Source organism: Streptomyces sp. B8-7 (assembly GCF_058833805.1).
In genome coordinates, this window is record NZ_JBYRRL010000006.1 from 57,672 (window position 1) to 173,014 (window position 115,343).

92 protein-coding genes, 2 tRNA genes, 4 pseudogenes and 1 riboswitch (2 of these 99 cut by a window edge) are annotated in these 115,343 nt (G+C 73.5%); of the genes and pseudogenes, 39 read left to right on the top strand and 59 right to left on the bottom strand.

The features are described from left to right. The 3 genes in view from AC5K6T_RS28575 to AC5K6T_RS28585 are tightly spaced (at most 5 nt apart) and all read right to left on the bottom strand, a layout consistent with a single transcriptional unit that may run on beyond the window. Positions 1–704: the 5' portion of a dipeptidase gene (locus AC5K6T_RS28575; RefSeq protein ID WP_493214282.1), read on the bottom strand. It extends 475 nt beyond the left edge of the window; 704 of the gene's 1,179 nt are visible here — the first part of the coding sequence; the start codon lies at positions 702–704; its stop codon lies off the left edge, out of view. Between the two features lie 5 nt (positions 705–709). Next, entirely contained in the window at positions 710–1,234 is a 525-nt protein-coding gene (purE, locus tag AC5K6T_RS28580) for a 5-(carboxyamino)imidazole ribonucleotide mutase (protein ID WP_493213608.1), read from the bottom strand. After that, positions 1,231–2,370 (bottom strand): 5-(carboxyamino)imidazole ribonucleotide synthase, encoded by a 1,140-nt coding sequence (locus tag AC5K6T_RS28585; RefSeq protein ID WP_493213609.1) that lies wholly within the window; start codon positions 2,368–2,370, stop codon positions 1,231–1,233. The genes purE and AC5K6T_RS28585 overlap by 4 nt, the downstream gene beginning before the upstream one ends. A gap of 173 nt (positions 2,371–2,543) precedes the next feature. Here AC5K6T_RS28585 and AC5K6T_RS28590 point away from each other — a divergent pair, with 173 nt between their 5' ends. Further along, positions 2,544–3,137 carry a GtrA family protein gene (locus tag AC5K6T_RS28590; protein ID WP_493213611.1) on the top strand — a complete coding sequence of 198 codons (594 nt, stop codon included), beginning with the start codon at positions 2,544–2,546 and terminating at the stop codon, positions 3,135–3,137. Positions 3,138–3,394: 257 nt separating this feature from the next. Here the strand turns inward: AC5K6T_RS28590 and AC5K6T_RS28595 are convergent, their stop codons facing one another. Both AC5K6T_RS28595 and AC5K6T_RS28600 read right to left on the bottom strand, forming a co-directional pair. Continuing rightward, positions 3,395–4,663 carry a sensor histidine kinase gene (locus AC5K6T_RS28595; RefSeq protein ID WP_493213612.1) on the bottom strand — a complete coding sequence of 423 codons (1,269 nt, stop codon included), beginning with the start codon at positions 4,661–4,663 and terminating at the stop codon, positions 3,395–3,397. A gap of 167 nt (positions 4,664–4,830) precedes the next feature. Then, positions 4,831–5,508: a response regulator transcription factor gene (locus AC5K6T_RS28600; protein ID WP_493213614.1), complete on the bottom strand. Its 678-nt coding sequence runs from the start codon at positions 5,506–5,508 to the stop codon at positions 4,831–4,833. Between the two features lie 563 nt (positions 5,509–6,071). Between AC5K6T_RS28600 and AC5K6T_RS28605 the strand changes: the two genes are divergently transcribed. Continuing rightward, positions 6,072–7,568: an oligopeptide:H+ symporter gene (locus tag AC5K6T_RS28605; protein ID WP_493213616.1), complete on the top strand. Its 1,497-nt coding sequence runs from the start codon at positions 6,072–6,074 to the stop codon at positions 7,566–7,568. Positions 7,569–7,713: 145 nt separating this feature from the next. Here the strand turns inward: AC5K6T_RS28605 and AC5K6T_RS28610 are convergent, their stop codons facing one another. The 6 genes from AC5K6T_RS28610 to AC5K6T_RS28635 form a co-directional block, all read right to left on the bottom strand. Continuing rightward, complete coding sequence (locus AC5K6T_RS28610) at positions 7,714–9,072, bottom strand: hypothetical protein (protein WP_493213618.1); 1,359 nt, start codon at positions 9,070–9,072, stop codon at positions 7,714–7,716. Continuing rightward, positions 9,069–10,154 carry a hypothetical protein gene (locus tag AC5K6T_RS28615; protein ID WP_493213620.1) on the bottom strand — a complete coding sequence of 362 codons (1,086 nt, stop codon included), beginning with the start codon at positions 10,152–10,154 and terminating at the stop codon, positions 9,069–9,071. The genes AC5K6T_RS28610 and AC5K6T_RS28615 overlap by 4 nt, the downstream gene beginning before the upstream one ends. Further along, positions 10,151–11,140 carry a COG1470 family protein gene (locus AC5K6T_RS28620; RefSeq protein WP_493213622.1) on the bottom strand — a complete coding sequence of 330 codons (990 nt, stop codon included), beginning with the start codon at positions 11,138–11,140 and terminating at the stop codon, positions 10,151–10,153. The genes AC5K6T_RS28615 and AC5K6T_RS28620 overlap by 4 nt, the downstream gene beginning before the upstream one ends. A 326-nt stretch (positions 11,141–11,466) precedes the next feature. After that, positions 11,467–12,147 (bottom strand): LPXTG cell wall anchor domain-containing protein, encoded by a 681-nt coding sequence (locus AC5K6T_RS28625; RefSeq protein WP_493213624.1) that lies wholly within the window; start codon positions 12,145–12,147, stop codon positions 11,467–11,469. A 422-nt stretch (positions 12,148–12,569) separates the two neighbouring features. Next, positions 12,570–13,232 (bottom strand): ATP-binding protein, encoded by a 663-nt coding sequence (locus AC5K6T_RS28630; protein ID WP_493213625.1) that lies wholly within the window; start codon positions 13,230–13,232, stop codon positions 12,570–12,572. A gap of 174 nt (positions 13,233–13,406) precedes the next feature. After that, positions 13,407–13,784 carry an STAS domain-containing protein gene (locus AC5K6T_RS28635; RefSeq protein ID WP_493213627.1) on the bottom strand — a complete coding sequence of 126 codons (378 nt, stop codon included), beginning with the start codon at positions 13,782–13,784 and terminating at the stop codon, positions 13,407–13,409. A gap of 250 nt (positions 13,785–14,034) precedes the next feature. On the opposite strand from AC5K6T_RS28635, the gene AC5K6T_RS28640 reads away from it, so the two are divergent. Beyond that, the gene (locus AC5K6T_RS28640; RefSeq protein ID WP_493214283.1) at positions 14,035–14,943 is read left to right on the top strand and encodes an RNA polymerase sigma factor SigF; all 909 of its coding nucleotides are present in this window, start codon (positions 14,035–14,037) and stop codon (positions 14,941–14,943) included. Positions 14,944–15,300: 357 nt separating this feature from the next. On the opposite strand, the gene hutI is transcribed toward AC5K6T_RS28640, so the two are convergent. From hutI to hutU, 4 genes are all read right to left on the bottom strand, one after another. After that, the gene (hutI, locus tag AC5K6T_RS28645; protein ID WP_493213629.1) at positions 15,301–16,473 is read right to left on the bottom strand and encodes an imidazolonepropionase; all 1,173 of its coding nucleotides are present in this window, start codon (positions 16,471–16,473) and stop codon (positions 15,301–15,303) included. 107 nt (positions 16,474–16,580) lie between these two features. Further along, positions 16,581–17,981 carry a formimidoylglutamate deiminase gene (locus AC5K6T_RS28650; RefSeq protein WP_493213631.1) on the bottom strand — a complete coding sequence of 467 codons (1,401 nt, stop codon included), beginning with the start codon at positions 17,979–17,981 and terminating at the stop codon, positions 16,581–16,583. Then, positions 17,978–19,195, bottom strand: a complete 1,218-nt coding sequence (locus AC5K6T_RS28655; protein WP_493213632.1) for an allantoate amidohydrolase — start codon at positions 19,193–19,195, stop codon at positions 17,978–17,980. The genes AC5K6T_RS28650 and AC5K6T_RS28655 overlap by 4 nt, the downstream gene beginning before the upstream one ends. Then, complete coding sequence (gene hutU, locus AC5K6T_RS28660) at positions 19,192–20,910, bottom strand: urocanate hydratase (RefSeq protein WP_493213634.1); 1,719 nt, start codon at positions 20,908–20,910, stop codon at positions 19,192–19,194. The genes AC5K6T_RS28655 and hutU overlap by 4 nt, the downstream gene beginning before the upstream one ends. Before the next feature lie 256 nt (positions 20,911–21,166). Here hutU and AC5K6T_RS28665 point away from each other — a divergent pair, with 256 nt between their 5' ends. From AC5K6T_RS28665 to AC5K6T_RS28685, 5 genes are all read left to right on the top strand, one after another. Further along, complete coding sequence (locus AC5K6T_RS28665; protein WP_493213636.1) at positions 21,167–22,753, top strand: type III PLP-dependent enzyme domain-containing protein; 1,587 nt, start codon at positions 21,167–21,169, stop codon at positions 22,751–22,753. Positions 22,754–22,986: 233 nt separating this feature from the next. Then, on the top strand, positions 22,987–23,379 hold the full coding sequence (locus tag AC5K6T_RS28670; protein ID WP_493213637.1) for a hypothetical protein: 393 nt from the start codon (positions 22,987–22,989) through the stop codon (positions 23,377–23,379). Continuing rightward, positions 23,376–24,191 carry a transcriptional regulator gene (locus AC5K6T_RS28675; RefSeq protein WP_493213639.1) on the top strand — a complete coding sequence of 272 codons (816 nt, stop codon included), beginning with the start codon at positions 23,376–23,378 and terminating at the stop codon, positions 24,189–24,191. The genes AC5K6T_RS28670 and AC5K6T_RS28675 overlap by 4 nt, the downstream gene beginning before the upstream one ends. A 34-nt stretch (positions 24,192–24,225) precedes the next feature. Further along, on the top strand, positions 24,226–24,759 hold the full coding sequence (locus AC5K6T_RS28680; RefSeq protein ID WP_493213641.1) for a roadblock/LC7 domain-containing protein: 534 nt from the start codon (positions 24,226–24,228) through the stop codon (positions 24,757–24,759). 116 nt (positions 24,760–24,875) lie between these two features. Then, on the top strand, positions 24,876–25,250 hold the full coding sequence (locus AC5K6T_RS28685) for a roadblock/LC7 domain-containing protein (protein WP_493213643.1): 375 nt from the start codon (positions 24,876–24,878) through the stop codon (positions 25,248–25,250). A gap of 7 nt (positions 25,251–25,257) precedes the next feature. Here AC5K6T_RS28685 and AC5K6T_RS28690 read toward each other — a convergent pair whose 3' ends face one another. After that, positions 25,258–25,851 carry a hypothetical protein gene (locus AC5K6T_RS28690; protein WP_493213645.1) on the bottom strand — a complete coding sequence of 198 codons (594 nt, stop codon included), beginning with the start codon at positions 25,849–25,851 and terminating at the stop codon, positions 25,258–25,260. Positions 25,852–26,163: 312 nt separating this feature from the next. Between AC5K6T_RS28690 and AC5K6T_RS28695 the strand changes: the two are divergent. Further along, positions 26,164–26,406: pseudogene (locus AC5K6T_RS28695) on the top strand (winged helix-turn-helix domain-containing protein); the annotation flags it as partial. Positions 26,407–26,523: 117 nt separating this feature from the next. On the opposite strand, the gene tgmC reads toward AC5K6T_RS28695, so the two are convergent. From tgmC to AC5K6T_RS28715, 4 genes are all read right to left on the bottom strand, one after another. Continuing rightward, a complete protein-coding gene (tgmC, locus tag AC5K6T_RS28700; protein WP_493213647.1) occupies positions 26,524–27,645 on the bottom strand; it encodes an ATP-grasp peptide maturase system methyltransferase in 1,122 nt (373 codons plus the stop codon). Beyond that, positions 27,638–28,624, bottom strand: coding sequence for an ATP-grasp ribosomal peptide maturase (gene tgmB, locus AC5K6T_RS28705; protein WP_493213649.1), 987 nt, complete (start codon positions 28,622–28,624; stop codon positions 27,638–27,640). The genes tgmC and tgmB overlap by 8 nt, the downstream gene beginning before the upstream one ends. Positions 28,625–28,636: 12 nt before the next feature. After that, on the bottom strand, positions 28,637–28,909 hold the full coding sequence (gene tgmA, locus AC5K6T_RS28710; RefSeq protein WP_493213651.1) for a putative ATP-grasp-modified RiPP: 273 nt from the start codon (positions 28,907–28,909) through the stop codon (positions 28,637–28,639). Positions 28,910–29,185: 276 nt separating this feature from the next. Then, positions 29,186–29,458 (bottom strand): hypothetical protein, encoded by a 273-nt coding sequence (locus AC5K6T_RS28715; protein WP_493213653.1) that lies wholly within the window; start codon positions 29,456–29,458, stop codon positions 29,186–29,188. 107 nt (positions 29,459–29,565) lie between these two features. On the opposite strand from AC5K6T_RS28715, the pseudogene AC5K6T_RS28720 reads away from it, so the two are divergent. After that, positions 29,566–29,721: pseudogene (locus AC5K6T_RS28720) on the top strand (helix-turn-helix domain-containing protein); the annotation flags it as partial. Between the two features lie 138 nt (positions 29,722–29,859). Here AC5K6T_RS28720 and AC5K6T_RS28725 read toward each other — a convergent pair. Next, positions 29,860–30,702: a MurR/RpiR family transcriptional regulator gene (locus AC5K6T_RS28725; RefSeq protein ID WP_493213655.1), complete on the bottom strand. Its 843-nt coding sequence runs from the start codon at positions 30,700–30,702 to the stop codon at positions 29,860–29,862. A 985-nt stretch (positions 30,703–31,687) separates the two neighbouring features. Between AC5K6T_RS28725 and AC5K6T_RS28730 the strand changes: the two genes are divergently transcribed. From AC5K6T_RS28730 to AC5K6T_RS28750, 5 genes and pseudogenes are all read left to right on the top strand, one after another. Further along, entirely contained in the window at positions 31,688–32,182 is a 495-nt protein-coding gene (locus AC5K6T_RS28730) for a TniQ family protein (RefSeq protein WP_493213656.1), read from the top strand. A 92-nt stretch (positions 32,183–32,274) separates the two neighbouring features. Further along, positions 32,275–32,676, top strand: coding sequence for a C1 family peptidase (locus AC5K6T_RS28735; protein ID WP_493213657.1), 402 nt, complete (start codon positions 32,275–32,277; stop codon positions 32,674–32,676). Between the two features lie 123 nt (positions 32,677–32,799). Further along, positions 32,800–33,729: pseudogene (locus AC5K6T_RS28740) on the top strand (IS3 family transposase); the annotation flags it as partial. A 210-nt stretch (positions 33,730–33,939) separates the two neighbouring features. Then, positions 33,940–34,782 (top strand): hypothetical protein, encoded by an 843-nt coding sequence (locus AC5K6T_RS28745; protein WP_493213659.1) that lies wholly within the window; start codon positions 33,940–33,942, stop codon positions 34,780–34,782. Positions 34,783–35,039: 257 nt separating this feature from the next. Then, positions 35,040–35,474 carry a hypothetical protein gene (locus AC5K6T_RS28750; protein WP_493213660.1) on the top strand — a complete coding sequence of 145 codons (435 nt, stop codon included), beginning with the start codon at positions 35,040–35,042 and terminating at the stop codon, positions 35,472–35,474. A gap of 366 nt (positions 35,475–35,840) precedes the next feature. Here AC5K6T_RS28750 and AC5K6T_RS28755 read toward each other — a convergent pair whose 3' ends face one another. Next, positions 35,841–37,229, bottom strand: a complete 1,389-nt coding sequence (locus tag AC5K6T_RS28755) for a cystathionine beta-synthase (RefSeq protein ID WP_493213661.1) — start codon at positions 37,227–37,229, stop codon at positions 35,841–35,843. Between the two features lie 149 nt (positions 37,230–37,378). Between AC5K6T_RS28755 and AC5K6T_RS28760 the strand changes: the two genes are divergently transcribed. The 4 genes from AC5K6T_RS28760 to AC5K6T_RS28775 all read left to right on the top strand — a co-directional run bounded on the left by AC5K6T_RS28760 (position 37,379) and on the right by AC5K6T_RS28775 (position 42,592). Next, complete coding sequence (locus AC5K6T_RS28760) at positions 37,379–38,413, top strand: SGNH/GDSL hydrolase family protein (RefSeq protein ID WP_493213662.1); 1,035 nt, start codon at positions 37,379–37,381, stop codon at positions 38,411–38,413. A gap of 513 nt (positions 38,414–38,926) precedes the next feature. Then, entirely contained in the window at positions 38,927–40,201 is a 1,275-nt protein-coding gene (locus AC5K6T_RS28765) for an acyltransferase family protein (protein WP_493213664.1), read from the top strand. 109 nt (positions 40,202–40,310) lie between these two features. Further along, a complete protein-coding gene (locus tag AC5K6T_RS28770; protein ID WP_493213666.1) occupies positions 40,311–41,531 on the top strand; it encodes an acetyl-CoA C-acetyltransferase in 1,221 nt (406 codons plus the stop codon). A gap of 281 nt (positions 41,532–41,812) precedes the next feature. Beyond that, positions 41,813–42,592 carry a hypothetical protein gene (locus tag AC5K6T_RS28775; RefSeq protein ID WP_493214284.1) on the top strand — a complete coding sequence of 260 codons (780 nt, stop codon included), beginning with the start codon at positions 41,813–41,815 and terminating at the stop codon, positions 42,590–42,592. Positions 42,593–42,713: 121 nt separating this feature from the next. Here AC5K6T_RS28775 and AC5K6T_RS28780 read toward each other — a convergent pair whose 3' ends face one another. Continuing rightward, positions 42,714–42,995, bottom strand: coding sequence for a hypothetical protein (locus AC5K6T_RS28780; RefSeq protein WP_493213667.1), 282 nt, complete (start codon positions 42,993–42,995; stop codon positions 42,714–42,716). 154 nt (positions 42,996–43,149) lie between these two features. Between AC5K6T_RS28780 and AC5K6T_RS28785 the strand changes: the two genes are divergently transcribed. Beyond that, positions 43,150–43,380 (top strand): DUF4287 domain-containing protein, encoded by a 231-nt coding sequence (locus tag AC5K6T_RS28785; protein WP_493213669.1) that lies wholly within the window; start codon positions 43,150–43,152, stop codon positions 43,378–43,380. Positions 43,381–43,549: 169 nt separating this feature from the next. On the opposite strand, the gene AC5K6T_RS28790 is transcribed toward AC5K6T_RS28785, so the two are convergent. The 3 genes from AC5K6T_RS28790 to AC5K6T_RS28800 all read right to left on the bottom strand — a co-directional run bounded on the left by AC5K6T_RS28790 (position 43,550) and on the right by AC5K6T_RS28800 (position 45,379). Continuing rightward, the gene (locus tag AC5K6T_RS28790) at positions 43,550–44,428 is read right to left on the bottom strand and encodes a Bax inhibitor-1/YccA family protein (RefSeq protein ID WP_493213670.1); all 879 of its coding nucleotides are present in this window, start codon (positions 44,426–44,428) and stop codon (positions 43,550–43,552) included. Positions 44,429–44,917: 489 nt separating this feature from the next. Next, the gene (locus tag AC5K6T_RS28795; RefSeq protein ID WP_493213672.1) at positions 44,918–45,136 is read right to left on the bottom strand and encodes a hypothetical protein; all 219 of its coding nucleotides are present in this window, start codon (positions 45,134–45,136) and stop codon (positions 44,918–44,920) included. A 157-nt stretch (positions 45,137–45,293) separates the two neighbouring features. Then, positions 45,294–45,379 (bottom strand) — tRNA-Leu (locus tag AC5K6T_RS28800). Positions 45,380–45,970: 591 nt separating this feature from the next. Between AC5K6T_RS28800 and AC5K6T_RS28805 the strand changes: the two genes are divergently transcribed. Both AC5K6T_RS28805 and AC5K6T_RS28810 read left to right on the top strand, forming a co-directional pair. Beyond that, complete coding sequence (locus tag AC5K6T_RS28805) at positions 45,971–46,741, top strand: ABC transporter ATP-binding protein (RefSeq protein WP_493213673.1); 771 nt, start codon at positions 45,971–45,973, stop codon at positions 46,739–46,741. Continuing rightward, positions 46,741–49,269, top strand: coding sequence for an ABC transporter permease (locus tag AC5K6T_RS28810; protein WP_493213675.1), 2,529 nt, complete (start codon positions 46,741–46,743; stop codon positions 49,267–49,269). Before AC5K6T_RS28805 ends, AC5K6T_RS28810 begins: the two co-directional genes overlap by 1 nt. 169 nt (positions 49,270–49,438) lie before the next feature. Here AC5K6T_RS28810 and AC5K6T_RS28815 read toward each other — a convergent pair whose 3' ends face one another. The 14 genes from AC5K6T_RS28815 to AC5K6T_RS28880 form a co-directional block, all read right to left on the bottom strand. Continuing rightward, positions 49,439–50,725, bottom strand: coding sequence for a class I SAM-dependent methyltransferase (locus AC5K6T_RS28815; RefSeq protein ID WP_493213677.1), 1,287 nt, complete (start codon positions 50,723–50,725; stop codon positions 49,439–49,441). Positions 50,726–51,035: 310 nt separating this feature from the next. Further along, entirely contained in the window at positions 51,036–52,421 is a 1,386-nt protein-coding gene (locus AC5K6T_RS28820; RefSeq protein WP_493213679.1) for an NAD(P)/FAD-dependent oxidoreductase, read from the bottom strand. A 535-nt stretch (positions 52,422–52,956) separates the two neighbouring features. Further along, positions 52,957–53,910 (bottom strand): Ppx/GppA phosphatase family protein, encoded by a 954-nt coding sequence (locus AC5K6T_RS28825; protein WP_493213680.1) that lies wholly within the window; start codon positions 53,908–53,910, stop codon positions 52,957–52,959. Further along, complete coding sequence (locus tag AC5K6T_RS28830; protein ID WP_493213681.1) at positions 53,907–54,563, bottom strand: DUF501 domain-containing protein; 657 nt, start codon at positions 54,561–54,563, stop codon at positions 53,907–53,909. Before AC5K6T_RS28830 ends, AC5K6T_RS28825 begins: the two co-directional genes overlap by 4 nt. A gap of 36 nt (positions 54,564–54,599) precedes the next feature. Next, positions 54,600–55,076 carry an FtsB family cell division protein gene (locus tag AC5K6T_RS28835; RefSeq protein WP_493213683.1) on the bottom strand — a complete coding sequence of 159 codons (477 nt, stop codon included), beginning with the start codon at positions 55,074–55,076 and terminating at the stop codon, positions 54,600–54,602. A gap of 94 nt (positions 55,077–55,170) precedes the next feature. Next, on the bottom strand, positions 55,171–56,457 hold the full coding sequence (eno, locus tag AC5K6T_RS28840; protein WP_493214285.1) for a phosphopyruvate hydratase: 1,287 nt from the start codon (positions 56,455–56,457) through the stop codon (positions 55,171–55,173). A 602-nt stretch (positions 56,458–57,059) separates the two neighbouring features. Then, a complete protein-coding gene (locus tag AC5K6T_RS28845) occupies positions 57,060–57,773 on the bottom strand; it encodes a transglycosylase family protein (protein ID WP_493213685.1) in 714 nt (237 codons plus the stop codon). Positions 57,774–57,776: 3 nt separating this feature from the next. After that, a riboswitch (cyclic di-AMP (ydaO/yuaA leader) is annotated at positions 57,777–57,955 on the bottom strand. A 182-nt stretch (positions 57,956–58,137) separates the two neighbouring features. Beyond that, positions 58,138–59,226: a transglycosylase family protein gene (locus tag AC5K6T_RS28850; protein WP_493213687.1), complete on the bottom strand. Its 1,089-nt coding sequence runs from the start codon at positions 59,224–59,226 to the stop codon at positions 58,138–58,140. A 302-nt stretch (positions 59,227–59,528) separates the two neighbouring features. After that, positions 59,529–60,929 carry a cytochrome P450 family protein gene (locus AC5K6T_RS28855; protein WP_493214286.1) on the bottom strand — a complete coding sequence of 467 codons (1,401 nt, stop codon included), beginning with the start codon at positions 60,927–60,929 and terminating at the stop codon, positions 59,529–59,531. 409 nt (positions 60,930–61,338) lie between these two features. After that, positions 61,339–62,412: a nucleoside triphosphate pyrophosphohydrolase gene (locus AC5K6T_RS28860; RefSeq protein ID WP_493213689.1), complete on the bottom strand. Its 1,074-nt coding sequence runs from the start codon at positions 62,410–62,412 to the stop codon at positions 61,339–61,341. Between the two features lie 302 nt (positions 62,413–62,714). Beyond that, on the bottom strand, positions 62,715–63,362 hold the full coding sequence (locus AC5K6T_RS28865) for a SurA N-terminal domain-containing protein (protein WP_493213691.1): 648 nt from the start codon (positions 63,360–63,362) through the stop codon (positions 62,715–62,717). Between the two features lie 289 nt (positions 63,363–63,651). Continuing rightward, positions 63,652–65,136 (bottom strand): protein kinase domain-containing protein, encoded by a 1,485-nt coding sequence (locus AC5K6T_RS28870; RefSeq protein WP_493214287.1) that lies wholly within the window; start codon positions 65,134–65,136, stop codon positions 63,652–63,654. 38 nt (positions 65,137–65,174) lie between these two features. Beyond that, positions 65,175–65,846: a hypothetical protein gene (locus tag AC5K6T_RS28875; RefSeq protein WP_493213692.1), complete on the bottom strand. Its 672-nt coding sequence runs from the start codon at positions 65,844–65,846 to the stop codon at positions 65,175–65,177. Between the two features lie 279 nt (positions 65,847–66,125). After that, positions 66,126–66,887, bottom strand: a complete 762-nt coding sequence (locus AC5K6T_RS28880) for an HNH endonuclease family protein (RefSeq protein ID WP_493214288.1) — start codon at positions 66,885–66,887, stop codon at positions 66,126–66,128. Positions 66,888–67,320: 433 nt separating this feature from the next. On the opposite strand from AC5K6T_RS28880, the gene AC5K6T_RS28885 reads away from it, so the two are divergent. Beyond that, the gene (locus AC5K6T_RS28885; RefSeq protein ID WP_493213694.1) at positions 67,321–67,509 is read left to right on the top strand and encodes an antitoxin; all 189 of its coding nucleotides are present in this window, start codon (positions 67,321–67,323) and stop codon (positions 67,507–67,509) included. Between the two features lie 210 nt (positions 67,510–67,719). Here AC5K6T_RS28885 and mfd read toward each other — a convergent pair whose 3' ends face one another. The 3 genes from mfd to AC5K6T_RS28900 form a co-directional block, all read right to left on the bottom strand. Further along, positions 67,720–71,271 carry a transcription-repair coupling factor gene (mfd, locus tag AC5K6T_RS28890; RefSeq protein WP_493213696.1) on the bottom strand — a complete coding sequence of 1,184 codons (3,552 nt, stop codon included), beginning with the start codon at positions 71,269–71,271 and terminating at the stop codon, positions 67,720–67,722. A gap of 353 nt (positions 71,272–71,624) precedes the next feature. Next, complete coding sequence (locus tag AC5K6T_RS28895) at positions 71,625–74,204, bottom strand: ABC transporter permease (RefSeq protein ID WP_493213697.1); 2,580 nt, start codon at positions 74,202–74,204, stop codon at positions 71,625–71,627. Next, on the bottom strand, positions 74,201–74,989 hold the full coding sequence (locus tag AC5K6T_RS28900; protein WP_493213698.1) for an ABC transporter ATP-binding protein: 789 nt from the start codon (positions 74,987–74,989) through the stop codon (positions 74,201–74,203). Before AC5K6T_RS28900 ends, AC5K6T_RS28895 begins: the two co-directional genes overlap by 4 nt. 756 nt (positions 74,990–75,745) lie before the next feature. Here AC5K6T_RS28900 and AC5K6T_RS28905 point away from each other — a divergent pair. After that, positions 75,746–77,386: an MFS transporter gene (locus AC5K6T_RS28905; protein WP_493213700.1), complete on the top strand. Its 1,641-nt coding sequence runs from the start codon at positions 75,746–75,748 to the stop codon at positions 77,384–77,386. 80 nt (positions 77,387–77,466) lie between these two features. Here the strand turns inward: AC5K6T_RS28905 and AC5K6T_RS28910 are convergent, their stop codons facing one another. From AC5K6T_RS28910 to AC5K6T_RS28920, 3 genes are all read right to left on the bottom strand, one after another. Then, positions 77,467–78,357 (bottom strand): cellulose-binding protein, encoded by an 891-nt coding sequence (locus tag AC5K6T_RS28910; protein ID WP_493213702.1) that lies wholly within the window; start codon positions 78,355–78,357, stop codon positions 77,467–77,469. Between the two features lie 525 nt (positions 78,358–78,882). After that, a complete protein-coding gene (locus tag AC5K6T_RS28915; RefSeq protein ID WP_493213704.1) occupies positions 78,883–81,663 on the bottom strand; it encodes an SUKH-4 family immunity protein in 2,781 nt (926 codons plus the stop codon). A gap of 8 nt (positions 81,664–81,671) precedes the next feature. Further along, a complete protein-coding gene (locus tag AC5K6T_RS28920) occupies positions 81,672–82,694 on the bottom strand; it encodes an SMI1/KNR4 family protein (RefSeq protein ID WP_493213706.1) in 1,023 nt (340 codons plus the stop codon). Between the two features lie 341 nt (positions 82,695–83,035). Between AC5K6T_RS28920 and AC5K6T_RS28925 the strand changes: the two genes are divergently transcribed. Further along, entirely contained in the window at positions 83,036–83,551 is a 516-nt protein-coding gene (locus tag AC5K6T_RS28925) for a YwqJ-related putative deaminase (protein ID WP_493213708.1), read from the top strand. A 98-nt stretch (positions 83,552–83,649) separates the two neighbouring features. Then, positions 83,650–84,144, top strand: a complete 495-nt coding sequence (locus AC5K6T_RS28930; RefSeq protein ID WP_493213710.1) for an SUKH-3 domain-containing protein — start codon at positions 83,650–83,652, stop codon at positions 84,142–84,144. Between the two features lie 113 nt (positions 84,145–84,257). Here the strand turns inward: AC5K6T_RS28930 and AC5K6T_RS28935 are convergent, their stop codons facing one another. Continuing rightward, complete coding sequence (locus AC5K6T_RS28935) at positions 84,258–85,568, bottom strand: sensor histidine kinase (protein WP_493213711.1); 1,311 nt, start codon at positions 85,566–85,568, stop codon at positions 84,258–84,260. A gap of 175 nt (positions 85,569–85,743) precedes the next feature. Between AC5K6T_RS28935 and AC5K6T_RS28940 the strand changes: the two genes are divergently transcribed. The 7 genes from AC5K6T_RS28940 (at position 85,744) to AC5K6T_RS28970 (ending at position 91,656) form a co-directional block, all read left to right on the top strand. After that, positions 85,744–86,610, top strand: a complete 867-nt coding sequence (locus AC5K6T_RS28940) for a hypothetical protein (RefSeq protein WP_493213713.1) — start codon at positions 85,744–85,746, stop codon at positions 86,608–86,610. Positions 86,611–86,635: 25 nt separating this feature from the next. Beyond that, positions 86,636–86,706 (top strand) — tRNA-Gln (locus AC5K6T_RS28945). 124 nt (positions 86,707–86,830) lie between these two features. Further along, positions 86,831–88,276, top strand: coding sequence for a bifunctional UDP-N-acetylglucosamine diphosphorylase/glucosamine-1-phosphate N-acetyltransferase GlmU (gene glmU, locus AC5K6T_RS28950; RefSeq protein ID WP_493213714.1), 1,446 nt, complete (start codon positions 86,831–86,833; stop codon positions 88,274–88,276). Between the two features lie 134 nt (positions 88,277–88,410). After that, the gene (locus AC5K6T_RS28955; RefSeq protein ID WP_493213716.1) at positions 88,411–89,391 is read left to right on the top strand and encodes a ribose-phosphate diphosphokinase; all 981 of its coding nucleotides are present in this window, start codon (positions 88,411–88,413) and stop codon (positions 89,389–89,391) included. A 223-nt stretch (positions 89,392–89,614) separates the two neighbouring features. Continuing rightward, a complete protein-coding gene (locus tag AC5K6T_RS28960; RefSeq protein WP_493213717.1) occupies positions 89,615–90,214 on the top strand; it encodes a 50S ribosomal protein L25/general stress protein Ctc in 600 nt (199 codons plus the stop codon). Between the two features lie 175 nt (positions 90,215–90,389). Beyond that, on the top strand, positions 90,390–90,986 hold the full coding sequence (gene pth / locus AC5K6T_RS28965) for an aminoacyl-tRNA hydrolase (protein WP_493213719.1): 597 nt from the start codon (positions 90,390–90,392) through the stop codon (positions 90,984–90,986). A 172-nt stretch (positions 90,987–91,158) separates the two neighbouring features. Further along, on the top strand, positions 91,159–91,656 hold the full coding sequence (locus tag AC5K6T_RS28970; protein WP_493213721.1) for a hypothetical protein: 498 nt from the start codon (positions 91,159–91,161) through the stop codon (positions 91,654–91,656). 199 nt (positions 91,657–91,855) lie between these two features. Here the strand turns inward: AC5K6T_RS28970 and ppc are convergent, their stop codons facing one another. Then, entirely contained in the window at positions 91,856–94,597 is a 2,742-nt protein-coding gene (gene ppc, locus AC5K6T_RS28975; RefSeq protein WP_493213723.1) for a phosphoenolpyruvate carboxylase, read from the bottom strand. Between the two features lie 273 nt (positions 94,598–94,870). On the opposite strand from ppc, the gene AC5K6T_RS28980 reads away from it, so the two are divergent. Next, positions 94,871–95,878 (top strand): acyl-CoA desaturase, encoded by a 1,008-nt coding sequence (locus AC5K6T_RS28980; RefSeq protein WP_493213725.1) that lies wholly within the window; start codon positions 94,871–94,873, stop codon positions 95,876–95,878. Continuing rightward, a complete protein-coding gene (locus tag AC5K6T_RS28985) occupies positions 95,875–96,552 on the top strand; it encodes a TetR family transcriptional regulator (RefSeq protein WP_493213726.1) in 678 nt (225 codons plus the stop codon). Before AC5K6T_RS28980 ends, AC5K6T_RS28985 begins: the two co-directional genes overlap by 4 nt. Positions 96,553–96,862: 310 nt before the next feature. On the opposite strand, the gene AC5K6T_RS28990 is transcribed toward AC5K6T_RS28985, so the two are convergent. After that, positions 96,863–97,687 carry a trans-aconitate 2-methyltransferase gene (locus AC5K6T_RS28990; RefSeq protein ID WP_493213728.1) on the bottom strand — a complete coding sequence of 275 codons (825 nt, stop codon included), beginning with the start codon at positions 97,685–97,687 and terminating at the stop codon, positions 96,863–96,865. 88 nt (positions 97,688–97,775) lie between these two features. Between AC5K6T_RS28990 and tamR the strand changes: the two genes are divergently transcribed. Continuing rightward, positions 97,776–98,273: a MarR family transcriptional regulator TamR gene (tamR, locus tag AC5K6T_RS28995; protein ID WP_493213730.1), complete on the top strand. Its 498-nt coding sequence runs from the start codon at positions 97,776–97,778 to the stop codon at positions 98,271–98,273. Here the strand turns inward: tamR and AC5K6T_RS29000 are convergent. Continuing rightward, the gene (locus tag AC5K6T_RS29000; RefSeq protein WP_493213731.1) at positions 98,232–99,077 is read right to left on the bottom strand and encodes a LuxR C-terminal-related transcriptional regulator; all 846 of its coding nucleotides are present in this window, start codon (positions 99,075–99,077) and stop codon (positions 98,232–98,234) included. The two genes, tamR and AC5K6T_RS29000, sit on opposite strands and share 42 nt — an antisense overlap. 256 nt (positions 99,078–99,333) lie before the next feature. Here AC5K6T_RS29000 and AC5K6T_RS29005 point away from each other — a divergent pair, with 256 nt between their 5' ends. After that, the gene (locus AC5K6T_RS29005) at positions 99,334–99,801 is read left to right on the top strand and encodes a GNAT family N-acetyltransferase (protein ID WP_493213733.1); all 468 of its coding nucleotides are present in this window, start codon (positions 99,334–99,336) and stop codon (positions 99,799–99,801) included. Here the strand turns inward: AC5K6T_RS29005 and galK are convergent. From galK to galT, 3 genes are read right to left on the bottom strand one after another with little or no spacing between them, the layout of a single operon-like run. Beyond that, complete coding sequence (gene galK, locus AC5K6T_RS29010) at positions 99,785–100,945, bottom strand: galactokinase (RefSeq protein WP_493213735.1); 1,161 nt, start codon at positions 100,943–100,945, stop codon at positions 99,785–99,787. The genes AC5K6T_RS29005 and galK overlap by 17 nt on opposite strands. 1 nt (position 100,946) lies before the next feature. Next, on the bottom strand, positions 100,947–101,909 hold the full coding sequence (galE, locus tag AC5K6T_RS29015; protein WP_493213737.1) for a UDP-glucose 4-epimerase GalE: 963 nt from the start codon (positions 101,907–101,909) through the stop codon (positions 100,947–100,949). After that, positions 101,906–102,961 (bottom strand): galactose-1-phosphate uridylyltransferase, encoded by a 1,056-nt coding sequence (gene galT / locus AC5K6T_RS29020; RefSeq protein ID WP_493213739.1) that lies wholly within the window; start codon positions 102,959–102,961, stop codon positions 101,906–101,908. Before galT ends, galE begins: the two co-directional genes overlap by 4 nt. A 271-nt stretch (positions 102,962–103,232) precedes the next feature. Between galT and AC5K6T_RS29025 the strand changes: the two genes are divergently transcribed. Next, positions 103,233–104,921 carry a sodium:solute symporter family protein gene (locus AC5K6T_RS29025; RefSeq protein WP_493213741.1) on the top strand — a complete coding sequence of 563 codons (1,689 nt, stop codon included), beginning with the start codon at positions 103,233–103,235 and terminating at the stop codon, positions 104,919–104,921. A 28-nt stretch (positions 104,922–104,949) separates the two neighbouring features. Further along, positions 104,950–105,258, top strand: a pseudogene (locus AC5K6T_RS29030) (hypothetical protein); the annotation flags it as partial. Between the two features lie 565 nt (positions 105,259–105,823). Here AC5K6T_RS29030 and AC5K6T_RS29035 read toward each other — a convergent pair. The 6 genes from AC5K6T_RS29035 to rsmA all read right to left on the bottom strand — a co-directional run. Then, entirely contained in the window at positions 105,824–106,579 is a 756-nt protein-coding gene (locus AC5K6T_RS29035; protein WP_493213742.1) for a helix-turn-helix transcriptional regulator, read from the bottom strand. Between the two features lie 296 nt (positions 106,580–106,875). Then, positions 106,876–108,924, bottom strand: coding sequence for an outer membrane protein assembly factor BamB family protein (locus AC5K6T_RS29040; protein ID WP_493213744.1), 2,049 nt, complete (start codon positions 108,922–108,924; stop codon positions 106,876–106,878). Positions 108,925–109,564: 640 nt separating this feature from the next. After that, on the bottom strand, positions 109,565–111,433 hold the full coding sequence (locus tag AC5K6T_RS29045) for an outer membrane protein assembly factor BamB family protein (RefSeq protein ID WP_493213745.1): 1,869 nt from the start codon (positions 111,431–111,433) through the stop codon (positions 109,565–109,567). Positions 111,434–111,901: 468 nt separating this feature from the next. After that, positions 111,902–113,707 (bottom strand): ABC-F family ATP-binding cassette domain-containing protein, encoded by a 1,806-nt coding sequence (locus tag AC5K6T_RS29050; protein ID WP_493213747.1) that lies wholly within the window; start codon positions 113,705–113,707, stop codon positions 111,902–111,904. 201 nt (positions 113,708–113,908) lie between these two features. Beyond that, complete coding sequence (locus AC5K6T_RS29055; RefSeq protein WP_493213748.1) at positions 113,909–114,805, bottom strand: 4-(cytidine 5'-diphospho)-2-C-methyl-D-erythritol kinase; 897 nt, start codon at positions 114,803–114,805, stop codon at positions 113,909–113,911. Continuing rightward, a protein-coding gene (rsmA, locus tag AC5K6T_RS29060) for a 16S rRNA (adenine(1518)-N(6)/adenine(1519)-N(6))-dimethyltransferase RsmA (RefSeq protein ID WP_493213750.1) crosses the window boundary here: on the bottom strand, positions 114,802–115,343 show its 3' portion. 382 nt of this gene lie beyond the right edge of the window; the window shows 542 of its 924 coding nt (coding positions 383–924); its start codon lies off the right edge, out of view — the gene reads right to left on this strand; the stop codon is at positions 114,802–114,804. The genes AC5K6T_RS29055 and rsmA overlap by 4 nt, the downstream gene beginning before the upstream one ends.

Consider the following 115,343-nt stretch of genomic DNA (forward strand, 5'->3'; position numbering starts at 1 on the left):
GCGGGCAGCCGCTCCAGCACGTCGTCGGGCACGTTGCGCGGGTGGTCGCACACGGCCCGCGCCGAGGAGTGCGAGAAGACCACCGGGGCGACGGCGGTGTCCAGCGCGTCCCGCATGGTCGTCGCCGCCACGTGCGACAGGTCCACGAGCATGCCCAGGCGGTTCATCTCCCGGACGACCTCCCGGCCGAACGCGGACAGCCCGCCCGACCTCGGCTCGTCCGTCGCGGAGTCCGCCCAGTCGGTGTTGTCGTTGTGGGTGAGCGTCAGATAGCGCACGCCGAGCGCGTACAGGCCGCGCAGCGCGCCCAGCGAGTTGGCGATGGAGTGCCCGCCCTCGGCGCCCATCAGCGACGCGATCCGGCCCTCGGCGCGCGCCGCCGTGAGGTCCGCTGCCGTGAGCGCGGCCCGCAGCGCGTCCGGGTGACGGCCGATCAGCTGCCGTACGCAGTCGATCTGCTCCAGCGTCGCGGTGACCGGGTCGGGCAGGTCCGTGCGGACGTACACCGACCAGTACTGCGCGCCGACCCCGCCCTCGCGCAGCCGCGGCAGGTCGGTGTGCAGGTGCGCGTCCTGCCGCACGGCGATGTCGCGGGCGGGCAGGTCGTAGCGGACCTGCTCGCGCAGCGCCCACGGCAGGTCGTTGTGGCCGTCGACGACCGGGTACGCGGCGAGCAGCCGGCGGGCCGCCTCCAGGGAGGTCACCGCGGTCACTTCCCGAAGCCGAAGCCGCCCGCGGCCCCTTCGGCCTTCGCGCGCAGCCGCTTGCCCTTCTCGGTGGCCTGGTCGTTCAGCTCCTGCTGGAAGTCGCGCATCCTGGCCAGCAGGTCCGGGTCGTGCGCGGCGAGCATCCGGGCGGCCAGCAGCCCGGCGTTGCGGGCGCCGGCCACGGACACGGTCGCCACCGGCACCCCGGCCGGCATCTGCACGATCGACAGCAGGGAGTCCATCCCGTCGAGGTACTTCAGCGGCACCGGCACGCCGATCACCGGCAGCGGGGTGACGGAGGCGAGCATGCCGGGCAGGTGGGCGGCGCCGCCCGCGCCCGCGATGATCGCCTTGAGGCCCCGGCCGGCGGCCTGCTCGCCGTACGCGATCATCTCGCGCGGCATGCGGTGCGCCGACACCACGTCCACCTCGTAGCCGATCTCGAACTCGTCGAGGGCCTTGGCGGCCGCCTCCATGACGGGCCAGTCGCTGTCCGATCCCATGACGATGCCAACAACGGGGCTCATTCGGTGATCGTGCCTCTCAGGTAGTCGGCCGCGTGACGGGCGCGCTCCAGCACCTCGGCCAGGTCGTCGCCGTAGGTGTTGACGTGGCCGACCTTCCGGCCGGGCTTCACGTCCTTGCCGTACATGTGGATCTTGAGCCGGGGGTCGCGGGCCATGCAGTGCAGGTACGCGGAGTACATGTCCGGGAAGTCGCCGCCGAGCACGTTCGACATGACCGTCCAGCGGGCCCGCGGGCGGGGGTCGCCCAGCGGGAGGTCCAGGACCGCGCGGACGTGGTTGGCGAACTGGCTGGTGACCGCTCCGTCCTGGGTCCAGTGGCCGGAGTTGTGGGGGCGCATCGCGAGCTCGTTGACGAGGACGCGGCCGTCGCGGGTCTGGAACAGCTCGACCGCGAGGTGTCCGACGACGCCGAGCTCCTTGGCGATCCGCAGGGCCATCTCCTCCGCCTGGAGGGCCAGCGCCTCGTCCAGGCCGGGGGCGGGCGCGATGACCGTGTCGCAGACGCCGCCGACCTGCCGGGACTCCACGACCGGGTAGGCGACGGCCTGCCCGTGCGGGGAGCGGACCACGTTGGCGGCCAGCTCGCGGACGTAGTCGACCTTCTCCTCGGCGAGGACGGGCACGCTGGCCCGGAACGGCTCCGCGGCGTCCTCGACGCCGTCCACCACCCAGACGCCCTTGCCGTCGTAGCCGCCGCGGACGGTCTTCAGGACGACCGGGAAGCCGTCGCCCTCCGCCGCGAAGGCCGCCACGTCGGCCGGGTCGGCGACGATCCGGTGCCGCGGGCACGGCACCCCGATCGCGTCGAGCCGCGCCCGCATCACGCCCTTGTCCTGGGCGTGGACCAGCGCGTCGGGGCCGGGGCGCACGGGGATGCCGTCCGCCTCCAGGGCCCGCAGATGCTCGGTGGGAACGTGTTCGTGATCGAAGGTGATCACATCGCACCCGCGCGCGAAGTCACGCAGCGTGTCCAGGTCGCGGTAGTCGCCGATGACGACATCGCTCACCACCTGGGCCGCGGAGTCCTGAGGGGTGTCACTGAGAAGCTTGAACCTGATGCCCAGCGGGATGCCCGCCTCGTGTGTCATACGAGCGAGCTGGCCACCGCCGACCATGCCGACTACCGGGAACGTCACGCCCCCAGGGTATCCGCCGCACCAGGACGGACGGATTCCGCGTCCTCCGGCGGTCCCGGCACCGCCCCGGGGCCGCCCGGCAGGGGGTCGCCGGCCGACCGCAAGCGATCACTCCAGGGGGGTGGATAGCATGGCCGCGTTGACGATTTCCGACGGACGGGGCCTTCATCACCATGGAACACGGTTCCTCGGGGCTTCACCCGGCGCACCCCGGCACGCTGCGCATGCGGGCCGGCCGGCTGGTCCGGGAGGTGGCCAAGTTCGGGGCCGTGGGCGGCGCCGGACTGCTGGTCAACCTGGGTGTGTTCAACCTGGTGCGCGCCGTCACCGACCTCCAGGTGGTGCGCGCCAGCGTGATCGCCACGGTCGCGGCGATCGTCTTCAACTACATCGGGTTCCGGTACTTCACCTACCGTGACCGCGACAAGAGCGGCCGCACCCGTGAGATGACCCTGTTCGTGGTGTTCAGCTCGGTCGGCCTGGTCATCGAGAACGGCGTGCTGTACACGGCGACGTACGGGTTCGGCTGGGACAGCCCGGTGCAGAACAACGTCTTCAAGTTCCTCGGCATCGGGGTCGCGACCCTGTTCCGCTTCTGGTCGTACCGGAGCTGGGTCTTCAAGGCCCTGCCGCCCCAGACCCCCGAGGCCCGGCCCGCCGCCGCGGCCCCGCTCGGCGCGCCCCGCACCTCCTGGGGCCGGGCCGCCCAGCAGCGGGGCACGCGCGCGGAGCGGTCGGCACGGGAGCGGGTCCGGCAGCGGGTCTGAGCCGGCCGCCGGGACGCCGTGCCCCGCAGGCCCGCCGGGCCCCGCGGGCACACAGGGCCCCCGCGGGCACACAGGGCCCGCTCAGGCACACCGGACCCCTCAGGCACATCGGGCGCCGCGAGCACATCGGGCCCCGTGGGCACATCGGGCCCCGTGGGCACATCGGGCCCCGTGGGCACGCCGGGGCCCGCAGGCACGCCGGGCCCCGCAGGCACGCCGGGGCGCCGCCATGCCGGCGCGGCGGGGCGCGCGCCCGCTCAGCGCACCGTGGGCGCGTTCTCCTGCTGCTTCGACGGTGCCGTGCGGGACAGGAACAGGCCGAACACCGGGGGCTGGGCCTGGAGCATCTCCAGACGGCCCCCGTCGGCCTCGGCGAGGTCGCGGGCGACGGCCAGGCCGATGCCGGTGGAGTTGCGGCCGCTGATGGCCCGCTCGAAGATGCGCGCGCCGAGGTCGGCCGGGACGCCGCCGCCCTCGTCGGTGACCTCGATGACGGCCTGGTTGCCGGTGACCCGGGTGCGCAGGGCGACCGTGCCGCCGCCGTGCATGAGGGAGTTCTCGATCAGCGCGGCCAGCACCTGCGCGACCGCGCCCGGCGTGCCGACGGCCCGCAGGTGCCGCTTGCCGGAGCTGACGATGGCGCGGCCGGCACTGCGGTAGGCGGGCCGCCACTCGGCGAGCTGCTGCTGGATGACCTCGTCCAGGTCGAAGGTGACGGCCGACCCGGTGCGCGGGTCGCGGGCGTTGGTCAGCAGCCGCTCCACGACGTCGGTGAGCCGCTCCACCTGGCTCAGCGCGATGGTCGCCTCCTCCTTGACCGTGTCCGGGTCGTCGGTGAGGGTGATCTCCTCCAGCCGCATGGACAGCGCGGTGAGCGGGGTGCGCAGCTGGTGGGAGGCGTCGGCGGCCAGCCGTCGCTCGGCGGTCAGCATGCGGCCGATGCGCTCGGCGGAGGCGTCCAGCACGTCGGCGACCCGGTCCAGCTCGGGGACACCGTAGCGGCGGTGGCGCGGGCGCGGGTCGCCGGAGCCCAGGCGTTCGGCGGTCTCGGCGAGGTCGGTGAGCGGAGAGGTCAGCCGGGCCGCCTGGCGCAGCGCGAGCAGGACCGCGGCGATCACCGCGAGCAGCGCCACCGCGCCGATGATCAGGGCGGTGCGGCCGACCTCACGGGTGATGACCGAGCGCGGCTCCTGCACGGTGACCGTCTCGCGCTCCTCGCCGCGGGCGGTGTGCTCGATGACGTCGCCCTCGGGCTTCTCACCGATCTCGATGGGCTCCCGGCCGGGGATGCGGACGACGGCGTACCGTTCGTCTCCGACCTGGTCGGCCAGTATCTCGGCGGTGATCTGCTCGTCGCCGAGGATGCGCCCGTCGACGATCCCGGTGAGCCGTACGGCCTCGGAGTTCACCCGCTCCTGTGCGGTCGTGGTGATCGTGCGGCTCTCGACGATGACGAGGGAGACCCCGAAGACGGCGATCACGACGAGCACGACGGCGAGCGTGGACTGGATCAGTCGGCGGCGCATGTCCCGTTACCTGTGAGCTGTGAGCTGTGAGTTGTGAGCCCTGAGCTGTGAGCCGCATCTGCGAGCGGCCCGGCGAGCGGTGAGCTGCGGCGGTGGGTGGTGAGCGCCGCGGGAGGAGGCCCGGGAGCCGTGCCCGCTCCGTTCGTCCCGCACCGGCCCTTCCCGCATCAGCTCTTCTCGAACCGGAAGCCCACCCCGCGGACCGTCGCGATGTACCGCGGGTTGGCCGCGTCGTCCCCCAGCTTCTTGCGCAGCCAGGAGATGTGCATGTCGAGGGTCTTGGTGGAGGACCACCAGGTGGTGTCCCAGACCTCGCGCATCAGCTGGTCGCGGGTGACGACCCGGCCCGCGTCCCGGACGAGGACCCGCAGCAGGTCGAACTCCTTCGCGGTGAGCTGGAGTTCCTCGTCGCCCATCCACGCGCGGTGGGACTCGACGTCGATGCGCACGCCGTGCGTGGCGGGCGGCTGCTGGGGTTCGGCCGAGCCGCGCCGCAGCAGGGCCCGGACCCGGGCGAGCAGTTCGGCCAGCCGGAACGGCTTGGTGACGTAGTCGTCGGCGCCCGCGTCGAGGCCGACGACCGTGTCCACCTCGTCGGCCCGCGCGGTCAGGATGAGGATGGGTACGGCGTGACCCTCGGACCGCAGCCGGCGGGCGACCTCCAGGCCGTCCATGCCGGGCAGCCCCAGATCCAGCACGACCAGGTCGATGCCGCCCTGGATGCCCGCATCGAGCGCGGTGGGGCCGTCCTCACGCACCTCGACCTCGTACCCCTCCCGGCGCAGCGCGCGGGCCAGGGGCTCCGAGATGGACGCGTCGTCCTCGGCGAGCAGTACACGGGTCATGCCCCGATGGTAGTCCGCCGCGCGCCGGCCCCGAGGTGAGACCGCCGGGCCGGATTCCCACCCTCCGATTTGCCGGACATGGACGGAATGACCCCTGGAGGCTCGACACCGGAACCTGTGATCGAGGGTCACATGTGCGCCCACACATTCGAATGACCCTCCACAATTGCATGATCACCTGTGATCCATCTCTCAAGTCCTTCCATTTCCGGCACTGGACTGCCGTATGGTGATTCAACGCCTGTAGCACCGCAGGGACCTTTGGCGCCGCTTGACGCCGAGGGTCTCTTTTGTGTGCGGGCGGGCTTCGGCCTGCCCTGAAAGGAATGACCTGTGGCCGGGCCACACCGCGCGGAGCGAAGCGCGGCGTGGCGTGGATCCCGGTGGTCGCCGTCCACCGTCCCGTGACCGGGCCGGACTCCCCCTGGGCGTGGGGGCGGACGGGCCGGTCACGCCGGTGCCGGCCGCCCCCCACCGGGCGCGCAGCTCCCCGGCCCACGCCACGGGCCGGACCGGGGGGACCCCCCACAGCGACGCGCCCCGACCAGCAAGGAACGACCCCCATGGCGTCCAGCCTGACGAAGGACTCGGCCCGACCGGGCACCCCCGGTTCCGAGACCGCCTTCTTCGGCCACCCCCGCGGCCTGGCCACCCTCTTCATGACCGAGATGTGGGAGCGGTTCTCCTACTACGGCATGAGGGCACTGCTCCCGCTGTACCTCGTCGCCCCGGGCGGCCTGCACCTCGACGCGGCCACGGCCACGGCGATCTACTCGGTGTACGTCTCCCTGGTGTACCTGCTCGCCATGCCCGGCGGCTGGTTCGGCGACCGGGTCTGGGGCCCGCGCAGGACCGTCGCCGTCGCCGGCGCGGTCATCATGGCCGGCCACCTCACCCTGGCCCTCCCGGCCTCCGGCACCTTCTACGCCGGACTCGGCCTGGTCGCGGTCGGCTCGGGCCTGCTGAAGGCCAACATCTCCACGATGGTCGGCCACCTCTACGACGGCCCGGACGACCCGCGCCGCGACGGCGGCTTCACCGTGTTCTACATGGGCATCAACCTCGGCGCCTTCGCCGCGCCGCTGGTGATCGGCACCATCGGTGAGAGCGTCGACTGGCACCTCGGCTTCGCCCTCGCCGCGCTCGGCATGGCGCTGGGCCTCGGCCAGTTCCTCCTCGGCAGCCGTCACCTGTCCGACCGTTCGAGCGTCGTGCCGAAGCCGCTCTCCGCCCAGGAGAAGGCCTCCACCCTGCGCAAGGCCGCGATCTGGGCCTCCGTCGCCGTGGTCTTCTACGCCGTCGTCGGCTTCTCCGGCTCCTACACCCTGAACTGGATCCTGGTCCCGCTGACCGTGCTCGGCGTGGTCATCCCGACGCTGGTGCTGGTCCGCATCAAGCGGGACAAGGACCTCGACACGGCCGAGCAGAAGTCGATGTCGGCGTACATCTGGTTCTTCGTCGCCGCCGCCGTGTTCTGGATGATCTACGACCAGGGCGGCTCGACCCTGTCGATCTTCGCGGACTCCTCCGCCGACAACAGCGTCCTCGGCTGGGAGTTCCCGGTCTCCTGGTACCAGTCCGTCAACCCGGTCCTGATCATGGCCCTGGCGCCGGTGTTCGCCTGGTTCTGGCTCGCGCTGAACCGGCGCGGCAAGGAGCCGAGCACCATCGTGAAGTTCGCCTCCGGTCTGGTCCTCGTCGGCGCGTCGTTCTTCCTCTTCCTCGCGCCGCTGTCGATCGCCGACGGCGGTCACAAGGCCGCCGCGATGTGGCTGGTGGCGATCTACTTCGCGCAGACCGTCGGCGAGCTGCTGCTCTCCCCGGTCGGCCTGTCGGTCACCACCAAGATGGCTCCCGCGAAGTACGCCTCGCAGATGATGGGCGTCTGGTTCCTCGCCGTCACCGCCGGTGACGCCACGACCGGCCTGCTGTCCATCGCCGGTGCCGACCTCGACAAGACGGGTGTCGTCGCCCTGGAGGCGACCCTGGCCGTGGCCGCCGGTGTCGCGGTGTGGATGTACCGCAGCAAGGTCAAGGAGCTCATGGGCAGCGTGCGCTGACCCGTCCGCCCGGCCCGCTTCCGCCGAGGGCCGCCGTGTCCGAGAGGATACGGCGGCCCTCGCGTCGTCGTACGGGGCGGCGGCGCCGGGCCGCCGGAGGGCGCCCGGGGCTCAGCTGCGCCCGGGGCTCAGCTGCGCCCGGGGCTCAGCTGCGCCTGGGCATGAAGGTGAACGCGGCCGCTCCGAGCAGGAGGGTCGTGCCCGCCACCAGGCCGAGGGCCTTCAGCGCGCCGAGGCCCGCCGCGCCCGTGTCCGCCAGGCCGCCGCCCGCGGCGCCGCCCGCGGAGGAGCCGCCGGCCGAACCGCCGCCGGAGCCACCGGACCCGCCGGAGGTGCCTCCCGCGGTGCCGCCGGACGTGCCGCCGGGCTGGGCCGTGGTGTCGAGGGTGAGGGACACCGCGGTCCGCTCCGGGGTGCAGGTCGTCGTCGTACCGAGGGCCTTGATGGTGAGGACGCCCGGCGCCAGGGTCGTCTCACCGCTCGCCCCCGGCGTGTACGTGCCCTTCAGGTCGGGGATCTCGATCGGGTCGCCCGCCTTGATCGGCTCGGGGTTGGTGGGGCCCTGGACGTGGACCGTGCCCTTGTCGGCACCGCCCAGGAGGACCTCCATCGAGGGCTCCACGGAGTCCTTCGGGATCTCGGCGGGGCTGTCCATGACCGACTTCGTGAAGCGGACCGTGAGGCCGAAGGAGCCTCCGTCGCGCCGGGCGTCGATCCGGACCTCGGAGGTCGCCTGCCGGTCACCGATCGGCGTCCGGCACGCGTAGGGGACCTCCACCTCCTCGCCCGGGAACCCGGTGGCGGTGCCGCTCGGGCTCGGCGTGGGCGTGGCGGTCGGTTCCGGGGTGGTGGGCGTGGGTGTCGGTGTCGGTGTGGGTGTCGGAGTCGGTGTCGGTGTCGGTGTCGGGGAGGACGTGGGGGTCGGAGTGGGGGTGGGCGTGGGGGTCGGGGTCGGGTCTCCCGCCTCGGTGACCTTGATCGTGGCGGCCTTGCCCACCGCCTCCTCCGGCTTGCACCTGGTGTCCGTCGACATGACGTTGATGGCGTACGCGTCGGGGGTGAGCGTCACCTCGCCGGGGGTGGTGAGCGTGAGCGTGCCCTTCATCGCGGACAGCACCATGGCACCGCCCTTGGGGATGGGCGGGTTCTCCCGCGGGCCCTGCATCGCGATGTCCGCGCTCTGGGCGCCGGACGCCTTGAGGGTGCCGCTCGGCTGCACGGAGTTCGCGGGCAGGTCGATGAAGTCCGGGTTCCTGGAGGCGGCCTGGACGAACGTCCAGACCACGTCGACCCGGTCGCCTACCTGCGCGCTCGCCGGAGCGGAGACGTCCACCTTGGTGGTGCCGTGGACCGGGGGCAGGCCCGAGATCGCCGGGGGCACGCACTCGGTGGCGTAGGCGACCTCCGCGGCCCGGGCGGGGACGGTGGCCAGGGCGAGCAGCAGGCCGGTACCCGCCACCAGGGCCAGGCCGCCGAACGGGGTGGCTCTCCTTCGCTCCTTCACGGGCTTGCCTTTCTCGTCGGGAACGGGTCGTCGTGCGGTGCGGAGAGTGCGCCGGGACCGGCGTCCCGGGTGAAGTACGGCAGGGCCGGGGGTGCGCAGGACGCCGACCGTGCCGAGGGCGGCGGGGCCCGCCGGGATGCCGGAGGCGGCGGGTCGGGAGTCCTCGGCCCGGGCGGGCGCGGGGCCCTCACGGGCCGGCGGTGGCTCCGTCGCCGCGCGGGCCCGCGCGGCCGGAGGCGGTCCACCAGCGCCAGCCCGGCGCGGAACACCGCCGCCGGCACGACGAGGCAGACCAGGACCCAGAACAGGGTCACCCCCCAGGGGCGGCCCACCGCCCACGGCTGTTCGGCGAGCACCTCGCCGCCGTACCGCAGGGAGACGGTGTAGTCCCCGTGGGCGCCGGCGGCCAGTTCCACGGGGAGTTCGACGCGGGCCCGGCCGCCGGGCCGGAGCGTGCCGCGCCACTGCCGCTCCTGCCACTGCGGGGCGAACACGCCGTGCGCGGTGCCGACCTCGAAGACCGGGTCCCGCACGGCCGACGTGCCCACGTTGCCGACCGTGAGGACCAGGGTGCGGGCGGGTGGCGCCCCGAACCAGGTCAGCAGGGTGCCGGAGCCGTCCAGCCGGGCGTCGGAGAGCGCCGCCAGCCGTCCGTGGCCGGTCGCCTCCGGCAGCGGCCGCACCGGGTGGCCGGCGACCTCGAACACGGCGTCGGCCTGTGCCTGCGCCCCGGTCACCGCCGCCACGTGGACCACGCACGGGCAGGGCACCGGCGGCTCGGCCACGGGCAGTGCGCGCCGGAAGCGTCCTGCGGCGTCCGTGGTGACCGCCCGGCCGTCGGCGTTGGCGCAGGAGTCGGTGCCGCCGGGCACGCCCCGCGACGGTTCGGCCTGTCCGCAGACCAGGAGCATCAGCAGGGCCCGCGGCCGCCATCCGCTCCCGGACACGGTGACCGAGCCGCCGGTGCCCGCCTGTACCGCGGACAGCCGTACGACGGGCTCGTCCGCCGCACCGGCGGGTCCGGCCGCCGTCAGCAGGACGCCCGCCAGCGCCAGGAGCACGGCCGCCACCCCGCCCCTCACCGGGCCGCCTCCTCGGACCGCGCCGGGCGCGGCAAGAGCTCCCGGCGCGACTGCGGCCTCCCCGGCAGCTGCCGCGCCTGCCGCGCCTGGGGTGGGCGCGGTGGCCGCGGCGGGCGGCGTCTGCGCCGCCGTGCGGCGGCACGTGCGCCGGCCGCGAGCGCGGCCGCGATCACGGCCGCGGCGCCGGCCGTGACGGCCGTCCAGGGCACGAACCGGGCCCGGGCGGTCGCGGAGCCCCGGGCGCCGCCCGCCGCCGTGGCGGTGAGCCGTACCTCGACGGCGTCCAGGGCGGGCTGTCCCGGCCACGGTTCGCTGAGCCTCGTCCGGCTGCCGGGCGGCAGCGTGACGGACAGCGTGCGCGGCGCCCGGTCCAGGACCCGGCCGAGAACTCCCTCGGCGCGTACGGTCAGCCGCGGCACGAGCGGGGTCGTGCCGCGGTTGACGAGTTCGTAGGCGATCTCCCCGTGCCGGACCGCGACGTGCTCGACGGTCAGCGCGGCCAGGCGCGACCCGGCGATGCGCAGCCGCAGCAGGACGGCCGCCGTCCGTCCGTCGGTGTCCCGGACCGTCAGGGTGCCGGTGCGCCGCCCCGGGGCCGCGTCCTCGGGGACGGTCAGCGTGAACGGCACCTCCGCACGGGTGCGGGCCGGGACCCGGACGCGTCGCTCGGCGAAGCCGAGCTTCAGCCCCGTCCCGGTGAGGCGTACGGTGACGGGCCCGGCACTGCGGTTGGTGACGGACACCGCGTCCCCGAGGACCGAACCGGGCTCGCCCTCGGCGTACACGGTGGGGCGGCCGCCGCCGGAGGGCTCGGCGGTCCAGCCGTCGGCGGCCGAGACGGGGGGTGCGGCGAGGAGGAGCAGCGGCAGCACCGGGACCGGCGCCAGCGGCACCGCCCTCGGCAGCCTCCGCCGCACGGGGCGGGGCCGGCCGGGCGGCAGCGGCCGGCGGGAGGTCGGGGGCTCGGGCGAGGCGGCGTACGGCATCGGCGGCTCCTGCGCTCGTACGACGGGACGGGGGCGGGCGGGACGGCGGGACGGCAGAACCTCGGCTGCGGCTGCGGCTGCGGCTGCGGCTGCGGCTGCGGCTGCGGCTGCGGCTGCGGCTGCGGCTGCGGCTGCGGCTGCGGCTGCGGCTGCGGCTGCGGCTGCGGCTGCGGCTGCGGCTGCGGGGACAACGAGACGAGCGTGCGGCGGCACGCGGAACGGCGGATCAGCGGACCGGTCCGACAGCGGGACGGTCCGACGGCGGGACGGTTCGACGGCGGGACGCGGAACGGCGGCGGGACGCGGAACGGCGGTACGACGGGACGTCAGCGGCGGGTGCGGGCCGCCTGGTTGCGCCGGGTCAGCCAGAGGGCCCCCGCCGCCCCGGTGAGCAGGACGGTGCCGCCCAGAGTGCCGAGGGCGAGCGCCGAGTCCGCCGCTCCGGTCTGCGGGAGTCCGGCGCCGGGGCTGGTCGCGCCCGGCCTCGGGGTGGCGGAGGGGCCGCCCCCGTCCGCCGCGGTGACCTGCAGGGTGAGGGAGGGGCCGGGGCCGTTGGCGGGGGTGCAGGTGGTGGTCGTGCCGAGGGCCCTGATGGTCAGGACACCCGCGGTGAAGGCCACCTTTCCGGAGCCGCGCGGCGTGTAGGTGCCGCTCAGGTCACTGATCTTGATGGGGGTGTCGGCGGGGATCGCCGCCTGGTTGGCGGGGCCGGTGACCGTGACCGTGCCGCGGTCGGCGCCGCTCACCGTGATCGTGGCGCTGGGGTTCATCGCCCCCTTGCCGAGCTCTACGGGGCTGGAGGAGACGCCCTTCTGCCAGGACATGGTGATCCGGTAGCCGTCCCCGCTCCGGACGGCCCTGATGTCGATCGGCGACACCGCGCTCTTGTCGCCGATGGGCGTCCTGCACTGGTAGTTCACCTCGACGACGTCGGCCCGCGCGGCGGGGGCGCCCGCCAGCACGGCCGAGCCGGCCAGGACCGCGACGATGCCTCTCCGGTACGACACGGGCGTACCCCCCTTCCTGACGGTGCATCAGATGAGCGGTCAAGGTACGCCCGCGCGCGACAAGAAGGAAGGGAAGGGAAAAGGGAACCCGGACGGCCGGGAACAGCCCGGAGCGCGGGGGACCGGCCGAGAGCGGCCGGGCGGCGGGCCGGCGCGCCCTTCGGGGCAGGAACCCGGCCGGGACGACGCGAGCGCGGCAGCTCCGGTGCGGGGTCCGGCGGCGCCGGCCCGGGGTGCCCGCCACCGGCACGGGGGGCGGTGCGACAGCGCGCCGGCCGGGGGTGCGGCGCCCGCGGCAGGGGGTACGGCACCCGCGGCCGGGGGTGCGGCACCCGCGGCAGGGGGTGCGGCGCCGCCGTCGCGGAGTGCTCGGAGTGCTCGTCACCGGCCCGGGACGCGTCACCGCGCGGGCCCGGCGGCGTCTACGCGGAGGCCCCCAGCTCGGCCCAGACGGTCTTCCCGGCCACTCCGGGGGTGCGCACGACGCCCCAGTCGAGACAGAGGCGCTGCACGATGAACATGCCGTGTCCGCCGGGCCGGGCCGCGCGGTGCGGGGTGCGGGGTGCGGGCTGGCCCGAGCCCCGGTCGGCGACCTCGACGCGGATCACCTTGTTGTCGCAGGCGATCCACATCTCCGCGGGCCCCTCGGCGTGCAGACACGCGTTGGTGACCAGCTCGGACACGACGAGCAGCACGTCCTCGGCGACGGCCCGGCGGTCCGCGGAGGCGGCCGGCAGCCAGCCCCACGCGTGCAGCGCCTGACGGGCGAAGTCGCGGGCCAGCGGAACCACGCCCGCCTGGTCCGCGAAGTCCAGCCGGCGGACCTGCCGGGTCCCGGCTGCGGCCCCCGTCGACGACACCGACGAGACCGACGCCCCCGTCGACGACACCGACGACGCCGCCGACGCGGACGACGCGGACGACGCCGACGCCGACGACGCGGACAGGCCGGGCGTGCCGAGCGCCCCGAGCGCGTCGGAGTCCTCGGAGGTCCCGGCGACACCGGGCGCCTCGGACACCCCGGGCGCCCCGGAAGCGCCGCTGGGCTCTTCGGAGCCCGGCGAGTACGGCCGGGTGGTGCTCATCAGCGCTTCACCTCACCGATTCACCAGATCACGATTCACAGTCTCTGCGGGTACACCCGCGCCACGGCGGTCGCGGCCGCCATGCCCAGTGGGTCTCCTGCCCGGGAGGCGCGAGGGAACACCCATACTTTTCGACCCGGCCGGTACATCCCGGCCCAGCCGCGCCCCTCCGGCTCAGCCGGACTCGTCCGCCAGGGCCGCCTCAAGCGTGTCATGAACAGTGAAGACCGCTTCGGCGCCGGTGATCTCGAAGACGCGTGCCACCACGGGCTGCATCCCGGCGAGGTGCACACCGCCTCCGGCGGCTTCGGCCTTCAGCCGCACGCCCAGCAGGACGTTCAGCCCGGTGGAGTCGCAGAACTCCAGCCCGGCGCAGTCGATGACCAGGCGGCTGAGTCCCCTTTCGAGGCAGTCCTCCAGGGGCTCGCGCAGCAGGTCGGCCGTATGGTGATCGAGCTCACCCGCCGGTGTCACGACCGCGCTGGAGCCCTCCTGCCGCACCTCCACCAGAAGCCGGCCAGAACGCGCACTGCCGACCGTCCCGTGGTCCATGCCGTCTCTCTCCTGAGGTCGTGGCTACTGACTGTCGCTCTCGAACCCTACGCCCTTCATCACACTCTTCGACACCCGAACAACCGCAATGAATCGGACATTTCGCCACAAAACACACTTGCGGTGGTCACCGGAAAGCGGGTAGGGCTAGTAGGGACACGCAACCGACACGGCCGGCTTTGGAGGCGCCGCACACCGCAGTGCACGCACTGGCTCCGGCAGCCTTATGCCGAGAACGATGGAGGACATCATGTCACCCCGGCTCGACGCATCGCCTACCCCCCACGCGACGTCGACACACGCTCCGGAACATCTGGATCCCATCGACCCCATGACCGAGGCGGGCCACCACATGCTCGCCGGTCTTCCGGAGATCCCCCCGTACGACGAGGTGGGGCCGGTCGACGCGCGGGCCCTGTCCAAGACGCTCTTCGAACGGCTGTCCTCGCTCGAGGAGGGCACCCACGAGTACGCGTACGTCCGCAACACCCTGGTCGAGCTCAACCTGACGCTGGTCAAGTTCGCCGCCTCCCGCTTCCGCTCCCGCAGCGAGCCGATGGAGGACATCGTCCAGGTCGGCACGATCGGCCTGATCAAGGCGATCGACCGTTTCGAGCTCACCCGCGGCGTGGAGTTCCCCACGTTCGCGATGCCGACCATCATCGGCGAGATCAAGCGCTTCTTCCGCGACACCTCCTGGTCGGTCCGCGTGCCGCGGCGTCTGCAGGAACTGCGGCTGGACCTGGCCAAGGCCGGTGACGAGCTGGCCCAGAGCCTGGACCGGGCGCCGACCGTGGCGGAGCTGGCCGAGCACCTGGGCCTGAGCCACGACGAGGTCGTGGAGGGCATGGCGGCGTCCAACGCGTACACCGCCAGCTCCCTCGACGCCCAGCCCGAGGAGGACGACTCCGAGGGTGCCCTCGCCGACCGCATCGGCTACGAGGACCACGGGCTGGAAGGCATCGAGTACGTGGAGTCGCTCAAGCCGCTGATCGCCGAACTCGCGCCGCGCGACCGCAAGATCCTCTCGCTGCGGTTCGTCGCCGGCATGACCCAGTCGGAGATCGGCGAGGAGCTGGGCATCTCCCAGATGCACGTGTCCCGGCTGCTGTCGCGGACCCTGAGACGTCTGCGCAAGGGACTCACCGTCGAGGAGTGACCCGTACTCCCCGGCGCCTGGCAGGTCAGCGCCGCAGCACCACCGCTGAACGGCCCCCGGGGGCGGTCCGATCCGTCGGACCACCCCCGGGGGCCGTTGCCGTGCCGCACCCCGCCCGGGCCCCGGTCCGTCCGGGGCCGGCCGCATCCCGCCGTCCGCGGGCCGTCGCGGACCCGTCCGCGGGCCGTCGCGGACCCGTCCGCAGCGCCGCAGGCCCGTCCCACGGCGCCCGCAGACCCGCGGGCCCGTGGCGGGGGTCGTGGCGGGGGTCGTCCGCAGAGGTCGTCCACGGGGGTCGCCGGGCCGGCCGTGCCTGCCCGGCTCCGTACGCCCCGGCTCCGGGCCTGCGCCGCCCGGTCAGGCCACGCGGGCGCCGCGGCGCCACACCTCGGCGACCAGCGGGACACCGGGCCGGTAGGCGAGGTGGACGTGGCTGGGGGCGTCGAGGACGACGAGGTCGGCCCGGGAGCCGGGAGCGAGACGGCCGACGTCGTCGCGGCGCAGGGCCGCGGCGCCGCCGGCGGTGGCCGACCAGAGCGCCTCATCGGGGGTCATGCCCATGTCCCTCACGGCGAGCGCGATGCAGAACGGCACCGAGGACGTGTACGACGACCCGGGGTTGCAGTCCGTGGACAGGGCGACGGTCGCGCCCGCGTCGAGCAGGCGGCGGGCGTCCGGCCACGCCGCGCGGGTGGAGAACTCGGCGCCGGGCAGCAGCGTGGCGACCGTGCGGCCGTTCGCCAGGGCGTCCACGTCGGCGTCGGTGAGGTGGGTGCAGTGGTCGGCGCTGGCCGCGTCGAGCTCGACGGCGAGCTGCACGCCCGGGCCGTAGGTGAGCTGGTTGGCGTGGACACGCGGGTGCAGGCCGCGGGCCCGGCCGGCGGTGAGGACGGCGCGGGCCTGGTCGCCGTCGAAGGCGCCCTTCTCGCAGAACACGTCGATCCAGCGGGCGTGCGGCGCGCAGGCGTCGAGCATCTCGCCGGTGACCAGGGCGACGTAGCCGGCCGGGTCGTCGGCGTGGTCCGGGGGGACGATGTGGGCGCCGAGGTAGGTGACCTCGTCGGTGTGCGCGGCGGCGATCCGCAGGGCGCGGGCCTCGTCGGCGACGGTCAGGCCGTAGCCGGACTTGGTCTCGAAGGTGGTGGTGCCCTGGCGCAGCGCCTCGGCGAGGTGCCGGGTGAGGTTGTCCTCCAGGTCCCGGTCGCTCGCCGCGCGGGTGGCGGCGACCGTGGTGCGGATGCCTCCTGCGGTGTACGGGCGCCCGGACATGCGGGCGTTGAACTCCTCGGTGCGGTCGCCCGCGAACACCAGGTGCGAGTGGGAGTCGACGAAGCCGGGGATCACGGCCCGGCCGCCGGCGTCGACCCGGTTGTCAGTGGCGGGTGCTTTGCTTGACTCACCGGCCCAGACGACGCGGTCGCCGTCGATGACGAGCGCGGCGTCGCGGATCAGGCCGAGGGGGGATCCGTCACCGAGAAGGGGGTCGTTGGTGACCAGTGCGGCGATGTGGGTGATGGCGGTGCTGCTCATCGTGTCCTCGTGGGCGGGGGCTGCGTGGGCTGCGTGGGCTGCGGGGGCTGCGGGGGCTGCGGGGGCTGCGGGGGTCGTCGGGGGCGCGGGCGCCGGGCCCGCGCGGGTCATCGGTCGTGCAGGGCCGCGACGGCGCGGGCGAGGGCCCTCGGCACATCGGGGACCCGGGTGTGCGCACCGTCGCGCACGACGTGCCGTCCGCCCACGACCGTGTGCCGTACGTCCGCCGCGGTCGCCGCGAAGACGGCCGTCTCGGCGCCGAGCCGGGGCGGGGCTCCGGCCGTCCTGACCGAGTCGAGGGCGAGGGTGGTGAGGTCGGCGAGGGCGCCCTGCCGGATCCGGCCGGCCTCGTCCCAGCCCAGGGCGGCATGGCCGTCGGCGGTGGCCGCGCGCAGCAGCGCGGCGGCCGTCCAGTGGCCCCGGGCGCGGGTGCGCAGCCGCTCGTTCAGCTCCATCGCGCGGGCCTCTTCGAGCAGGTCGACGACGGCGTGGCTGTCGGAGCCGAGACAGAGCGGGGAGCCCTGCCGCTGGAGGGCCACGGCGGGCCCGATGCCGTCGGCCAGGTCGCGTTCGGTGGTGGGGCACATGCAGGTGCCGGTGCCGGTGCCGCCGATGAGGGCGATGTCCTCGTCGGTGAGGTGGGTGTTGTGGACGCCGGTGGTGCGCGGCCCGAGCACCCCGTGGTCGGCGAGCAGCCGGGTCGGCGTGCAGCCGTGGGCGGCCCGGCAGGCGTCGTTCTCGGCGGGCTGCTCGGACAGGTGCACATGCAGCGGGGCCCGCCGTTCCCCGGCCCAGCGGGCCACGGTCGCCAGCTGGTCCGCGGGTACGGCCCGGACGGAGTGCACGGCGGCTCCGATCCGCGCGTGACCCTGTTCCTTGAGAAGGGAACAGCGTTCGGCCCAGCGTTCGGCGCTGCCGTCGGAGAACCGCTGCTGGTGGTGGTCGGGGGCCCGGCCGAAGCCGGCCGAGAGGTAGCAGGTGTCGAGGAGGGTGATGCGGATGCCCGCCTCGGCGGCGGCCGCGATCAGTGCCTCGCCCATGGCGTTGGGGTCGGCGTAGGGGGTGCCGCCGGGGGCGTGGTGGAGGTAGTGGAACTCGCCGACGGAGGTGATGCCGGCCAGGGCCATCTCGGCGTAGGTCGCCCGCGCGAGCGCGTAGTAGCTGTCGGGGGTGAGCTTGTCGGCAACCGCGTACATCACCTCGCGCCATGTCCAGAACGAGTCCGGCGCCCGCTCGCTGCCCTCACCGCCCGTTCCCCGCTGCTGCGGGGGTGTTCCGGTGCCCGAGCCGACCTGGACGGTGGCGCGCAGGGCGCGGTGGAAGGCGTGGCTGTGGGCGTTGGCGAGGCCCGGCAGGGTCAGGCCGCGCAGGATCTCGGCGCCGGACGGCGGGGCGGCCGTGCCCGTGCGGACGGCGGTGATCCGGCCGTCCGCGACGTCGACGGCGACGCCGGGCTCCACATGGGTGCCCAGCCAGGCGTGCTCCAGCCAGTAGGTCCCCTTGGTCACCGGCAGGCCAGTCCTTCCAGTACGTCGGCGAGAGCGGTCACCCCGGCCAGGCAGTCGTCCTCGGCGGCGTGCTCGGCCGGGGAGTGCGAGACGCCCGTGGGGTTGCGCACGAACAGCATGGCGGTCGGGATGCGCGCGGACAGGATTCCCGCGTCGTGTCCGGCGCCAGTGCCGAGGACGGGCACGGTCAGGCCGGTGTCCTTGCCGAGGATGCGGCCGAGTTCGTCGCGCAGGGCGTGGTCGAACTCGACGACGGGGGTGAAGGACTCGCGGACCACGTCGAGGTCGACGCCGTGCCTGACGGCCTGTTCCCGGGCCGCCTTCTCGACCGCGGCGACCACCGTGTCCAGGGCCTCCTGCCCGGGGGCCCGGCTGTCCAGCCAGCCGCGCACCAGCGACGGGACGGCGTTGACGCCGTTGGGTTCGACGGCGACCTTGCCGAAGGTGGCGACGGCCGAGGCGAGCGCGGCCTCGCGGCGGGCGGCGAGGACGGTCTCGGCGTACGGCAGCATCGGGTCGCGGCGGTCGGCGAGCCGGGTGGTGCCGGCGTGGTTGGCCTCGCCGCGGAAGTCGAACCGCCAGCGTCCGTGCGGCCAGATGGCGCTGGCGATGCCGACGGCGTCCCCGCTGAGGTCCAGCGCCCGGCCCTGCTCGACGTGCAGCTCGACGAACGCGCCGATGCGGGCGAGCCGTTCGGGGTCGGGGCCGATGGCGTCGGGGTCGTACCCGGCGGCCGCCATCGCCTGAGGGAGGGTGACCCCGTCGGCGTCGGTGAGGCGGTGCGCCTGCGCGACGGTGAGTTCCCCGGCGGTCAGCCGGGAGCCGACGCAGGCCAGGCCGAAGCGGGCGCCTTCCTCGTCGCCGAAGTTGACCACGGCGAGCGGCCTGGTGAACACGGCCCCCCGGGCGCGCAGTTCGTCCAGGGCGGCGAAGGAGGAGACCACGCCGAGGGGGCCGTCGAAGGCGCCCCCGTCGGGCACGGAGTCCAGGTGGGAGCCGGTGACCACGGCGTCTGTGGCCGCGGGGTCCCCGAGCCAGGCCCACTGGTTGCCGTTGCGGTCCGTCTCGTGGACGAGCCCGCGGTCCTCGGCCTGCTGCCGGAACCAGGCCCGGCAGTCGGCGTCGGCTCCGGTCCAGGCGGAGCGGCGGTAGCCGCCGGAGGCGGAGCTGCGGCCGACCGGCAGCAGCTCCGCCCACATGCTGTGGAAGCTCACGCCGGGTCACCCTCGCGCATCGGGACGCGCACGCCCTTGGCGTCGGCGACGGACTCGGCGATGTCGTAGCCGGCGTCCACGTGCCGGATGACGCCCATCCCGGGATCGTTGGTGAGCACCCGGCGGATCTTCTCCCCGGCGAGCCTGGTGCCGTCGGCGACCGTGACCTGCCCGGCGTGCAGGGAGCGGCCCATGCCGACGCCGCCGCCGTGGTGCAGGGACACCCAGGACGCGCCGGAGGCCACGTTGACCATGGCGTTGAGCAGCGGCCAGTCGGCGATCGCGTCGGAGCCGTCGAGCATCGCCTCGGTCTCCCGGTAGGGGGAGGCGACGGAGCCGCAGTCGAGGTGGTCGCGGCCGATGGCGAGCGGGGCGGCCAGCTCACCGGAGGCGACCATGTCGTTGAAGCGCTCGCCGGCCCTGTCGCGTTCGCCGTAGCCGAGCCAGCAGATGCGGGCGGGCAGGCCCTGGAAGTGGACGCGCTCTCCGGCCATCTTGATCCAGCGGGCCAGGGACTCGTTCTCGGGGAACAGGTCGAGGATGGCCCGGTCGGTCCTGGCGATGTCGGCGGGGTCGCCGGACAGGGCGGCCCAGCGGAAGGGGCCCTTGCCCTCGCAGAACAGGGGGCGGATGTAGGCGGGGACGAAGCCGGGGAAGGCGAAGGCGCGGTCGTAGCCGGCCAGCCGGGCCTCGCCGCGGATGGAGTTGCCGTAGTCGAAGACCTCGGCGCCGGCGTCCATGAAGCCGACCATCGCCTCGACGTGCCGGGCCATGGACTCGCGGGCCCGGGTGGTGAAGCCGGCCGGGTCCTTCGCGGCGGCGTCGGCCATGTCCTCGAAGGCCACGCCGAGCGGCAGGTAGGACAGCGGGTCGTGGGCGGAGGTCTGGTCGGTGACGATGTCGACGGGCGCGCCCATGGCGAGGAGCTGCGGCACCAGTTCGGCGGCGTTGCCGAGGACGCCGACGGACAGCGGGCGGCGGGCGTCGCGGGCCTCGGTGGCGAGCCGCAGGGCGTGTTCCAGGGAGTCGGCGCGGACGTCGAGGTAGCGGTGCTCGATGCGGCGGTCGATGGCGCGCGGGTCGCAGTCGATGCAGATCGCGACGCCGTCGTTCATGGTGACGGCGAGGGGCTGGGCGCCGCCCATGCCGCCGAGGCCGGCGGTGAGGGTGATGGTGCCGGCCAGGGTGCCGCCGAACTTCTTCGCGGCGACGGCGGCGAAGGTCTCGTAGGTGCCCTGGAGGATGCCCTGGGTGCCGATGTAGATCCAGGAGCCGGCGGTCATCTGGCCGTACATGGTCAGGCCGAGGGCCTCCAGCCGGCGGAACTCCTCCCAGGTGGCCCAGTCGCCGACGAGGTTGGAGTTGGCGATGAGGACGCGCGGCGCCCACTCGTGGGTCTGCATGACGCCGACCGGGCGGCCGGACTGGACCAGCATCGTCTCGTCCTGCTTGAGGGTCCGCAGGGTGCGCACCATGGCGTCGAAGGAGCGCCAGTCGCGGGCGGCCTTGCCGGTGCCGCCGTAGACGACCAGCTTGTCGGGGTGCTCGGCGACCTCCGGGTCCAGGTTGTTCTGCAGCATGCGCAGGGCGGCCTCCTGCTGCCAGCCCAGGGTGCTCAGTTCCGTGCCGCGTGGTGCGCGGACACCGCCGGGCGGCGGCCCGTAGGACCCCGCCTGGGGGTGGCGGCGGTCGGCGGGCGGGCGGGCTCCTGACATCGGCTGCCTCCTGGGGCTCCCTGCGGCATGTTGCTACGGATATTCACATCCTTGCGCGATGAATAGAGCTAGTCAATACGGCGGTCCTGCGGCGCTGCCGCGCGGCGGGTGTTTGGCTGGACCCATCAGCCCCGGGGCCGCGGACGACCCGGCCCCCGGCAGGGAGGCCCGGCCCCGCACGGCCGGGGGACCCGCGCCCGGGGGCGGCGCCGACACCCCGGGGGACGGCGCGGACAGCGACGGTTCGGAGGAACGGATGGCCGGCGGCGACGGAGAACGGACAGCCCGGGACGACGGGGAACGGGCGGCCCGGGACGACGGGGAACGGGCGGCCCCGCCCGGCGGCGACGGGCGGCGAGCGGCCTCACCCGGCGGCGACGGGCGGCGACCGGCCCGCCGGGGCGACGGCGCCCGGGCGACGCCCCGGCAGGACGGCGGGCCCCGGGCGGCCGCCCGCGGCGGCGAGCGCGAGCGGGCGGCCGGGCCGGACGACGAGGGGCGGGCGTCCCGGCGGGACGATGCCGTACGGGCGGCCGTGGAGCAGGGGCTGCTCGGACCCGGCACCCCCCTGGTGGCGCTGCTCGACGTGGCCGGGATCCGGCGGTCGGCGGCCGAGCTGCACGCCGCGTTCGCCGCGGTCACCGCCCCCGGCACACCGGTGCTGCACGCGTTCGCGGTCAAGGCCGGCCCGCTGGTGCCGGTGCTGCGGCTGCTGCACCGCGAGGGCATCGGCGCGGAGGTCGCGAGCCCGGGCGAGCTGGCGCTGGCCCGCGCCGCCGGCGTGCCGCCCCGGGACACCGTGCTGGACTCCCCCGCCAAGACCCCGGCCGAACTGCGCGAGGCCCTCGCACTGGGCGTCGCGGTCAACGCCGACAACCCGCAGGAGCTCGCCCGCATCGACGCCCTGATACGGTCCGCGCCCAGCCGCTCCCCGCTCGGCATCCGGATCAACCCGCAGGTCGGCGGCGGTTCCATCGAGGCCCTGTCCACCGCCACGCCCACCTCGAAGTTCGGCGTGGCGCTGCACGACGAGGGCGCCCGCGACTGGGTGGTGCGCGCCTGCCGGGACCGGCCCTGGCTGACCCGCCTGCACACCCACACCGGCTCGCAGGGCGTCCCGCTGTCCCTCATGACGCAGGGCGTGGCGCAGACGTACGCGCTCGCCGAGGAGATCAACCGGCGGCTCGGGCGGCGCCAGATCGACACCGTCGACCTCGGCGGCGGCCTGCCGGTGAACTTCGCCTCGGACGCGACCGCCCCGACCCACGCCCAGTACGCCCGGCTGCTGCGCGAGGTGGTGCCCGGGCTGTTCGACGGGCGCTACGGCCTCGTCACCGAGTTCGGCCGCTCCCTGCTCGCCAAGCACGGCACGATCCTGGCGCGCGTGGAGTACACCAAGTCCGCGGGCGGGAGGCCCGTCGCCGTCACCCACGCCGGCGTCCAGGTCGCCACCCGCACCGTGCACGCGCCCGCCGCATGGCCGCTGCGGATCACCGCGTACGACGCCGGGGGCCGCCCGAAGCACGGCGCCGCGCTCGTGCAGGACGTGGCCGGACCGGCCTGCTTCGCGGGCGACCTGCTCGCCGCCGGCCGCACCCTGCCCCGCCTCGAACCGGGCGACTACGCCGCCCTCCTGGACACCGGCGCGTACTACTTCGCCCACCACTACGCCTACAACTCGCTGCCCCGCCCGGCGGTGTACGGGTTCCGGGCCGGAGGCGGCGGGCAGCCGGTCACGTTCGCGACCGTACGCGCGGCACAGACGACGGAGGAGATCGTGGCGGAGTCCGGAGGGGCGCACGTGGACGCGCTCACCACCCCGCAGGCCCCCGGCCCCCGTTGACGCACGCCCGTACGCCGGTGTTCAAAGGGTTTGAACGGGCCTGAACACATGCCCAGCCGACCCACACTAGTCCCTCCCCGGCATGTTCCACCGGAAAATGCCGGAACGCTACGCCTTCTCGTGCACGGTGCGTAACGTCTCCCTCACTCAGCCGGATCACGGACGGTACGCCCGGACCGGGGTCACGGATGAGCCGTCACGGGTGGGGAATCGTGGGTGGGAGGGGAACCGGGGTGCCCGGAATCGACGAGTGTCTGCTGGAGGCCATGCGGCTGCCCGGCGCCAGAGGTGCCTCGCTGGTCGACTGGACGAGCGGACTCGCACTGGGCACGGTCGGGGAGTTCCCCGGCAGCGACCACGAGGCCGCCGCCGCCGAGGCCGCCGAGGTCGCCCGGCTGACCGCCGAGCAGCGGGCGTTCGCGCCCGAGGGCGAGGCGGACGGGGCCGACCCGCCGGTCGAGGATCTGATCATCAGCAACCGCGACAGCTACCACCTGCTGCGGTTCCTGCGGCTCTCCATCGACAGCAGCGTGTTCCTGCACGTGTGGCTCGGCCGCACGGACGGCAACCTCGCCCTCGCCCGTATCCGGCTGGGCGAGATGGCCGAACGGCTGGAGCTGGGATGACCGTGACGGAAGCGACCCGGCCGGCCCCGCTGCCGGTGCGCGAGGGATCGGCCCGGCGGGAGCCCGGCGGACTGTCGCCGACACTGACCCGGCTGGCGGCGGAGCGGGCCACCGGCACCCTGGAACGCGAACACGGCACCCTGTACCTCGCCGACGGGCAGGTGGTGCACGCCGAGAGCCCCCACGCCCCCGGCCTGGGCGTCCTGCTCGCCTCCCACGGCATCCTGACCGCCGAGGCCTGGCGGGAGGCCGTGCGGCGGGCCGGCGGACCGTACGGCGCCCTCCACGTCCTGCTGCGCGCCGGGGAGGGCCGCGGCCCGCTGGAGGTGTGCCACACCGGCGCCCTGTTCGACGCCGGGTACTTCGCGCTCGCCCCCAGCCGGTCCCCCGGACACTTCCGCCACGGCGGCGGGCGGCAGCCCGCACCGGCGCGCGCGGTGTCCGTCGCGGCCCTGGAACGCGAGACGCTGCGCCGCCGCACCCTGCTGGAGCACCTGTGGCCGGACCCGCGGGCCGACAGCGCGCCGCTGCTGCGCACGCACACCCCCGCCACGGCGTCCTCCCCGCGGCAGCGGGCGCTGCTGACCTGTGTCGACGGCACCCGCACCGCGCCCGAGATCGCCCACGCCCTCGGGCGGCACACCTTCCACACGCTGGTCGACGTGCGCCGGCTGACCGCCGCGGGCCTGATCGTGGCGGGCGTCCCCCCACCCCCCGCACCCGACCCCGCGCAGGGCCTGGCCCTGCCGCGGACCGACGACCCCGACATCACCCTGCTGAAGAGGCTCAGGGATGCGCTGGAGGCCCTTTGAGCGGCAGCGACCGCACGCCGAGAGGAGCGATCTGATGGCGGCCGAGGCCGAGATACTCGACGAACTGCGGCGGCTGCGCGCCCGGATGCCGCAACTGACCGGCGCGCTCGCGGCGAGTGTCGACGGTCTCGTACTCGCCCACGACACCCCCGGCGTGGAGCCGGAGGGGGTGGCCGCGCTCACCGCCGCCGCTCTCGGCATCGCCGTCCGCACCACCGACGTCACCGGGCGGGGCGAGCTGCGCGAGCTGCTCCTGCGCGGCCGCTACGGCTACATCGCCACCTACGCGGCCGGCGCCACCGCCGTGCTCACCCTGCTCGCCCCCGACGGGGTGAGCGTCGGGCGGCTCCATCTGGAGGGGCGCCGCTCGGGTGCGCGCATCGGTGAGTTCATGGCCGCGGCCGCCCCGGTCCCCGTCCCGCCGGCCGCGCGGACCGCACCGAGATCCACCGCGCGGCTCCCGACCCGCTTCACCGGGTCGGCCCGCACCACGACCACGACCGAGACCAGCCGGCCCACCGACACCCCGAGGTCCACCGAGGTCCACCGGGACCCCCCGAACCGCTGACATCCGCCGAACCGCCGCCCCCCGACACGAACCGCCGACACCCGCCGAACCGCCGCCCCCCGACACGAACCGCCGACACCCGCCGAGAACACCGACCGTTGAGAGGAACCCCCGCCATGGCGAACACCGAGACCGCGCTGAAGGAAGCCCTCGCCTCCATCGAGGGCGCGACCGGAGCCGCGCTCGTCGACTACACCAGCGGAATGGCGCTGGGCACGATGGGCGGCAGCAAGAGCTTCGACCTGAACGTGGCCGCCGCCGGCAACACCGACGTGATCCGCGCCAAGATGCGCACGATGGAGCACCTGGGCCTGAAGGGCGAGATCGAGGACGTCCTCATCACGCTGACCGACCAGTACCACCTGATCCGGCTGCTCAAGGGCCGCTCCGGCAACGGCCTGTTCCTCTACCTGGTGCTGGACGGCAAGCGCGCCAACCTGGCGATGGCCCGCCACCAGCTGCGCAGGATCGAGGAGTCGCTGGAGGTCTGAGCGGGCCTCACCGCACCGCGGCGGTACGGCGGCGGGCCCCGCCCGGGGCCGCGTCGCCGGCCGAGACACCGGTGCCGCGGTACGCCCTGACGGCCCGGCCGGCCGGGCCGCCGCCGCGCCGGTCGAGCCGGTCGACCCGCACCCACAGCAGGGTGTCCAGCTCCCGCTCCCGCCGCCCGAGCCAGGCCGCCTTCAGCCACAGCCCGGCCCCGCACCCGGCGAGCAGCAGACCGCCGGCCGCGGGCACCGCGAAGGAGCCGGCCACCGCGGCGAGGAAGGCCGCCGACAGCCACCAGCGGTGGCCGCGCCGCCAGACACGCGCACTCACCGCCCGGTCCTGGAGCACATCGCGCCGGCCCGCCCGCGTCACCGTCCGGGCCAGGGCGGCGTACCGGCGGCGGCGCACGAGGGCGACGGCGGCCGCGGCCACCACGAACAGCGCCGCCCCGGCGAGCACCCCGATCCGCCGGCCGGTCAGCCCGGGCAGCAGTACGCCGACACCCGCCGCGGTGAGACCGAGCCACCACAGCGGCGCGGCCCCGGCCCGTACGACGACGGCCACCCGGGCCAGTCCGTGAGCCCCACCGGCGTCCCGCGCCACATCCGCCTCCTCGCCCTCGCTCCACCCGGTCAGGTGCCGTCCGCCGCGGACCGTAGCGGACGAAGGTGAGACGAACCTGAGAACGCGCGGAACGCTCAGTCGACGAACAGGCACGCGAGGGCGCACGCGAAGGCCGGCCATGTTCGTCAGCTCCCTATTGGCTGATGGGCACTCCGCCCCGGTGACGACATAGCCCGTCGTTGCCGGGGCTTTCCTGTGGGCCGACCCTGGACCCACCTGTAAAAGTCTGTAGAGACCTATATGAGCCTGTCAGGGAGTGCCGTCACGGCGTCGGCCGGATCCCTTGGGCGCATGACGTACGGGCCGGATGACCAGGTGGAGCGCGACGCGCCCGACGCGCCGCTCCAGCAGCTCGCGGGGATCTTGCGGGCACGCGTGAAACGCGGCGACTGGAAACCCGACCCCGCCATCCGCGGTGAGAACGCCCTCGCCGACGCGTACGGCCTGTCCCGCCCCACGGTCCGCCGCGCGATCGCCGTGCTCACCGAGGAAGGACTCGTATACGGGGTGCCGGGGCGCGGTACGTACGTGGCCGGACAGAAGCCCGACCAGGCCCCGCAAGAGCCGCCCCGAGCGCGTGAGAACGCCCCGTCCGTCCGCCACGGGGGAACGACGGACGGACGGGGCGGTATGGAGGCTGTCACCCCGCGGTCATGCCCAGGTGAGGCGCTGCCCGTCGGGGCCGACGTGCAGCCGCATACGGTCGGCAGGCGGGCGCCCGTCCGCCTGCCACTGCGTGACACGCTCGGTGATCTCGTCCCACAGACGCGCCGCGCCGCCCTGCCGGACCATCCATCGTCCGCCGTCCTGGTGGACGACCGCCCATGCCTCGGCGTCCACGTCGATCACGACGTGTTCCGTCCGGCCGTCGCGTTCCAGCGTGAGCCGCTGTGCGCGCGGCGCGGCGAACTGAGCGACGAACCGGGCGGTCCAGTCGTCGAGCGCATCCGCGCCCAGCCTGGCGGGCGCCGCGTCGCCCTCGCTGAGGTTCGGCAGGATGCCCAGCGGGGGCGGATGGTGGGGGCGGGCCAGCATGAACGAGACCTGTCCGCCGAGAACCGGGCCGCTGGCCGTGCCGTCGTCGGCGACCGTGAGCCGTGCGAGTTCGGATGCGTGCATCCATCCGCCGACCGTGACCAGGACCTCACCGCCGGGGCGTGTCTGCGCGAGCCAGTCGGCCGGCACGGTGTGCACGCCGCACGTGGCGATCACGCGGTCATACGGGCTGCCCTCCTTGTAGCCCGCCAGTCCGTCACCGACCACGCGGGCAGGCCAGTACCCGGCGCCCGCGAGCGCGATCCCGGCACGGGCGGACACCTCGGCGTCGACCTCGACCGTGGTCACGTTGTCCTCGCCGACGACATGGCACAGCAGCGCGGTTGAGTAGCCCGTGCCCGTGCCGATCTCCAGGACGCGCGTCCCCTCGGTCGCTCGCAGGTCTTCGAGCATCCGCACGACCAGACTCGGCAGGGTGGACGACGACGAGGGGGCCGCGGCGATGCGCCCCTCGACTTGGTCGGGGAAGACGCCCCCGGCCACCTGTGTCACGAGCGTGTCGTCTTCGTAGATCCGCGCGAGTCCTTCCGCGGAGTCCCCGGCCGCCGGCCGGTACCAGCTGCCGTCTTCGTACTCGAACCAGCCGCGCGCGAGGAACGCCTCGCGGGGCACCGACATGACGGCCGCCTCCCATTCCGGGCTGCGCAGGCTGCCGCTCTTGGACAGGCGCCGCGCGAGGTCGGCCCGTAGGTGTTCCGACGGCAGGGGGTCACTCATGCTGACTCGCTCCGTTCTCCAACAGGTCTGCGATTGCGTGTGTGATCGGCAGTCCGGCCGCGTCTTCCAGCCAGGCCCATTGGCCGTTGGGGTTGCACTCCAGAAACCACCATGCGCCGTCCGCGGTCACGGCGAAGTCGAAGGCGCCAAAGTTCAGCCCGAAAGCGGCGAGAAGCCGCACCAGCGCCCCGCGTATCCCGTCCGGGCAGGCGGCCGGCTCGTAGGTGAGGCTCTGGTAGTCGGCTCTCCAGTCCACGACCCCGGGCAGCGCGGTGATCCGGGCGCTGAACACCTGCTCGCCGACGACGACCGCACGCACATCAGCCACTTTCGGCACCTGCGCCTGGAACAGGTGCGCACTGTGGCTCACCGCGCCGTCGACCTCGCCCGCCTCGACCGGAGCGGCCCAGATTCCGGCAGGCTCCCCCTCGACCTCGTACGCCCCCGCGTGCAACGGCTTGTAGATGGTCGGCTGTGCGGCGCAGAACGCCTTGGCCTCCACTGGATCGTTCGTGATCAGCGTGGCCGGGACCGTGAGCCCTAACCGGGTCGCCGCATGGAGCTGCGCGGGCTTGTACTCCGCCCGCGCGATGGCTTGCGGGTGGCTCAGGTACAAGCACCCCGGCAACGCGCCCAGCACGCCGCCCAGGCCGCGCCGGTTCTCCTGCGCCGCGAACCGGGCCGCCTGCTCGCCGATCCCTGTCGGGTAGGAACTCGGCCGACGGTGGTACAAGGCGCGCACGGCCGACAGATCCGCCGTACGCTCCCCGACCGTCAGCCGCCCGGCCCATCCTCCCCCGGACTTCGTCCGGGAAGTGCCCCCAGCCCCGACCCGCGCGCCGAGCACCACGGACGCGGGGAAGTCGCGCCCCGGGTCGAACCGGAGGACGGGCACCCGGCGCCGGTTCAACTCCGCAATGACCAGATCAGCGGTCGCGTCCTCGAACTCCGTGCAGACCAGCACCGGGCGTCCGTCCATGGCGCTACCCCCTCAGTCCTGCTCTGCGTCGTGTCCGGTGTCCGGGTCCACCTTGCCGTCCTTACCGACCTGTGTGGGCGGGTAGGTGCCCACACTCGTACCGTGCTTGCCGAGTTCGGCCGGCACCATCACTCCGTCCTCCCCGACCCATCGGCCGGTCTGCGTGGCCGGGTCGATCCCCGCATACCGCCACGGCGACGGGGAACCGTTGCGCAGCGGAGTCATACGGCGCAGCCCCCACGGGGCCGGTGCGGTGGTCTCCGTACCTGCAAGGCTCGTCAGCAAGTCTCCTCCTTGGTCGATTCGTACGGTGGCTGTGGTGCACAACCCGCCCCGGTCGGCGCTCGACCTGTCCCAGGGTTACGGGCGGGTGATCCAACCGGGACGGGGGTCTACAGAGCGCCGTCGGCGGCAGCGCCGAGCACGAACCCCACCGAGGCGCCGACCATGGCGATGACCAGGTCCGGCGAACGCTGCCACGGCGTTCCACATGCGGGTCACGACTTGTTCCCCCGCTCGTTCGGGTGATGGCGGGCTCTTGCGTCGCGCGGGCGCGCTCGATCAGTCCGGCCACGGCGTCCACCACCTGTGGAAGAGCCGGCCAACAGCCCGCGCCCTCTCGCGCTGCCTGGCGAGCGACCCGCACACGTCGCAGCCGTCCACGGGAACCGGCTCCAGGGCGGAGACGTTGGCGCTCAGCCGCTTCGGTCCGGCCAGCACCCTCATCAGGAGTTCGGGGGTGGTGGGGGCGTATCGGCCGTTCGGGATTCCGGCGGGAAGCGGTACCCGTCCGGCGACCGCGCCGCCCTGTCCTGGGAAGTGCGGCAGGCTCATAGCCCGCTCCTCTCCGTAGTGATGCCACTATCAGGGAGGCACAGCGTGGCTTACAGTCGGGGGCCGTTCAACGTGTCAGATCAGCACGGAAGGACGGTGAAACCCCGTTGAACCGTCGGGAGTTGAACCCCGAGGCCGGCCCGCAAGCCGCGTTCGGGGCACGTTTGCGCAGCTCACGGGAAGAGCGGGGGTGGACACAGGAGGAGTTGGCCGGACGGATGGAACACGCCAGTACGCATATCTCGGCAGTAGAAACCGAACGGGTGTCGGCGTACTGCCCGGCATGAGCCCGGCGTCCCGCGCCACATCCGCCTCCTCGCCCTCGCTCCACCCGGTCAGGTGCCGTCCGCCGCGGACCGTAGCGGACGAAGGTGAGACGAACCTGAGAACGCGCGGAACGCTCAGTCGACGAACAGGCCCCGCGCCGCGGCCTTCGTGTCGAACTCCTCCAGCCGGGCCTGCGCCTCGGGCAGGTCGTCGCACATGGCTTCCAGCAGCACCCGGCCGAGCAGCATCGGCGCGCACGCCGTGTCGAAGGCGAGGCCGGTCCCGACGGCGGCGGGCAGCAGCAGGTCGGAGACCTTGGCGACGGGCGCGAACGCGGAGTCGGCGACGGTCACCACGGTCAGCCCCGCCGCGCGGGCGTAGGCCAGGGTGTCCACGACCTCGCGCGGGTGGCGGGGCAGCGCGAAGCACAGCAGGGCCGTCGCCCCGGCCCGTACGGCGCCGTCGATGCGGTCCTGGACCATGGTGCCGCCGGCGTCGAGGAGGCGTACGTCGGGGTGGACCTTGGCGGCGAAGTAGGCGAAGCCGTACGCCTGCGCGGCGGCGGCGCGCAGCCCGAGCACGGGCAGCGGGCGGGAGGCGGCCAGCACCCGCCCGGCGCGGGCCACCGGCGCCGGGTCGGCGAGCGCCTCGGCGAGCCGGCGGAGGTTCTCGATCTCCGCCTCGACGGCCTGCTGGTACTCGTTGGCGGCGGCCGTGTCCGCGGCCGGCTCGGCCGGGGCGACCTCCCGCAGGTGACGGCGGAGCGCGGGGTAGCCGTCGAAGCCGAGCGCGACCGCGAACCGCGTCACCGACGGCTGGCTGACCCCGGCCAGCTCGGCGAGTTCCACGCTCGACAGGAAGGGCACCTCGGCGGCACGCCGCACCATGCTGTGCGCGATGCGCCGCTGGGTGGGCGTGAGCCGGTGCCCCTCGAAGAGCGCCTGCAGGCGTGCCGCAGGACTGTCGCTCACGCTCATCACGCGCTCCCCCTCGAAGGTCCGGTTATTCAGCTGCCAAGAACTCTGCATGTTCCTATGCACCGGAGCAAGTGGCACGCTTCCCCCACCCGCACTGAGAGCCCCCGCCGAAGATGACAGCGAGCCGCTCAACACGACAGTCGGCTTGATAGCGCCGACCACCTAAGCGATAGTGACCTGGGTCACTCATAGGGGGTGGGGCGTGCTGCCGCGACGGTTGGCCCTGGTTACGGCGCCGCAGGCGGGTGAGGCATTCGGGTCTTGGCTGGACCGGATGGCGTGGCTCAACCGGTGTCCCCCGGGGTGATAGCGGAGTTGCTGGGGCTCAGGCTGCGTGGACCTTCCACGGATGTACGCCCCCGGACGTTCGGGGTTCGCGCTGACGGCGCGGTGTGCGATGCGGTCTACGCGGCTACTGGCGTGGCGGCCTCGACGACGGAGCGTATACACCTGGCCGTCTTCGATCAGGGACCACTCCTCCTCTCCGAGGTACTGGCCTCGGGCGACACAGCGTCGAGGGTGACCGCCGGCAGCGGCTGGGTAGAGGTCTACGGGAGCCGGGCCTGCACCCTGTGCCTTCTCTCGTCGGGCGGGGTGTGGCCGCATTGGTGGAAGTTGGCCTGCGCGGGCGTGTGTCCCGTGCATGAGGTGGTGCTGCTGGACCGGTGTCCCTCGTGCCGGTGTGTGCTGCGATGGGGTGGGATGCGGCCGCGGGTGTTGTCGAGCGCGTCGCGGAGGGCGTCGGCGGCCAGCGCCAGCATGGCCGGTCGGCAGCCGTGTCCGCAGTGGTTGCCACTCGTGCGCGTACGGTCGGCGCCGCCTGATGTCGCGGGGCTTCAGCGGCGGTGGCTGGAGATCGCGGATGGGCAGGTACGGCCGATCACGGGCGGGGTGGAGGTGTCGCAGGCTGAGTGGTTCGCGGCGTACCGAGCGTGCGTGATGCTGGTGCGTCTGGGTCTGCCGGGGGTTCTGGGGCGACTCCAGAGTGTGCCCGTTTGGTGGAAGCGCCTGCCCCGCATGCCTGCGCGAGAACGGCGGCCGCTGGCTGCTGCGCTGGCGCCTGATCTGGTCCTTCGCCTGCGTTCGTCACCGCGTCTACCTCCTCGTCTCCTGCCGCGGCTGCGGCGAACGGCTTCACCAGACCACCCCCGGCCCCGGCAGCCCTGCCGAGTGCCGCCCGGTCGCCTGGAAGCGCCGGCGCCTCGGCCCCTGCCCACGCGTCATCCCCCGCATGCGCACACCCCGCATCGCTGACGAGCACCTACTCGCCATCCAGCGCCGCCTCGACACCCTGATCGACAACCCCCACCGCCCCGGAGGCCGCGACACGCTGCGCGCCCTGCATCGCGCGCTGGACAACGTCCGGATCCACTACGACGACGCCCCACCTCTGCCTGCCACCGACCCCGCACTTCACCGTCGCTGGCACGGCCATCAGGGCGCCTTGTGGTTCTGGAACGACCCCCTGCATCGCCCCTGATCTGGCAGAGCGGTGCCGTAGAGACGGGTTTGCCTTCCCGGTGAACGCCCTCACGCCGACCGAGGCCGAGCAGGCCCTGGCCGGGTGTCACGTTGTGCGAGGAAGCGGCCTGGCCGTACGACGAACACGGCCTGACCAGGGTCGACCGGGACCCACCCGAGCACTGCCGCACCACTGCAAGGCGCACCAAACCCATCGCGTGGCCTCTCTCCGCACCGGACGGAGCCGGAATGCTCGAACTGACGCGCCGTGCGATCGCCCTGGGCATCCCCGTGAGCGTGGAGATCCGGCTCTGCCCGTCGATCTCTATGTCCCTCGTCAACGGTGGCGTCATTCCGGTCCAGCTCACAACAGAGCAGTCCGTGGGACCCCACGTGGTCCTACTGACCGGCTACGACGACCAGGCCGACACCGCTCCATACGACCGCGGCGCCGGACCGGGCGCCTTCCAGGTCCGCAACAGCTGGGGGACCAGCTGGGGCAACAGGGGATGACCTGCTCACCACCGAAGAGAAGAACGAGCTCGCCCAGCTGCGGCGCGAGGTGCGGGACCTGCGCCGGGCCAACGAGGTCCTGCGGACGGCCTCGGCTTTTTTCGCCGCGCAGCTCGACCCGACCCGGCCCAGGTGACCGCGCTCCTCGACGAGCACCCGCACCTGGGGGTCGAGCCCGTACTCCGGGAACTGAACATCCCCTCCTCCACCTACTACCGCTGGCGCCAGGCCGAGAAGGACCCCTGCGAACGGATCCGCCAAGACACCGAGCTGACCGGGCAGATCCGGCAGATCCACCAGGACTCCGGCGGGATCTACGGATCGCCCAGGGTCCATGCCGTCCTGAAGCGCGAGGGTGTCCACGTCGGCCGTAAGCGGGTCGAGCGGCTCATGCGCCAGGCCGGCCTGGCCGGGATCAGCCCCCGCAGGAGCAAGGGCTTCACCCGCCGTGACCCGGACGCCGACCTCGCCCCTGACCTGGTGCAACGCGACTTCACGGCACCCGCGCCGAACCGGCTGTGGGTCACCGATCTGACCATGATCCCCACCCTGGACGGGCCACTGTGGCTGTCGGCGATCCGCGATGCCTTCTCCCGCAGAGTCGTGGCCTGGGAAACCTCCGCCCGCGCGGACGCCGACCTGGTCCTCACCTCCCTCGAGTACGCGCTGGCCAGCCGCGAGGTTGCCCCTGGCGAACTCGTCCACCATGCCGATCACGGCACGCAATACACGTCTATCAAGCTCACAACACGTCTGGTCAGAGCAGGAGTTCAGGCGTCCATGGGCTCGGTCGGCGACTCCTTCGACAATGCCCTGGCGGAGAACCTGTGGATGCTGATCAAGACCGAGTGCATCCGCGGACGCGTCTTCGCAACCAGGGCCGAGGCGAATCTCGCGCTCTTCGAGTACATCGACGGCTTCTATAACCCCCGCCGCATCCAGAAGCGGCTCGGCTACCTCAGCCCTATCGAGTTCGAGGAGAAGCACTACGCCGACCAGGCAGCGGCCGAACCAGTGAACCTGAAACCACGTCAACCCGCCCTGACCTGCTAGTCAGCCACTCCCGCGCAGCGGGGGAACCTCAAGGCGAGAGCTGGGTTGTCGTGGAACGGGACTGGCAGAAACAGTGACGTCGCCCGCCGCGGTAGGCCCTCTCCGCGACCTGCTACGCACGATCGGATACGGCCATCGGAGGGCTCGTCGTCCCTTTGCGGCGGAGAGCGGGCTGGGATGGTTGTCAGAGCACCCGTATACGGAAAGGTGATGACGTTGCGGAAATTCCTGACGACGGCTGCTCGATGGGCCGCACCGACCGTGGTCCTCGCCCAGGTCTGCCTCGTCTGGACCGGCGTGTTCAGCCTCGGCGAGGCTGTGGCAGTGGGGCTGGCCCTCGAACTTCTCCTCGCCGGGATCGTCATCACCGAGATCACCCTCGCCAGACGGGCCTTCAAGACCTCCCGGAGCCAGGGCGCCGACGGGCAAGAGGCCCTCAACCAGGCGCTGTCCGCAGTCCTCCCCGCACCCGTAGCCAAAGCAATGGGGATGGAATTCGGACTTTTCCGGGCTCTTTGGCGCTGGATCCGGCGTAAGCCGGACGCTCCGGAGGGCCACGTCATCCTGGCCTACGGCTCTGAAATCAAGCCAATCATGTGGGTGATGGTCTTTCTCGTACCGCTGGAGATCCTCGCTGTCGAGTTCCTGATCCCGTGGTCAGTGGTGCGCATCATCCTGCTCGTTCTCTCCGTGTACGGAACGGTGTGGGTACTCGGGTTCCTCGCCGCGCTCTCCATCCGCCCCCATACCGTCGGCGACGGCAAAGTAGTGCTGCGCTTCGCTCACTTCACCCAGATCGTTATCCCACTCGAACTCGTGCAGTCGGTACGTACGACCCGGCACAGCGGCTACCGCAGGGCCGTCCAGATCGACGACGGTGTACTGGCGATGCCGATCGGCGACTCCACCACCCTCAGCGTCAAGCTACGAGAGCCCTACCCCTTGGCGCCCAAGCCCGGGAAGCCGACGCAAGAAGTATGCGAAGTCCGCTTCGCCGCGGACGACACTCGCGAAGCCGTCCGCGTCCTCACAGCGAACATCGCCGAGGGCTGACCTCCGCCGCGCTCCCCTCCGGTTAAGAAAGCCGTGGGCACTCTCATGATCAGTGGTTCGGAACGACTCGTACGCGCCGAGGTGCACATGAGACTGGCCTGATCAGAGCCTTTGTCAACTGTCACTTCCACCGATCGCTCTCACGCACGCCCCGCCGCCCGCAGGCCGTGGCGGTCCGCTGCCCGCAGGGGCGCCGCCCGCAGGTCCGGGGGTTAGCCCCACTGTGCTCGGGCCGCGGGTGTTCCTACCGTGGGGGTATGACGGGAACGCACGGGCGGGACACCGACCTGAAGAAGGAACTCGACGCGACCCTGCACGCGCGCAGGGAGCTGGGTGACGAGTACGAGTCCGCGCTGGTCGACTCCTTCCTGGAGAAGGTCGACCAGCGGATCGACGCGGCGGTGGACCGCCGGGTGCGGCGGCAGCTCGCCGAGCAGCAGATGGCGACCGCCCGGGGCCGGCGGGCGCCCGAGGACACGGACTCCTGGGGTGAGCGGTACGGCTTCGGGATGGTGTCGCTGGTGCTGGCGATCCCGCTGTCCGCGATCGGCGGCGGGGTGGGGCACCTGCCGGGCCTGCTGATCGCATGGGCGGGGATCTTCGGGGTGAACGTGGTGCAGGCGGCGAGGGTCAGCCCGGAGCTGTTCCGCCGCCGCGGCGGGTCCGGCCGGGACGGCGACTGGGAGGAGTGAGCCGGCCCGGGGCCCGCCGTGGCGGGTCCCGGGCCGGGACGTCGTGCGCGGGGACCGCCGCACCCCCGTCACCGGGGGTCGGGACGACGGCGGTCCCCGCGAGGGACGCGGGCCGGGTCAGGCCAGGCGTGCGCGCCCATGGCGTCCATGGAGGTCCGGGAGCCGCTCCGGAGGTCCTTGGCGCCGTTCGGCGTCGGCCCGGGCGGGGAGCCGCTCCCGCCCTGCCGACGCCGACCAATCTGCCGGAGGCGTGTTAAGCGGGTGCTGCGCGGACGTGACGTGCTCGTACCACTTGCGCGAAGCCGCGCCGACGGCCGGACACCGCAGGTTCGCCGGAGCCCCGGCCGGTCCACCGGACGTCCGCCGTCACTTGCCCGTCTTGGCCAGGAAGGCCAGCAGGTCCTGACGGCTGACCACACCGGTCGGCTTGCCCTCGACGAGGACGATCGCCGCGTCGGCCTTGCCGAGCACGCTCATCAGGTCGCCGACCGGCTCGCCGGAGCCGACCTGCGGCAGCGGCGCCGACATGTGCTGCTCCAGCGCGTCGTCCAGCGAGGCGCGCTTGCTGAACAGGGCGTCCAGCAGCTCCCGTTCGACGACCGAGCCGACGACCTCGGCGGCCATCACGTCCGGGTGGCCCGCGCCGGGCTTGACGACCGGCATCTGCGAGACGCCGTACTCGCGCAGCACCTCGATGGCCTGGCCGACGGTCTCCTCGGGGTGCATGTGGACGAGGGACGGGATGGCGCCGTGCTCCTTGTCGACGAGCACGTCGGCGACGCGGGCGCTGGGGCCCTCGTCCTCCAGGAAGCCGTAGTCGGCCATCCACTCGTCGTTGAAGATCTTGCTGAGGTAGCCGCGGCCGCTGTCCGGGAGCAGGACGACGACCACGTCGTCCTCGGTGAGCCGCTCCGCGACGCGCAGCGCGGCCACCACCGCCATGCCGCAGGAGCCGCCCACCAGCAGGCCCTCCTCCTTGGCGAGGCGGCGGGTCATCTGGAAGGAGTCCTTGTCGGACACCGGGACGATCTCGTCGGCGACCGTGCGGTCGTAGGCGGTGGGCCAGAAGTCCTCGCCGACGCCCTCGACGAGGTAGGGGCGCCCGGAGCCGCCGGAGTACACCGAGCCCTCGGGGTCGGCGCCGACGATCCTGACCCGGCCGTCACTGGCGTCCTTGAGGTAGCGGCCGGTGCCGGAGATGGTGCCGCCGGTGCCCACACCCGCCACGAAGTGGGTGATCCGCCCCTCGGTCTGCTCCCACAGCTCGGGGCCGGTGGAGTGGTAGTGCGAGGCCGGGTTGTCCGGGTTGGAGTACTGGTCCGGCTTCCACGCGCCCGGCGTCTCCCGGACCAGGCGGTCGGAGACGTTGTAGTACGAGTCCGGGTGCTCGGGGTCGACGGCGGTCGGGCACACCACCACCTCGGCGCCGTAGGCCCGCAGCACGTTGATCTTGTCGGTGCTCACCTTGTCGGGGCACACGAAGATGCACTTGTAGCCCTTCTGCTGGGCCACGATGGCCAGGCCGACGCCCGTGTTGCCGCTGGTGGGCTCCACGATCGTGCCGCCGGGCCGGAGCGCGCCGCTCTGCTCGGCCGCCTCGATCATGCGCAGGGCGATGCGGTCCTTCACCGACCCGCCGGGGTTGAAGTACTCCACCTTGGCCAGGACGGTCGCCTTGATGCCCTTGGTCACGCTGTTGAGCTTCACCAGCGGGGTGTTGCCGACGAGGCTGATCATCGAGTCGTGGAATTGCACCGTTGTCTCCGGATGCTGCAAAAAGATGCGGTCGTAATGGTTCCGCCAGCCTACGGCCCCCGCGGGTCGTTCACTCCCTGTTGAGATTGGCCGACGGCCTGTACGGGGCAAGGAGTGGGTGTACGGGTTCGAGGAGGTGGCGGCGACGTATGACGGGGATGTCGAGGGCGCGGGTGGCCCGGCGGATCGCGGCGGGCGCGGCGTACGGGGGCGGCGGGGCCGGTCTGGCCGGGGTGGCCGTCGTCGGGCTGCTGCTGGCGGAGGTGCGGCTGGCCAAGCGCCACGTGGGCAACGGGGCGAGTCCGCAGGTGCCGAACGCCCAGGGGATGTACGGCACCTCGTACGGGGTGTCGGGTGAGCCGCCGCTGCTGCTGACCATGCTGGGCGACTCCACGGCCGCGGGGCAGGGCGTGCACCGCTCCGGGCAGACGCCGGGTGCGCTGCTGGCGTCCGGGCTCGCCGCGGTCGCCGAGCGGCCGGTGCTGCTGCGCAACGTCGCGCTGCCCGGCGCCCGCTCCGACGATCTCGAACGCCAGGTCGGGCTGGCCGTGACCGGCCAGGACCGGGTCCCCGACGTGTGCGTGATCATGATCGGCGCGAACGACGTCACCCACCGCATGCCGGCCACCCGCTCCGTGCGCTGCCTGTCCGCCGCGGTACGGCGGCTGCGTACCGCGGGCGCGGAGGTGGTGGTGGGCACCTGCCCCGACCTGGGCACGATCGAGCCGGTGCAGCAGCCGCTGCGCTGGCTGGCGCGGCGGGCCTCACGGCAGCTGGCGGCGGCCCAGACGATCGGGGCCGTGGAGCAGGGCGGGCGCACCGTGTCGCTGGGCGACCTGCTCGGCCCGGAGTTCGCGGCCAATCCCCGCGAGCTGTTCGGACCCGACAACTACCATCCCTCGGCCGAGGGCTACGCGACCGCCGCGATGGCCGTCCTGCCGACCGTGTGCGCCGCTCTCGGGCTGTGGCCCGCCGAGGACGAGCGCCCGGACCTGTCCCGCGACGAGGGCTTCCTGCCGGTGGCACGGGCCGCCGCGGAGGCCGCGTCGGAGGCGGGCACGGAGGTCGCCGCCGCGATGCCGACCGGCCCGCGCGGGCCCTGGGCCCTGCTGAAGCGCCGCCGCAGGCGCCGCGTCCACGAACCGGACCCGGCCCCGGCGTCCGCCTCGCCCCAGCCGTCGTGACCCGGGGCGGAGCGAGCGGGCGTCATGACGTGGACGCCGTGGCCTGAGGACGCCGTGGCCTGAGGCCGTGCCCGGGCCGTCGTGCCCCGACCGTCGTGACCCGACCGTCGTGACCGGGACGCCGCGGCCCGGGCGCCGTGGCCTGACCGTCGTGCCCCGACCGTCGTGACCGGGACGCCGCGGCCCGGGCGCCGCGACCCAGGGAGCGGTGTGATCCGGCGGCCGGGGCCGCCTCGGGCGGGCGTGTACGGGCACGGGCGGACGAGCGGACGGGCACGGGCGGACGAGCACGGGCACGGCAGGCGGACGTGGGCACGGCGGGCGGACGTGGGTACGGCGGGCGGGCGGGCGCGGGCGCGTGCGGTTCGGCCCGGACCGGTGCCCGCTCCGGCCGGCCCTCTCCGTACACGCACCGTTCACCCGGTGCGTGTTGCGACGTAACCGCGGCATTCCCGGGGACGGCGAGGGTGATCGTCTTCCATGTCATGCTGCTGTCAGGAGTCCGTGGCCGCGATGCGTATGCCGTCCCCGAGAACCGCCGCCTCCCCCGCGCCGACCAGAGGCCGGGATCCCTGGTGGGACAACACGCGGTTCGTGTCGGCCGCGCTGATCGTGATCCTGCACACCACCGGCAGCCTGCTCAGCCGGCACGACGGTCTGGCGGTGTACCACGTGGGCACCTGGGCGTTCCGGGTGCCGCTCTTCGTGGTCCTGGCCGGCGTGTTCAGCAGCGGCGGCCCGCTCGGCCCGCGCCGGCTGCGCACCCTGCTGCAGAGCATCGTCATACCGGCCCTGATCTTCAGCGTGCTGTACTCGCTGGAGGTCAGGGCGCTCGGGGGCGCGTTCACCCTGCACATCACACAGCTGCCGTGGACGCTGTGGTTCCTGATGTCGCTGTTCTTCTGGCGGCTGCTGCTGCCGCTGGTGGTGCAGCTGCGCCACCCGCTGCTGGTGACCACGCTGGTGTCGCTGGCCGTCGGCTACGTGGACACCTTCGGCATGCAGTACTCCGCCAGCCGCACCCTGGTCTACCTGCCGCTGTTCTACCTCGGCTGGCGGCTCGGGCAGGGCATGCTCCGGGACTGGTTCGAGGCCCGGTGGAGCCTGCCGGTGGCCGTGGCGGGCATCGCGGCCTCGCTCGCCGTGGGATGGCTGTGGCACGAGGACGTCTCGGGCACCTGGCTGTCGATGCGTCACCCCTACACCTCCGCCACCGACACCGCGCTGGGCCTGGAGGGCGCCTGGGTGGTGCGGCTGGTGATCCTGGCGTCCGCGGCCGCGCTGGTGCTGTGCCTGCTGCGGGTGATGCCGAAGCGGCGGCTGCCCTTCATCTCGCTGCTCGGCTCGGGCGGCTTCACGATCTACCTGCTGCACCCGCTGGTCCTGCTGCCGCTGCGGGAGAAGGGCGTGATCGCCCGCGCCGACACCCGTCCGGAGCTGATCGGCCTGATGGCGGGCGCGGTCCTGCTCGCCGCGCTGCTCGGCTCGCCGTGGGTGCGGCGCCTGGTCCAGCCGCTGACCCGGCCGCCGGTGGGCTGGCTGTTCGCCCCGGCGCCCGCGCCGGAGGGCCCGGCCGCGGCCGGGCCGCCGGGGACGCCCGCGGCGGGCGCGGGCGCCACCGGCCCGGACGGCACCGCGAGCAGCACCGGGACGCGTTCCGCCGGCCCGAACGGCACCGGTGCCGGCGTCGCGGAAGCCGGCACCGCGCGACCGGCCGCGCCGGGCTCCGCCGCGCCCGGCGAGGGCCTCGGGGCGCCGCGGCCGGAGGTGTCGCCGACCGGACGCTAAGCAAGCGCTTGGAAAAGAGTTCCGCATCACACCCGGATGCCGGTGACCAACGCCATACGTACGGGTAACTTCCCCCCAGTACGCCCTTCCCACGCCGTCTGGAGCCGTGATGCCCGAAGCCGTGATCGTCTCTGCCGCCCGCTCCCCCATCGGCCGCGCCTTCAAGGGCTCCCTGAAGGACCTGCGCCCGGACGACCTCACCGCCACGATCATCCAGACCGCCCTCGCCAAGGTCCCCGGGCTGGACCCGGAGGACATCGACGACCTGATGCTCGGCTGCGGCCTGCCCGGCGGCGAGCAGGGCAACAACCTGGGCCGCATCGTCGCCGTGCAGATGGGCATGGACCACCTGCCGGGCTGCACGATCACCCGCTACTGCTCCTCCTCGCTGCAGACCTCCCGGATGGCCCTGCACGCCATCAAGGCCGGCGAGGGCGACGTGTTCGTCTCGGCCGGCGTCGAGATGGTCTCCCGCTTCACCAAGGGCAACTCCGACAGCCTGCCCGACACGCACAACCCGCTGTTCGCCGAGGCCGAGGCGCGCACCGCTGCCGTCGCCGAGTCCACCGGCTCCACCTGGCACGACCCGCGCGAGGACGGCCTGGTGCCGGACGCCTACATCGCGATGGGCCAGACCGCGGAGAACCTCGCCCGACTGAAGGGCATCACCCGCGAGGAGATGGACGAGTTCGGCGTCCGCTCGCAGAACCTGGCCGAGCAGGCGCTGAAGAACGGCTTCTGGGAGCGGGAGATCACCCCGGTGACACTCCCCGACGGCACGGTCGTCGCCAAGGACGACGGCCCCCGCGCGGGCGTCACCATGGAGGGCGTCGCGGGCCTGAAGCCGGTCTTCCGCCCCGACGGCCTGGTCACCGCGGGCAACTGCTGCCCGCTGAACGACGGCGCCGCGGCGCTGGTCATCATGTCGGACACCAAGGCCCGGGAGCTGGGCCTTACCCCGCTGGCCCGGATCGTGTCGACCGGCGTCTCCGGCCTGTCCCCGGAGATCATGGGCCTCGGCCCGGTCGAGGCCTCCCGGCAGGCCCTGGCCCGCGCCGGCCTGGCCATCGGCGACATCGACCTGGTCGAGATCAACGAGGCGTTCGCCGCACAGGTGATCCCCTCCTACCGTGAGCTGGGCATCGACCTCGACCGGCTGAACGTCAACGGCGGCGCCATCGCCGTCGGCCACCCCTTCGGCATGACCGGCGCCCGCATCACCGGCACGCTGATCAACTCCCTCCAGTTCCACGACAAGCAGTTCGGCCTGGAGACCATGTGCGTCGGCGGCGGCCAGGGCATGGCCATGGTCATCGAGCGCCTGAGCTGACCGACCCGGCGTCACCGGAGCACCACCCGGCGTCACACCGCGGCCCGGAGTCCGAGACCCCCTCGGACTCCGGGCCGTTTCGTGATCCAATCTCCCCCAGGATGTGACCTATCTCCCTCACCAGGGGATATACGCAGCTCAGCGCCGTCCGGACCGGGATGCCGACGCAACGCCCTGTCCGATTCGTGACGTTACGCACTGACAGCTGGTTAGTCCGCCCTTCAAGCTGTTGTAGGAAGTCGGGGGGTCGACGAGGAACCGGGAGTACGTCAGTGAGCGCCATGCCGATCGCCCTGCTGGTCACCACGGCCGCCACCGGCGCCGTGGGTGTCGCCGTCCTGCGCACCCTCGTCGGGCTGCGCCGTCAGGTCGCCGCCCTGCGCAGCGAGCTGGCCGAGAGCCACGCCTCCGCCCGCCCCGTCGTCCCCGCCGCCCGCGGCGCGGCCGACGCCGGGGAGATACGCACCGCCGTCGCCGAGGCGCTCGCCGAGGAGCGCGAGCGCGAGCTGGCCGAGGCGCGCGCCTTCTGGGCCGCGCAGGAGGCCCGGGACGCCTCCGACGCGCCCTCGCTGCTGGGCCTGGCCGACAACGACCTGTTCCTGCCGCGGCAGTCCGACCTCGCGGGCCTGGAGCCGCTGGAGCCGGTGACCGAGCCGGGCGCCGACGCCGAGGAGTTCGCCGGGGAGTCCCCGGAGCTGGCCGCGGCCCGCCGCCGCCACCCCTCCCACCCGGACTTCGTCCCGGTCGCCTCGCCCGTGGTCAACGACCACGAGCGCACCCTCACCACCCTGGAGGGCCTCGCCTCCTCCCGCACCGAGCTGACCGACGTGCGCCCCGGCCCCCTCGGCACCCTCGACGTGTACGTCTTCGCCGACGGCACGACCCTGTGCATGACGCCGGGCCACCGCGAGACGGCGGAGCGCCTGTCCGCGGCCCTCAACGCCGGCGAACAGCCGCACCTGCTGGGCGGCTCGGGCATCTCGGGCGCCTACACCCTCACGTTCTCGTGCGGCGAGGAGAGCGTGTACGTCCTGGCCGACCGGGTCATCGCCGGCCTCTGAGCAGACCGGGCGAGGTCCACCCCGGTCCGGCTGCGCACCGGGGCGGCGCAGGGCACCGCGCACCTGCCGCGACGGCGCGGCGGCCGGGCGACGTCACACCGCAGCACCTGCGGCGGAGCACTCAGACGCCGGCGCGTTTCTGCGCCTCCTCGACCAGCAGCACCGCCGCGGCGACCTGCTGTTCGGTCGCCAGCACCACCGCGAGATCCCGCCCGGCCACGGTCACCTGGTCCGCCGCGGCGAACATCCCCGCGTCCGGCATCTCCCGGGGCGTGCCCCCCGGCGCCTCCAGCTCCTGCGCCCTGCGGGCCAGGTCCCGGGCCAACCGGAGGGCCTCCGCGGCGGCGCCGCGCTGCAGGCGGCTCTGCGGTGCGGCCCTGAGCCGGTCGGCGAAGTGATCCACAGCCCGAATGAGCCCCGTCGTATCAACCACCCCGCGAGACTACGCGGCGGCGCACGACCGTCGCCAATGCGCGAGCGGACTGTTGCCATCGGGCGAACGCTGAGGCACCGTGACCTGAAGGACCGGCTTACATCCCCTGCGTCCGGAGGTGCCGATGTCCCACGTCCTCTCCGAGGAGACCCACCGCAACATGCTCGCCCGCATTCCGCACTGCACCGGTCGTGAAGTCTCCGACTGGCTGCGCACCGTGGAGGAAGGCCCCGCTCTCTTCCGCTTCGAGGAGAAGGTCAGCTGGCTGCGCCACGAGTACAACCTCGCGTACGGCCACGCCAAGGCGATCGTCCACGAGTACGACCTGAGGAGGGCGGCGCGCAAACTGCTCTGAGCGCGCCACGACGGACCCGCACCACCCCCCCGACCCACCTCTCACCCCTGTGCGCGCTGTCGTCGCGCCCGCACCGCAACCCCCGTCCCCGGAAGGACAGCAGAGGGCCCGGAGCGGATCTGCCGCCCCGGGCCCTCTCACGCGGTCAGGTGCCGTGCGGCACCACCGGTCAGTCGTCGCCGCTGAAGATGGCGACCAGCCGCAGCATCTCGACGTAGATCCACACCAGGGTCATGGTCAGGCCGAACGCGGCCAGCCAGGACTCCTCGCGCGGGGCGCCGTAGGCGATGCCGTCCTCGATCTGCTTGAAGTCCAGGGTGAGGAAGAACGCGCCGAGCACGATGGCGATGATGCCGACGATCGCACCGAGCGGACCGAAGCTGCGCAGACCGCCGTCCTCGGCGACGCCGAAGACGACGAGCAGCAGGTTGACGGCCATCACCAGGATGAAGGCCATCGCGATCGCCATGCCGATGCGGGCGTAGCGGGCGGTGACGCGGACCCAGCCGGCCTTGTAGACCAGCAGGGTGGCCCCCGACACGGCCATGGTGCCGAGCACCGCCTGGAAGGGCGCGCCGGACCAGACGCTGTTGTACATCTCGCTGATCACGCCGAGGAAGACGCCTTCGAAGGCGGCGTACGACAGGATCAGCGCGGGCGAGGCCGTGCGCTTGAACGACTGCACCATCGCCAGGACGAACGCGATGAGCGCGGCGCCGATGGCGAGGCCGTAGCTGGTGGACGACACCGGCAGCAGGACCCACGCGAGCACGGCGCCGACGGCGACGGTGCCGAGCGTGAGGGCCGAGCGCGCGACGACGTCGTCCATGGTCATCCGGCCGGTGGCGGCCGGAGCCTGCGGCGGGGCGCCGTACTGCAGGTCCTGCTGGGCGTACGGGTTCTGCGCGTAGGGGTTGCCACCTGCCGGCTGGGCGTACGGGTTGCCCTGCGTGCCGACAGCCCCGGCCTGCGGCGCGGCGTTGAAGCCCGCGTAGCCGTTGTCGCGGCTGAACCCCCGTCGCGAGAAGACCGGGTTGCTGCTCCTCATTTCACTCCTCCATGGCCGCGCTGCGCGGCCTTGGCTCAAGAGTAATGGAAGGGCAAAGGGATGACCCTACTGCCTGGGGAGGATCTTTCCCCTGCCCTGGTGCGGAACACGCTACGCCGCCCGGTGATTCCCGCCACGCCCGGGGCGCACTCATGACGAAGCCGGTACACAGCCGGAACCGGCCGGAGACCGGGCACCGGCCGGCGTCGCCGGGCCGGTCCGCCCCGCCCCGCGCCGCCGGCGCGCTCCCGGCCCGCCGCCCACCCCGCCCCGCACTCCGGCCGGGTGACACCACGACAGCCCGAAAAGCCCGGAATGCCACTTTTGGGCTATCGGGCGGCGTTGCTCCCGCACACCCCGGAGGTCCGGTACGGCACACCGCGGGGAGGAGGCCTCCCCGCGCGGCGCGTCCGACGAAGCGGAAGGCCGCCGCGCCCCCTTCGTCCCGGCGGCGCGGGGCGGCCGGACGGCGGTGCGTCCGAGGTTCGCTCAGCCGGTCCGCCCCACCCGCACTCCTTCACCCGCGGCCTGGACCGGGACCGCGACGCCGCAATGTGGCGGGGTCGCGCAGTCCGGCGTCGTGCAGGCCGACGTCCCGGCGAGGAAGAAGAGGACAAGCCGCCCGCCCGGACGCAGCGCGGCAGCCACCGCGGGCAGCAGGCCGCGCGGCTCGGTGGAGTCGACGGCGCCGAAGACGCTGCAGGGCACGCCGCAGGTGTCCGGTGCCGCGCGCGAGTGGCTCGCCGCATCGGCGTGGATGAGACGCAGGCGTGGGGCGCCGGCTCCCTGAGGGGAGTACGGCGACTTCGGGGCAAGAGGCCAGCTCAGACCCCATACAGGGGGATACAGGGAGATATGGGGGGGGTGGTGCCCGGAACCGGACTCGAACCGGTACGCCCGCGAGGGGCAGCGAGGTTTAAGCTCGCCGTGTCTGCATTCCACCATCCGGGCAGGCCATGGGCTCCGCTTCGAGGTTCGAGCCTATCGGTGTACATCCCCCGAACAGCGGCCAGGCGGACCGATGTTGTCTTATTTTATTGGCGTCTGAGGGAGCATCAGACCACGGCGCGGGCCATCGGCACTTGCCAACAGCCTTGCGTGCGGCGGCACGGGACGCATACGGAATGACGGAATTTCACCGTCTCGACCCATGGGGCGTCCGGGGTCCGGGCCACCCCTCCGGCACGACGCGAGCCACCCTCGTGTCAGGCCTCCGGTACGGCTCCACCAGCCCTCCGCCGGACCTCGACCGGGACTCCGCCCGGACTCCACCAGGATTCCGCCAGGCCTCCGCGATGTCCCGGCCGGACCTCCGTCCGGCCTCCGGAACTCTTCGAGTACGACCCCTCACGGACCCTTCGGCCGTCCACCGCACGAGGTGCCGCCTCGGGGTCGGGGGTCATCCCCTGGTATGACGCCGCCGTGTCCGGTGCGACCGCAGACGGCCCCCGGAACCGGAACAGCGTCTGACTCCACGGGGCTGCGGCGCCGAGACGATGGACGGGTCGTTCATTCGCCCCGTCCCGACAGGAGCCTCTTCCCGTGACCACCACTCCCCTCGCCGGCCGCACCACCGCGGTGGCCGCGCGCGCCACGGAGCTGTCGAAGATCTACGGACAGGGCGAGACCCAGGTGGTCGCCCTCGACCGGGTCTCCGTCGACTTCCACCAGGCCCGGTTCACCGCGATCATGGGCCCCTCGGGTTCCGGCAAGTCCACGCTGATGCACTGCGTGGCCGGGCTCGACACCTTCTCCTCGGGCTCGGTACGGATCGGCGACACCGAGCTGGGCGCCCTGAAGGACAGGCAGCTCACCCGGCTGCGCCGGGACAAGATCGGCTTCATCTTCCAGGCGTTCAACCTGCTGCCGACGCTGACCGCGCTGGAGAACATCACCCTGCCGATGGACATCGCCGGCCGCCGGCCGGACCAGCAGTGGCTGGACACCGTGATCCGCATGGTGGGCCTGGCCGGGCGGCTCGGGCACCGGCCCGCGCAGCTGTCCGGCGGTCAGCAGCAGCGCGTCGCGGTGGCCCGCGCGCTGGCGTCCCGGCCGGACATCGTCTTCGGCGACGAACCCACCGGCAACCTCGACTCCCGCTCCGGCGCGGAGGTGCTGGGCTTCCTGCGCAACTCGGTGCGCGAGCTGGGCCAGACCGTGGTGATGGTCACCCACGACCCGGTCGCCGCCGCCTACGCCGACCGGGTGGTGTTCCTCGCCGACGGCCGGATCGTCGACGAGATGCACGACCCGAGCGCCGACGCGGTCCTGGACCGGATGAAGCGCTTCGACGCGAAGGGCCGTACCTCCTGATGTTCCGCACCGCGCTGCGCAACGTCCTCGCGCACAAGGCCCGCCTGCTGATGACCGTGCTCGCCGTGATGCTCGGCGTGGCCTTCGTGTCCGGGACGCTGGTCTTCACCGACACCCTCTCCGGCGCCCTGCGGGCCAGCTCCGCCAAGGGCTACGACCAGGTCGACGTGGCCGTCCGGCCCGGTCTCCGGCCGGCCTCCGGCGACCGGCTCGGCGAGGCGGCCGAGCTGACGGACGAACACCTCCGCACCAGCGCCCGGGTACCGGGCGCCGCCTCCGCGACCGGCGTGGTCCGCGGCTTCGCCGCGCTCGCCGGCAAGGACGGCAAGCTCGTCGGCGACGGCTTCCAGTCCGAGGGCGGCAACTACTGGGACGCCTCCGGCACACCCGACGCCCGCTACCCGCTGGCCGAGGGCCGCGCCCCGCACGGCGCGGGCGAGGTGCTGCTCGACTCCCGTACGGCCGAGCGCGCCGGCTACCGGGTCGGCGACACCGTACGCATGTCCGTCGACGGCCCCGTCCTCACTCCGAAGGTCACCGGCGTCTTCACCACCGACGACGGCAACGTCGCCGCGGGCGGCAGCCTCGCCCTGTTCGACACGGCCACCGCGCAGCGGCTGTTCGGCACGCCGGGCCGCTACGACGAGATCGACGTGCGGGCCGCCGACGGCACCTCGCAGGCCGCGCTGAAGGCCGCCCTGGACAAGGCGCTGCCCGCCGGCCTCGTCGAGACCACGACCGGGCGGCAGCTCTCCGACGACCAGGCCCGGACGATCTCGTCCTCGATGAACGGCCTGCAGCAGGGCCTGCTGGTGTTCGCCGGGATCGCCCTCTTCGTGGGCACGTTCATCATCGCCAACACCTTCACCATGCTGGTCGCCCAGCGCACCAGGGAACTCGCGCTGCTGCGCGCGGTCGGCGCCTCCCGCCGGCAGGTCACCCGGTCGGTGCTGATCGAGGCGTTCGTGGTCGGCGCGGTGGCGGGCGTCACCGGCCTGGTCGCGGGCATCGGGATCGGGGCGGGACTGCGGGCGGGGCTGGGTCTGCTCGGCGCGGTCCTGCCGGACGGCCCGCTGGTGGTCGCGCCCGGCACCGTCGTCAGCGCGCTCACCGTGGGCGTCGTGATCACCATGCTGGCGGCGTGGCTGCCGGGCCGCCGGGCCGCGAGGATCCCGCCGGTGGCGGCGATGAGCAGCGTGCACGCGAAGGCGACCACGAAGTCGCTGGTACTGCGCAACACCCTCGGCGCCCTGCTCGCCGCGGCCGGTGCGGCGGTGGTGCTCGCGGCGACCACCATGGACGGCTCCTCCGGCCAGGCGCCGATGGCACTGGGCGCGGTGCTGCTGATCACCGGCGTGTTCGTGCTGACCCCGCTGCTGTCGCGGCCGCTGATCGCGGCGGCGGGTCCGCTGCTGCGCGGGTTCGGCGTGTCCGGCAGGCTCGCCCGCCGCAACGCGCTGCGCAACCCGCGGCGTACGGCGGCCACCGCGTCGGCGCTGATGATCGGTCTGACGCTGATCACGGGCATGACGGTGATGGCCGGCAGCCTGCAGAAGGCCATCGACGGCATGGCCTCCGCGTCCCTGAAGGCGGACTACGTCGTCGCCATGGCGGGCGGCTACGACCTGTCGCCGGACGTCGAGCGGAAGCTGAAGGACGTCGAGGGCGTCACCGCGACCAGCCCCCTGCGCAGCGCCGCCGCCCGCATCGGCGGGGAGACGGAGTTCCTCACCGGCGTCACCGGCTCCACCATCGCCGAACTCACCGACCTCACCGTCGACGAGGGCACCTTCACCGTCGCGGGTGGCCGGGTCATGGTCGACGACCAGACGGCCGAGGCGCGCGGCTGGAAGGCCGGGACGCGTCTCACCGCGGCCCACGAGGACGGTGCCGGGCAGCGGATGACCGTCGCCGGAATCTACCGGGGCAACGACCTGATCAGCGGCATCCTCGTGGACAACGCGGCGCTCGCCCCGCACCAGGACCGGCCCCGCGACATGAAGGTCATGGTCAAGACAGCGGGGGGTGCCTCGGCGGACGCCAAGGACCGCCTGGAGAAGGCCCTCGGCTCCAACCCGGCGATCCGGGTGCAGGACAAGGCGGACATCTCCCGGGAGGTCGCGCATCTGTTCACGGTGATCCTGAACATGGTCTACGGCCTGCTCGCGATGGCCGTCGTCGTGGCCGTCCTCGGCGTCGTCAACACGCTGGCCATGTCGGTCTTCGAGCGCTCCCAGGAGATCGCCATGCTCCGGGCGATCGGCCTGGACCGCAGCGGGGTGAAGCGCATGGTGCGGCTGGAGTCGCTGGTGATCTCCCTGCTGGGCGGGGTGCTCGGCATCGGGCTGGGCGTGTTCTTCGGCTGGGCGGCCGGGCAGCTGGCCGGCGCCGGGATGCCCACGTACGAACTGGTGCTGCCCTGGGCCCGGTTGGGTGTGTTCCTGCTGCTGGCCGGAGTGGTCGGGGTGCTGGCCGCACTGTGGCCGGCCCGTCGCGCGGCCCGGCCGGCCCCGCTGTCCGGGCTGTGAGCGGCGCCCGTCCGTGAGGGTCCGTCCGGCGCCGGGGCCCGGTCCGCAGCGCAGTGACGCGGACCGGGCCCCGGCGCGCGGGCAGGGCAGGCCGCCGCGCGGGCAGGCAGGGCAGGCCGGGCAGGCCAGGCCGGGCAGGCCAGGCGGTTCAGGCCGCCGGGCAGGCCGGTCAGGTCCAGGAGCGGGCCCGCAGCGGCATCCCGGAATCTCCCGGGTCCGGACTGCGCACCGCGAGCACCTGGTTGACGCCGATGCGGTTGCGCTCGAAGGCGAGGGCGGAGGCGGCCATGTAGAGCCGCCAGACACGGGCCCGGCCGGGTCCGGCCAGCCGCACCGCCCGTTCCCAGTCGCTCTCCAGGTTCTCCACCCAGCGGCGCAGGGTGAGCGCGTAGTGCTCGCGCAGCGCCTCCACGTCGCGGACCTCGAACCCGGCCCTCTCCAGCTGGGTGACCGTGGTGCCCAGCGGCTGGAGCTCGCCGTCGGGGAAGACGTAGGCGTCGATGAAGGCGTCGACGGTGTAGGCCGTCTCGTCGCGCTGCGGGCGGCGGGCGATCTGGTGGTTGAGCAGGCGCCCGCCGGGCCGGAGCAGGGCGTACAGGTCCTGCGCGTACTCCAGGTACCGCTCCTCGCCGACGTGCTCGGCCATGCCGATGGAGGAGACGGCGTCGTAGGGGCCGTCCCCGATGTCGCGGTAGTCCTGGACGCGGATCTCGATCCGGTCGGTGAGCCCCTCGCCGGCGACGCGCTTGCGGGCGTAGGCCGCCTGCTCGCGGGAGAGGGTGACGCCGACGACGCTCGCCCCGTGCTCGCGGGCGGCGTGGACCGCCATCGAGCCCCAGCCGCAGCCGACGTCCAGCAGCCGCTGACCGGGGGTCAGGGCGAGCTTGCGGCAGACCAGTTCGAGCTTGTCGCGCTGAGCGCTCTCCAGCGTGCCCGCGTCCTCCCAGTAGGCGCAGGAGTACACCATGGACGGCCCGAGGACGAGTTCGTAGAAGTCGTTGCCGACGTCGTAGTGGTGGCTGACGGCCCGCCGGTCGGTGCGGCGGGTGTGCAGGTGGCCGGGGCGGCGCACCTCCTCGGGCGGGGGCGCCGGGGGAAGGGCCGGCCCGGCGAGTCGCACCAGCCCGAGCGCGGCCGACCGCACCTCGGGGTCGCGCAGCGTCTGGCGGAGGGTGCGGGCCTGCTCGCCACGGTCCCAGATCAGCCCCGACATCAGGTCCAGGGCGGCGTAGAAGTCGCCCTCGATCTCCAGGTCTCCGGCCACCCAGGCGCGGGCCAGGCCCAGTTCGCCGGGCTTCCACAGCAGCCGCCGCAGTGCCCGGCGGTTGCGGACCACCAGGACCGGCGCGTCCGGCGGGCCCGCCTGCGAACCGTCCCAGGCGCGGATACGGACCGGGAGGGCAACTCCCAGCACCTGTTCGAGAAGGCTCTTCAGCCGCGGCGCGGCGTCGGCCATGGCGCACACCTCCGAATGGGTCGTCCCGGCTCCGTCGAGGGGAGGGCCGGGGCGTTCGGTCCCGGATGTCTGACACCACGTAAACACCTTCACCCCCGGCCCGCAGTCCCCCACGCGCGTCATGTCCGGGCAAATCCTCCGCAGGGACCGCACCGGCGGGGCGGGGACGGCCGCGCGGGGCCGGGGGTGCGGGGCGGGAGCGGCCCGCGGGGAGCGGGGGCCGGACATGCCGCAGGGCCTCCCGCACCACGGATGGCGGGAGGCCCTGCGGCAGCGGACCTCGGGTCCCGGAGCCCTCGGAGGACCCGGGTCAGGAGGCCTTGGCCTTCTCCCCGGTCTTCTGTGCGGCAGCCGGGGCCGGGGCGGGCTTGGCCGCCTCGTAGAACTCCTCGCGGGGAGTCTCCAGGGCGCCGAGCGACACGACCTCCCGCTTGAGGAACATGCCGAGCGTCCAGTCCGCGAAGATGCGGATCTTGCGGTTCCACGTCGGCATGGCCAGACCGTGGTAGCCGCGGTGCATGTACCAGGCGAGGCGTCCCTTGAGCTTGATCTTCATCTTGCCCATGACGATCATCGCGACGCCCTTGTGCAGGCCGAGGCCGGCGACCGCGCCCTTGTTGGCGTGCTCGTACTCCTTCTGCGGGAAGCCCCGCATGCCGGAGATGACGTTGTCGCCGAGGACCCTCGCCTGACGCAGCGCGTGCTGGGCGTTGGGCGGGCACCAGGCGTTCTCGTTGCCCGCCTTGCGGCCGACGAGGTCGGGCACCTGGGCGTTGTCGCCGGCGGCCCAGATGTAGTCGGTGCCCTGGACCTGGAGGGTCGGCCGGGTGTCGACGTGGCCGCGCGGGCCGAGCGGCAGGCCGAAGCGGGTGAGTGCCGGGTTGGGCTTGACGCCGGCCGTCCAGACGATCGTGTTGGAGTCGACCTCCAGCCCGTTCTTCAGCACCACGTGGCCGTCGACGCAGGAGTCCATGGAGGTGGAGAGGTAGATCTCCACGCCCCGGCTCTCCAGGTGCTCCTTGCCGTACTGGCCGAGCTTCGGGCCGACTTCGGGCAGGATCCTGTCGGCGGCGTCGACCAGGATGAAGCGCATCTCCTCGCGGGACACGCCGGCGTAGTACTTGGCCGCGTCGCGGGCCATGTCCTCGACCTCGCCGATGGTCTCGGCACCGGCGAAGCCCCCGCCGACGAACACGAAGGTGAGCGCCTTGCGGCGGATGTCCTCGTCCGTGGTGGAGGCGGCCTTGTCGAGCTGCTCCAGCACGTGGTTGCGCAGGCCGATGGCCTCCTCGATGCCCTTCATGCCGATGCCCTGCTCGGCGAGGCCGGGGATCGGGAAGGTGCGGGAGACCGCGCCGAGCGCGATCACCAGGTAGTCGAAGGGCAGTTCGTAGGCCTCGCCGACCAGCGGGGCGACCGTCGCGACCTTGCGGTCCTGGTCGATGGTGGTGACCCGGCCGGTGAGGACCTCCGCCTTGGGCAGCACGCGTCGCAGCGGGACGACGACATGGCGCGGGGAGATGCTGCCGGCGGCGGTTTCGGGGAGGAAGGGCTGGTAGGTCATGTACGACCGGGGGTCGACGACCGTGACGGTCGCCTCTCCGTAGCGCATCTTCTTCAGGATGCGCCGAGCGGCGTACAGGCCTACGTACCCACCGCCTACTACGAGGATCCTGGGACGCTCCGTGGTGCTCATGCCATCGAGTATCCACCCGGCTCAGGACCGTCGCTCGTGCGCCCCTTCACAAGGTCGGGCGGGCCTCGTGCTACACTCCGCGGCCCACGTGACCGAGGCCACCCTGCGGATCGGGAACCATGATCAGCCCCGGCCCGTTGTCAATGCCGCGTGAACTGGCTCTCCGGGCTTCGGAAACCGTTGTGAGCATCGCTCCCCGGGGCCGTGCCCCCTCTCGCCGCGGCGACCCCACTCCCGCATTCGAAGGCCCCTCGGACCACCGGAACGGCCTATCGGAGGCCCCTCGGCACCCTTCGGGGCCGAAATCCTTGTGAAGAACTTCACGAACTTTTCCGTCGCGGTACCCCGAAAGGCCCTTCCGCACCCCCTCCAGCCCGCTCATACGCTACCCGCGCCGCTCACCCGGCGACTACCGCCCGGTAGGAAATCGCCCTGCGGACCGCCCACTTCGGGCCGCGGGGCCGGCCACCCCCGGCACCCAGCCCGCCGCCCGCCGGCCGCCCCGCGTCGACGGCGCGCGGCGCGGGCCCGCCGGTCAGCGGGGGCCGGGCACCAGGGACCAGGCGATGCCGTCGAGGATGTCGTGCTCGCTCACCACGACCTCCGCGGCGCCGGTGCGCTCCATGACCGCCAGCAGGACCAGAGCACCCGCCGCGATCACGTCGACGCGGCCGGGGTGCAGGGAGGGGATCGCCGCGCGCTCGGCGTGCGTGGAGGACAGCAGACGGCCGGCGATCTCGCGCACCCGGTCGCGGGAGACCCGGGAGTGGTGGATGGCCCGCGAGTCGTAGGCGGGCAGGTCCTGCGCGATCGCCGACACGGTGGTCACCGACCCGGCGAGGCCGACCAGGGTGCGCGCCTCGCGCAGCGGCACCGACCGCTCGGCGAGGTCCAGGGCGGCCTCGACGTCGGCGCGCAGCGCGGCGATCTGCTCCTCGGCGGGCGGGTCGGTGATCCGCCCGTCGCGCACCAGGTGCCGCTCGGTCATCCGCACGCAGCCGACGTCCACCGAACGCGCCGCGCGCACGTGCTCCTCGCCGACGACGAACTCCGTGGAGCCGCCTCCGATGTCCACCACCAGGAACGGCCGGTGCAGGTCGGCCCGCCCGGCCAGTTCCCTGGTCGCCCCGGCGAAGGAGAACTCGGCCTCCTGTTCGCCGGTGATGACCTCGGGTTCCACGCCCAGGATGTCCAGGACGCCGCGGACGAACTCGTCGCGGTTCTCCGCGTCCCGGGAGGCGGAGGTCGCCACGAAGCGCAGCCGTTCGGCGCCGTGCTCCTTGATGGCGGCGGCGTACTCGCGGCAGGCGGCGAAGGTGCGCTCCAGCGCCTCGGGGGCCAGCCGCCCGGTGCGGTCGACGCCCTGGCCGAGCCGCACGATCGTCATCCGGCGGTCCAGGTCGACCAGTTCACCGGTCGCGGGGTCGACGTCGGCGACGAGCAGGCGGATGGAGTTCGTACCGCAGTCGATGGCGGCGACGCGCGTCACCGGTCCTCCCCTCCGGCCGTGCCGTCCGCCGCGGCGGCCTCGGACCTCTCGGGCGTGTCGGATGTGTCGGATGTACCGGTTCCACCGGGTGCGCCGGGTGCGCCGGGTGCGCCGGGTGCGCCGGGTGCGCCGGGTGCGCCGGGCAGGGTGACGCAGGCGCCCTTGCGCCACCACTCCGGCAGCATCGCGAGGGCCTCGTCGCCGAGCGGGTTCACACCGGGGCCGGCGGCCAGCGAGTGGGCGACCAGGACGTGCAGGCACTTGACCCGGTCGGGCATGCCGCCCGCGCTGGGGAAGTTCCTCAGCTCCTCGATCGCGTCGCGGCGCCGGACGTAGTCCTCGTGCGCGGCGCGGTAGGCCGCGGCCAGCTCCGCGTCGCTCCGGAGCCGCTCGGTCATCTCCTTCATCACGCCCTCCGCCTCCAGCGTGCCGATGGCCGAGTTCGCCTTGGGGCACGTCAGGTAGTAGAGCGTCGGGAAGGGGGTGCCGTCCGGCAGCCGGGGGGCGGTCTCGACGACGTCGGGCTGCCCGCACGGGCACCGGTGCGCGATGGCGCGCAGTCCGCGCGGCGGCCGCCCGAGCTGCTGCTGGAAGGCCTCGACGTCCGCGTCGGTGGGCTCGGTGCGCGGGGTGGGCGGCGGGGGCGTGTGCATGCGTGTCTTTCTCGTTCGGGTACCGGGACGGCCGCCTCAGCGGTCGGAGGCGTCGGACGTGTCGACGCCGTCCCAGACGTTGGAGTACCAGGGGCGGTCCGCCGCCCCGAGCTCGGCGCGGGACCGCTCCGCCGCGTCCGGGTCGACGACGACGTAGCCGGTCTCGCCGGGCATCACATAGTGCAGCCGCTGCCGGATCTGCTGCTCGGCGTAGGCGTCGTCCTGCCAGCGCGCCTTGAGGTCGCGCAGTTGCTCCACGCGCTCCTCGGCCTGCCGCTTCTGCCGCTGCAGGTCGGCGATCTCGGCGCGCTGGGCGACGTACTGCCGCATGGGGTAGGCGAGCGCCACCACCAGCGAGCAGACCACCAGGGCGAGCAGCGCGGCCCGGCCGGTCAGCCGGGAGCGGCGGGCCTGGCGGCGGGTCTGGGAACGGTAGACGCGGGCCGCGGTCTGCTCGCCGAGCAGTCGCAGCCTGGTCGTGGTGGAGAACCGGTCCCGGTCCTTCACGGCCATGTGTGCCCGCCTCCCGTTCACGCGCGTACGTCCCCGCACACGGTACGGGACCGGGTACGGGGACGTACGGACGACGCCTCGTCGGGGCTGCGGCTCAGCCCTTGAAGCGGGGGAACGCCGAGCGGCCGGCGTACACCGCGGCGTCGTCGAGGATCTCCTCGATGCGCAGCAGCTGGTTGTACTTGGCGACGCGCTCGGAGCGGGCCGGGGCGCCGGTCTTGATCTGGCCGCAGTTGGTGGCGACGGCCAGGTCGGCGATGGTGACGTCCTCGGTCTCGCCGGAGCGGTGGGACATCATGCACTTGTAGCCGTTGCGCTGGGCGAGCTCGACGGCGTCCAGGGTCTCGGTGAGCGAGCCGATCTGGTTCACCTTGACCAGCAGCGCGTTGGCGGCACCGTCGTCGATGCCGCGCTGCAGCCGCTCGGGGTTGGTGACGAACAGGTCGTCGCCGACCAGCTGGACCTTGTCGCCGAGCCGGTCGGTGATGACCTTCCAGCCGGCCCAGTCGTCCTCGAACAGCGGGTCCTCGATGGAGACGAGCGGGTAGGCCGCCACGAGCTCCTCGTAGTACTCCGTCATCTCCGCGGCGGAGCGCTCCTTGCCCTCGAAGACGTACTTGCCCTCCTTGTAGAACTCGGAGGCGGCGACGTCGAGCGCCAGCGCGATCTGCTCGCCGGGCACGTAGCCGGCCTGCTTGACGGCCTCCAGGATGAGGTCCAGCGCCTCGCGGTTGGAGCCCAGGTTGGGGGCGAAGCCGCCCTCGTCGCCGAGGCCGGTGGACAGGCCCTTGGACTTCAGGACGGCCTTGAGGGTGTGGTAGACCTCGGCGCCCCAGCGCAGGGCCTCGGAGAAGGACTCCGCGCCGATCGGGGCGATCATGAACTCCTGGATGTCCACGTTGGAGTCGGCGTGCGAGCCGCCGTTCAGGATGTTCATCATCGGCACCGGCAGCAGGTGCGCGTTGGGGCCGCCCAGGTAGCGGAACAGCGGCAGGTCGCTGGCCTCGGACGCGGCGTGGGCGACGGCGAGCGAGACGCCGAGGATGGCGTTGGCGCCGAGGGAGCCCTTGTTGTCGGTGGCGTCCAGGTCGAACATGGCCTGGTCGATCAGGCGCTGCTCGGTGGCGTCGTAGCCGACGAGCTCCGGTCCGATCTGCTCGATGACGGCGAGGACGGCCTTCTCGACGCCCTTGCCGAGGTAGCGGTTCGAGTCGCCGTCGCGGAGCTCGATGGCCTCGAAGGCGCCCGTGGAGGCGCCGGACGGAACGGCGGCACGACCCGTGCTGCCGTCGTCGAGGCCGACCTCGACCTCGACCGTGGGGTTGCCTCGGGAGTCCAGGATTTCCCGGGCTACGACGACGTCGATGGACGGCACGAGCATCTCCTTCATGGATGTGACGCGGTGGGCAGGCCGCGGGTGTGGCTCTGCGAGACGAGCCTAACCGGCTCCGGGGGATCGGCCAGCCGATGGCTCATCACGTGGACGGAACCGAGCGTAAATTGTTTCCTAACGGAACAAAAGCGGGGCGGGGTGCCGTCCTGAACGGACCGGAAACCGACCCGGACGGACCGGCGCGGCGGAGGCGGCCGCCGGGGACCGGCCCGGACCCGACCGCGGAGCGGCCGGGGGCGGCCGCCGGACACCGTCCCGCACGGACCGGAGCCCGCAGGACCGGGGCCCGCACGGATCGGAGCCGGCAGGACCGGGGCCCGCACAGACCGGAGTGCGCACGGATCACGGCCGGGCCGGATCAGGGCACGCACAGATCAGGGCCCGGCAGGATCGGGGCACGCGCGGACCAGGGCCCGGCCGGATCGGGGCACGCGCGGACCAGGGCCCGGCCGGGGTGCGCCGGAGGCGCGCCGGGACGCACCCCGCCCCGGCGCGTACGGGGGGACACGCGCCGGGGCGGGAGCTTGGGGGGGAGAGGCGGGGAGCCTCGGCGGAGGTGGGGGCCTCCGGACGGGACGGGCCGCCGCGCCCTACTTCAGGTGCAGCTGCTGGCCCGGGTAGATGAAGTCCGCGTCGTCGATGATGTCCTTGTTCAGCCGGAACAGCTTCTGCCAGCCGCCGTCGACGTCGTGCTCCGCGGCGATCTCGCTGAGGGTGTCGCCCTTGACGACCTTGTACTCGCCGTCGCCCTTCTTGACCTTCTTGCCGGTCGGGGTGGTGACGGTCTTCTTCGTCCGCTGCGGGGCGGCCTGCTGCGCCGGGCGCTCCTGGGAGCGGGAGACGCCGGGCTGCTCGGCCGAACGGCTGGTGGTGTCGGCGCTCGGCTGCGAGGGGGCGGCCGCGGCGGAGCCGCCGTCGTTCGCGGCGCCCGACAGGCCGACGCCGCAGACCGGCCAGGCACCCTTGCCCTGACCCGCCAGGACCTTCTCGGCGATCTCGATCTGCTGGGCCTTGCTGGCCTGGTTCGCGCTGGCGGCGTACTGGGTGCCGCCGTACGCGGCCCAGGTGGAGGCGGAGAACTGCAGGCCGCCGTAGTAGCCGTTGCCGGTGTTGATGGACCAGTTGCCGCCGGACTCGCACTGGGCGACGGCGTCCCACTCGGAGGCGGTGGCGGCGGAGGCGTTGCCGGCCGCGACCAGCGGGGCGGCGACGGCGGCGCCGGCCACGCCGGCGACGGCGATGGCACGGGTGGAGCGCTGGAGGGCGGACGGACGACGGTGCTTGCCCTTGCCGGAGAACAGCATGGAGGATCCCCTCACCGACGCCTGCGAGGTGAGCTGTCGGGTTCGGGCCGGTTGAGTTGCCCGGCCGCGCGCTCCTGGGCGCGCGGCTTCACCCCAAGCCGGTTCCGGCGTCGAGTCACCCCAACCGCCGGGCCCGGCACTTACCTTGGGTCCCCCGCTCCTGCCTACGGCGCATGACGCGACGACTGTTCCCGGGCGGCCGCTGGCAGGATTCGGCGTTGCGGCCGTCGGGGCTCGTGTTGGCGAGCGGTGATGACGGTAGACACGCGATCGGCGGAATTTCAAAGACGATCAGGGCCTCTGAGACTCATCCCACACTTTCACCAAAACGGACATTCACCAACGAACCATGCGTGAACTCCCGCTACTTTTCACCCGATTCGCCCCCGACCGCGAGCGTCTGACCGGGGACGATGAGGTCCGGGTCGGTACCGACCGTCTCCCGGTTCCCGTCGTACAGCGCGCGCCATCCGCCGTCGAGGTCAAGGGAGTCGGCGATGCCCGAGAGGCTGTCGCCCTCCCGGACGACGTACTCGCCGTCGGCGGCGCCGAGGGCGGCGGGGCCGCCGGAGGCGTCCCGGCCCTCGGAACCGGCCGCACGGCCGCCGCCCGCCCCCTCCTCGGCGACGGCGCCGCGATGCCGTCCGGTGCCGGGCTGGAACGGATCGGCCGAAGAGGCGCCGTTCGGGGTGGACTTGTCCGAGTTGTCCGCTGGGCCGCCGACGCCCGCAGGGGCGTCGCCGGCCTCCTCGCCCGTGAGGGCAGGAGAGGAGCCGGGGGTGGCGCCCGCGCCGGCCGACGGGTCAAGGGCGTCCGATGTGTCCGACTTGGCGCTGTCGGGCGAGTCGCCCGGCCCTGAAGCTCCGGACGCCGGGCCGCCACCCGGGCCGGACTCGCCGGACGCGCCGCGGGAATCGGACTCCTCGGACGGTCCGGATGTCTCGGACGATGCAGCCGAATCCGGCGACTTGGGTGATACGGAGGAGTCGGGCGTAACCGGCGAAGTAGATTTTCCGGTCGGCCCGGAGTGGCCGGACCCGTCCTCCGCGACGCCGGTGTCGACGTCCGCCGGTGCCGCGTCCTCGCCGAGCCCCGCGAGCGGACCGCAGGCCGGCCACGCCGACACGCCCTGGTCGGCCAGGACACGCTCGGCCACGGCTATCTGCTGCCGGCGGCTGGCCTGGTCCGGGCCCGGGGCGTACTCCAGCCCGCCGTAGCTCACCCAGTCCAGCTGGCTCAGCTTCAGGCCGCCGTACTGGCCGTACCCGCTGTTCGCGCTCCACGCCCCGCCGGTCTCGCAGTCCGCCACCCGGTCCCAGGTCGTACCGTCCGCCGCGCTCGCGCCGGAGGCGCCGAGCAGCGGGATCGCGATCGCGGAGCCGGTCACTCCGGCCGCGACGAGGAGAGCCGGAGCCTGGCGGGGGCGACGGTGCCGACCGTTCCCGGAGAGCATGCGGTGGCCTTTCGAGCGACGACAGGGACCGGCGCGGCGTGTGCTGCGAGGCGCCGCGCTGATGGGTGAACGTATCGGCAGACGATCACTTGTCACAAGTTCATGCCGTGCAGATCACGTAAAGATCACAGAACTGAGTGACTGTCACGTTCATGCCCGTCAGGTCCCCTCCTCGGCGGGCGGGGTACGGACCCGGAGGGGCGGAACGCCGCACGGGCCACGGCCGGGGCGTGCGGGGCCGGGGCGGGCGGGGCACGGGGCCGGGGCGGGCCGTCCCCGGGCGGGCCCCGGGCGGGCCCGCCTCAGGCGGGTGGGGTGAACTCGACCGGGAGGGTGCGCAGCCCGCGCATGATGAGCCCGCCGCGCCAGCGCAACTCGGCCGGTTCCACCGCGAGTCGCAGGTCCGGCAGCCGGGTCAGCAGCGTCGCCAGCGCGGTGTGCCCCTCCAGCCGGGCCAGTGGCGCACCGAGGCAGTAGTGGATGCCGTGCCCGTAACCGAGGTGCTGGTTGTCGCGGCGCGACAGGTCCAGCGTGTCCGGGTCGGCGAACCGCTCCGGGTCCCGGTCCGCCGCGGCCAGCACGACCAGCACGGGGTCGCCGGGCGCGATGTGCTGCCCGCCGACGGTCAGCGGCCGGGTCGCGAACCGCCAGGTGGCCAGCTCCACCGGGCCGTCGTAGCGCAGCAGTTCCTCCACTCCGGTCTCCAGCAGCGCGGTCTCCCCCGCGGCGAGGGAGTCCTGCAGCCGTGCCCGCTGCCCGGGGTGGGTGAGCAGGGCGTACGTGCCGTTGCCGATGAGGTTGACGGTGGTCTCGAACCCTGCGAACAGCAGGATGAACGCCATGGCCGCCGCCTCGTTCTCGGTGAGGTGCTCACCGTGGTCCGAGGCCCGGATGAGGCCGGAGATGAGGTCCTCGCCCGCCTGCGGGGTGTCCGGCAGCGCCTGCCGTTTGCGGTGGATCAGCTCGGCCAGGTAGCCGCGCATCTTCTTCACCGACCGGGCGACGCCGCCGCGCGGCCCGCCCCCGTGCCGGATCATCATCCCCGCCCAGTCCCGGAAGTCGTCCTGGTCCTCCCGGGGTACGCCGAGCATGTCGCAGATGGCGTAGATGGGCAGCGGGAAGGCGAACTCGTGGATGAGGTCGGCCGAGCCGCGTTCCGCGAACCCGTCGATCAGCAGGTCGGTCAGCTCCTGCACCCGGGGGGCGAACTCCGCGACCCGGCGGGGGGTGAACGCCTTGCTCACCAGCCGCCGCAGCCGGGTGTGGTCGGGCGGGTCGATGTTGAGCAGATGCGTCATCAGCTCCGCCTTGCGCTCCCCGGGGATGCCGGTCCTGCCCCTGGCGTGCGCCGGCTCGTCGTGGTGCTCGGGGTTCTTGGACAGCCGGCTGTCGGCGAGCGCCTGCCTGGCATCGGCGTAGCGGGTGACCAGCCAGGCCTCCACCCCGCTGGGCAGCCGTGTCCGGTGCACGGGCGCGTGCTCGCGGAGCCAGGCGTAGGCGGGGTAGGGGTCGGAGGCGAACTCCCAGGTGAAGAGCTCGGGGGCGGTGCCGCCGGGGACACCCGTGCCGGAGGTGCCCTCGGCGGCGGGACCGGCTCCGGTGGTGCCGCCGGGAGCAGCACTGCCGGACGGAGCGGGGGCCGCGGTGTCGGGGGCCGCGGTGTCGGGGGCCGCGGTGTCGGGGGCGGGGCCGTCGGTGGTGATGCCGTCGGAGGTGATGCCGTCGGAGGTGATGCCGTCGGAGGTGGTGCCGTCGGGGGTGGTGCCGTCGGGGGTGGTGCCGTCGGGGGTGGTGCCGTCGGGGGTGGGCTGGGGCTGGTTGGTCACCGGCCGACGGTACCGGGTCGGGGACGGTACACCCGGACGGGCACCGGACCGCCCGGCCCCGGAGCACCCCGGTCCCGTGCCGTCCCCGTCAGGCGTCCCGGCCCGGCCCCCGACGCCGCACCCGGGTCAGCTCCTCGCCCCGGGGACAGCCCCTCGCCCCGGGGGGCGCGGCCGTCCGCCGTCCCGATCCGCCGCCCCGACGGGCGACACCGTGACGCCCTAACCCGCGCCGCCTCAATCCGCCGCCTCAGTCCCCCGTCTCAGTCCCCCGTCTCAGTCCGCCGCCTCAGTCCGCCGCCTCGGACGGGCCGCCCGTCGCCGCCTCCTGCTCGCGTATCGCGTCCCGGTAGACGCGCGCCGCCGCTCTCAGCGCCGCCTCCGGGTCCACCCCCTCGGACTCGGCGCGCACCGCGAGGGCCAGGAGGTCGTAGCCGATGCCCTCGGCGCGCGGCAGCGGCACGTCCAGGTCCGCCGTGCGCGCCCGGGAGGCCAGTTTCGCGGCCAGCGCGAGGCCCGGCTGGTGCAGTGGTATGCCCTCGGTCACGGAGGAGCGGCGCTTCTCCTCGGCCTTGGTGCGCAGCCAGTGCGCCTTCACCTCCTCGGGCGTCGTGGCGGTCTCGTCCCCGAAGACGTGGGGGTGCCGGTGGACGAGCTTGGCCACGATGCCGCCCGCCACGTCGTCGACGGAGAACGGCGCATCGGGGTGCTCCTCGGCGATCCGCGCGTGGAAGACCACCTGCAGCAGGACGTCCCCGAGTTCCTCGCGCAGGGCGTCGCGGTCGCCCTCCTCGATCGCCTCGACGAGTTCGTACGCCTCCTCTATGCCGTACTTCGCCAGTCCCTCGTGGGTCTGCCGGGACGACCACGGGCAGGCGGCGCGGATGCGGTCCATGACCTGCACGAGGTCGAGGAGGCGGGCGCCGGGCAGGTCGTAGGAGGCGGGCAGCAGCTCCAGCTCCGGCATCCGCACCCGGCCGGAACCGGCGAGACGGGCCAGGCCGTCGGTGAGGGCCGGCTCGCCCTCGCCGGTCGCCACGACGACCACGGTGCGCCCTCCGGTGCACGCGGCCACCAGCTCCTCGGCGGTGGGCGACGCCTCGGTCACGGCCGCCCCCGCCTCGCGCAGATAGGGCAGCTGCGGATGGGCGCCGTCCGCGCACAGGACCCGGTCCGCGGTACGCAGGGCCTGCCACGCGGGCCAGGACAGCAGCCCCGGGGCGACCCGGTGGCTGGTGGTGAGCAGGACGATCCGGCCGGGGTCGCCGGGGTGGCCGTCGTCGGGAGCCGGCGCCTTCCGCGACTCCGGGGCGTCCCGCGGCTCCCTGGGGTCCGGGGTGGCTTCGGTGCTGATTGCGTTCACGGTCCGAACGTAACGCACACCGTCGACGAGGCGGCGTGCGTTGTCCACAGGCACAAACCGATGATCACACCAATCGCCCGCCCCGGCCTCCGTCCCTGGACCGTCCGCCACCCCTGGCCGTTCCCGGGTTCCGGCGGTCACGCCGCCGCCCGGCCCGCGGCCCCTCCCGTGCCGCCCCTGCCTTCACCCGCACGCACGGGACGCGATCGCACGGACACACGGGCGGGCACACCGGCGGACACACCGGCGGCCGCAAGGGCGGGCACACCGGCGGCCGCAAGGGCAGGCACACGGTCGGACGGTCACGCCGGCTGCTGCTGCGCCCCCGTCGTCACGTCCCGCACCCACGGTGTCCTGGCATCGACGCGGCCCACCTTCTCGACGTCCCAGGTGCCGTAGCGCGGGTTGAGGCCGATGCCGAGCTGCTCGGACGCCTCGGACAGGGTCTGCCAGAAGGCCGGCTGGCCGGTGTCGGTGCCGAGCGCGGTGGCGAGCTTCTGCGCTTCCAGCTGGAGGCGCAGGTTCTCGTCGAGGCGCCGCGGTGCGACGCCGTACTGCTGGAGCCAGGCCGTCCGCAGGGCCTCGGCACCGCCCGCCTGCTGCTCCAGCCCGGCCCGCATCCGCTGCACCTCCTTGCGGCTGACGGTGATCCCCGCGTCCTCGGCGGCGCGGTGCAGCACCCGGTCGAGGACCATGCCGTGCAGCGTGTCCCGGGTGAGGCTGCCGCTCCTCGCGACGACCTGGGCGTACTGCGTGTCGTCCGCCACGGCCGCGCGCTGCGCGTCGCGGACCTCCTCGACCCGGTTCTCCAGTTGGGAGACCGTGATCCGCTGGCCGCCGACGACGGCGGCGGCACCGGGGTGCGCGTCGTTCCCGCAGGCGGTGAGGAGGGGAGCCGCGGCGGCGATCGCTGCGGTGAGGACGAGCGCGGTGCGACGGCGGCGGTGCAAGGGAGCCTCCCGAGGAGATTGTGCGGCGGTGCACAAAGTCTTGCGATGATCGATGGTAGGCAGCGACACAGCTCTGGCCAACCCATTCGACCAACGATTCACCGGGACTTCAGGCACCGCCGCGCACCGCCGCGCACCCCCGCACGGGACGGCTGAGCCGAGGGCGTGTCCGGGCCGCGCGGCCCGCGGCGGCCGCCGCGGCCCCGCCGCCGGCGGGCCGCGCGGCCGGCCCCTGCCGTCGTCCCCGGCGCCGTCCCCGGCGCGGGCCGCGCCCGCCCCGCCGCCGGCGTCAGCCGCGCACCTGTCCGAGCCACTGCAGGGTGCGGCGGACGTCCCCGGCGAGCGGGTGCCCGGGGCCGCGCAGCCGCTCCACGTCGTGCAGCAGCCGTACGAGCGTGTCGTGCGCGGCGGCCCGGTCGCCGAGGGCGAGCAGCAGGTGCCCGATGCGGCGGCGCACGTCGTGGGCGAGCTCGGGGTCGCCGGAGACGTACTGGTTCTCGTAGTACGGCAGCAGTTCCCGGTACGCGGCGAGCGCGGCGGCCGGCTCGCCGAGCTGCTCCAGGCACTGGGCGGCGTCGTAGCGCCAGCGCAGGGACTGGGGGTCGGCCTGGCCGGCCTCGGCGGCGCGCTCGTCGGCGAGCCGGCGCAGTTCGGGCAGGGCGCGACGGAACTGGCCGTCGTCGAGGAGCGTGGCCGCGTACTGCCGGCGCAGGGTCCGCACGACCGGGGAGTGCTCGCCGTGCTGCTGCGCAGCGGCGGGCAGGATCGAGCCGAGGATGTCGACGGCCTGGGTGATGCGTCCCTCGCCGAGGAGCCGCTTGACCTCGTCGACGGCGGCGGCGACGTCCGCCGTGCCGTCGGCGGGTGCGACCGGGGCGGGCTGCGGCGCGAGGGCGCGGGCGCCGTCCGGCCAGGGGGCGTGCGGACGCAGGAAGGGGCGCGTGGGGTCCAGGGGTGCCCCTGTGGGGTGCCCGCGCGCGGGCAGCAGCGGCGCGAGCTCCTCGTAGACGGCCTGCGCGGAGCCGGGACGGTGCTGGGGGTCCTTGGCGAGCAGACGCAGGACGAGGTTCTCCAGCGGCTCGGGCACCTCCGCGCGCAGCCGGCGCAGCGGCTGCGGCGGCTCGTACAGGTGCCGGTGCAGCACGCCGAGGGCGGTGGAGCCGGCGAACGGCACGTTCCCGCTCAGCAGTTCGTGCATGAGCACGCCGAGCGCGTACAGGTCCGTGTACGGGCCGACGGCGCCGCCCATCGCCTGCTCCGGGGCCATGTAGGCGGGGGATCCGATGGGTGAGCCGGTGTGGGTGAGGCGGGTGGTGTCGGTCTCCATGACGGAGGCGACGCCGAGGTCGAGGACGGTGACCGTGCCGTCCTGCTTGACCATCACGTTGCGCGGCTTGAGGTCCCGGTGGACGATCGGCACGGCGTGCACGGCGCTCAGCACGGCGCAGAGTTGCGCGGCGACCGCCACCGTCCACGGCCACGGGTACGGCGTGTGCCGGACGAGGTGGCCGGAGAGGTCGCACCCGTCGACGTACTGCATGACGAGGAACAGTTCCTCGCCGTCGCTGCCCGCGTCGTGCACGGTGACCAGCCCGGGGTGGTCGACCTGTGCGGTCACCCGGCACTCGCGCTCGAAGCGGCGGCGCAGCTCACCGGCCTCCTGGCCGGCCACCTTGTCGGGGCGCAGCAGCTTCACCGCCACGCGCCGGTCCAGTCGCCGGTCGTAGGCCGTCCACACCTGCCCCATGCCGCCCTGTCCGAGGAGCGCGGCCAGTTCGTAGCGGTCGGCGACGACGCGTGAGGCCGGCACGGTCACCTTCCGCTCTGGGGCCGGCCGTCCTGGCCGTCCTGGTTGCGCAGATAGTTGCTGAGTTCATCGAGTTCGGCGCGCACCTGGTCGATGCGGCCCGCGGCGGGGCGGTGGGCCGGCGGGGGCCCGGCCGCGGCCTGCCCGGGCATCGGCGGCGGTGTGCGGGGGGCGAGCGGCGCGCCGGGCGGGACGGGGGTGCCGTGCGCCCCCGGCGCGGCGGGCCCGTTCGGGCCCAGGGGCGGGCGGGGCACGGTGGTGCTCGTGCCCGTGACGTACGCCCCCGGCGCGGGCTGGTAGCCGTACGCCTGCCCCGTGCCGTACGCGCCGTGGCGCAGCTGGTGGAAGTGGCGCACGTCCGCCGCGAGGTAGTACGCGATCGCCGCCACGAGGGTGCCCAGCAGCAGGGTGAGCCCGGTCCAGCCGGCGTTCGTGTGGATCTCCTCCCCGGGTTCGCTGCCGATCAGCACCACCGCGAGGATGTCGGCCGCGAGCACGGCCACGAACAGGCCCCAGTCCAGCGACCTGCGGGTGACGACCGCCAGCCGCAGCATCATCGCCCAGGTGAGGAACCCGAAGCTGAGGACCGAGACCGCCACGAACAGCACGCGCAGAAGGACCAGCCACCCCGTCGGGGGCGGCTGCCTCGTCGGCTGCGGGTAGCCGTGGCCATGCATGACAGCTCCTGTTGCCTGTGCCCGGGGGACGGGCGTACGCGTACCGGCCGGCGTCGGGCAACGCCGGTCGGGTGATTGTCATGTCGAGCGTATAGGCCGACAAGCAGGCGCGGTCCCGGGTGTACCGAACCGTTGCCGTGCCGCCGGCCGCCGCCGCCCGCCGGGGGGAGACCGCGGCCGGGCCGGCGTCCCGGGCCGGGCGTTCGCACCGCGCGGTCTGCGCACCGGAGCGGGACCGGGCGCCCGCCCGGCTCCGGGCCCCGCCCGGCCGCCGGGCCCTCAGCCCCCGCACTGCCTGAGCATCATCTCCTTGTCGGGAGCCGTGACCGGCAGGTCGTACTTGAGGGAGACCTGCGCGAAGCGGACCGCGTAGGAGCAGCGGACCGTCTTGTTCGGGGGGAGCCAGCTGGCGGGGCCGGAGTCGCCCTTGGCGCCGTTGGCGGGTCCGTCGACCGGCAGCAGGTTGAGCGGGTCGTTGGCGATGGCCCGCCGCTTGTCCTCGGACCAGCGGGAGGCGCCCATCTGCCAGTCGTAGGACAGCGGCATCACGTGGTCTATCTGGACCTCCCCGGCCTTGGCCTTCGTCCAGTCGATCGTCCGGCCGGTGTAGGGGTCGCGGAGGGTCATGGAGATCACCACGCAGTCGGAACCGCTGCGGAAACGGATCTTCTCGCCGTCGCGCCTGAGCAGGTCGTTGCGGGTGTCGCAGCCGTTGTGGGAGAACGGCACGTCCTCGGGGGCCGAGTCCATCCAGGCGTAGCCGAACTCGTCGCGGTCGTAGCCGGTCCGGGGACCGCGGCCCTTCGTGGCCACCTCGCCGATCAGCTCCCGCGCCTCGGCGCGGTCCGCCGCGGACGTGATCGCCGCCAGGCCCGGCTTCGTCCCGTCCGGGTTGTCCAGCGGGCTGACGGAGCGGCCCTCGGCGGCGGGCGGCACGGCGGAGCCGGAGGGCGCGGCGGCCGGCACGTCGATGCCCTCGCACGCGGTCACCGTCAGCGGCAGGGCGAGCGCCGCGGCTCCCGCGGCCAGGGCCCGTCGCACCGCCGTCCCGGTACGCCTCCCGCGACCGCGCGGCCCTGCGACGCGGCCCGGCCCGCGGAGCGCGCCGCCGAGCACCCCGCCGACCGCGCCGTCGACCACGCCGCCCGTCGCGGTGCCGGTCGCGGTGCCGGTCGCGGTGCCGGTCGCGGTGCCGGTCGCGGTGCCGGTCGCGGTGCCGGTCACCGGATGATCGGCCTCCGTCCTAGCGCTCGTGCTCGCGCCCGTGCTCGCGCTCGCGCCCATGCCCGTGCCGACGTTCCCGCCCCTTGAACGCGCCACCGCGCACCCCTCCCCTGTCGTGCCCGCTGCGGGCCGTGCCGTCCGCACGCCACCGTATGCCCCCAGGGACGCGGCCCATCCATCCACCCGAATGCACATACCGGACATGTCAGGCGTATCGTCGGTCGTGAGTCACTCTCGGAAGGAGTTCGGGATGGGCATCTTCGACAGGTTCCGGCACAAAGGAGCCCACGACAAGGCCCGGGACATGTCCGACGCCGCCGAACGCAAGGCCGACGAGAGGACGGGCGGCGGGTACGAGAGCCAGGTCGACGCCGCCCGGCAGCAGGCCGAGCGCAGGACGGGCATGGACCGCGACGACGACCAGCCCGGCTCGCAGTAGCGCAGCCGTGGTGAGAGGGCGCGCACGCGGCCTGCGTGCGCGCGGCGGGACCTGACGTCCCGCCGCGGGCCCGGCGCACGCGCCCTTGGCTCCGGCGCCCGGGGGCAGGGGGCAGGGGGCAGGGGGCAGGGGGCAGGGGGCAGGGGGCAGGGGGCAGGGGGCAGGGGGCAGGGGGCAGGGGGCAGGGGGCAGGGGGCAGGGGGCAGGGGGCTACGACCCCGGCACCGACGCCAGGAACTCCCCCACCCAGCCCAGCAGTTCCCGCCCGACCAGCGGCTTGCCGCCGACCTTCGCCGTCTTCGGGCGCGGCACGAGCACCTGGTGCGCGGCCGGCTTGATGACGGACCCGGGGTACAGCCGCTTCAGCCGCAGCTCCTGCGACTCCCGCAACTCCACCGGCGCGAAGCGGATGTTGGCGCCCTGCAGAACCACCTCGCCGACACCGCACGCCCGCGCCAGCATCCGCAGCCCCGCCACCAGCAGCAGGTTCTCCACGGGCTCGGGCAGCTTGCCGTAGCGGTCGTGGAGTTCCTCGCGAACGGCCCTGATGTCCTCCTCCGAGTTCGCGGACGCGATCGCCCGGTACGCCTGCAGCCGCAGCCGCTCGCCCGGCGCGTAGTCGTGCGGGACGTGCGCGTCGACCGGCAGCTCGATCTTGACCTCCAGCGGCGGCTCCTCGACCTCCCCGGTCTCCAGCTGGCGCCGGTAGTCCGCGACCGCCTCACCGACCATCCGGACGTACAGGTCGAAGCCGACACCCGCGATGTGGCCCGACTGCTCCCCGCCGAGCAGGTTGCCCGCCCCGCGGATCTCCAGGTCCTTCATCGCCACGTACATGCCCGCGCCCATCTCGGTGTGCTGGGCGATGGTCGCGAGCCGCTCGTGCGCGGTCTCCGTGAGCGGTTTCTCCGGCGGGTAGAGGAAGTAGGCGTAGCCGCGTTCCCGGCCGCGCCCGACCCGGCCGCGCAGCTGGTGCAGCTGGGAGAGGCCGAAGTTGTCGCCGCGCTCCACGATCAGGGTGTTGGCGTTGGAGATGTCGATGCCGGACTCGACGATCGTCGTCGAGACGAGCACGTCGAACCGCTTCTCCCAGAAGTCGACCACGACCTGCTCCAGGGCCGCCTCCGACATCTGCCCGTGCGCGGTCGCGATCCGCGCCTCGGGCACGATCTCCCGCAGCCGGGCGGCCGCGCGGTCGATGGACTCGACCCGGTTGTGGATGTAGAAGACCTGGCCCTCGCGCAGCAGTTCGCGGCGGATCGCGGCGCCGATCTGCTTCTCCTCGTACGGCCCGACGAAGGTGAGCACCGGGTGCCGCTCCTCCGGCGGCGTGGTGATCGTGGACATCTCGCGGATACCGGTCACGGCCATCTCCAGGGTGCGCGGGATGGGCGTCGCGGACATCGTCAGGACGTCGACGTTGGCGCGCAGCTTCTTCAGCTGCTCCTTGTGCTCGACGCCGAACCGCTGCTCCTCGTCGACGATGACCAGGCCGAGGTCCTTGAACTTCGTCTCCGAGGAGAACAGCCGGTGGGTGCCGATGACGATGTCCACCGAGCCCTCGCGCAGCCCCTCCAGCACGGCCTTCGCCTCGGCGTCCGTCTGGAACCGGGACAGCGCCCGCACGCTCACCGGGAACTGCGCGTACCGCTCGCCGAAGGTGCCGAAGTGCTGCTGCACCAGCAGCGTCGTCGGCACCAGCACGGCGACCTGCTTGCCGTCCTGCACGGCCTTGAAGGCGGCCCGCACGGCGATCTCGGTCTTGCCGTAGCCCACGTCGCCGCAGATCAGGCGGTCCATCGGGACGGACTTCTCCATGTCCTCCTTCACCTCGGCGATCGTGGTGAGCTGGTCGGGCGTCTCGGCGTAGGGGAAGGCGTCCTCCAGCTCGCGCTGCCAGGGCGTGTCCCCGCCGAAGGCGTGCCCGGGGGCGGCCATGCGCGCGCTGTACAGCTTGATCAGGTCGGCGGCGATCTCCTTGACGGCCTTCCTGGCGCGCGCCTTGGTCTTGGTCCAGTCGGCGCCGCCGAGCCGGTGCAGGGTGGGCGCCTCCCCGCCGACGTACTTGGTGATCTGCTCCAGCTGGTCGGTGGGGATGTACAGCCGGTCGCCGGGCTGCCCGCGCTTGGCGGGCGCGTACTCGACGACGAGGTACTCGCGGGTGGCACCCTGCACGGTGCGCTGCACCATCTCGATGTAGCGGCCGACGCCGTGCTGCTCGTGCACGATGTGGTCGCCCGCCTCCAGGGTGAGCGGGTCGATGGTCTTGCGGCGCCGCGCGGGCATGCGGGCGCCGTCGCGTCCGGCGGCCTTCTGCCCGGACAGGTCGGTCTCGGTCAGGACCGCGATCCGCAGTCCGGGGTGGACGAAGCCGTGGTCGATCGACCCGCACGCCACGTGCACCACGGACGGCGAGATGCCGGCGAGGTCGGCGTCGAGGCGGGCGGCGACGCCCTCGGCGCCGAGGACCTCGACCGTGCGGGCGGCCGGCCCGTGGCCCTCCGTGACGAACACGGTGCGCCAGCCGTCGGCGAGCCAGCCCTTGGTGTCGGCGAGCGCCTTCGCGGTGTCGCCCCGGTACGTCTCGGGGGCGCGCAGGCCGAGCTTGAGGGTGTCGCCCGTGAGGTCGTGGGCGACGTCGGCGAGTTCCTCGTCGGCGGCGAACGGCGACACCGACCACCACATCATGTCCAGCTCGCGGGCGCGGTCGCGGACGTCGGCGACGGACCGCAGGGAGGCCGCGCCGACGTCGATGGGCGCCTCGCCGCCGCCGGCGGTCGCCGCCCAGGACGCCTGGAGGAACTCCTGGCTGGTCGCGACGAGGTCCGCGGCGCGGGTGCGGACGCGCTCCGGGTCGCACACCACGGCCATGGCGCCCTTCGGCAGGACGTCGAGCAGCAGCTCCATGTCGTCGACGAGGACCGGCGCGAGGGACTCCATGCCCTCCACCGCGATGCCCTCCGCGATCCTGCCGAGGAGTTCGCCGAGCTCCGGGTGCTGCTCGGCGAGGGCGCGGGCGCGGGCCCGGACGTCCTCGGTGAGCAGCAGCTCCCGGCAGGGCGGCGCCCACAGCCCGTGCTCGGCGACCTCCAGGGAGCGCTGGTCGGCGACCTTGAAGTAGCGGATCTCCTCGACGTCGTCGCCCCAGAACTCGATGCGCAGGGGGTGCTCCTCGGTGGGCGGGAACACATCGAGGATGCCGCCGCGCACGGCGAACTCGCCGCGCTTCTCGACGAGCTCCACCCGCGCGTACGCGGCCGCGGCCAGCGCGTCGACGACCCCGGCCAGGTCGGCGCTCCGACCGCTGCGCAGCGCCACCGGTTCCAGGTCGCCGAGCCCCTTGACCTGCGGCTGGAGCACGGAACGCACGGGGGCGACGACGACGGAGACCGGGCCGGTGCCGGCGTCGTCGGCGCTCGGGTGGGCGAGGCGGCGCAGCACGGCGAGGCGACGGCCCACGGTGTCGCTGCGGGGGCTGAGCCGCTCGTGCGGCAGCGTCTCCCAGGAGGGGTACTCCACGACCCCGTCCGGCGGCAGCAGCGAGCGCAGGGCGGCCGCGAGGTCCTCGGCCTCCCGGCCGGTCGCGGTGACGGCGAGGACCGTACGACCGCTCTCGCGGGCCAGCGCGGCGAGCGCGAAGGGGCGGCTCGCCGGGGGGCCGACGAGATCGACGTGCATGCGGTTGCCGTCCGCTGCCGCCCTGATCGCTTCGGCGAGGGCGGTGTCCTTGACGACGGCGTCGAGCAGACCGTGCAGGCTCATGGAGGGGCTTTCCGTCCGGGGTGCAACACGAAGGGCCCGGCACGCGGGGCGGGCCGGGGGTTCCCAGCGTACGTCCCCCCGGACGCGATCACCCGGCGGAGTGACGGCGCCCCGCCCGACCCCGCGGCCCCGCACCCGCCACCCCCGGCCGCACGGCCCGCCGCAGCAAGCCCACCCGCCGCCCCGCCCGTCGGCGCCCCCGCGCCGGCCCGCCGCTCCCCGCGTCCCGGCGGCGCACGCCGGAGCCCGGTCCCGGGGCCGTGATGGCTCCGGGGCCGGGCTCCGGCCCCCCGCAACCCCCGTGTGCGGTGGCCGTACGGCCGGCGCCCCCGGGGGCGCCGGCCTGCTCGTGGTCAGTCCGTGGCGATCGCGTCGAGGACGTTCATCCGACCCGCCCGGAACGCCGGGACCAGGGCGGCGAACAGGCCCACGAAGGCCGAGCCGGCGAACACGGCCGCGATCGTCGGCCAGGGGATCTCCAGGATCTTCAGCCCCTCCAGGGCGAGCAGCTGCTGCGCGGCGGCGCCCCAGCCCAGGCCGAGGCCCAGGCCGAGGAGGGCTCCGAAGAGGGCGATGACCACGGACTCCAGGCGGATCATCCGGCGCAGCTGACGCCGCGACAGGCCGATGGCCCGCATCAGGCCGATCTCCCGGGTGCGCTCCACCACCGACAGGGCGAGGGTGTTCACGACACCGAGGACCGCGACGACGATCGCCAGGGCCAGCAGACCGTAGATCATGTTGAGGAGCTGGCCGATCTGGTCCCCCAGGGCCTCCTTGTAGTCGGTCTGGTCGCGGACCTGGTACTGCGGGTAGTCCGCCAGGGACGCCTTCAGCGCGGTGTAGGCGGCCGCCGCCCGGCCGTCCTCGGCCGCGGCGAACACCATCCGGTCCAGCGGCATCCTCTCGGCCGGCACATGGGCGGCGAGGGTGCTGATGGAGGTGTACAGCGCGCCCTGGTCGATCACGGCGTCACTGCTGGTGACGGCGCGGACGGTGAGCTGCGCGGTGGAGCCGCCCGGGAAGGTCACGGCGATCTTCGAGCCGAGGCGGATGCCGTGGTCCTCGGCGAACTCCTCGTGCACGGACATCGAGTCGGGCCGGTAGGCGTCGGCGAGGGTTCCCTGGACGGTCTCCACCCGCAGGTCCTCGGCGTACGTCGGGTCGGCGGCGGTCAGCTCGGTGTTCTTCAGCGTCCTGCCGTCCGGGGTGCGGAAGTCCGCGCCGATCCACCGGTACTCGGTGACGCGGGCCAGGCCCGGGGTGTCCTTCACGGCCCGGACGGCCGCCGGGGTGATCAGCTGCCCGGAGTCGCTGCCGATGATGAAGTCGGTGCCGACGCTCTTGTCGAGTTCCTCCGTCGCGGAGGCCACCATCGAGGAGCCCACCACGGACAGGCAGGCCACCAGGGCCAGCCCGATCATCAGCGCGGCGCCGGTGGCACCGGTGCGGCGCGGGTTGCGCAGCGCGTTGCGCTCGGCCATCCGGCCGACGGGCCCGAACACCCGCAGCAGGACGGCGCTCAGCACCCGCACCACGCCCGAGGCGAGGACCGGGCCGACGACGACGAAGCCGATCAGACTGAGCACGATGCCGAGGCCGAGCCAGCGCGCGCCCTGCCCGGCGCTGTCCGTCGCGGTCGCGGCATACAGAGCCGCCGCGCCACCGCCGGTCAGGGCGAGCCCGACGACGGCCCGGACGGCACCGGTCCGGCCGTCGGCCGGAGTGCCGGCGTCGCGCAGGGCGGCCATCGGGGAGATCCGGCCCGCCCGGCGGGCGGGCAGGTAGGCGGCCAGCACGGTGACGACGACACCGAGGAGCAGACCGATCGCGGGGGTCGTCCAGGCGACCGTCAGATCGTCGGTGGACAGGTTCATGCCCACGGCGCCCATGAGCTTCATCAGCCCGATCGCGAGGGCCACCCCCGCGCCCGCCCCGAGCACGGAGCCGGCCACGCCGAGCAGCAGCGCCTCGGCGAGCACGGAGCGGTTGACCTGGCGGCGGCTGGAGCCGACGGCCCGCATCAGGCCGATCTCCCGGGTGCGCTGGGCGACCAGCATGGAGAAGGTGTTGATGATCAGGAAGACGCCGACCAGGAAGGCGATCCCGGCGAAGCCGAGCATGACGTACTTGAGGACGTCCATGCCCTCGCCGACGTCCTGCGCGTTGGCGTCGGCGACCTCCTTCGCTGTCTGCACCCGGTAGTCCCCGGCGAGGGCGGCGCTGACGCTCCGCTTCACCTCGTCGTCGGTGCGGCCCTCCGCGACGGTGACGTTGACGCCCGTGTAGACGCCGCGCTCACCGACCAGGGCCCGCTGCGCGGCCGGGGTGTCCAGGTAGAACACCGCGGCACCGGGGTTGGTGACGGTGAAGTCGGCGATGCCGGAGACACGGGCCCGGTGCGTGCCCACGGCCGTGATCACGGAGAGCTCGTCGCCGAGCCCCAGGTGGTGCCTGGCGGCGGTGTCGCCGTCGACCATGATCTGCCCCTCGCCCCGGGGCGCGGAGCCGGCGGAGACCGTCATGGTGCGGGCCTCGTTGGCGTTCCAGTTGCCGACGATGGTCGGCGCGCCGCTGGACGGCGCCAGGCTGTCCTTGCCGGCGTCCACGACGGTCACCGAGGTGGAGAACACGGTGCCCTGCGCGGACCGTACGCCGTCGACGGCGCGGACCCGCTCCAGCACGGAGGCGGGCAGCACCGGCGGTCTGCCGTTGCCGGAGGTCGTCTCCCCGGTGTCGGAGGCGTCCTTCGGGGTGACCGTGACATCGGAGGCGGTGGCGGCGAACAGCTTGTCGAACGTGGTGTTCATGGTGTCGGTGAACACCAGCGTGCCGCACACGAACGCCACCGACAGCATCACCGCCACCGCGGAGAGGGCCATCCGCCCCTTGTGCGCGAGGAAGTTGCGCAGGGAGGTCTTCAGCACGGTCATGACGTACGCCCCCGGGCGTCGAAGTCCTTCATGCGGTCCAGCACCTGGTCGGCGGTGGGGTGGTGCATCTCGTCGACGATCCGGCCGTCGGCGAGGTAGAGCACGCGGTCGGCGTAGGACGCGGCCACCGGGTCGTGGGTGACCATGACGATGGTCTGGCCGAGCTCGTCCACCGACCGGCGCAGGAAGCCCAGGACCTCCGCACCGGCCCGCGAGTCGAGGTTGCCGGTCGGCTCGTCCCCGAAGATGATCTCGGGCCGGGCGGCGAGCGCACGGGCCACGGCGACCCGCTGCTGCTGGCCGCCGGACAACTGGGTCGGACGGTGCCGCAGCCGCCCGGCGAGGCCGACGGTCTCCACGACCCGGTCCAGCCACGCCCGGTCGGGCCTGCGGCCCGCGATGTCCATCGGCAGCGTGATGTTCTCGATCGCGTTCAGCGTGGGCAGCAGGTTGAACGCCTGGAAGATGAAGCCGATCCGGTCCCGGCGCAGCCGGGTGAGCTTCTTGTCCTTCAGCCCGGTGATCTCGGTGTCGTCGAGGTAGATCCGACCGCCCGTCACGGTGTCGAGTCCGGCCAGGCAGTGCATCAGGGTGGACTTGCCGGACCCCGAAGGACCCATGATCGCGGTGAACTGCCCGCGTGCGATGTCCACGTCGACATGGTCCAGGGCGACGACGCGGGTCTCACCGGCCCCGTACGCCTTCACGACCTGCCGCGCCCGCGCGGCAACGGCCGTACACCCTCCAGTGCTCTCGTGCCCGGGAATGGTCACAGCTGATGTCACGGTATGTCTCCTCATATGGGTCGGCGTACGGTCGTCCGGTGCCCTGCCGGCGCGGATGCGCCCGGTGGCCGCCGGCGGCCGGAGAAGTGCCGCGGTAGTGGTCGTGCCGACGAGTCTCGCCCCGGGCAGGGGTCCGGCGCGCTGGTGCCGGACCCCGTCTTCACCGGGGGAAAACCCCACCCCCGAAGGTGCGGTGGACCGCCCTCGTCGGCGTCGGGGCGGAGGAATGCCGGGGGAGGAGCAGCGGGAGGTCCGCACGGGACAACCGGGTGGCGCAGCCGTGCGGGAAACCAGCGGTGCAGCAGGGCGCACGCAGGTCGACAAGCCAGTCGGAACGTCGGGTCGGGTTCGGTGAAGCCAGGCCGGATCCGAGCGAGGCAGGCCGGATTCGGCAGAGGCAGGCCGGATCCGGCAGAGGCAGGCCGGATTCGGGCGAGGCGGGTCGGATTCGGGCGAGGCGGGTCGGATTCGGCAGAGGCAGGTCGGATTCGGCAGAGGCAGGTCGTACTCGGTGATGCCAGATTAAGGACGCGCCCCGGTGCGGCTCGTCCTCCGCCGGGACGAACCGTCCCCGCACCGAAGTACGGAGCCGCCCCTAGGGAGAGTCCCCCGCCGGGTGGAGCCCGCCTCGGGGTCGCGGTACCTCTCCGGTCCTCCTCAGCCTGCACCCTGCCGTCACGTCAGGCACAAGTGGGAAGCTGTCCGCCAGCAGATGGGTGCAAGGGGCAACGACCGCCGAACCGGGAGGACCGCCACGTGGGCCGCACCAGACCCGCCACCACCGACACCGCACCGCAGGACGGCACACCGCACCGGCGCGGCACGGTGGCCGTCGCGCTCATGCTGGCGATGGCGCTGGCCGCCCTCGACTCCACCATCGTCTCCACGGCCGTACCGCAGATCGTCGGCGACCTCGGCGGCTTCTCCGTCTTCTCCTGGCTCTTCTCCGGCTACCTGCTGGCCGTCACGGTCACCCTCCCCGTCTACGGCAAACTCTCCGACACCTTCGGCCGCAAACCCGTCCTCGTCGCCGGAGCCGGACTGTTCCTGCTCGGCTCCCTGCTCTGCGCGCTCGCCTGGAACATGGCCGCCCTCATCGCCTTCCGCGTCGTCCAGGGCCTCGGCGGCGGCGCGCTGCAGGGCACCGTCCAGACCCTCGCCGCCGACCTGTACCCGCTGAAGGAACGCCCGAAGATCCAGGCCAGATTCTCCACCGTGTGGGCGGTGTCGGCGGTGACCGGGCCCGCCGTCGGCGGCCTCCTCGCCGGATACGCCGACTGGCGCTGGATCTTCCTCGTCAACCTGCCCGTCGGCGGCCTCGCCCTGTGGCTGCTCGTCCGGCATCTGCACGAACCCCGGCGGACCGCCCCGGCCGCCGCCCGCGTGGACTGGGCGGGCGCCCTCACCGTCTTCGCCTGCGGCGGCGTCCTGCTGACCGCCCTGGTGCAGGGCGGAGTGGGCTGGCCGTGGTGGTCGACGCCCTCCCTCACCCTGTTCGCGACCGGCCTGGCGCTGGCGGGCGCGGTCGTCGCCGTCGAACGCCGCGCCGCCCAGCCGGTCATCCCCGGCTGGGTGTGGCGGCGGCGCACCATCGCCGCCGTCAACCTCGCCCTCGGCGCACTCGGCCTGCTGATGGTCGCCCCCGCCGTGTTCCTGCCGACCTACGCCCAGTCCGTCCTCGGCCTCGGCCCGGTCGCCGCCGGGTTCGTGCTGTCGGTGTGGACCCTGAGCTGGCCCGTCGCCGCCGCCCACAGCCAGCACCTGTACCGGCGCATCGGCTTCCGCGACAGCGCCCTCGTCGGCAGCGGCGCCGCCGCCCTGGTGCTGCTCGCGTTCCCGTTCCTGCCCTACCCCGGCCAGGCCTGGCAGCCCGCCCTGCTGATGCTGCTGCTCGGCGGCGCCCTCGGCTTCTTCCAACTGCCGCTCATCATCGGCGTGCAGTCCACCGTCGGCTGGGCCGAGCGCGGCACCGCCACCGCCTCCGTGCTGTTCTGCCGCCAGAGCGGGCAGACCGTCGGCGCCGCCCTGTTCGGAGCCGTCGCCAACAGCGTCCTCGCCGCCCGCCTCGGCGGCACCGGCGACCTCGACTCCGTCACCCGCGCCCTTCACACCGGCACCGCCCCCGAAGCCACCCGCCGCGCCGTCGCCGACGCCGTCCACGCCGTCTACCTGGGCGCCTCCGCGGCGGCCGCGGCCGCCTTCCTGGTGCTGCTGCTCCTCGCCCCGCGCCGCTTCCCCGTCCTGCCCGCGGACGGCGAGACCGCACCGCCGGCCGACGCCGAACCCGCCCGGCCCACCGACGAACCCGCCCCGCCCGCGGCCGGGGGAGCCGCCCCGCCGGAGGGCGCGGAAACCGTCCCGCCCGTGGACGGCAAGGCCGCCGACAGCCCCGGCTGACACGCTCCGCACCGCGCCCGGGCCCGGCACGCCCCTCCAGGAGCCGTCCGGACCCGCCGGACCCGCCGGGCCCGCACCGGCTACTCCGCGGGCAGCCGGCCCCCCGTCAGGGACGCCAGACTGCTGCGGACACGGTCCATGTGCGCGCTCACGTCGTCCCAGCGCTCACCGTGCTCCCGCAGCACCCGCTCGGTCTCACGGGCGACCCGGTCCGCCCGCGTACGGGCCTCCGCCACGAGATCCTCCGCACGCGCGCGTGCCTCCTCCTGACGGCACCGGGCCGACTCCTCCGCCTCGGCGAACGCCCGCCCCGCCTCCGCCAGGGCGGCCTCGGCACGAGCCGCCAGCCGGGCCTGCCGCGCGTCCAGCGCGGCCGCACGCTCACGCGCCTCCCGCTCGGCCGCCTCCCACCGCTCGGCCTGCTCCTGCTCCCGGCCGGCGAGCACGCCCGCGCTCCGCCGGCGCGCCTCCCGCAGCACGGCGAGCGCCTCGGCACGCCCCCGCTTCACCTCCCGCCGGGTCGCCACCCGCAACGCGTCCGCCTCGTCGCGCGCCGCCCGCAGCCGCTGCCGGGCGCACTCCTCGGCGCCGGCGCGCAGCGCGTCCGCGGCCTCCCGCGCCTCCCGCCGCACCCGCGCGGCCTCCGCCTCGGCCCGCGCGACCCGCTCACCGGCCTCCCGCCCGCCGCGCTCGCGCACGGCCGCGGCCTCCAGCTCCACGAGCCGGAACACCTCCCGGGCACGCTCCCCGAGCCCCTCGTACGTCTGCGGTGCCAGCCCGGCGACCTGCTCGCGCAGCCGCTCGCGCACGGCCTCCATCTCCTTGGCGAGCACGGTGAGCCGGGCCGCCCGCTCCCAGGCCGCGTCACGGTCCCGGCAGAGCACCGCCATGAACCTCTCCACCTGCGCGGGGCGGTAGCCGCGCCCCCGGACGGGCACGAAACCCTGCGGCGACACCGGTGCGCTGCTCATCCTGGAACCCCTCTCCGCCGTCCCGCGCGAACAGCACCCGGCCCCGGCCCCGGACGGGCCCTCCGGACGGCCCCCTCCGGACACGCCCCGGACAGGACGCCCCCGGACCGGGCCACCGAGCGGGACGCCGGAGCGCGGCGCCCGCCCGGACAGACCGCAGACAGACCGCAGACAGACCGCAGACAGCCCCGCGGACGGACCGCGGACGGACCGCGGACAGACCGCAGACAGCCCCGCGGACGGACCGCGGACCCCGACCGCGGACAGACCGCGGACACGGCGCAGGCGCACACTCGGCCGGCTGCTCGCGCGTTTTCGATTTCGGGCACATCTTGATGGATCGGATGGAAGTGCGCATAACGCGACACTCCGCGCACAGGTTACGGATGCACACGCAAAGGGGCCGGACCCGGTCGTCCACCGACCGGATCCGGCCCCTCGTCCGCGCCCCTCGTCCGCGCCCTTCGCCGCCCCGGCCCGCAGCCCCGCATCCCCACGGGCCACGGGCCGCTCAGCGGCCGCGCGTCACAGCAGCCCGTCCCACATCTGCTCCAGCAGCACCGACCACCAGCTCTCCGGCGACGCCAGCGCCGCCGGGTCCAACGACGCCAACTGCGCCTGGAAGTCGACGGTCCAACGGCCCGCCTGCTCCTGGTTCAACCCGAACCGCAGCCGCCACATCCGGCCCAGCAGCGCCAGACAGCGCACGAACTCCGGCAGCCCGGCGTTCACGAACTGCGGCGGCACCGACGCCCCGCCGGGCCCCGCCTCCACCGGCACCGCCACGATGTTCGCCGTGCCGTACTGCACACAGACGGCCTTGCCGAAGTCGGTGCCCATCACCAGGTACGACCCCGCGTCCGCGGCCGGCCGCACCCCCCGCTCCACCGCCAGCTCCGCCAGCGTCGGCACCGGACGGCCCGGCTGGGCCTGCGCCCAGAAGAACGGGCCCATGTCCAGCGGCAGCCCCGCCACCACCAGGGTGTGCGCCACCACCGGCGGCACACCCTGCCGGTCCACCGCCACCTGCTCGAACCGGAACACCCCCGGCCCGAACGCCGCCGCCAGCTCCTGTCCCACGGCCTCCGGCGGCACCGGCGGCACCGGCGGCACCGCGGGCAACGGCGCCCGCACCGGCGCCGGCCGCGCCGGACCGTCCGCCACCTGGTGCAACTCACCCTGATGCGCCAGCAGCTGGCGCATCCCCTGCTGCCGGCTGGCGTGATCCGTGCCGTACGGCGCGATGCTGGTGATCCGTGCCTGCGGCCACTGCTCCCGGATCATCCGCGCGCAGTACGCCCCCGGCAGCTCGCACGACTCCAGCTCCGTGTGCAGCTCCAGCACCTGGTCCGGCGGCACGTTCATCGCCCGCAGCTCATGGAAGATCTGCCACTCCGGGTGCGGCGTACCGGGCGCCGAACGACGGATCAGCTGCTGCTCCGAACCGTCCTGCGCCCGGTAGCGCAGCACGGCCTGATAGCCCGGCCCGACCGTCGGCAGACCGGCCGGCTGCTGCGGGTAGCCGTACGCCGGCGCGGGACCGCCGGGCGGCACCGGCGGCCCGGACGGCGCCTGCGGCGGAGGCCACGCGGGGGACGGCGGCTGCGGCGCACCCGGCGGCGTACCAGGGACACCCGGCACACCCGGTACGCCCGGTACGCCGGGGGCCGGCGGCGGCGGAGGCACACCCGGGCCGCCCGGGCCGGGCCCGGCCAGCACGGTCTCCGCACGGTGCACGGCACCCTCGGCACCCCCGTGACTCCCCGCCGGGCCCGGCGCACCCGGCGCACCCGGGGGCTGGGGCGCGCCCGCGCCCGGAACGGCCGGCCCGGGCCCCGCCAGCACGGTCGCCGCATGATGGACGCCGCCCGCGGGGGTACCCCCCGACGGCTCGGGCGCGCCGGGCCCGCCCGCGGGCTGCGGCCCGTCCGGGCCCGGCGCGGACACCAGCTGCGTGGGCACGTACCCCCCGGCCCCGGCGCCCGGCGCACCCGGGGGCAAAGGCGGCGGGGTCCCCCCGGCCCCCGCACCCGGCACACCGGGCGGCGCCGGCGGGCTCACCCCCGGCCCGCCCCGGCGCGGCGCCGCCGCCCTGCTCGTCGCGGCGTCCGCGATGTCCCCGGCGTGCGGCGCCGGGGCACGCCCCGGCACCCCCGGCCCGGCAGGCGGCGGAGGCGGTGGCGGCACAGCACCCTCGGCACCCACGGCACCCACGGCACCCGGACCACCGGCGCCGGGCGCCTGCGGGTAGCCGTACGGCGCGACGCCCGGCGGCGGCACCGCGGCAGGCGGACCGGCGGCAGGCGGACCGGCGGCAGGCGGCGCCGACGGAGAAGCCGGCGCCGACGGAGAGGCCGGGTCCCGGAGCGCCGGCCCGAGCGCGGTCGGCCCGAGCCCGCTGCCGCCCGCCATCAGCGCCGTCTCGGCGTCCGGCGCCACCGGCGGCGGCACATCGCCGTCGACACCGCTCAGCGGCGGCGCGAACACCGTCTCGGGCAGCGGGACGGAACGGTCCTCCCCCGCATCGGCGTTCGTGTCGGTACCCGCCCACGGCGTCGCCCCCGGCACCACCGGAGCGGCACCGGCACCACCGGCCGGCCCGGAAGCCGGGGCCGCCGACGGCGACGGCGACGGCCACGACCCGGAAGCGGGAGACACCGACGCCTCGGGCGCGGTCGCGGGCCGCGGCACGGCGTCCTCGGCACCCGGACCGCCCGCACCGGGCGCCTGCGGGTAGCCGTACGGCGCGGCGCCCGGCGACGGCACCGCGCCACCCGGACCGGCGGCGGCACCCCCCTGCGTCTCCGGCAGCGCCACCCCCGCCTGCGTCTCCGGCAGCGGCGACACCCCGGCACCGGACACCCCGGCACCGGACGCGTCCGGACCGGCAGCCGGTCCGGCCGGGGCCGGCCCCGGCTCCCGCCGCTCCCCGGCACCCCTCCGGTCCGCCGCCTCCTGCAGCCACTCCGGCGGAGTCAGCAGGAACGACGTCTGGTTCAGGTCCACCCGCGCCGCCGGCGCGGCCGCATCCGCCGGAGCCTGCGCACTCCCCCCGTACTGCTCCTCGTAACGGCGGATCACCTCACCCACCGGCAGCCCCGGCCACAGCGTCGCCTCACCACCGTCACGGGCGATCACCAGCCGCTGGGCACCACCGTCCGAACGCGGACCGTCCACCCGGTCCTCCGCCCACACCACGAAACCGAGGCCGAACTCCCGCACCCGCACCTCACGATGCTGATACGACGGCACCTCCCCGTTGACCCACTCCTCCGCACGCTCCTGCGCCTGCGCAAACGTCACCATCGCGAAACTCACTCCCCCGCAGCGCCGGACACCGCGACCACCCGCACGAAGCCGCCGTCCACCATCAGACCCGCCACCGTCTCCAACTCCGGCGGGGAACCCGCCAACCGGGACAGAAACACGTCGAAGTCCTCACCGCACGGCAGCAGCAGCCGCTCCACCCGCTCGGCCGGCGACCACGACGCATCCACATCACGGGCATCGTCATACGCACAGAACCACACCGAACCGGCCCCCGCGCCCTTCACCCTCAGCGCCAGCAGACCGCCCTGCACGAACCCCACACCCAGATAGTCCTTGGTCAGATGGTCCCGCAGGCACTTGTTCACGTACACCAGGTCATTGACCGCCGCCTCGTCCCGCACCGTGAAGAACGGCTGGTCCAGCAGCAGCCCCAGCTCCGCGTCCAGCGCCGTCCCCACCGGCGCACAACCACCCGCCGCCTTCAGGAACGACCGGTACGCGCCCGGCAGCCGGTACCCCAGGTCCTCCTCGACCTGCTGCACCTGCTGCTCCGTCACCGCCACACCCGACCTCGGCAGCCCGAAGTGCGCCGGCCGCGTCTCCTGCAACGGCCGCGTCCCCCGCTTGCCCTGGTCCACCGCGGCCGTCGCCACCCCGCCGTGATGCCGCAGCAACGCCTTCACCTCGACCGGCACCAACTCCAGCCGCCGCGAACCCGCCACGTGGTGCCACGTCCAGCCGTGCGGCGTCGCCACCGCAGGCACCGCCTCCCACAGGACATGCCCCGACGCCGCCAGCGCGGCGTTCGCCGACACGTAGTCCGTCAGCCGCAACTCGTCCACGCCGAAACCCTCCGGCGGATCGGCGATCTCCACCGCCGCCCGGGCATAAGGCGAGAAGTCCGGATAACCACGCCCGTCCACCCGCACACCAGCCGGATGGCGAGCCGCCCGCACCGGGTCCGGGAAGTGCACGACCTGCCCGGCATACGCGGCATTCGGCGGCGCGGCCTGTCCCCCAGCCTGGCGGCCGGGAGGATCCCCCAGCCCAAGCCGACCTGTCGTCATGGCGGTTGCCCCCTGCGGCACTCTGTACGGTCCGTGGCCGCCGGCCCCACGCCGACCCCGTCCACCACGGCCGTATCCGACTCTCTGCGACACACCGGCCACGGTCACCGGCACACCGGCCGCTCCTGCCGCGGCACCGACAGCCTAAGCGGTACCCCCGCACCGGTCACCGGCCCTCCGACTCCACCACCCCACCCGCCCCACAGAACCGTGACCAGCCGTCACCCCGCCGTGACAGCCCGCCCGGAACCGGGCGTGTCGCACCGCCCCAGCTACCGCACCAGCCCCACCGTTTGGCAGTCTGGACCCTTCGGGGGGACCCCCGAGAGGGGAAAAAGAACATGAACGCGACGCAGACAGAACCACCCACGGCCACCGGCGGCGACCCCCGCATCGGCTGGAGCAGCACCACACCCCCGCCCGCCCCGGCCCTCACCCAGCGCCGCGACGGCATCCTCCCCACCGTGGCCGCCGCCCTCTCCGTCCGCGGCGCCACCCTCACCAGCACCGCCGCCCGCAGCGACACACCCCCCGCCCTCCACCCCCTCGTCCAGGACTTCCTCGACGCCCTCACCAGCGACCACCGCGACCGCTTCACCGGCCGCTGCGCCGAGACCATCCTCATCTCACGCCACATCACCAGCGCCGACACCGCCCGCAGCAAACGCGCCGCCCGCAAACCCATGACCAACGGCGAAGCCCGCAAAGCCCTCAAACACGCCAGACTCACCACCCGCCGCATCCGCGAGGACGGCGACCCCCTGCACGGCACCTTCGCCACCCCCTGCCGCGCCTGCGCCGCCCTCAGCGCCCACTTCGGCGTCCGCATCGTCGACCCGGGCACCACCCCCGCCTGACCCACCCGCCGGACCCACCCGCCGGGCCCACCGGCCCCACCGGACCGGCCTCGACCGGCCCCGCCGACTCCCAGAACCACACACCGGACAACGGACACATGCAGCCCGACCGCACCTCCACCACCCGCTTCCCCGTCCCCGTCGACGCCACCCTGCGCACCGCCGGCTGGCACCCCGGCCGCTGGGACATCAAACAGGCCGAGACCTGGGCCGACACCCTGCGCGAACACACCTCACCCGCCGGACACCGCCACGCCGTCTTCCCCGCCGCCGTCGAAGCCTGGGCCGAATTCGGCGGCCTGCACCTCACCCCCACCGCGCCCGGCCGCCAGATAGCCCCCGCCACCCTCCACCTCGACCCCCTGCACGGACTCCACCTCGCCCGCACCCTCGGCGACCTCGGCCGCGCCCTCGGCACCGAGGTCAGCCCCCTCGGCACCGAACCCGACACCGGCACCCTCCTCGCCCTCGACACCGAAGGCCGCGCCTACGCCCTCGACCACACCGGCGACTGGTACCTCGGCCCCGACCTCGACCACGCCCTCACCACCCTGGTGACCGGCCTGCAGCCCACCCGCCTCACCACGCACTGACCCGCCGCGACCACACCGACCGGCACCCCCGACCGGCACCCCCGGCCGGCACCCCCGGCCGGCACCCCCGGCCAGCACCCCCGGCCAGCGCCCAAGGCCAGCACCCAAGGCCACTACGACGCCGGAATCACCGCCGACACCCGGAACCCGCCCGCATCCGTCGGCCCCGACACGAACACCCCGCCCAGCGCGGAGACCCGCTCCCGCATCCCCACCAGCCCGTTCCCCCCGGACGGCAACCCCGCCCCGGACACCGGACCCGCCTCCGGCGGGGGCTCGTTCTCCACCTGCATCGCGATCTCCGACACCCGGTGCGCCAGCCGCACATACGTCTTCGCGCCCGCCGCGTGCTTGTGCACGTTCGTCAGCGCCTCCTGCACCACCCGGTACGCCGTCTGCTCCACCTCACGCGCATACCCGCGCACCTCGCCCTCCACCGACAGCGCGACCACCATCCCCGCGGCCGCCGACTGCCCCACGAGCTCCTCCAGCTCCTCCAGGCACGGCCCCTCCGCCACCACCAGCCGCTCGTCCCCGCCCCGCGACACCACCACCGCGGCCGCCATCTCCCCGGCCACCGCCGGCGACACCGCCGGCGCCCGCACCGCCTCACCACTGCGCAGCACCCCGAGCATCTCCCGCAGCTCCGTGAGCGCCTGCCGGCCCATGTCCCCCACCAGCGCCGCGTTCCGCACGGCCTTCTCCGGGTCCTTCCGCGCGACCGCCTGCAGCGCCGCGGCATGCACCACCATCAGACTGACCCGGTGCGCGACCACGTCGTGCATCTCCCGCGCGATCCGGGTCCGCTCCTCACCCCGGGCCCACTCCGCCCGCTCCTCGGCCCGCTCCGCCAGCAGCTGCAACTCCCGCTCCAGGCTGTCCGCCCGCTCCCGCAGGCTCTCCATCAGCCGGCGCCGGGCCCCCACGTACAGGCCCAGCAGCAACGGCGGCGCCGTCATCCCCACCGACATCGTCACCGCGATGAACGGCACGGCCCACTCGCCCACCTGCACTTCCGAGTCCGACAGCTGCCGCGCCTGCACGAACGTCACCACGAACACGCCCAGCAGCGACATCCCCGCGAGCGAGCCGATGATCCGCCGCGGCAGCTCGGACGCGGCCAGCGTGTACAGGCCGACGACCCCCATCAGATACCCCATCTGGGCGGGCGCCACGGCGATCGAGACCAGCACCACGGCGATCGGCCAGCGGCGCCGCACCAGCAGCACCGACCCGGCGAGCACACCGAACACCACACCCACCGCCACCGGAACCCCGGCGTCCCGCGCGAACGGCACCCCGCGCGCCCCGCACTCCAGCGCGGACACCAGCGCCAGCCCCCCGTCCAGCAGGGCACCGCGCCGTCTGACCCACCACCACGGCCCCGGCCGGGCCGCGGCGTCCTCTTCCCCCGTCGTGGTCATACCTCCAGCCTACGGGCGCCGGCCCGCCCTTTTCCGGCGAGTTCCGACGAGTTCCGACGGTCGGACCGCACCACATCCGCGTCCGGAGAGCAGGAAAACCGCCCGACATCGCTCGAACTGGTGAATCGCACACGTTCGATCCCGGAATCCCTCATTCCTCTCGGAGGGTATTTCCATGACACATTCCACCGGCATCACCGGCCAGTACGCGGACTTCGAAGGCCTCCGCGACCAGGCCCTGACCCTGCGCCGAGCGGGGCTCAGCCGACGGGCCATCCGCGACCGCCTGCACATCGGCAACAACGACCTCCTCAACCGCCTCCTGGCCGGAGAACCGCCACCGGACTGGACGAAACGACCGAACGCCAAGGACGACCTGCGCGCCCGCGCCCGCGAGCTGCGCCTGCAGGGCTGGACGTACGACCGGATCCAGCTGGAACTGGGCTGCTCCAAGAGCTCGGTCTCGCTGTGGGTGCGAGACCTGCCGAAGCCGGAGCGTCGCAACCCTTCCGAGCAGGCCAAACTGGCTGCCCAGAAGCGCTGGGAACACGAACTGGCGATGCGGGAGGAACAGCGCGGCAAGACCAAAGCAGCAGCCCGGGCAAAGATCGGCGCGCTGTCCGACCGTGAGTTGTTCCTGGTCGGTGTCGGGCTCTACTGGGCCGAGGGCTCCAAGGACAAGCCGTACGACCGCCGCGAGAGGGTCTGCTTCGTCAACAGCGATCCCGGCATGGTCACCGTCTTCCTCGCCTGGCTCGACTTGCTCGGCATCGAGCGGGAGCGCCTGAGGTTCACCGTCATGATCCACGAGAGGGCCGACATCACGGGCGCGGAGGAGTACTGGGCGAAGCTGGTCGGCGCCGACCGGTCAGCGTTCACCAAGACGACGCTGAAGAAGCACAATCCCACGACGCCCCGGAAGAACACGGGTGATTCCTATCGCGGCTGTCTGGCCATCAACGTGGTGAAGAGCGCTGATCTGTACCGTCGCATCGAGGGGTCCTGGTGCGGCATAGTAGGGGCTGCACAACGGCCGATCTAGGAAATCGGACAAAGTGCGCGAACCATCCCGGGTCGTCTAATGGCAGGACAAACGATTTTGGTTCGTTGAATGAGGGTTCGATTCCTTCCCCGGGAGCACCCCGCACGCAAGGCCACGCGGGCCCTGACCTCCAGGTCAGGGCCCGCTCGCATGTCGGCCCCTCTCCACCCCGGTATCCTGCGGATGTCCACCCCTCCCCCAAACAGCCGAAGGGCATCCCGTGAGCGCCAACCGCCCGGCAGCCGTCGTCGTCCTCGCAGCGGGTGAGGGCACCCGTATGAAGTCGGCCACACCCAAGGTTCTCCACGACATCTGCGGCCGCAGCCTCGTGGGCCATGTCCTGGCCGCCGCCGGCGAGCTGGAGCCGGAGCATCTCGTCGTGGTCGTCGGGCACGCCCGCGAGAAGGTGACCGCGCACCTCGCCGAGGCCGCCCCGGCGGTGCGTACGGCCGTGCAGGCCGAGCAGAACGGCACGGGGCACGCGGTGCGCATGGGCCTCGACGAGCTGGGCGGCCCCCTGGAGGGGACCGTGGTCGTCGTCTGCGGCGACACCCCGCTGCTCACCGGCGAGACGCTGCGGCAGCTGGCCGGGACGCACTCCGCGGACGGCAACGCCGTCACGGTGCTGACCGCCGAGGTGCCGGACGCGACCGGCTACGGCCGGATCGTGCGGGACGCCTCGGGCGCGGTCACCGCGATCGTGGAGCACAAGGACGCCGACGAGGCGGTCCGGGAGATCCGGGAGATCAACTCCGGGGTGTTCGCGTTCGACGGCCGGCTGCTGGCGGAGGCGCTGAAGCAGGTGCGGACCGACAACAGCCAGGGCGAGGAGTACCTCACGGACGTGTTGGGCATCCTGCGGGCGGCCGGGCACCGGGTGGGCGCGTCGGTGGCCGGGGACCACCGCGAGATCGCCGGGATCAACAACCGGGTGCAGCTGGCCGAGGCCCGCCGCATCCTGAACGACCGGCTGCTGCGGGACGCCATGCTGGCCGGGGTGACGGTGGTCGACCCGGCCTCGGCCTGGGTGGACGTGACGGTCACGTTCGAGCAGGACGCGGTGGTGCACCCCGGTACGCAGCTTCTGGGTGCCACGCACGTCGCCGAGGGTGCGGAGGTGGGCCCCCACAGCCGTCTCACGGACACGCAGGTGGGTCCGGGGGCGCGGGTGGACAACACGGTGTCGGTGGGCGCGGTGATCGGGGCGGGGGCGAGCGTGGGGCCGTACGCGTATCTGCGTCCGGGAACGCGGCTCGGTCCGAAGGCCAAGATCGGGACGTTCGTCGAGACGAAGAACTCGTCGGTGGGCGAGGGGACGAAGATCCCGCACCTGTCGTACGTCGGGGACGCGACGATCGGCGAGTACTCGAACATCGGTGCCGCGAGTGTCTTCGTGAACTACGACGGTCAGGACAAGCACCACACGACGGTCGGGTCGCACTGCAAGACCGGTTCGGACAACATGTTTGTGGCTCCGGTCACGGTCGGGGACGGTGCGTACACCGCCGCCGGGTCCGTGATCACGAAGGATGTGCCGCCCGGTTCGCTGGCCGTGGCCCGTGGTCAGCAGCGGAATATCGAGGGCTGGGTGGCCCGTAAGCGTCCGGGGAGCGCTGCCGCGAAGGCGGCGGAGGCGGCTTCCCGGGAGCCGGGCGGCGAAGGCTGACCGGAAACAGGCGCGTCGGACACGGCGTACCGTGATAGATGCACATCTGCACCCCACCAGCTGAGACGGCCTCTCACGCCCAGTGGCGAGGTCTGCTGGACACCCAGCTGCGACACCTCTGAGGAGACAGTGCTGTGACCGGGATCAAGACGACCGGCGAGAAGAAGTTGATGTTCTTCTCCGGCCGCGCCCACCCCGAGCTTGCCGAGGAGGTCGCCCAACAGCTGGGTGTCGGGGTCGTCCCGACGAAGGCCTTCGACTTCGCCAACGGTGAGATCTACGTCCGCTACCAGGAGTCGGCGCGTGGTGCGGACTGCTTCCTGATCCAGAGCCACACGGCTCCGATCAACAAGTGGATCATGGAGCAGTTGATCATGATCGACGCGTTGAAGCGTGCGTCGGCCCGTTCCATCACGGTCATCGTGCCGTTCTACGGTTACGCGCGGCAGGACAAGAAGCACCGGGGTCGTGAACCGATTTCGGCGCGCCTGATCGCGGACCTGATGAAGGCGGCCGGGGCGGACCGGATTCTGACCGTGGATCTGCACACGGACCAGATCCAGGGCTTCTTCGACGGTCCGGTGGACCATCTGTTCGCGCTGCCGCTGCTGGCGGACTACGTGGGCCGGAAGGTGGAGCGGGAGAAGCTGACGGTGGTGTCTCCGGACGCCGGCCGGGTGCGGGTGGCGGACCGCTGGTGCGACCGGCTGGGTGCGCCGCTGGCGATCGTGCACAAGCGGCGCGACAAGGACGTGGCGAACCAGGTGACGGTGCACGAGGTGGTCGGTGAGGTGCGCGGCCGGGTGTGTGTGCTGGTGGACGACATGATCGACACCGGTGGCACGATCTGTGCGGCGGCGGACGCGCTGTTCGCGCACGGTGCGGAGGACGTCATCGTGACGGCGACGCACGGTGTGCTGTCGGGTCCGGCGGCGGACCGGCTGAAGAACTCGCGGGTGAGCGAGTTCGTGTTCACGAACACGCTGCCGACGCCGGGTGAGCTGAGCCGTGATCTGGACAAGCTGACGGTGCTGTCGATCGCGCCGACGATCGCGAGTGCGGTGCGTGAGGTGTTCGAGGACGGTTCGGTGACGAGCCTGTTCGACGAGCAGTAAGGGTTCTGCAGGGGTCTGGGCGGCCCCGGGGCGGCCTTCGGGCCGCTCGTTGATGATCCTTTTGGGTGTGGCCTTCCCGCCGAGTAGACTGCTGGAGTTGCTCGGCGAGGGAGGCCGCACCTGTTCGCGCAGGTGGGCTGTCCGTTATCGACGCGCTCTTCGTAGCAGGCCGTTCGTGGCCGGGTGACCACGTCCGTTTCCCAGTTGTCTACGAGGAGTGAACATGTCCGAGGTGAAGCTCGCCGCCGAGACGCGCACCGAGTTCGGTAAGGGTGCCGCGCGCCGTATCCGCCGCGAGAACAAGGTTCCGGTCGTCCTGTACGGGCACGGCACCGACCCGGTCCACCTGACCCTGCCGGGTCACGACCTGCTGCTGGCGCTGCGTACGCCGAACGTCCTGATCTCGCTGGACGTGGACGGCAAGACCCAGGCGCTGGCGATCCCGAAGTCCGTGCAGCGCGACCCGCTGAAGGGCTTCCTGGAGCACGTGGACCTGCTGCTGGTCAAGCGCGGCGAGAAGGTCTCGGTCGAGATCCCGGTCGTCGCCGAGGGTGAGCTGGCGCCGGGCGGCAACCTGCTGGAGCACGTGCTGAACGCGCTGCCGGTCGAGGCCGAGGCGACGCACATCCCCGAGTCGGTGTCGGTGTCGGTGGAGGGTCTGGAGGCCGGTGCCTCGATCCACGCCAAGGACATCGCGCTGCCCAAGGGCGTGACGCTGGCGGTCGAGGACGACGCGGTCGTGCTGCAGGTGCTGGCCGCGCAGGCCGAGGAGGCCGCCGAGGAGGAGGCCGCCGAGGGCGAAGAGGCCCCCGCTCAGGCCTGAGCCGGTACGGTCGTCGGGGCCTGAGGGCAGGTCCGCGGCGTCATGGGCCGTCCTCGTCCGCCGTCCGGTGCGGAGTCCGTGTGGCTCCGGCGGGTGGCGGGCGGGGCGGCCGCCCCAGCGGTGGCCGCTGCTCCCTTCGGGGGCAGCGGCTCTTGTGTGCGAGGAGACTAGCGACATGACGACCGATGCCAGCGCTCCCTGGCTGATCGCCGGGCTCGGCAATCCCGGTCCCGAGTACGCGATGAACCGGCACAACGTGGGGTTCATGGTGGTGGATCTGCTGGCCGGGCGGATCGGGGGGAAGTTCAAGCGGGCGGGCCGGGCCCAGGCCCAGGTGGTGGAGGGGCGGATCGGGCCGCCGGGTCCGTCGAACCGCAGGGTGGTGCTGGCCAAGCCGGCGTCGTACATGAACCTGTCGGGCGGTCCGGTGAACGCGCTGCGGGACTTCTACAAGGTCCCGGTGGGCAACGTGGTCGCCGTGCACGACGAGCTGGACATCGACTTCGGCACGCTGCGGCTGAAGCTGGGGGGCGGGGACAACGGGCACAACGGTCTGAAGTCGATGACGAAGGCGTTCGGGGCGGACTACCACCGGGTGCGGTTCGGGATCGGCCGGCCGCCGGGGCGGATGCCGGTGGCGGACTTCGTGCTGAAGGACTTCTCCTCGGCGGAGCGCAAGGAGCTGGACTACTTCGTGGACCGGGCGGCGGACGCGGTGGAGTGCCTGGTGATCGAGGGGCTGGAGCGGGCGCAGGGGACGTACAACTCCTGAGCCGGGCTCCTGCCGGGCGGGGGCGCCGGGCGGGGGCGCCGGGTGGGGGCGCTGGGTGGGGGCGGCGGTTTCCGGGCCGGGCGCGGTGCCCGGGTCGGGCGGTGCACGCAGGTGCGGACAACTCCCCCACCGCGGTTGACGTTCTGTGCGGGCATGGCCAAGGATCGCGGCCATGCGTTCTGGCGCCCACTCCGCCCCGCGCGCGGGCTCCGCGACCGCGGTGCTCCGGTTCGGCCGGTTGGCTGCCATGACGGTGGTCACCGCCCTGATCCTGGTCGCGGGGGTGTGGGCGTCGTGGGGCACGGCCCAGTACGTGATGCTGACCAAGGGCCGTGAGCGTGGCACGCTGCAGGTGACGGGGTGCGGGGAGCGGAGCTGCTCGGGGCCGTACACGCCGCTGTCGCCGGGGTCCCGGGCGCGGGTGCGTGTGGTGGTGGAGAGCACGCCGGCGGTGGCCCCGGGCCGGGTCTACGACGTGGTGGTGAAGCCGGGCGGGCGGAGCGCGGTGCGCTCGGGTCCGGCGGGGGTGCTGTACGCGTGGGTGCCGCTGGGGGGTGCGCTGCTGCTGGCGGCGGTGGTCGTGGCGGGCGGGCTGGGCCGTACGCGGGTGGCGTGGGTTCTGGCGGGCTCGGGCGCGGCGCTGCTGGCGGCGGTGTTTCTCACGCTCTGAGCCTGGCCTGGGGGCGCCTTGGTGGTTCTGGGGGCGCGCGGTTGCGCTGTGGGCGCGTAGCGGGCGGGGCGGCACGGAACGGGAGCGTACCGCGCGCCGAGGAGCCGGTGTGCGGGGTGTGCGCGGGGTGGTGTGAAGGGGCGGGGTCCGTGCCGGTGGGTGGCACGGGCTCCGCCCCTTCGGTGTTCCCGGAGGGGGGTCAGCCGGTGTTGCGCAGGCCGGCGGCGACGCCGTTGACGGTGAGCAGCAGGGCTCGGGAGAGCAGGGGGTCCTGCTCCTGTCCGGCTGCGGCGGCGTCGCGCTGGCGCTTGAGGAGGGCGACCTGGAGGTAGGAGATGGGGTCGAGGTAGGCGTCGCGGATGGCGAAGGTCTGCTTGAGGACGGGCTGGTCGTCGAGGAGCTCGGCCTTGCCGGTGATCTTGAGGATCTCGCTGACGGTGAGTGCGTGTTCGGCGCGGATGGTGTCGAAGACGTGGCGGAGTTCGTCGGGCACCAGGGTGTCGACGTAGTGGCCGGCGATGCGCAGGTCGGTCTTGGCGAGGGTCATCTCGACGTTGGAGACGAAGTTGCGGAAGAAGTGCCACTGCTCGCGCATCTCGTCCAGGACGGTGTCGAGGCCGGCTTCGCGCAGTGCCTTGAGGCCGGAGCCGACGCCGAACCAGCCGGGCACGATCTGCCGGGACTGGGTCCAGCCGAACACCCACGGGATGGCGCGCAGTCCGTCGAGGCCGGCTCCGGAGTCGGGGCGGCGGGAGGGGCGGGAGCCGAGGTGGAGGTCGGCGAGCTGGTCGACGGGGGTGGAGGCGAAGAAGTAGGACGGCAGGTCGGGGTCCTCGACGAGGCGGCGGTAGGCGGCGTGGGCGGCGTCGGAGACGACGTCCATGGCGGCGTCCCAGCGGGCGAGGGCCTCGTCGGACTGGCGGGGTGCGGTGTGCAGGGCGGATGCCTGGAGGGTGGCGGCGACGGTCAGTTCCAGGTTCTCCCTGGCGAGGGAGGGGATGAGGTACTTGTCGGAGATGACCTCGCCCTGTTCGGTGACCTTGATCTCGCCTTCGAGGGTGCCCCAGGGCTGGGCGAGGATCGCGTCGTGGGAGGGGCCGCCGCCGCGGCCGACGGTGCCGCCGCGGCCGTGGAAGAGGCGCAGGCGTACGCCGTAGCGGTGGGCGACGTCGCGCAGTCGGCGCTGGGCGCGGTGGATCTCCCACTGGGAGGTGGTGATGCCGCCGAACTTGGAGGAGTCGGAGTAGCCGAGCATGACCTCCTGGACGTCGCCGCGGAGGGCGACCAGGCGCCGGTAGGAGGGGTCGGCGAGCATGTCCTCCAGGATGGTGTCGGCGGCCTTGAGTTCGTCGGTGGTCTCCAGCAGGGGCACGATGCCGATCCTGGCCCAGCCGGCGTGCAGGTCGATGAGGCCTGCCTCGCGGGCGAGGACGGTGGCGGCGAAGACGTCGTCGGCGCCCTGGCACATGGAGATGATGTAGGACTCGATGACTTCGGGGCCGAAGACCTCCAGGGCCTTGCGGACGGTCTGGAAGACGCCGAGGGTCTTCTCGCCGGCCGCGTCGACGGGTGCCGGGGTGGGGGCGAGGGGCCGGCGGGAGCGGAGTTCCTTGGCGAGCAGCCGGGCGCGGTAGTCGCGGGGCATGTCGGCGTAGCGCCAGGATTCCTCGCCGAGGCGGTCGAAGAGCTGGCCGAGGGCGTGGTGGTGGGCGTCGGCGTGTTCGCGGACGTCCATGGTGGCGAGCTGGAGGCCGAAGGCGGCGAGGGTGCGGATGGTGCGGTTCATGCGGCCGTCGGCGAAGAGGCCGCCGCGGTGGGCGCGCAGCGAGGTCTGGATGAGGGTGAGGTCCCTGAGGAGTTCGCTGGTGCCGAGGTAGTCGCGGCCGGGGGCGTGGGGGGTGCCCTGGGCGAGGCGCTGCTTGGTGTTCTCGAGCTTCTGCCGGATGCAGGTGGCCTTGAGGCGGTAGGGCTCTTCGGCGTTGAGGCGCTTGTAGCGGGGGCTGATCTCGGGGAGGTTGTCGAGGTCGGTCTGGAGGGAGGTGAGGAGTTCCTCGGTGGCGCCGCTGTAGCGGATGGAGTTGGAGAGGAAGCCGCGGAGTTCGTCGATGGTCTCCAGGGCGTCGTTGATGCCGTGTTCGTGCTGGAGGATGAGGATGTCCCAGGTGACCTGGGGGGTGACGTTGGGGTTGCCGTCGCGGTCGCCGCCGATCCAGGTGCCGAAGGTGAGGGGGCGGCTGGTGTCGGGGAGGGTGACGCCGGCGCGCTCGAGTTCGGCGGTGAGGTCTTCGAGGACGTCGCCGACGGCGTTGGCGTGGAGCTCGTCGAGGTAGTAGATGGCGTTGCGGGCCTCGTCGGCGGGTTCGGGGCGGACGACGCGGAGTTCGTCGGTCTGCCAGACGAGGTCGATGCTCTCGGCGAGGCGGGTGTCGTGGCGGCGGCGGTCGGAGGCGATGACGGGGGTCTCCAGGAGCGCGGCGATGCGCCGGAGCTTGTTGAGGACCGACCGGCGTGCGGCTTCGGTGGGGTGTGCGGTGAACACCGGACGAACGTTGAGGTGTGCGACGGTCTGGCGCAGGTGTTCGGGGTCGGCGTCCTTGAGGCGGTCGGCGGTGCGGGCGAGCAGTCCGCCTTCGGTGGCGCGTCGGGCGCGTAGTTCGCGGCCGCGGTGGACCTGTTCGGTGACGTTCGCGAGGTGGAAGTAGGTGGAGAAGGCGCGTACGAGCTTGGCGGCGGTCTCCAGTTCGGTGCCGCGCAGCAGTGCGGCGGCGGCTTCGCCGTCCTCGCGGGTGAGGTGGCGGACCTTCTCGACGAGTTCCAGCAGCTCGGGGCCTTCCTGGCGGACGAGGGTCTCGCCGAGGAGGTCGCCGAGGCGGCGGATGTCGGCGCGCAGCTCGCTGCTGTTGGTGGTGGTGGCCGTGGTCAGGTCGTCGGCACTGCTCACAGGTGCGGCTCCTTGCAGTGGTGAAGCTCGTCCGGCAGGGGCCCGGGTGCCGCTTAGGGGCGGTGCATCCGGGAAGTATTCAGAGCGGACCGCGCTGTCCGACCGGTCCCAAGGATAGGTGTCGGGGCGGACGCGCAGGTTCGGGGGCTCTTGCCGCCGGGCCGGGCGCTGCCATACTTACGACGCCGTAGGTTACGGAACCGTAGGGATGCCTGCCCGGTTCCGGCCGTCCGGTATCCGCTGTCATCACCCTCGACCCCACAGGGGACGCCCATGGCCACGAGTTCCGATGTGATCGAAGACGCCCTGGAGGCTTCCGGCGCCGCCTTGCCGTCCGGGACGCTCGGCGGGGAGCGCAAGGGTTCGACCGAGCAGGTCGCGCTGTTGCTGTTCATCGTCGTGCCGTTCCTGGCGCTGGTGGCGGCGGTGCCGCTGGCCTGGGGGTGGGGGGTGAGCTGGCTTGATCTGGGGTTGCTGGTCTTCTTCTACTACCTCGGTTGTCACGGGATCACGATCGGTTTCCACCGGCATTTCACGCATGGGTCGTTCAAGGCGAAGCGGCCGTTGAAGATCGCGTTGGCGGTCGCGGGGTCGATGGCGGTGGAGGGGCCGCTGGTGCGGTGGGTGGCCGACCATCGCAAGCACCACAAGTTCTCGGATGCGGAGGGTGACCCGCACTCGCCGTGGCGGTACGGGGAGACGGTTCCGGCGCTGGTGAAGGGCTTGTGGTGGGCCCACATCGGATGGATGTTCGACGAGGAGCGGACGCCGCAGGACAAGTACGCGCCGGATCTGATCAAGGATCCGGCGCTGCGGGCGATCTCGCGGCAGTTCATCGTGTGGACGGTCATGTCGCTGGCGCTGCCGCCGCTGATCGGCGGTCTGGTGACGATGTCGTGGTGGGGGGCGTTCACTGCGTTCTTCTGGGGGTCACTGGTTCGGGTGGCGTTGCTGCACCATGTGACGTGGTCGATCAATTCGATCTGCCATGCGGTGGGCAAGCGGCCGTTCCGGTCGCGGGACCGTTCGGGGAACGTGTGGTGGCTGGCGGTGCTGTCGTGCGGTGAGTCGTGGCACAACCTGCACCACGCGGATCCGACGTCGGCCCGGCACGGTGTGATGCGGGGGCAGCTGGACTCCTCGGCGCGGCTGATCCGCTGGTTCGAGCTGGCGGGGTGGGCGTACGACGTGCGCTGGCCGTCCCGCTCGCGGATCGACGCGCGGCGCGAGGACGGCGAGGGGGACTCCCGCCGCCGGGGGGAGTCCGCCGAGGCGGCATGATTGACGCTGTGGCGACCGACTCCAGCAGTATCTCCGGCAATGACAAGCCCCGGCGTACCCGCCGTACCCGGATGACCGGTGCGGAGCGCCGGCAGCAGTTGCTGGAGATCGGGCGGACGCTGTTCGCGGCGAAGGGCTTCGAGGGCACGTCGGTGGAGGAGATCGCGGCGAAGGCCGGGGTCTCCAAGCCGGTGGTGTACGAGCACTTCGGCGGCAAGGAGGGCCTGTACGCGGTGGTGGTGGACCGCGAGATGCGGCGGCTGCTGGACATGGTGACCGGGTCGCTGACCGCGGGGCATCCGCGTGAGCTGCTGGAACAGGCGGCGTTCGCGTTGCTGGACTACATCGAGGAGTGCACGGACGGGTTCCGCATCCTGGTCCGTGACTCGCCGATCCCGCAGTCGACGGGGTCGTTCGCGTCGCTGATCTCGGACATCGCCACCCAGGTGGAGGACATTCTGGGGCGCGAGTTCAAGAGCCGGGGGTTCGATCCGAAGCTGGCGCCGCTGTATGCGCAGGCGCTGGTGGGGATGGTCGCGCTGACGGGGCAGTGGTGGCTGGAGGTGCGGCGTCCGAGGAAGGCGGAGGTGGCGGCGCATCTGGTGAATCTGGCGTGGCACGGGCTGGACGGGCTGGAGCAGAAGCCGCGGTTGATAGGGCACCGCAAGAGCTGAGCGCTCCGCTTGAGGGGCCTCAGCGCTCCGCTTGAGGGGCCTTGTGGTGTCGTGGCTGACTGCTGCGCCGTTGTGGCTGGTCGCGCAGTTCCCCGCGCCCCTCGGGTGGGGAGCTGACGGGCGCGCTCGGCCTGTGTGGGCCCCTCCCCCCCTTGAATCGGCTCATGCGCCGTTGTGGCTGGTCGCGCAGTTCCCCGCGCCCCCCGGGTGGGGAGCTGACGGGCGCGCTCGGCCTGTGTGGGCCCCTCCCCCCCCTTGAATCGGCTCATGCGCCGTTGTGGCTGGTCGCGCAGTTCCCCGCGCCGCCGGGTCAGGGGTGCTTCCGGGCTGCTGTGAAGATGCGGCGGAAGGGGTAGGGGGTGCCGTGCGGGCCGGACGGGTAGGCGGTGCGCAGGGCGGCGCGGTAGGCGTGGAGGAAGGCGTCGCGGGTGGCGGGGTCGTCGGCGAGGGCGGTGAGGACCGGGCGCAGGGCGGTGCCCTCGACCCAGTCCAGGACGGGGTCCTCGCCCTGGAGGAGGTGCAGGTAGGTGGTCTCCCAGGCGTCGACGGTGCAGCCGAGTGCGGTGAGCTCCGCGAGGTAGGCGGCGGGGGTGAGGACGGCGTCGTGGTGGCGGAGGGTGCCGGCGAGGCGGTCGCGCCACGGTGGTTTCCCGGCGGTCTCGCGCAGCAGGCGGTGGCTGGGGGCGTCGAAGTTTCCCGGCACCTGGAAGGCGAGGGTCCCTCCGTCGCGGAGGGCGGCGACCCATCGCGGGAGGAGTGCGGCGTGGCCGGGCACCCACTGGAGGGTGGCGTTGCTGATGACGAGGTCGTACGGCTCCTCGGGGGTCCAGGTGCGGACGTCGGCGTGGGCGAAGTCGAGGCGGCCGCCGCCGGGGGTGGGGCCGGCGTGTGCGGCGCGGGCGCGGGCGAGCATCTCGGGTGAGTTGTCGTACCCGGTGATGTGGGCGTCGGGCCAGCGGGCGGCGAGCAGGGCGGTGACGTTGCCGGGGCCGCAGCCGAGGTCGGCGATGCGGGGCCGTCCGGTGGCCGGGGCTGCGGGGAGGCTCTGTACGCGGGCCAGCAGGTCGGTGAAGGGGCGGGCGCGGTGGTCGGCGTGGCGGAGGTACTGGGCGGGGTCCCAGGAGGGTGCGGTCATGTCTCCACTGTCCTCCCGGAGAAATCTCGATGTCAAGAAACTCGATCCCAAGAGACTTCACGTCGACACAACCACTACACTGATCGTCATGGAGGACGAGGTCGATCGGCTGGTTGCAGCGTGGCGCCGGGAGCGCCCGGACCTCGACGTGGAGCCGCTGGAGGTGCTCAGCCGGGTGAGCCGGCTGGCCCGGCACCTGGACCGGGCGCGCCGGCTGGCGTTCAGCGAGCACAGTCTGGAGCCGTGGGAGTTCGACGTGCTGACGGCGCTCAGGCGTGCGGGGGCGCCGTACCAGCTGTCGCCGGGCCAGCTGCTGACGCAGACCCTCGTCACCTCCGGCACGATGACCAACCGCATCGACCGGCTCGCCAAGAAGGGCCTGGTCGAGCGGCTGCCCGACCCGAGCGACCGACGTGGTGTGCTGGTCCGCCTCACCGGGGAGGGCCGTGACCGGGCCGATCAGGCGCTGGCCGGTCTGCTGGAGCAGGAGCGGGCGATCCTCGGGGAGCTGTCCCGTGCGCAGCGCGGTGAACTGGCGTCCCTGCTACGCCAGCTGACCGCCCCGTTCGACAACATTCCCGGCTAGGTCGGCGGGGCCGACGCCGGCCCGCCGGGCGAGGGCGACGGCGGCGAGGGTGGAGTGGACGCCCAGTTTGCCCAGCACGTTCTGCATGTGGGTGCGGACGGTGTGCGGGCTGAGGAAGAGCCGTTCGGCGACCGCTTTGCGGCCGAGGCCCGCCACCATGCAGCGCAGCACCTCGCGCTCGCGGGGTGTGAGGGACTCCACGAGGCGTTCGCTCTCGGTGCGGTGCCGGCGGGCGGCGGTCAGCTCGCGCAGCACGCCGGTGAGCAGGGCGGGCGGCAGGTGGGTCTCCTCGCGCAGCACTCCGCGGATCACGGTGAGCAGCCGCGACAGGGAGCAGTCCTTGGCGACCCAGCCGGACGCCCCGGCCTGCAGGGCGTGCGCCGCCCGCCGCGGTTCGTCCTTCTCGGCGAGGACGACGGTGCGGACGCCGGGCTGGGCGGTGCGTACCGCGGCGACCAGGGCGATCCCGTCGACGGCGCCGTCGGTGCCGGGCACGGGTGTCACCGGCATCACGGGCGCCACGGGCTGGACGGGGACCGTGGACCGGACGCCGGGCGCGCCGCCCGGGGTGCCGGAGGGTCCGGGGCCGCCCGGAGCGCCGGGGACGCCGCCGCCGAGGTCTGCGTCGACGAGCAGCACGTCGTACCGGCGGCCGTCGGCGGCCGCGCGTTCCAGGCAGCGCAGCGCCGCCGGGCCGCTGCCGGCGGCGGAGACGTCGACGTCGGGCTCGGCGGCCAGTGCGGCGGCGAGCGATTCGGCGAAGATGCGGTGGTCGTCGACGACCAGGACTCGGATGCGTACCACAAAACCCCCTTCCCCGAGCTCGCTCGCGAGCAGGGGATGCCAAGGTCGGGAGAACCGGACAGGCGCGGGTACGGCGTCCGGAGCGTCGCGCCGCGCCGGCCGCCGCCGTGCGGACAGTGCTACCCCCGCTTCTGGCGTCGTACCCGACCGTCTCGCCCCCTGAGCGGACACCGGCCCCCACCGGTGCTGCTCATCAGAGTACGGACGGGGCCCGGCAGCGGAAGGCTATTTGCAGAACTGGCCGCCGGGCGCGTTTATGGTGTGCCGCATGTTTCGTATCGAGGCGGAAGTCGACAAGGCACGGCGTGATCTGCTCCGTTCACGTCTGCGCGACAGCAACACGGCGGCCTCCCCGGTGCTGCGTGCGTTGCGCGGCACCGCCCGGGAACGCGAGCGCGCGCTGCACCTGTGGGCCTCCGAGGAGGGCGGCGGGGCGGCGGGCCGGCCGGCGGGCGGGCTGGTCGGGTACACCTGGACGTCCTGGCTGCATGTGGCGATGCTCTGGGTCGACGAGCGCCATCGCGGACGCGGCCTCGGCAGCCGCCTGCTGGCGGAGGCGGAGCGGATCGCGCGCGAGGAGCGCGGCTGCAGCGGCTCCCGGCTGGAGACCTGGGACTTCCAGGCGCCCGGTTTCTACCACCGGCACGGCTACGAGGTGGTGTGCGCGATCCCCGACTACCCGCCGGGGGTCACCGAGTACACCCTGGTCAAGCACCTCGGCTGAGCCGTCTGGCGCCGGGGGACGGGAGGACTTCGAAGGTTCTGGGCGGGGTGCGGGCCGCGGTGGTGAAGGCCTTGTCGACGGCCCGGGCGAGGGCGGCGGTGGCGGGGGCCTCGGCGAGGACGACGGCGGAGCCGCCGAAGCCGCCGCCGGTCATGCGGGCGCCGAGCGCGCCGTGTGACAGCGCCGTGTCGACGGCCAGGTCGAGTTCGGGGCAGGAGACCCGGAAGTCGTCGCGCAGGGAGATGTGGCTGTCGGTGAGGAGGGGGCCGATGCCGCGGATGTCGCCGGCCTGCAGCAGTTCCGCCACGCGCTCCACGCGCCGGTTCTCGGTGACGACGTGGCGCACCAGGCGGCGTGTCTCCTCGTCGTCGAGCCGGGCGAGGGCCTCGTCGAGGCCGTCGTGGGGGATGTCGCGCAGGGCGTCCACGCCGAGCAGGGCGGCGCCCTTCTCGCAGCCGGCGCGGCGCCTGCCGTAGGCGCCTTCGGTGTGCGCGTGCCGGACCCGGGTGTCGACGACGAGCAGGCGCAGCCCCTGTGCGGCGGGGTCGAAGGGGATCTGCCGGTGCGCCAGGTCGCGGGTGTCGAGGAACAGGGCGTGGCCGTCGCGGCAGCAGGCGGACGCGGTCTGGTCCATGAGTCCGGTGGGCGCGCCGACGTACGCGTTCTCCGCGCGGCGGCAGAGGCGGGCCAGCTGCCAGCGGGCCAGGCCCAGCTCGAACAGGTCGTTGAGGGCGAGGGCGGTGACGACCTCGACGGCCGCCGAGGAGGACAGGCCGGCGCCGGCCGGGACGGTGGAGGCGAGATGGAGGTCGGCGCCGGTGACCGGGTGTCCGGCCTCGCGCAGGGCCCACACCACGCCTGCCGGGTAGGCCGTCCACTCCGTGTCGGTCTGCGGGCGCAGGTCGTCCAGGCGGAGTTCGGCGATGCCGTGGCCGGTGTCCGCCGAGTGCAGGCGGAGCACGCCGTCGGTGCGGGCCGAGACGGCGGCGAGCGCGGTCTGGGGCAGGGCGAACGGCATGACGAAGCCGTCGTTGTAGTCGGTGTGTTCGCCGATCAGGTTGACCCGGCCGGGTGCCGACCAGACGCCGTCGGGTGCGGTTCCGTACAGGGCGGCGAAGGCGTCTCGGACTTCGTGTTCCGCCACCTCACTGCTCCCTCGTGGTGTGCTGCGCGAACTGCCAGGCGTCGGCGACGATGCCCGCGAGGTCCGGGCGGGAGGGGCGCCAGCCGAGCCGGTCGCGGGCGGTGTCGGCGGAGGCGACCAGCACGGCGGGGTCGCCGGGCCGGCGGGGGGCGACGACCTCGGGGACGGGGTGTCCGGTGACCTGGCGGGCGGTCTCGACGACCTGTCGGACGGAGAAGCCCTCGCCGTTGCCGAGGTTGCAGATCAGGTGTTCGCCGGGGGTGGCCGCGTCGAGTGCGAGCAGGTGGGCCTCGGCGAGGTCGGCGACGTGGATGTAGTCGCGTACGCAGGTGCCGTCGGGGGTGGGGTAGTCGTCGCCGTAGACGGAGATGGCGTCGCGGCGGCCCTGGGCGACCTGCAGGACGAGGGGGATCAGGTGGGACTCGGGGTCGTGGCGTTCGCCGAGGCCGCCGTAGGCGCCGGCCACGTTGAAGTAGCGCAGGGAGACCGCGCCGAGGCCGTGGGCGGCCGCCTCGCCGGTGATCATGTGGTCGACGGCGAGTTTGGTGGCGCCGTAGGGGTTGGTGGGGCGGGTGGGGGCGCTCTCCGGGATGGGGATCTGCTCGGGTTCGCCGTAGGTGGCGGCGGTGGAGGAGAACACCAGTTTGCGCACGCGCGCCTCGCGCAGGGCGGCCAGCAGGGCCATGGTGCCGGCGACGTTGTTGTCCCAGTACTTCTCGGGCGTCGCCACGGATTCGCCGACCTGGGAGAAGGCGGCGAAGTGCAGGACGGCGTCGTAGGACGGGTCGAGCCACTTGGCGGCGTCGCGGATGTCGCCCTCGACGAAGGCGGCGCCCGCGGGGACGCCCTCGCGGAAGCCGGTGGAGAGGTCGTCGAGGACGGTGACCTCGTGGCCGGCCTCCAGCAGGTGCTGGGCGACCACGCTGCCGACGTATCCCGCCCCGCCCGTCACCAGGTACTTCATGAACTCGCTACCTCTCGCAGTCGCTCGGCCGCGCGCTCCGGCGGCACGTCGTTGATGAACACGCTCATGCCGGACTCGGAGCCCGCGAGGAACTTCAGCTTGCCGGAAGTCCTTCGGATGGTGAAAAGCTCCAGGTGCAGCGCGAAGTCGTCGCGGTGGACGCCGTCGTGCTCCGCCGGCCCGAACGGCGCCTGGTGCCAGGCGGCGATGTAGGGCGTGGGCGGTTCACCCTTGCCGAAGATACGGTCGAAGCGCCGTAGAAGTTCCAGGTAGATCCGGGGGAACTCGGCGCGTGCGGCCTCGTCGAGCCCGAGCAGGTCCGGCACCCGGCGCCTGGGGTACAGGTGGACCTCGTAGGGCCAGTGTGCGGCGTACGGCACGAACGCGGCCCAGTGTTCACTCTGCAGGACGACCCGCTCGGCGGCGAGTTCACGCTGCAGGACGGCGTCGAAGAGGTTCGTGCCGGTGCTCCGGCGGTGCGCGGCGGCGCGGCGCAGCATCTGCGCGGTACGGGGTGTGGTGAAGGGGTAGGCGTAGATCTGCCCGTGCGGGTGCTGGAGGGTCACGCCGATCTCCGCGCCGCGGTTCTCGAAGCAGAACACCTGTCGCACGGAGGGGAGATGGGACAGCTCCGCGGTGCGGTCGGTCCACGCGTCGAGGACGAGGCGGGCCTGTTCCCGGGTGAGGCCGGCGAAGGACGCGGCGTGGTCGGGGGTGAAGCAGACCACCTCGCAGCGGCCGGAGTCGCCGGCCAGGGAGGGGAAGCGGTTCTCGAAGACGACGACGTCGTACGACGTGTCGGGGATCTCGCTGGGCCGTCCCTCGCGTGAGGGGCACAGGGGGCAGGAGTCGGCGGGCGGGTGGTAGGTGCGGTCCTGGCGGTGGGAGGCGACGGCGACGGCGTCGCCGAGCAGGGGGTCGCGGCGTACCTCCGATGTGGTGACGGTGGGCGTCAGGGGGCGGCGGTCGACCGCGTCGCGCACGCAGTCGTCCCGCAGGTCGTAGTAGATGAGCTCACGACCGTCGGCCAGCCGGGTCGAGGTCTTCTTCACCGTGACGCTCCGTCTCTCCTGATCCGTCCGGTGGGTGACGTGCATCGCACGCACCATCCGGGAAACTTTTCCAACAGAACCAAACACATGGAAGCACAGAAACACTCGACAGTCACCAGCCCGAGGTGGACCGCCCGCCCATCACCACCGACCACCGACCAATGACCGCCGACCGGTGACCAGCGACCGGTGACCCCGATCAGTGACCGGCGACCGGCGACCGGCGACCAGTGACCGGCGACCAGTGACCATCGACCGAGGTGAGGTCCGGATGCACACCCCTCCCCAGCCCGTGCACCTCGCCGCTGAACTGCGGCTCTCCACGAACTGGCTCGACTACACGATCCTGGCGATCTACTTCGTCGTCGTGCTGGGCATCGGTTTCGCCGCCCGCCGCTCGGTGAGGACGACCCTGGACTTCTTCCTGTCCGGGCGTTCGCTGCCCGCCTGGGTGACCGGCCTGGCCTTCGTCTCGGCGAACCTGGCCGCGACGGAGATCCTCGGCATGGCGGCCAACAGCGCCGAGTACGGGGCGTACACCGTGCACTGGTACTGGATCGGCGCCATCCCGGCGATGGTGTTCCTGGGCCTGGTGATGATGCCGTTCTACTACGGCAGCAAGGTCCGCTCGGTGCCGGAGTTCCTGCTGCTGCGCTTCGACAGGGGGGCGCACCTGCTGAGTGCGCTGCTGTTCGCGTTCGCGGCGGTCCTGATCGCGGGGGTGAACCTGTACGCCCTCGCGATCGTGGTGGAGGCGCTGCTGGGCTGGCCGGAGTGGGTGGCGATCGTCGTCGCGGGTTTCTTCGTGCTGGCCTACATCACCCTCGGCGGGCTGTCCTCGGCCATCTACAACGAGGTGCTCCAGTTCTTCGTGATCCTGGCGGCGCTGATCCCGCTCACGGTGCTCGCGCTGCGCAGGACCGGCGGCTGGGACGGCCTGACGGACACCCTCACGAGGACGCACGGCCCGGACTTCGTGACCGCCTGGGGCGGCACCGGCATCGGCAGCGACAACCCGCTGGGCGCGAACTGGCTGACGATCGTGCTGGGGCTCGGTTTCGTGCTGTCCTTCGGGTACTGGACGACGAACTTCGCCGAGGTGCAGCGGGCGCTGTCCGCGAGGAACCTGTCCGCGGCCCGGCGCACCCCGCTCATCGCCGCGTACCCGAAGATCTTCATCGTGTTCCTGGTGATGATCCCCGGCCTGGCCGCGGCGGCACTGGTCCCGGGCTTCGGCACCGAGCAGTCGGGCTACCAGTACAACGACGCCATCCCGTACCTGATGCAGGACCTGCTGCCCAACGGCATGCTGGGCATCGCGGTGACGGGGCTGCTGGCGGCGTTCATGGCGGGCATGGCGGCGAACGTGTCGTCCTTCAACACGGTGTTCACCAACGACGTCTGGGCCCGGTACGTGGTGCGGGGCCGGGAGGACGGCTACTACGTGCGCTTCGGCCGGCTGATCACCGCGGTCGGTGTGCTGGCCTCGATCGGCACCGCGTTCCTCGCCTCGTCGTTCTCGAACATCATGAGCTACCTCCAGACGCTCTTCTCCTTCTTCAACGTGCCGATGTTCGTGGTGTTCGTGGTCGGCATGTTCTGGCGGCGGGCGTCGATGAAGTCGGGCTTCTGGGGTCTGCTGGCCGGTACGACGGCGGCGATGGTGAACTACTTCGTCCTGTACAAGCTGGACGTCGTCTCCATCCCGACCGACCAGGGCGCCAACTTCGTCTCCGCGATCGCGGGTTTCGCGGCCGGCGCCGTGGTGATGGCCGCGGTGTCGCTGTTCACCGCGCCCAGGCCCGAGGAGGAGCTCCGGGGCCTGGTCTACGGCACCCGCTCCCCCGGCTCGGCGGAGCCGCCCGCCGAGGGCGACGACGCCTGGTACCGCAGGCCCGCCCTGCTGGGCTGGGGCGCCGTGGTCCTGGCGGCGGCCTGCTACATCCCGTTCTCGTTCTGAGCCCCACCGACCGCGTACCGGAGGAACCATGACCGAGCATCACGGATACTCCGACAAGGACGTCCAGGAGGAGGTGACCGCGCTGGCGGGCAGGTCCGCGACGGCCGCCCGGCTGTTCGACATCCGGCGGATCATCGGCGGACTGTTCGTGCTGTACGGCGTGATCGTCACGATCGCCGGGTTCACCGCGTCAGACGCCGACGTGGACAAGGCCGAGGGCGTCAACATCAATCTGTGGACCGGGCTGGGCATGCTGCTGCTCGGCCTGTTCTTCCTGGCCTGGCTGAGGCTGCGGCCCACGGCCCCGCCGCCACAGGACGAACCGCCGCGGGAGCAGGGACCGGGAGGCCCCGGCGCAGGCGGTCCCTCCGGCACGGAGGGCCCGGGAGGCCCGGGAGGCCCGGGAGACGCGGGAGGCCCGGGAGACGCGGGAGACGCGGGAAGCGCGGGAGACGCGGGAAGCCCGGGAGACGCGGGAAGCCCGGGAAGCGCGGGAGGCAGCGCGGGAGGCCCAGGAAACGCGGGAGGTCCGGGAGGTCCGGGAGGTCCGGGAGACGCGGGAGGTCCGGGAGGTCCGGGAGACGCGAGAGGTCCGGGAGGTCCGGGAGACGCGAGAGGTCCGGGAGGTCCGGGAGACGCGAGAGGTCCGGGAGGTCCAGGAGACGCGAGAGGTCCGGGAGGTCCAGGAGACGCGGGAGGCGCGGCCGACGTGACGCGGACGGGAGCCTCCGGGGGTGAGGGGGGCGAGCCGCCGCGCGGGTAGGGCGGGCCTGCGCTCCCCGCGCTCCGCCGGACGTTCCGCGGCACGACGCCGGTCGGCCGCAGCGCCGTGGCGGCCGGTCGCGCGGTTCCCCGCGCCCCCTCCCGGGCCCGGCCGGACCGCAGTGGACGCCGCCCGCCGCTCAGCGCCTCCGCTCCGGCGCCGGGCCGGACGCCGGGCCCGCCGCCGGGCCGGATGCGGGGCCGGATGCGGGGCCGGGTGCCGGGCCGGGTGCCGGGCCCGCCCGGTCCAGGAGGCCGGTGCGGGCCGCCAGAGCGGCCGCCTCCAGCCGGGAGCCGACACCCAGCTTCATCAGCACCCGCTGCACATGGGTGCGGGCGGTGGACGGGGCGATGCCCATTCCCGCGGCGATCAGCCGGGTGTCCTCGCCGTCCGCGACCCGCACCAGCACCTCCACCTCCCTCGGCGTCAGCATCTCCAGCAGTCTGCGGCCCTCGTCGTCGGGCTGGGCCGCCGGGTTGAGCAGCTCACCGAACGCGCCCTGCAGCAGTTGCGGCGCGACCGCCGCCTCGCCCTGACGGGCCTTCATGATGGCCCGTTCGACGCCCTCTATGCGCTCGTCGTGCCGGACGTACCCGGAGGCACCCGCGGCGAACGCCGCCGCGATCCCGCGCGGGCTGGGCACCGGGCCCAGCACCAGCACCGCCACCTGCGGGCGCTCCCGCTTGATCCGCACCACCGGGTCGAAGGCGCCCGGCTCCGCGGGCGTGCCCGTGCCCAGCAGGCACACCTCCGGCGCCCGCGCGATGACCAGGTCCGCGGCGCCCGCCGCGGGCGCCGCCGCGGCGAGCACCCGGTGCCCGCGCAGCTTCAGCGCCGAGGCCAGCGCCTCGGCCAGCAGACGGTGGTCATCGACCACCATGAGCCGTACTCCCATCGAGACCCCCCAGTCCCCCCGGACGCCTCTGCGGTTTCCTGAAGTCACCATGGACGGACCCCGTTCACCGGGGCTCCGGCGTCCCCGCCCTCATCTGCACCCGGAAGCTACACGCTTGTTCGACGCCGCGTCCCCGGTACTCATGAGAAGTGCCCCGGATCGCCGACATTCCTCTCATTCGACGGTGTTGCACGACAACGCGCAAGACCCCGCCCCTGAACAGGGGCAGGGTCCGGGGCGGCGGCGAGCGGGGGCACGGCGCCCGCGGCGGGGCGGCGGCCCGCCCGGCCGCGGGCTCAGCCCACGCCGAAGGCGACGAACAGGTAGTCGGTGTCGCCGGAGAGCGATCCCGGCGAGCCGGCGTACACGTCGGCCAGGAACAGCCGGCCCCGCGCGTAGCGGATCTCGGAGAAGCTGGGCAGGAACCCGGCCTCCGCTTCGCGGACCTTCTCGTCGCCGGGGTTCTCCAGCAGGACCGTCTGCTCGAAGGAATCGGGGTCGATGCTGACGACCTGGCCGCCCTTGTCGTAGGGCGGGGTCTTGTAGGCGATCAGGTCGGGGCCGTCCATGCGCAGCGGCCACAGACCGTAGTTGTCGCCGGCGTCCGCGCGCCGGCCGGTCTGCTTGCCGGTGGCCAGGTCGAAGGCGACGATCTCGTTGGTCTCGCTGTACTCGGCGGCTCCGTCGTGGTCCTCGGTCGCCAGGTAGAGCCGGTCGTTGCCCACGACCGCGCCGTCGCACCCCTCGACCCGGGAGATGCCGTCGCAGTCGGCGACGTACTGGTCGTCGGGGGCCGTGACGTGGCCGCGCAGCTTCCCGGTCCGGTTGTCGACGGCGAAGAAGTCCAGGACGCCCGGGGAGTCGCCGCCGTTGCGGCCGGCCTCGGCGGCCAGCACCAGCGGGTCGGTGGAGACGATGCCGGCGTACTCGATGCCCTGGGCCATCTTGTACTCGGACCGCACCTTCCCCGACCTCGCGTCGAGGGTCTGCACATGCAGCGTGCGGTTGCCGTACTGGCCGCACTTGCGCAGCGCGACCAGCTGGGGGCCGCCGCCGTATCCGGCGTCGAAGCAGGTGTCGCCCGGCTTGGGGGACCACAGCGGCTCGCCGGACACGAGGTCGAACGCGGCGCCGCCGCTGGTGCTGCCCACCGCGACCGTGGCCCCGCTGATGGTGACGTTGTCCCAGGTGATGAGGGAGTCACCGAGCTTGGCGGTCTTCGTCCACAGCTTGGTGCCGGCCACCAGGTCGATGGCGGCGACCTGGCTGCAACCCTCGGAGGAGCTCTTGGCGGGCATCCGTGGCTGGAACACGACGGCCGCCTTGCCGTCGCCGCCGGTGAACCGGCTGGCGTGACACACCGGGCCGGGCAGCTTCACGGTCCACTTCTCGGTGCCCTTGTCGGGGTCGTAGCCGACGACCTCGGCGATGCCGCTCTTGGCGTACACCCCGTCCGTGAGCCAGGAGCCCGCGACGGCGACGGTCTCGTTCTCCTCGACCTTCGGCATCGGCACCTGGAACAGCACCTTGGAGGCGGGGTCGGCGGGCGCCTTCTCGACGGCCTCGGCGGGGGTGGAGCCGCCGCCGTCCCCGTCCTTGTCGTCGCCGGCCGTGCCGTCGGCCGCTGCTCCGGAGCCCGAGTCCGTACCGCCGGAGGGACCGCCGCCGGACCGCGCCGTGTCGTCCTTGCCGCCGTGCGTGCCGGCGTACCAGACGCCGCCGCCGATGATCAGCGCGATCGCCAGGACCGCCGAGACGACGATCGCCACCTGCGCCCGGACCGCCCGCGCGGCGGCCGGCCCGCCGTTCTGCGACGGCATCGGCGCGGTTGGGTGCGGGTGGCCGGGGCCCGGCCCGTACCCGCCCGGCTGCGGCTGGGCGTACGGGTTGGGCCCGCCGGGGTAGCCGTAGCCGGGCCCCGGCGGCTGCGGGGCGGCCTGCGGGTAGCCGTAGCCGGGCCCCGGCGGCTGCGGCTGGGCCGCGGCGGGCTGCTGGGGCGGGCCGTAGGGGCCGGGGCGGGCGGCCGGGCTCTGCGGCAGGGGCGGTGCCGACGGCGCCTGCCCCGGCCCGGCGCCGGGCTGCGGCCCCGTCCGCGGCGGGGGCGGGTCGCCGAAACCGGCCTGCGGCTGCGGCTGCGGCTGCGGCTGCGGCTGCGGCTGCGGCTGCGGCTGCGGCTGCGGCTGCGGCTGCGGCTGCGGGGCATCCTGCGGCGGGCGGTCCGGCAAGGGTCGGCTCGGCTCGGACCGGTCCGGCTGGGACCGGTCCTGTGAGGGCGGGTCCTGTGAGGGCGGGTCCTGTGAGGGCGGGTCCTGTGACGGGCCGGGCGGCGGGGGCGGGGTGCTCATCGTGTGGATACCTCGGTGAAGCGGACGGGGGAGAGCGGAAGCTCGGACGGGTCTGGGGGACGGGCGACGGGTGGCGGATGCCCCTGCGGGTGGCGGATGCCCCCTGCGGGAGCCGGGCGTCGGGCCGGTCCACGAGGCCGGGGACCGGGCCGGACCACCCGGCCGGCGCCGGATCCGCCCGCGGGGCCGGCCGCCCGGGCAGTCCGCGGCGCGGGCGGCCGGGAGCGAGGCGGCCGGGGCAGGACCGGCGGAACCGGAACCGGCGGAACCGTTCCGGCCGCGGTTCCGGGCCGGAGACCGGGGACCGGACCGAAGACCGGGGACCGGACCGGAGACCGGGGACCGGACCGGGGAGACCGGACCGGAGACCGGGAGCCGGACCGGGGAGACCGGACCGGAGACCGGGAGCCGGACCGGGGAGACCGGACCGAGGACCGGACCGGAGACCGGGGACCGGACCGGGGAGACCGGACCGGAGACCGGACCGGGGAGACCGGACCGAAGACCGGGGACCGGACCGGGGAGACCGGACCGGGGACCGGACCGGGGACCGGACCGGAGACCGGGAGCCGGACCGAAGACCGGGAGCCGGACCGAAGACCGGGAGCCGGACCGGAGACCGGGAGCCGGACCGGAGCGGTCACTCGCCGAAGGCCATCATCAGCTTCTCCCGGTCCTCGTCATAGCCGGTGAGCCGGGTCGACGACAGGAACAGCCGGCCGCCGGACCACTCCAGGTCGCGGGCGAAGAAACCGTTCTCGATGCGGGCGGCGGCCGACGGGTTCTGCAGCAGTGTCACCGGCGTGTGCGCACCGCCGGACACCGGGACGGAGACGACCCGGCCGCCCTCGTCGTACGAGGGCTCGACGTAGGCGACGAGGCTGCCGCCGTCCACCCGCAGGGGCAGCATCGGCTCGTCGGCCGGGGACTTCACCCGCCACTGCTCCTTGCCGGTGGCCAGGCTGAACGCGAGGATCTCGTTGGGTCCGCCGCTCGCCCCGGTCGGCAGGAAGAGCGTGTCGCCGCCGACGGCCACGCCCTGACAGCCGGTCAGAGCACGGTGGAGGACGGACCAGCCGCACTCGGGGGCGACGGGCTCCTCGGTCTCGACCTGGGAGCGGACGGCGCCGCGCGCGGTGAACGTGGCGATGTTCCAGGTGTTCTCGTCCTTGTTCTCGCTGTAGACCACGAGCGGGTCCACGGACAGGGTCCGGTCGACGCGGTACCCCTTGTCGTACGGGAACGTCCACTTGACCTTGCCGGTCTTCGGGTCGAGCTCCCGCAGTTCCTCGTGCTCGTCGGCGGTGGCGGCGCCGCAGGACGCCACGGAGATCAGCCTGCTGCCGCCCGCGAACGCGCTCGGATAGCAGGCCTTGCCGTACTTCGCCACCTCGAACAGCTTGCGTCCGGACGTCGCGTCGTACGCCACACCCGACTGCGACCGGCCCACCATCAGCGTGTCGCCGGTCAGCGAGAGCTCGACGGTGATGGCGCTGTCGAACAGGGCGCCGTCGGGCACCTCGCCGCTCCAGCCCTGCTCGCCGGTGGCGAGGTCGACGCGCTGGAGCCGGTTGCACTTGGCGCGGTCGCTCGCGCCGCTCATGTACGCCACGACGATCGCGTCGTCGGCGGTCTTCTGCGGGGTCACCGCGCAGATCCTCTGCGGGAAGGTGACCGGGTCCCAGGCGGGCTCGCCGTCGGCGACGTTCCAGGCGAACAGCTGCTTGTAGGCGGCCTTCACCGCGGTGGTGTCGCCGATCCACATGCCGTCGGCGTCGGCGCCGGAGCCGGGGGCGTCGGGCGCCTCCTGGTACCAGAGCACCCTCGTCTCGCCGGGCCTGCGGCCCTCGTTGAGGTCCTCGGGCTCGTCGCCGCCGTCGCCCTTGCCGTCGCCGGGGTCGGCCGGGGCGCCCGAGGCGGACGGCCCGGCGTCGCCGCTCCTCCCGGCGGCGACGGGCTTGGCGGGCGCGGGATCGCCGCCGCCGTCGCCGCGCGTCACCGCGTACACGGCGGTGCCGACGAGGAGCAGCGCGACCGCCGCCGCGCCGGCGATCAGGGCCGGCCTGCCCCTGAAGGAGCCGCCGGACCGGCCGGCCGGGGGCGGGGGCACGGGCGCGCCCGGGTAGGGCGCCTGCTGCGGGTAGCCGTAGCCGGGCTGCGGGGCGTAGGGGCCCGGCTGTGCGTACGGGCCCGGCTGCGGCGGCTGCCCGTGGGGGCCGGGCTGCTGGGGCACCGTGCAGGGGCCGGGCTGTGCGTACGGGCCGGGCTGGTGCGGGTGGCCGTGACCGGGCTGTGGCTGCGGCGGCTGGGCCGCGGCGGGCTGCCCAGGCGGCTGGCCGGGCTGCGGGGACGGCCCGTCCTGCGCCGCGGGCTGCCGGTCGGGCGGTTGCCCGGAGGGCTGCGACACCTGCCGCGCCGGTTGCCGGGGAGCGCCGAAGCCACTGCCGGGCGGCGGATCCTTCGGTGCCCCGAATCCGCCCTGCGGCGGCTGGTCGGGCGGCTGAGTCATCAGCGTTCTCCCCCTCGTTCACTGACGTTTAGCCCCGCCCTGAGGTGCGTGGACGACCCAGGACCTGTCCGGCGCCGGACCGTTCGCGGACCGTTCGCGGACGGCTCTTTCTATCACCCGCCCCAGGGCGTCAAGACGCCCGGATCGTCCCCTGTTCCCAAGGGCGGACCGGGTCGTGATGAGGCCGTTACGCGCCTTCACGCCCCCTTCACGCGCCGTCCGCGCCCCCCGGGCGGGCGCGGACGGCCGTACGGACGGCGGTGGTTCGGGGCAGGCGGGCGCGGGCGAGCCCTAGGGCGTGTTTCGAAAGTCCCGCCTGCCTGGCGGCGTCTGGCACGCACGCTCGCCGCGTTGTCGGGCTCGCCCCGATACATCCAGTATCGGGGCGACCCTCCGCCTTGCGATCGCACGCACCAGACGCCGCCAGGCCTGCCCTTCGGGCAGACGACGCTACTTTCGAAACACGCCCTAGGCGTCCTCGGCGAGTTCCAGCCAGCGCAGCTCCAGTTCCTCCCGCTCGCCGGAGAGCGCGCGCAGCTCCGCGTCGAGTTCGGCGACCTTCGCGAAGTCGGTGGCGTGCTCGGCGATCCGGCCGTGCAGCGTGCTCTCCTTCTCGGAGATCTTGTCCAACTGCCGTTCGATCCGCTGGAGTTCCTTCTTCGCCGCGCGCTGGTCGGCGGCGCTGCGCTCCGCGGCGGGCTTCGCCGCGGCGGCGGGGGCGGAGGCGGCTGCGGCCTCCTCCATCCGGCGACGGCGCTCCAGGTACTCGTCGATGCCGCGCGGCAGCATCCGCAGCGTGGCGTCGCCGAGCAGCGCGTACACCGTGTCGGTGGTGCGCTCGACGAAGAACCGGTCGTGGGAGATGACGATCATCGAGCCGGGCCAGCCGTCGAGGACGTCCTCCAGCTGGGTGAGGGTCTCGATGTCGAGGTCGTTGGTGGGCTCGTCGAGGAAGAGGACGTTGGGTTCGTCCATGAGCAGACGCAGCAGTTGCAGGCGGCGCCGCTCGCCGCCGGAGAGGTCGCCGACCGGCGTCCACTGCTTGTCCTTGTTGAAGCCGAACGTCTCGCACAGCTGTCCGGCCGTCAGCTCGCGCCCCTTGCCGAGGTCGACGCGCTCGCGCACCTGCTGCACGGCTTCCAGGACCCGGGTGGCGGGGTCGAGTTCGGCGACCTCCTGGGAGAGGTAGGCGAGCTTGACGGTCCTGCCGACGGTGATGCGGCCGCCGGCCGGCTGGGCCTCGCCCTCGGTGCGGGCGGCCTCGGCCATGGCGCGCAGCAGGGAGGTCTTGCCGGCGCCGTTGACGCCGACCAGGCCGATGCGGTCGCCCGGTCCGAGCTGCCAGGTGACGTGCCTCAGCAGCGTCTTGGGGCCGGCCTCGATGCCGACGTCCTCCAGGTCGAACACGGTCCTGCCCAGCCTGGAGGAGGCGAACTTCATCAGCTCGCTGCTGTCGCGGGGCGGGGGGACGTCCTTGATGAGCTCGTTCGCGGCCTCGACGCGGAAGCGGGGCTTGGAGGTGCGGGCGGGGGCGCCCCGGCGCAGCCAGGCCAGCTCCTTGCGGACGAGGTTCTGCCGCTTGGCCTCCGCGCCGGCGGCGATGCGCTCGCGTTCGGCGCGGGCGAAGACGTAGTCGGAGTAGCCGCCCTCGTACTCGTGGACGGTGCCGCGCTGGACGTCCCACATGCGGGTGCAGACCTGGTCGAGGAACCAGCGGTCGTGGGTGACGCACACCAGCGCCGAGCGGCGTGCGCCGAGGTGCCGGGCCAGCCAGGAGATGCCCTCGACGTCGAGGTGGTTGGTGGGCTCGTCGAGCACGATCAGGTCGTGGTCCTCGATGAGCAGCTTGGCCAGGGCGATCCGGCGCCGCTCGCCGCCGGAGAGCGGGCCGATGACGGTGTCCAGGCCCTTGGGGAAGCCGGGCAGGTCCAGGCCGCCGAACAGGCCGGTGAGCACGTCGCGGACCTTGGCGTTGCCCGCCCACTCGTGGTCGGCCATGTCCCGGATGACCTCGTGCCGGACGGTCGCCCGCGGGTCGAGCGAGTCGTGCTGGGTGAGTACGCCCATGCGCACGCCGCCGGCGTGCGTGACCCGTCCGGAGTCGGCCTCCTCCAGCTTGGCCAGCATCCGGATCAGCGTCGTCTTGCCGTCGCCGTTGCGGCCGACCACGCCGATGCGGTCGCCCTCGGACACGCCCAGGGAGATCCCGTCCAGCAGGGCACGGGTGCCGTACACCTTGCTGACGTTCTCGACATTGACCAGGTTGACGGCCATTTCACTCCTGAGCGCGGGGATCGATCAGCCTTCAAGCGTAGGGCCTCGGGGGTGGCGGGCGGCGCGCGAGGGGGCGGTCACTCTTTGTGATGACGTGGACGGGGAGGGGCGGCTGCCGTGGAGGAGCAGGCGCCAGGACGCCGACCGTCCGTACCCCGCGACATCGGCCTCACCGCGATCGACGCACTCCGAGGCGGGGCCTCACAGGACGGTCGCGCCCGGCGCGGGCCCCTGCGCGAGGCGTGCCGCGCGGCAGGTGCCCGAGGCCGTCAGGGCGTGGGCGACCTTCTCGGCGGCGGCGCCCGACTCGCACAGGAACGCCGTCGTCGGGCCGGACCCGGACACCAGCGCGCCCAGGGCGCCGGCGGCCGTGCCGGCCGCGAGGGTGTCCGCCAGGGACGGCCGCAGCGAGAGCGCGGCGGGCTGGAGGTCGTTGACGAGGCTCGCGGCGAGGGCGTGGGCGTCGCCCTTGGCGAGCGCGGTCAGCAGGTCAGGGGAGGCGGCCGGCGCGGGGACGTCCGTGCCCTGGGTCAGGCGGTCGAACTCCCGGAACACCGCGGGCGTGGACAGCCCGCCGTGGGCGAGCGCGAACACCCAGTGGAAGGCGCCGCCCACCTCCAGCTCCGTCAGGCACTCGCCCCGTCCGGTGCCCAGCGCGGCCCCGCCAATCAGGCTGAACGGCACGTCGCTGCCGAGCTCGGCGCAGATGTCCAGCAGGTGCTCGCGGGATGCGCCGGTGCCCCACAGCGCGTCGCAGGCGAGCAGCGCGCCCGCGCCGTCGGCGCTGCCGCCGGCCATGCCGCCGGCGACGGGGATGTCCTTGGCGATGTGGAGGTGCACGTCGGGCGTGCGGCCGTGCCGGGCGGCCAGCGCGACGGCCGCGCGGGCGGCGAGGTTCGAGGCGTCCAGGGGGACCTCGGCGGCGTCGGGGCCCTCACAGGTGATCCGGAGTCCGCCGGGGGACGGGGTGGCCGTGATCTCGTCGTACAGTCCGACGGCGAGGAAGACGTTGGCCAGGTCGTGGAATCCGTCGGGGCGGGCGGCGCCCACCGCGAGCTGGACGTTGACCTTGGCCGGTACGCGTACGGTGACGCTCACTTGCCGCTCTCCTCCTGCCGGGCGGGCCGTCCGTGCGGGGTGCGCGGGTCCTGCCCGGTGCGCGGGCCGTGCTCGGCGATCCGGGCGAACTCCTCCACGGTCAGCGCCTCCCCGCGAGCCTGCGGCGACACCCCGGCCGCGACCAGGGCGGCCTCGGCGGCTGCCGCGGAGCCGGCCCAGCCGGCGAGGGCGGCGCGCAGTGTCTTGCGGCGCTGTGCGAAGGCGGCGTCGACGACGGCGAAGACCTGCTTCCGGGTGGCGGTGGTCGGCAGCGGTTCGGTCCGCCGGGTCAGCGCCACCAGGCCGCTGTCGACGTTGGGCGCGGGCCAGAAGACGTTCCGGCCGATGGCGCCGGCCCGCCGGACGTCGGCGTACCAGTTCGCCTTCACGGAGGGCACGCCGTACACCTTGGAGCCGGGGGCCGCGGCGAGCCGGTCGGCGACCTCCGCCTGGACCATCACCAGGGTGCGCTCGATGCTCGGGAAGGTCTCCAGCATGTGCAGCAGCACGGGCACCGCCACGTTGTACGGGAGGTTCG

Coding starts and splice junctions, on each gene's coding strand:
- purE (WP_493213608.1), bottom strand. CDS start 1,234: ATGAGCCCCGTTGTTGGCATCGTCATGGGATCGGACAGCGACTGGCCC.
- AC5K6T_RS28590 (WP_493213611.1), top strand. CDS start 2,544: ATGGAACACGGTTCCTCGGGGCTTCACCCGGCGCACCCCGGCACGCTG.
- AC5K6T_RS28595 (WP_493213612.1), bottom strand. CDS start 4,663: ATGCGCCGCCGACTGATCCAGTCCACGCTCGCCGTCGTGCTCGTCGTG.
- AC5K6T_RS28600 (WP_493213614.1), bottom strand. CDS start 5,508: ATGACCCGTGTACTGCTCGCCGAGGACGACGCGTCCATCTCGGAGCCC.
- AC5K6T_RS28605 (WP_493213616.1), top strand. CDS start 6,072: ATGGCGTCCAGCCTGACGAAGGACTCGGCCCGACCGGGCACCCCCGGT.
- AC5K6T_RS28620 (WP_493213622.1), bottom strand. CDS start 11,140: ATGCCGTACGCCGCCTCGCCCGAGCCCCCGACCTCCCGCCGGCCGCTG.
- AC5K6T_RS28630 (WP_493213625.1), bottom strand. CDS start 13,232: ATGAGCACCACCCGGCCGTACTCGCCGGGCTCCGAAGAGCCCAGCGGC.
- AC5K6T_RS28635 (WP_493213627.1), bottom strand. CDS start 13,784: ATGGACCACGGGACGGTCGGCAGTGCGCGTTCTGGCCGGCTTCTGGTG.
- AC5K6T_RS28640 (WP_493214283.1), top strand. CDS start 14,035: ATGTCACCCCGGCTCGACGCATCGCCTACCCCCCACGCGACGTCGACA.
- hutI (WP_493213629.1), bottom strand. CDS start 16,473: ATGAGCAGCACCGCCATCACCCACATCGCCGCACTGGTCACCAACGAC.
- hutU (WP_493213634.1), bottom strand. CDS start 20,910: ATGTCAGGAGCCCGCCCGCCCGCCGACCGCCGCCACCCCCAGGCGGGG.
- AC5K6T_RS28665 (WP_493213636.1), top strand. CDS start 21,167: ATGGCCGGCGGCGACGGAGAACGGACAGCCCGGGACGACGGGGAACGG.
- AC5K6T_RS28675 (WP_493213639.1), top strand. CDS start 23,376: ATGACCGTGACGGAAGCGACCCGGCCGGCCCCGCTGCCGGTGCGCGAG.
- AC5K6T_RS28680 (WP_493213641.1), top strand. CDS start 24,226: ATGGCGGCCGAGGCCGAGATACTCGACGAACTGCGGCGGCTGCGCGCC.
- AC5K6T_RS28685 (WP_493213643.1), top strand. CDS start 24,876: ATGGCGAACACCGAGACCGCGCTGAAGGAAGCCCTCGCCTCCATCGAG.
- tgmC (WP_493213647.1), bottom strand. CDS start 27,645: ATGAGTGACCCCCTGCCGTCGGAACACCTACGGGCCGACCTCGCGCGG.
- tgmB (WP_493213649.1), bottom strand. CDS start 28,624: ATGGACGGACGCCCGGTGCTGGTCTGCACGGAGTTCGAGGACGCGACC.
- AC5K6T_RS28715 (WP_493213653.1), bottom strand. CDS start 29,458: ATGAGCCTGCCGCACTTCCCAGGACAGGGCGGCGCGGTCGCCGGACGG.
- AC5K6T_RS28725 (WP_493213655.1), bottom strand. CDS start 30,702: ATGAGCGTGAGCGACAGTCCTGCGGCACGCCTGCAGGCGCTCTTCGAG.
- AC5K6T_RS28745 (WP_493213659.1), top strand. CDS start 33,940: ATGACGTTGCGGAAATTCCTGACGACGGCTGCTCGATGGGCCGCACCG.
- AC5K6T_RS28750 (WP_493213660.1), top strand. CDS start 35,040: ATGACGGGAACGCACGGGCGGGACACCGACCTGAAGAAGGAACTCGAC.
- AC5K6T_RS28760 (WP_493213662.1), top strand. CDS start 37,379: ATGACGGGGATGTCGAGGGCGCGGGTGGCCCGGCGGATCGCGGCGGGC.
- AC5K6T_RS28765 (WP_493213664.1), top strand. CDS start 38,927: ATGCGTATGCCGTCCCCGAGAACCGCCGCCTCCCCCGCGCCGACCAGA.
- AC5K6T_RS28770 (WP_493213666.1), top strand. CDS start 40,311: ATGCCCGAAGCCGTGATCGTCTCTGCCGCCCGCTCCCCCATCGGCCGC.
- AC5K6T_RS28775 (WP_493214284.1), top strand. CDS start 41,813: ATGCCGATCGCCCTGCTGGTCACCACGGCCGCCACCGGCGCCGTGGGT.
- AC5K6T_RS28785 (WP_493213669.1), top strand. CDS start 43,150: ATGTCCCACGTCCTCTCCGAGGAGACCCACCGCAACATGCTCGCCCGC.
- AC5K6T_RS28790 (WP_493213670.1), bottom strand. CDS start 44,428: ATGAGGAGCAGCAACCCGGTCTTCTCGCGACGGGGGTTCAGCCGCGAC.
- AC5K6T_RS28810 (WP_493213675.1), top strand. CDS start 46,741: ATGTTCCGCACCGCGCTGCGCAACGTCCTCGCGCACAAGGCCCGCCTG.
- AC5K6T_RS28815 (WP_493213677.1), bottom strand. CDS start 50,725: ATGGCCGACGCCGCGCCGCGGCTGAAGAGCCTTCTCGAACAGGTGCTG.
- AC5K6T_RS28820 (WP_493213679.1), bottom strand. CDS start 52,421: ATGAGCACCACGGAGCGTCCCAGGATCCTCGTAGTAGGCGGTGGGTAC.
- AC5K6T_RS28830 (WP_493213681.1), bottom strand. CDS start 54,563: ATGCACACGCCCCCGCCGCCCACCCCGCGCACCGAGCCCACCGACGCG.
- AC5K6T_RS28835 (WP_493213683.1), bottom strand. CDS start 55,076: ATGGCCGTGAAGGACCGGGACCGGTTCTCCACCACGACCAGGCTGCGA.
- eno (WP_493214285.1), bottom strand. CDS start 56,457: ATGCTCGTGCCGTCCATCGACGTCGTCGTAGCCCGGGAAATCCTGGAC.
- AC5K6T_RS28845 (WP_493213685.1), bottom strand. CDS start 57,773: ATGCTGTTCTCCGGCAAGGGCAAGCACCGTCGTCCGTCCGCCCTCCAG.
- AC5K6T_RS28850 (WP_493213687.1), bottom strand. CDS start 59,226: ATGCTCTCCGGGAACGGTCGGCACCGTCGCCCCCGCCAGGCTCCGGCT.
- AC5K6T_RS28875 (WP_493213692.1), bottom strand. CDS start 65,846: ATGCATGGCCACGGCTACCCGCAGCCGACGAGGCAGCCGCCCCCGACG.
- AC5K6T_RS28885 (WP_493213694.1), top strand. CDS start 67,321: ATGGGCATCTTCGACAGGTTCCGGCACAAAGGAGCCCACGACAAGGCC.
- mfd (WP_493213696.1), bottom strand. CDS start 71,271: ATGAGCCTGCACGGTCTGCTCGACGCCGTCGTCAAGGACACCGCCCTC.
- AC5K6T_RS28895 (WP_493213697.1), bottom strand. CDS start 74,204: ATGACCGTGCTGAAGACCTCCCTGCGCAACTTCCTCGCGCACAAGGGG.
- AC5K6T_RS28910 (WP_493213702.1), bottom strand. CDS start 78,357: ATGAGCAGCGCACCGGTGTCGCCGCAGGGTTTCGTGCCCGTCCGGGGG.
- AC5K6T_RS28915 (WP_493213704.1), bottom strand. CDS start 81,663: ATGGTGACGTTTGCGCAGGCGCAGGAGCGTGCGGAGGAGTGGGTCAAC.
- AC5K6T_RS28920 (WP_493213706.1), bottom strand. CDS start 82,694: ATGACGACAGGTCGGCTTGGGCTGGGGGATCCTCCCGGCCGCCAGGCT.
- AC5K6T_RS28925 (WP_493213708.1), top strand. CDS start 83,036: ATGAACGCGACGCAGACAGAACCACCCACGGCCACCGGCGGCGACCCC.
- AC5K6T_RS28930 (WP_493213710.1), top strand. CDS start 83,650: ATGCAGCCCGACCGCACCTCCACCACCCGCTTCCCCGTCCCCGTCGAC.
- AC5K6T_RS28935 (WP_493213711.1), bottom strand. CDS start 85,568: ATGACCACGACGGGGGAAGAGGACGCCGCGGCCCGGCCGGGGCCGTGG.
- AC5K6T_RS28940 (WP_493213713.1), top strand. CDS start 85,744: ATGACACATTCCACCGGCATCACCGGCCAGTACGCGGACTTCGAAGGC.
- AC5K6T_RS28960 (WP_493213717.1), top strand. CDS start 89,615: ATGTCCGAGGTGAAGCTCGCCGCCGAGACGCGCACCGAGTTCGGTAAG.
- pth (WP_493213719.1), top strand. CDS start 90,390: ATGACGACCGATGCCAGCGCTCCCTGGCTGATCGCCGGGCTCGGCAAT.
- AC5K6T_RS28970 (WP_493213721.1), top strand. CDS start 91,159: ATGCGTTCTGGCGCCCACTCCGCCCCGCGCGCGGGCTCCGCGACCGCG.
- AC5K6T_RS28980 (WP_493213725.1), top strand. CDS start 94,871: ATGGCCACGAGTTCCGATGTGATCGAAGACGCCCTGGAGGCTTCCGGC.
- AC5K6T_RS28985 (WP_493213726.1), top strand. CDS start 95,875: ATGATTGACGCTGTGGCGACCGACTCCAGCAGTATCTCCGGCAATGAC.
- AC5K6T_RS28990 (WP_493213728.1), bottom strand. CDS start 97,687: ATGACCGCACCCTCCTGGGACCCCGCCCAGTACCTCCGCCACGCCGAC.
- tamR (WP_493213730.1), top strand. CDS start 97,776: ATGGAGGACGAGGTCGATCGGCTGGTTGCAGCGTGGCGCCGGGAGCGC.
- AC5K6T_RS29005 (WP_493213733.1), top strand. CDS start 99,334: ATGGTGTGCCGCATGTTTCGTATCGAGGCGGAAGTCGACAAGGCACGG.
- galE (WP_493213737.1), bottom strand. CDS start 101,909: ATGAAGTACCTGGTGACGGGCGGGGCGGGATACGTCGGCAGCGTGGTC.
- AC5K6T_RS29025 (WP_493213741.1), top strand. CDS start 103,233: ATGCACACCCCTCCCCAGCCCGTGCACCTCGCCGCTGAACTGCGGCTC.
- AC5K6T_RS29035 (WP_493213742.1), bottom strand. CDS start 106,579: ATGGGAGTACGGCTCATGGTGGTCGATGACCACCGTCTGCTGGCCGAG.
- AC5K6T_RS29040 (WP_493213744.1), bottom strand. CDS start 108,924: ATGAGCACCCCGCCCCCGCCGCCCGGCCCGTCACAGGACCCGCCCTCA.
- AC5K6T_RS29045 (WP_493213745.1), bottom strand. CDS start 111,433: ATGACTCAGCCGCCCGACCAGCCGCCGCAGGGCGGATTCGGGGCACCG.
- AC5K6T_RS29050 (WP_493213747.1), bottom strand. CDS start 113,707: ATGGCCGTCAACCTGGTCAATGTCGAGAACGTCAGCAAGGTGTACGGC.